This is a genomic window from Streptomyces dioscori (assembly GCF_003024195.1).
Classification (GTDB): domain Bacteria; phylum Actinomycetota; class Actinomycetes; order Streptomycetales; family Streptomycetaceae; genus Streptomyces; species Streptomyces dioscori.
On sequence record NZ_KZ679048.1, the window covers coordinates 57,672 to 173,014 of the forward strand.

Consider the following 115,343-nt stretch of genomic DNA (forward strand, 5'->3'; position numbering starts at 1 on the left):
GTTGAGGAACCTGCCGCCGTCGGCCGTGGTCACCCAGGCGCCCTCCGAGGCGACCTCCACATGGCCGCCGAACATCTCGCCGAGGGTCGCCCGGCCCTTGCTCAGCCGGCTGCGGTACAGCCGGCCCAGCTCCTCCCGTGCGGTGGTCGCGGGTGCGACGGTCATGATGCCCCCCACCTCACGCGAGCCGCAGCGGACTGCCCGCCACGTGCTCCAGATAGGGGGCGGCGAAGCTCGCCCGGGACGGCGGGTGGAAGCCGAGCCCGTGCGAGACGGCGGCGAGATACGCGACCTCGGACGAGGCGATGAAGGCCGTCCCGCCGAGCATCTCGACCGCCCGCCGCACCGCCCCGCCCAGCGCGTCCTGCGCCGCGAACCGTGCCACGAGAGCCTTGCCGAGCGCCGCGTCGTCGCTCTCACCGTCCCGCAGCATCCGGGCGACACCCTCAAGGAGCAGGTTGGCCGTTTCCAGCCGCGTCACCAGGTCGGCACGGTCCGACGTACTGTGCTTCCGTACGAGAGCCCGCTCGACCAGTGCGCCGGCCGCGCCCGAGTAGCAGGCGGAGATGAGCAGTTCGAACCAGAGGAAGCCGGTCGTCTGCAGTTCGTCGAGCCGGCCCGGTCCGGCGGCGGCCGTCCGCATGAGCAGCTGCTCGTCCACGAAGACGTCGGTCAGCCGCACCTCGTCGCTCTCCGCCCCGGCCAGCGCCCAGCTCTTCCAGAAGGGGTGCACGCCGATGCCCTCGGTGGCCCGGGGCAGCAGCATCACCGCGAGCTCCGTACCGTCACCGTCGTGGCCCTCTTCGCCCTCCTTGCTGGGGAGCGCCACGCTCGCCGTCAGCAGGTCCATCGACGCGGAGAGGCTGCACGGCTTCTTGCTGCCGTTCACCAGATAGCCGCCCTCGACCGCCTTCGCCCGGACCGTCGGCGCGAGGATGCCCTGTCCCGGCCGCCCCTCGGCGAACCCGGAGGCCACCAACAGGCCCTGTTCGGCGATGCCTTCGAGCAGGGCCCACTCCATACCGGAGCGCTGCACGCTGTCGGCGAGGGTGAACAGGGTGGCCACGGAGAAGTGGTGCATGGTCGTGGCGACCGCCAGGGACGGCGAGTGAGCGCCGACCGCGCGGACGACCGCGAGCGCCTGGAGCGGGTCGGCCCCACCGCCGTGATACCTGGTGGGGATCACCAGGCCCGGGCCCCCGCAGGCCCGGAAATGGTCGAGCGCCGGGCTGCCCGGCGCCTCCAGTTCGGGCAGGGGTATGTCGTCGAGCTTGTCGAGCAGGCCGGGGAGAAAGGCCTCACAGGTCTCCCGGGCGTGGTCCATCGAACGCATGGGTTCCTCGAACTGTCGGATGTCTGGGTGTTCGTGATCGGCCGTCCACGAGCCGTGTCGGAAGCGGTGACCGTGCTTGGCCGTGTTCAGGCCGCGGGGCGGTCACCGGTGCCGAAGACCGCGTCCCGGGGACGGATCCCGCCCGGGGAGACGCTGACGCCCTGGACGTGCGTGGTGCGCAGGGCCGGGTAGTTGGCCTCGCCGAACACCCCGCCGGTCAGGCCGGTGCCGCCGTGCGAGGGCAGATAGGGCAGGAACCCGATGTGCGAGTCGTTGACCTTGAGCAGACCGCCCTCGGTGACCCGGTCGACGAAGCGGTCGACCACCTCGCGGTCGGCGGCCCACAGCGAGTTGCGCAGCCCGTAGCCCGTGCTGTTCACGAAGTCGATGAACTTCTCCAACAGCCTTTCGTCGTCGTCCGGTTCGGCCACGATCACGGGCAGCAGCGGGAAGAACGTCTCCTGGCTGACGGCCGTCATGCGCCGGGCGTCCGTCAGCCCGCGGACCAGGACGACGGTCGGCTCCAGGAAGATGCCCGCCGGGTCGCGCGTACCATCGACCAGCATCGCGTGCCCGCCGCAGACCAGCTCGGCGCCCTGCAGCAGGGCGTCGTCCAGGCAGTCGAAGAACTTCTCGTTGCGCAGCACCGGTGTGAGCAGTACGTCCTCGTCGCCCGCCCGGCCGGGCTTGACCAGCCGGGCCTGGCGCACCAGTTCGGCCAGCAGCCGTTCGGCCACGTCCGGATGGACGACGACCTGGTTGGGGATCATGCACAGCTGACCCGAGCCGAAGAACCCCTCGGTCAGCGCCTCGGCGGCCAGCTCGACATCGGCGTCCTTCCAGACCGTCACCACGTCGTTGCCGGCCAGCTCCAGGATCGGCTTCTTGCCCGCGGTCACGCACCGGTCCTGGAAGCGGATGCCCGCCTCGCTGCTGCCGAAGTACATGATGTCGTCGACCAGCGGGCTGTCCAGCCAGGCGTTCAGCAGGGGAGCGGGGTCGCCGCAGACCACCCCGAGCGTGCCGGGGGGAGCGCCCACCTCGTCCAGCACGGGGGCCACCAGCTCCTGCAGCGCGTACATCACCCCGAGCGGTCCGCTCCTCGGAGCGCGTACGACCAGGGCGTTCCCCGCGAAGATCGCGTGCACCCCGAGCAGGGCGCTGGACATCGGAGCGTTCTGCGGCGGATTCAGACAGACCACACCGTCCGGCCTGCGGCGTACGGAGATCTCCCGGACGCCGTGCCGGAACTCCTGGTGCAGCTGCGAGTGGTAGAAGCCGACGGACTCGGGACCCCAGCACTCCAGCATCCCGGAGACCTGCCAGCGGGCCAGCACCCTGGGATGCCCCTCCTGGACCAGGATCTCCTCGATCTCCTCGGCGCGTTCGGTGATCCGGCGGTGCAGCAGCGTGCACACCCGGTCGAGCCTGACCTCCAGCGGCACGGCCGCCCACTCGACGGCGGCCCGGGACGCGGCCTCAAGAGCCAGCCGCACCTCGTCCGGACCGGCCTTGGCGACCCGTCCGACGATCGAGGGCGGCAGTTCCCCGTCCGGGGCCTGGCCGCGTTCGAGGCGCCGCTTGAGCGTCAGGTTGGAGAAGGCGTCGTCGAGCAGCGCGGCCGCGTCGACCACGTACACCCAGTCGTCCCCCGGAACGCTCCGGCCGCCGATGTACGAACCGTAGCTCCGCGCGCCGGGACCCAGCCGCACCTCATTTCCCTCACGCACTTCACGAGCCCTCGCCTGTATTCCGGTCACACCGGCCCCCCGATCGATCTCCCGCTGATTTCCCACAAGCTGCCAGCCGGCGCTGAGAAGGGTCTGACACCGGACTGAGACGGGCGTTTCAGGCGGATCGAAGGGCGGATCGACAGGGTGGGGAATTGATGCGACGACAGGGGGACGGGATATGTCAACCACCCGGGAGACGGCGACCTTCGACAGGGTTATGTACGCGCTCGGCGAGTACGCGGAGAATTCCAGCGCGTTCCTCGCTCTGAACACCGGGAACGAGTACTTCACCCGGCCCGGGAGCGCGGGAGTAATCGTCTTCCGGCGCGCGGGCCGCTATCTGATCCAGTTCGGCGGCCCCTTGGCCGCCGAGAGCGAGAAGCCCGAACTCCTCACCGCCTTCCTGGAATTCGCCGCAGCACAGCGCCGGCGGGTCGTCGCCGTACAACTGCAGGGCGAGGACGTCGAGCTGCACGCCCGCGCCGGGTTCACCGTGAACCAGATCGGCTGCTCCTACGCGCTGGCGCTGCCCGACTTCACCCTCAAGGGCACCCGGTTCGTCAAACTCCGCAACAAGATCTCGCGGGCCCGTCGGGCTGGCCTTGAGGTCGACGAGATGCCGCTCGACGAGGTCGCCGACGAACTGGCCGCCGTGGACCGGCCCTGGCTGCGCGCCAAGGGACGGCATGTGAAGGAGATCGAGTTCCTGGTCGGACAGCTGGGCGGCCCCGCGCAGGCTGAACGGCGGCTCTTCGTGGGCCGGATCGAGGGGAAGGCCGTCGCCTACATCTCGTACTCACCGGCGTACGGCCGGCACCCCGGGTGGCTGCACGATCTGACCCGCCGGGTGCCGTCGAGCACGCCCGGGGTCCTGGAAGCCGTCAACCTGCGGGCCATCGAGGTGTTCCGCAGCGAGGGCGCGCAGTGGCTGCACCTCGGGTTCACGCCCTTCACCGGGCTGTCCGAGGAGCACGAGCCGGCCGCGGCCAGCGCGCTGACCGGCCGTTTCCTCCGGTTCCTCGCCGACCACGGGGAGCGGGTGTACCCGGCGGCGAGCCAACTCGCGTACAAGGAGAAATGGGCGCCGGGCCTGGTGCTCCCGCAGTACCTCGCCTTCCATGGGCGGGCGCGTGCGGGCGCGGTGTGGCGGCTGCTGCGGGTGACGAAGTCGGTGTGACGGTGGTGAGGGCGGCCAAGCCGGTGCGCCGGTGGTGGGGATGACGGCGGTGGGGCGGTGCCGCCACCGGGTGGGTCCCGGCGTCGGCACCGCCCCGTGCGGGGCGTTGTTCAGACGGTCAGCGGTTCCCGTCGCAGCACCCTCTCGAACTGCGCCCGCAGCGCGTCCCCCGGCTCAAGGCCCAGGTTGTCGGCGAGCCGCCGCCGGGTGCGGTGGTAGACGTCCAGTGCCTCCGCCTGCCGTCCCGACCGGTAGAGCGCGGTGATGAGCTGCTCGCAGAAGCGCTCACGCAGTGGATAGCGCGCGTGCAGCGGATGCAGCTCCGTGATGATCTCCCGGTGCCGGCCCAGCCGCAGCTCGGCGTCGAAGAGGTACTCGTACGCCGTCAGCCGCGTCTCGGTGAGCCGGGTGTACGCCATCCTGCTGATCAGGCCCTGCCCGGTGTCCAGGAGCGCCGGCCCCCGCCACAGGGCGAGCGCCTGGTTCAGCAGGGGGATCGCCTGGCCCGGCGCGGACCTGTGGAGCGTGGCCGCCTGCCGGGTCAGATTGCAGAAGAGTGAGGCGTCGATGTCATTCTCGGGCAAGGAAAGCATGTATCCGAAACTCGATGTGCGGATCAGATCACGCAGATTGTCCTTTCCGGTGTGCGTGTCAATGATGCGGCGAAGACGGGCGACATGACCGTGCAGGGAGTTCTCCGCATTGCGCGGAAGATCCTCGCCCCACAACTCGTCGATCAGATCACTGCGTGACACCGGCCTGTTGGGTGAGAGTGCCAGTGCGGCCACAGTTGCCCGGAGTTTCTCGCCGGGCAGACGCAGCGTGACGGGGCCATCCGTGAGTTCTAATGGCCCGAGCAGGCGAACCTTCAATTTTTCCCCCGTGGTTCAAGCGTGTACGAACGCGTGAGGGAAGGGTAATTCCCGCTTTCGGGTGGAGCAATGCGGTTGTCCCAGAGGTGAGGTGTCCCACTGTTCGTGGTGTCATTCGCCTTTCCCGCCCCGTTGGTCCCGTGGCTTTCGCGGCGGCCCGGCGGTGTCCACGGTACCCCTTGTTGTTGAAGGAACAACAAGGGGTGGTTCGGGTCGGCGGGCCCGTGCGGGTGCGTCGTGGTCGCCCGCGCAGTTCCCCGCGCCCGCCCCTGGGGGTGGGTGGTTCGGGTTGGGGGCTTGTGCGGGTGCGTCGTGGCTGAGCGCGCAGTTCCCCGCGCCCCTGGGGGGTCTGGGTTGTGGGTTTGTGCGGGTGTGTCGTGGTTGGCCGCGCAGTTCCTCGCGCCCCTCAGGGGGCAGGGGCGGCCGCGGCTGCATTCGTGGTCGCCCGCGCAGTTCCCCGCGCCCCCTGAGGGGTCGGACCGGGCGTCTGCCCCGTAGGCGCGGCGGTCCCGTGGGGCGTCGGCGCGGGACCATACTTGGTGGTTGCCGGGAGCGTGGAGCGAGAGGGTGGAGGGCGTCATGAGTGTCGATGCCGGTGGGGACACGGTCACCGCCGAGGCCGTACGCAGCCTCGGCGCGGATACCGATCCACGGTTGCGCGAGCTGCTGAGCGCGCTCGTCCGGCACGTGCACGACTTCGCCCGCGAGACCCGGCTCACCCAGCGGGAGTGGGAGCGGGCGATCGGATTCCTGACCGCGACCGGGCAGACGTGCACCGACACCCGCCAGGAGTTCATCCTCCTCTCCGACGTGCTCGGGCTCTCGATGCTCGTGGAGACCCTGAACGCCGACCGCGGCCCGGGCGCCACCGAATCCACCGTCCTCGGGCCCTTCCATATGACGGAGTCCCCCGTCCGCGAACTCGGCGCAGACATCGACCTCGTGGGCAGCGGCGAACCGTGCGTGGTCAGCGGGCGCGTACTGTCCCAGGACGGCACCCCGCTGCCCGGAGCGACCCTCGACGTGTGGCAGGCCGACGCCCACGGCTTCTACGACGTGCAGCAGCCCGGCGTCCAGCCCGCGGGCAACGGCCGAGGCCTCTTCACCACCGACGCGCGAGGCCGCTTCCACTTCCGCACCTGCGTACCGAGCCCGTACCCCATCCCGACCGACGGCCCGGTCGGCGACCTGCTCCGCGCGACCGGCCGGCACCCCTACCGCCCGGCGCACATCCACTTCATCGCCGGCGCCGAGGGACACACCCCGGTCACCACGCACATCTTCGTGGCCGGCAGCGACTACCTCGACTCGGACGCCGTCTTCGCGGTGAAGCACAGTCTCGTCCAGGACTTCGCGGAGACCGACGACCCGGCCCTGGCACAGGAGTTCGGCATCCCGAACCCCTTCAGACACGCCCGCTTCGACCTCGTACTGACCCCGGAGCGGACCACGTGAACTTCTCCTACGAGGCACAGCCCATGCGCGTCGTCTTCCGGCCCGGCGCCTCCGTGACCGCTACGGCCGGCGAGGTCGAACGGCTCGGGCTGCGCCGGGTGCTCGTGGTGTCCGGCGCGCGCGGCGCGGACACGGCGCGGGCGGTCGCGGACTCGCTGGGCGACCTCTGCGCGGGCGTGCACGCCGAGGCCCGTATGCACGTCCCGGCCGAGGTCGCGGACCGGGCCGTCCAGGTGGCGCGGGAGAGGGGAGCCGACGGCTGTGTCGCGGTCGGCGGCGGCTCGGCGATCGGCCTCGGCAAGGCGATCGCGCTGCGCACCGGCCTGCCGCTGATCGCCGTCCCCTCGACCTACTCCGGCTCCGAGGCGACCCCCGTCTGGGGCCTCACCGAGCACGGCGCCAAACGCACCGGCCGCGACCCGTCGGTCCTCCCGCGCAGCGTCGTGTACGACCCCGAACTCACCCTCTCCCTGCCCGTACCGCTCTCCGTCACCAGTGGGGTCAACGCCGTCGCGCACGCCGTCGAGGCGCTGTACGCCCCCGACACCTCGCCCCTGATCGCCCTGATGGCCGAGGAGGGCGTACGGGCGATGACCTCGGCGCTCCCGGAGATCGCCGCCGAGCCGACGGACCCGGAGGTCCGCAGCCGCGCGCTCTACGGGGCCTGGCTCTGCGGTTCCTGTCTGGGCGCGACCACGATGGGCCTGCACCACAAGCTCTGCCACGTGCTGGGCGGGACGTTCGGACTCCCGCACGCCGAGACGCACACGGTGGTCCTGCCGTACGCCCTCGCGTTCAACGCGCCCGCCGCCCCCGCGGCCGTACGGGCGCTGAACCGTGCCCTCGGCACCGACGACGCCCCGCACGCCCTGTGGACCCTCGCCGGAGACCTCGGTGCACCCCGCTCCCTCGCCGGGCTCGGTCTGGCGCGGCCCGATCTGAAGGCGGCGGCCGAGCTGGTCGCGCAGCAGGCGTACGCCAATCCGCGCCCGGTCACGGCGGAGGACGCGCTGACCGTGCTGGAGGCGGCGTACGTGGGGTCGGCCCCTCGCGTTGCTGCGACCTCATCCCCGTCCTGACATACGGCTGCGGCGATTTCCAGAGGGCTGCGTGCCCCTCAAGGTTCCGCAAGCTATCGAAAGAGAAAGCGCTGTCATGCGTCTCGACAAGCGTTTGTGGCCGCCCCATTCTTCAAACAGGTTGTGGCATGAGCCTGACAGGAGACCTCATGATCAAGCGCAGATCACTGCTGGCGGCGGCGGGAGGCACGCTGCTGGGCGGTGCGCTGGCGACAGGCACCGCCCGGGCCGACGCGACCATCGCGGTCAACCCCGCGACCAGCTACGGGCGTTGGGAGGGCTGGGGCACCTCCCTCGCCTGGTGGGCCAACGTCTTCGGCGCACGCGACGACTTCGCCGACATCTTCTTCACCACCAAGTCCGTGGCGTACGGCGGCCGGACCCTGCCCGGCCTCGGGCTGAACATCGCCCGCTACAACCTGGGCGCGTGCAGCCCCAACAGCGTGGGCGGCCAGAGCATGGTGGCTTCGCCCAACATCCCGGCGTTCAAGCAGATCGAGGGCTTCTGGCAGGACTGGAACAACGAGGACCCCACGTCCTCCGCCTGGGACTGGACGGCCGACGCCAACCAGCGCGCCGCCCTGGTCAAGGCGACCCAACGAGGGGCGGTCTCCGAGTTGTTCGCCAACTCGCCCATGTGGTGGATGTGCCTCAACCACAACCCCTCCGGCGCGTCCGGCGGCGGCAACAACCTCCAGTCGTGGAACTACCGTCAGCACGCCTCCCACCTGGCCGCCGTCGCGCTGCGCGCGAAGAACAACTGGGGTGTGAACTTCGCGACCGTCGACCCGTTCAACGAGCCTTCGTCCAGCTGGTGGACCGCCACGGGCACGCAGGAGGGCTGCCACATGGACGCCACCGTCCAGGCGGCCGTCCTGCCGTACATGCGCAGCGAGCTGGACACCCGCGGGCTGTCCGGCGTCAGGCTCTCGGCATCCGACGAGACGAGCTACGACCTGGCGCGTACGACCTGGAACTCCTTCGGGTCGTCGACGAAGGCGCTGGTCAGCCAGGTCAACGTGCACGGCTACCAGGGCTCCGGCGGCCGTCGCGACCTCCTCCACACGGACGTCGTCACGACGGCGGGCAAGAAGCTCTGGAACTCGGAGACCGGGGACAGCGACGGCACCGGCCTCACCCTGGCGAGCAATCTCTGCCTGGACTTCCGCTGGCTGCACCCGACCGCCTGGGTGTACTGGCAGGTGATGGACCCCTCCACCGGCTGGGCGATGATCGCGTACGACGCGAATACCCTGCAGCCGACGACCGTGCAGACCAAGTACTACGTGATGGCCCAGTTCAGCCGGCACATCCGCCCCGGGACGACCATCATCGACACCGGGGTCGGCTACGCGGTCGCCGCGCACGACGCGACCCAGAAACGCCTGGTCGTCGTCGCGGTCAACTCCGGCGCGGCGCAGACGCTCACCTTCGACCTGTCCCGCTTCTCCGCGGTCACCGGCAGCACGGGGGGACTCGTACGACGCTGGAACACGCTCACCTCCGGCAGCGGCGACCTCTACACCGCCCGCGCGGACACCTACCTGAACGGCAAGAGCCTGAGCGTGCCGTTCGCCGCCGCGTCGGTGCAGACCTTCGAGATCGACGGGGTCACTGTGTGACGGCCCCCGGCCCGGACGCACTGACCAGGACGCACCGACCAGGGCGGTGGTGCCGTCGCCCCGGGTGGGCGGGTGTCTCGTAATGAGACACCCGCCTTCGCGCGTCCGGATCCAGAATCGGTATGAACTGCGTGCTGTTTCGCCGGGGCTCCGACGCAGCCGACGAAAGCCGATGAAAGGTGCACACCATGGCCCTCGCACTGCTCCGCCGCCGACGGCGGGAGCGGGCCTCCGGTACCGGCGCGACAGGCGTCGCGCTTCCCCTCCCGCCCGGCGCGGGCGCCCTGGGCCGCGAGGTCGTCGACCCCATGGGCCAGCCGATGGGCGCGGCCGACGTGACGGTCACGGCGCTGGACACGCACCGGATCGTGGCCCGCGGCACCACAGACCCGTACGGCTACTTCTTCGCGGCGCTGCCGCCGGGCCGGTACAGCCTGATGATCGCGGCCGAGGGCCTGCACCCCCACCGTGAGACGGTCGACGTGGCGGCAGGTCCTCCCGCTCCAGCCGAGCAGATCCACCTCCAGCCCGCCCGCCGACTGGAACTGCCCTCGCCCGGCACCTGGCTCTTCGACCCGCCGCACACGGCGATCCGGTTCATCGCCAAGCATGTCGGCATGGCTCATGTGCACGGCCGCTTCGAGCGGTTCGACGGCGGCATCCAGATCGCCGACGACATGGCGGACTCCCGGCTGCACGTCCGCATCGACGCGTCGAGCATCACCACCGGCAACCGCACACGCGACGACCACCTGCGGTCCGGTGATTTCCTGGACGTCGAACGATTCCCGCACATCGACTTCCACAGCACACGGTTCGCGTACCGCGGCGGCAGCAAGTGGACCGTGCACGGTTCGCTGACGATGCACGGGGTGAGCCGGTCGGTGGGGCTGGACACGACGTATCTCGGGACGGTGGACGGGGGTACGGGGAGGAGTTGCGGTGCGCGGCTCTCGCCAAGGCAGAGCTGCACCGCGAGGACTACCCTGAACTGGCGCTCGATGCTGGCACGAGGCATCGCGGTGGTCGGCCCGACGGTCCAACTCGAACTGGACGTCCAGGCGATGTACCGCACACACGACACGCCTACGCCACCGGGGTGAGGGCGCGGCCTGGGCTGATCGGCGTGGACGGGAAAGAGACGAGCTGCACGCCCACGCTTTCAGTCTCGCCACGGACGACGGGCCTGAGGACTCCGCTGACCACCCAAGCTTGATCGCGTCGGAACACACCGAAGCACAAGAGACAAACGGACTGCGTCGCGTCCGGCCCCGGCGACCCACGCGCCGCAGCCGTCGTCCGCAGACGTTGCTTCAGTGTCGCCGTCACATACACAGGGGCTTCACCAGAATCCATTCTGGTGAAGCCCCTGTGTACTTGCTGAAGTGCTGACAGGCAGGAACTCGCCCGTCCTTCTCAGCTATTCGATCCTGGCACGTATGAGAGCGTCCACGGCCCTGCGTAGGGCTGCCTTCAGTTTCTCTCGTTCGTCGCGTACTTGGTCGATCTTCTTGCCGGACGCCTGGTAGGCGGTCTCAAACGCGACCCACGCCTCGTAGGTCACAAGCAATGCCGCAGAAGATTCCCGGCCCAGTTCAGCCTGTTGACGAAACCCCAGCGGCGGCTTGTGACTTCCAATCCACAGTTCGAGCCGGGCATGTTCAGCCATATACTGCGCGGCGAGTTCGACCACGTCATTCCCGACGATGTTACTGCCGATCACCTGCACGCCGAGGTTGAGTCCAGGCGATGCCGTCGGGGCGCACAGCTGCTCAGGCACTTCGCTGGACGGCTGCGGACCTTTCAGCCAATCCCAGTCGCCTGCCATCACAACCTCCTTCGTTCAAAGTTCGTTTCCAGGAGCCAGCTTGCAATTTCCATCGATTGCGAGACTGGCATCTCATATCCCCCGGCCTTGAGGATCCTTGCACAGAACGTCACGCAATTATTTGCGTCGCGGTCATGCGGCCCCAGATTGTTGTCATCCAGGAAATATTCCTGCGCCTTCTGCGCTCGCCTTGCATTCGGCAGAGGCACTCGAATGACGTCAGTGCCGCGAGAATGAGAAGCACCCCGCAGGCCAACGATGGAGTCCTCTCCCACTTGCGAGCCCGCCTCAGTGTGAATGGTTCTGCTGTTGTGCGTCACCGCGATCGATGCGTGACCCTGTTCCATGTCCAGGTAAACATCCGCGTAGCCCGCGTCTCCACAGTTATGAACCAGGACCGGGGTTGCATCCGCCAGCACATAGTACGTGTGTACGTCCGCGACCGTCAGGTTGTGGACGGCCGCTGCCTGTGTCCAGCGCTTGACGCCGGCGATCTGGATCCTGGTGCCGGAACCGCTTTCCAGCCACTGGCCGGTTTTCAGGTCCGTCGCGTCGATCCACTCGTCGAGTTGGGGAACCCAGAAGGGATGGTTGTCCGTCGCGGTGACGGAGGCCGTCTTCGCGCCCTTCTTGCCGTCGACGTCGATCGTGACCTTGACGAGCTTCTTGGCGCCCTTGCCCTTGATCTCGGCCGTGACCAGCTTCGCCTCGACCACGCCGGTCTTCGGGTCCTTGGCAAGGACCTTGTCGCCGATGCGGACTTTCTTGATGGCCTTGGTTCTGCCGTCGGCCATCTTCACCCTGGTATTTGGCGTGAAGCTGTTGTCGCATGAGGGAAGTTTTCGGATTTTGGCGTTGAGCGCGCTCATCGCCGATTTCCCTCTGTCCGCCGCGCCCTTCAACGCCGCGGCCTTGTCGTCCCACTTCATCCAGTTCTTGAAACTGCTGAAGAGCTTGCCGACCAAGCCGCTCACGCGCTTACCGAGGGCGATGCCCTTCTTCCAGTTCCACGGCAGGCCGTACTTGGCCGCCAGTTTTCCGACGGCTCCGCCGACCATGCTGGAGGCGATGTTCACAGCGGTGGCGCCGCAGGAACCGAGGCTGCCCGTGGTGAAACAGTCGAGGGCGTCCGTGATGCCGAGTTCGTCGGCGATGATGCTGCCGAGTTCCTTGGCCGTGGCGATCGCACGGGCCTTGGCGGCGGACGCCTTGGCAGCCGCCTCGTTGTACTTGCGGACGGCCGTCGTGTCGCGCTGGGCCATCAGGCCGTAGCGAACGGGGTCCCGGTCGATGTAGTTCTGCAGGACCTGCGCGTTGCCGAACCCGAGGCCGCTGACCTCGTCGTAGATCATCAGCCCGGTCGGGTCCGAGAACGTGACGGGGTTGTTGTTGGCGTAGGCGTAGCCGTTGATCTGCTGCGGGTCCGAGAAGTCGATCATCGGGTCGGCCGAGACGAACCGCCCGTTCTCGGGTTCGTACTCGCGGGCCCCGATATGGGTGAGACCGGTCGCCTCGTCCACCGGTTTACCGAGGAAGCCCTTGTCGTCCACCCACGGCTTGCCCGCGGGTTCACGCGGGGTGCCGAAGGGGTCCATCCGACGGCGGGTGATCGAGCCGTTCGCCGCGTCGACCGCCAACGACATCGTGCCGTGGTGGTCACCGGAGAGGAACTGCACACCCTTGGGGGTGCGGATCGCGATCGTCTGTCCGGCGAACCCGTAGTAGCGGGTCCCTTCCAGGGTGCGGGTGGCGGTGTTGAGCTTCAGCTCCATGCCCGGCAGGTAGAGGGTCTCTGCCCCCGGCTCCTTGCGCACCAGGCGGCTGCCGCTCGCGTCGTAGAGGAAACTGCTGGTCTCGCTGCCTTCGACCACCTTGGAGAGCTGCCCGCCGGCGCTCCACTGGAGGTCCTGGGTGTTGCCGTCGCGCACCCGTACGTCGGTCTGGCCCGCTTCGGTGTAGTCGAAGCTGTCCTGGCTGCTGACGGCAGGCGTGGTGCCGTGGGCAGGAGTGCTCTGCGTCATCGTGCTGAGCTGGTGGGGGCCGTCGGCGCCGTCACCGTAGGTGTACGTGCGGGTGGAGTCGGGCTTGCCGCCGAAGCCCTTGAGGATCTGCTTGGTCCGGTTGCCGGCCAGGTCGTAGTCGAAGGTCTGCCAGTAGGGCGCCGCGCCGCCGATCGTGGCACCGGTCGGGGCGGAGGCGCATGCGGCGTCCTTGGCGCCGGTGCCGAGCGCGTCGTTCGAAGCGTTCGTGGTGGTCCAGGCAGAGCTCAGCCGGCGCTGCCAGTCGTAGGTGAAGCACTGGACGTCGGCCGTGTTACCGGTCGGGGTGTCCGCGATCGACATGATGTTGCCGGCCGGGTCGTACGTGTAGTTGGTGTCGGCCGCGACGGAGGTGGCGCCCTCGTAGTCGACACGGGTGTTCGTCAGGCGGTTGGTGCCGCGCTCGTAGGCGTAGCTGAGCCAGGTCTTCTTGGCCGTTCCGCCGTTGCTCAGTTCCAGCTGCTGGAGCTGGGACGTGGGGGCGTAGCGGGCCGCGTTGACGTAGGAGGTGCCCAGCGAACTCGTCAGCGAGGTGGGCCGCTGGAGGTCGTCGTAGCTGGTGGTCAGGGTTTCCGCCGGGAGGCCGCCTGCGGCGGGCATCCGTACGGACTGGACGGTGCCGTCCTTGTTGTACTGCGTGCCGAACTCGTAGGTGCCCTTGAGTTCGGCGGCCTGGGAACCGGCCAGGGTGACGCGGGTGACCGTCGGTTGGTACATGGCATCGAGCTCGGCGATGACGGAGGTCGCCTGGACGACGCCGTTCTCGTAGCGGTAGCTGCCGACGCTCCGGCCCTTGGCATTGGGGAGGGAGTCGTAGGTGTTGACCGTCAGCTTGGTCCCTGTGTCCGGCTCTCCCTCCCAGGTCGACAGGACACGGCCGAGCTTGTCGTACTTGGTCGAGATCTTCTTGTTGCGTGAGTCCGTGGTGGACAGCAGGCGGTCCATCGTGTCGTACTCGAACAGGGTCTTGCCCGTGTCCGGGTCCTGCGCCCAGGCCTTGCGGCCGATCTGGTCGTATCCGTAGGACCAGACGTTGCCGGCCTGGTCCTTGACGGTGTCGGCCTGGCCGGCGGGGGTGTACGTGTAGTACATGGACTCGAAGCCGGTGGTGGCCGTCGGCTCCGGCTTGTCACCCTGGTAGCGGCGCACCTCGACGGTGCGTCCGTGGGCGTCGGTGATGGTGGTGGTCGGCGGCGTGCCGGCGGGCGGGTCGACGTGGACGCGGTCGGCCTCGTGGCTGTAGGTCGTACGCCACTTCTCTTCGCCCGCGACCTGGAAGATGTCGGCCGTCTTGCGGCCCGCGCCGTCGTATTCGGTGCGGCTCTGGGCATCGGTGTCACCGTTCACGGCCTTGAAGACCGTGTCGGTGGGCTCACCGGTGGTGTAGTAGTCGGCGTTCGCCTTCACGATGCGGCCGACGCCGTCGTAGAAGGTGTCCGCGACCATGCGGCCGCCGCCCGGTCCCTCGGTCTGCTCCTGGCGAGGGCGCATCAGCCCGTCGTACAGGGCGTACTCGGAGCCGTACGAGAGCCCGTCCTTCTCGATCTTCTGCGTGCGGACAGCCACCGGGGCCGTCTTGCGAACGAGATAGCTGTACTTGATGGAAGGTGTGGAATCGTCCTTGGCGCGGTCCGGCAGCCAGACGGAGGTCATGCGGCCGAGGGCGTCGTAGGCGAGGTCGGTGCGCTTGCCGTTCATGTCGACCTGCGCGGAGGGGGCACCCCAGGAGCGGACGTACTCCGTGGTCGTCGTCCACGTCAGAGGGTTCGTCTCGACCTTCTTGGTGGTCAGACCGTCCGTCTCGGTGTACTCGATGGTGGTGTAGTTGCCCGCGGGGTCGGTGACCTTGATCGGCCGGCCGAACTTGTCGAAGTCGGCGGGCGTCGCCGCGGTGACGGTCTGATAGGTGCCCGCGGTGCCGTTGTGCGAGACCAGGCGCTCGACCTTGGTGGGGTCGCCCTTGACCGGTGGGGCGCCGAAGGCCAGACCGTCGTAGGACGTGCGGTCGTCGGAGAGGACCTGTGTCTTGCGGTCCGGGGTCCCGGCGCAGTCGACGGCGACCTTCTCCACGCGGGCGACCACGGACAGGATGTGTGCGGTGGAGTTGTCCGCGTACGTGGTGCGGGTGCAGGTGTTGTCGGCGGAGACGCCGGTCCTGCCGTAGTCGTCGGTCTCGGTGGGCCGGCCGGTGGCGGAGTCGTAGCGCGTCGTGGTCGACGTCTCGATCCAGTCGTTGCCCTGTGCGGTGTAGGACTTCGTCGCGGCCGGCCGGACGTAGTAGGCCTTGGTGGTGCCCCAGGACTTGACCCGAGTGGCGGTGACCTTGGTCCAGGCGCTGTTGACCGTCTTGCTGATGAGCTTGTCGGCCGTGTAGGCGCCGTTGTAGGTGGCCGTTTCCAGTTCGTGGCCGGACAGCTCTTCCGCGTCGGTGTGCTCGGCTCCGACGGAGTCGGTGACCGTGCCGCCCAGGCCGCGCAGGTAGGTGTGCTCGGTGCGTGTGTCCGAGGCGCTCACCGAGCCGTCGGAGTTGGTTACGCGGACTTTCCCGTAGCCGCGCCAGTCGCTCCTGGTGCGGTACTCGTCGTCCGAGATGCCGTCGGCCTTCTGCATCTTCCAGCCGGCGTCACCCAGGTAGGTGTACTGGTTGACCATGTCGGGCGCGCCGCCGGTGAGATCGGTCTGCACGACTTTGTCGACGAGGTACTTGTGGAACCAGTCGGTGATGGGATCGGTCTCGCCCGGCGGGTTCCACTTGACGGGGTAGCAGGCCTTGGTCGAGGCGTCGGCGGCGGGAAGGGAGCCGGCCGTGCACTCGGTATCGCGGTAGACGACATCGAGCTGGCCGCCGGTGTCGTTGTCGACGGCGGACAGCCGGAAGCGGTTCATCGCCTGGATGTTGTCGCCGGGCTTGTCGACCCGGTTGGGCAGTTGCTCGCCCAGCAGTTCGACGGAGGGCATCTCGGCGGTGCCGGAACCCGCGTGACCGGTGTGCTTGATGGTGTTGAGCCACAGCGACTTGGATCCGTCGCCGTTGTCGGTGAACAGGTGCCCCAGGTCCCAGCTGTCCACGTCGGCGTACCCGGTGCCGTAGCGGATCTGAGTGGTGACCTTGCTCAGCTTCTTGCGGGTCCAGAAGGTCGGGGAGTTCTGCCCCGCGCACTTGGTGTCGGCCTTGCAGTTCCGGTCCCACGGGACGTCGGGCCACTTCGCGGCCGTGGCGTCGGTGAGATCGCCCGGTTCGCAGTCGGCCGCTGCGGCCAGGCACCGCTCGTCCGTGGTGAAGACCACGCGTGCCGCTGCGGGCGTGCTGTACACACTGCCGGCGCGCTGCCCGTAGTCCGCGCGTTTGAGGTAACCGCCGCGGGTGTAGGACTTGCCGTTCTCCGTGGTCTTCAGACCCTGGGTGTAGTAGTTGGTCTCCTTGCCGTAGAAGTACGACATGGCGTTGCCGTGCGGGTCGACGACGTAGTCGAGGTTCCAGCGCCACGCCTGCTGACAGTGGGCGTCGGCGAGTGTCGCGTCGTAGCAGGGCTCCCCGGAGTCGTCACCGTAGACCGGTACGGTCCAGGCCGATCCGGTCTGCTCGTCGCCGCTGGCGAAGCCGGGCAGGTTGTCGAGGCCGAAGTAGTACTGGGTGCCGTCGGTGGTGGTGACACGCCAGTGCTCACCGTCGTTGTCACCGTTGGCCGCCCCGGTCAGGAGCTCGACCTTGCTGTTGTCGTCGCTGCTGATCCGCCAGGCGCCGGTCTCGTCGTCCTTGATGAGTTCACCGGAGGCGCCGCCGCCCAACTGGATGGTGGCGTTGTCGAAGGCCCAGCACTGGTCACCGTTGGTCTCGGCGTGCCCGTCGTCGGCGCAGCCCTTGTACCGGCGCTCGATGAATCCGGGCTCGTAGCCGAAACCCTGGCCGATCCAGGAGCCCTGGTTGTTCGTCGTGGCCACCTGGCCGTCGACGGACTGGGAGTTGTAGCCCAGGGAGACCGCCGGTCCCAGACCGCCGGGCGCGGGAGGGGTGCGCAGGGGGTAGGACCAGTTGAAGGCACCGGAGGAGTTGGAGACACTCCATTCCGAGGAAGGGGCGAGCGGGGTGGCACCGAAGCTGCCCTGATTGCCGCCGGCTGCCGCCGTGGCCGCCAGTACGGTCGCGCCCGAGGCCGCGGACCGTGCCTTCGGTCCCTGCTGTTCGGGTGCCACGGTGACGTCGGCGGCGAGAGTCCGCGCCGCGGTGCTGTTGGCGCTCTTCAGTGCCCGGGGGGTGGAGCAGCCCGCCTTCTCGGGCGTGGTGAGGACGCAGGCCGGGTACTCGGCCAGGCGCAGGCGTGACCCGTAGGAGCCGCCGTAGGCGTCGGCGAATCCGGAGTAGTCGAGAGTGACGCGCGCCGATCCCGGGTTCTTCGCCCCGTCGGAGCGGGAGACGGTGAAGGCGACTCCGTCGATCCCGGCGGCCCGGGTGGCGGCCCGGCCGAGGACCTTGGCCTGGAGGGCGGTGGCTCGTTCGGTCCTGGCCTTCGGTTTCTTGGCAGGGCCCACCCGCAGCGGCAGGCCACGCACGTCGACGGTCCTGGCGCCGAAGGACACGTCGACGCTCCTGGACGAGGGCCAGGACGCCTTGGGAACGCCGGTGACAGCGGCCTTCTCCGCGGGGTTGCTGTCGTGCGGCTTCGCTTGGAGATTCGTGCCGCGGACGGGATCGCCCAGACCCTTCTGGACGCCGGGGCGGGCGAGCCCCTTGTCCTCGGCCAGGGCCTGAGGGACGTACTGAGGGAGGAGGCCGACGGTGAGGGCTACACCGAGGACCACGACGACACGTGATCTGGTGGCGGTTCTGCGAGCGGGTATGCGCGCGCGGAACCAGGAGGGCGTGGACAACTGCTGCTCCTGGAGAGAGGGGGGTGAGGGCCCGGGGGCACCGGGTGGAGGTGCCCCCGGAACCCGGGGCGAGGTGAGCGGCGGTCAGACTGTGCAGTCGGACGGTTGGGTACCGACAGAACCGACGAGGCTGCATCCCGAGGTCAGACCGGCGATGGTCTGCACGGTGGTGGCGTCCAGCGCTCCGCGGTAGGCGCGGATCTCGTCGAGCGTGCCGGAGAAGTACTCGCCGCCTGTCGTGCCGGTGAGCTTGCGTCCGGCCTGGAGCCCGGTCGTGGAGAAGTCCCACGTGTTGCGCCAGGGGACCTGAGCGGCGTACTGGCCGTCCACGTAGAGGAGAACGTCACCGAAGGTGGCGTCGTAGACGAGGGCCAGATGGTCCCCGTCGGTGTCCGTCGACGGTGGAGCGGCGAGGGCGGTCGCCGTGCTGACGGCGGCCGCGCTCCCGTCACTGGACGTGGTCACCAGTTGCCAGCGGTTCGCGCTCTGCGAGTAACGCACGGCGACGGCTGCCGCGTTGGTGCCCGGTAGCGAGAGGACGGTCTGGTCGCGTGCCGGGGTGGACGAGGAGGGCCGGGCGCGGGTGGACAGGGTGAAACTGTCCTCAGCGGGCAGCAGGCCCTTGGGGCGGAAGGCGTAGGCGGAGGTGCCGTCCAGCGCGAGGTGTCCGTCGCCCCACATCGGTTCTGCCACCGGCTGGCAGTCGGGGTCCACGTTGATGTCGCAGCCGCTGTCGTCCGCCTGGTAGATGCCGGCGCTTCCGGCGAGGGTGAGGCCGGTGCGGTTCTCGGCCTCGGGCGAGACGCCGGCGGCCGCTTCCTCCAAAGGCCAGTAACCGAGTTGCTGGGGCGGGGTGCTGCCGACGAAGCGGCCCTCCTTCTCGGTGATGACCCGGTCGTACACCTCGACGTCGGCGATGGTGCCCTTGAAGTGGTGGATGTAGCCGTCCAGAGACAGTGAACGTCCGATCTGCAGGGCCCCTGTCGCATTCCACCGGGTTCGACGCGGCTGGATGTCCTCCTTGACGAGGTAGCCGTTGACGTACATCTTGAGCTCGCCGCGCACGTCGTCGTACACGCCGATGAGGTGGACGGGCGCGTTCTTCTTCGCGGCGACGCCCATCACCTTCCACGAGCCCATGGTCTCCAACTCGCTGACCGGGGTGCGGAAGGACCACATCTTGGTTCCGCCGTCGTAGCCCAGCGCGAAACCGGGTTCCGCCGTGCCGTCCTGGCTGACCACGGCCATCGAGGTGTCGGGCAGCTCCGGCATGGAGACCCAGGCGGAGACGGAGAAGGACCGATCGGTGTCGACAGCCTTCTGACCGGCGTCGAGATAACCGTTCTCGGAGCCGTCGAGCGTGACACCGAACTCGTTGCTGCGTCCGGGCAGTGGCGTACCGAACGTCACTCCGGAGCCGGCGTCGGCCGCGGGTGCTCCGGCGGAACCCACGGCCTGGGTGGAACCGGCCGGGTCCCCGAGCGCCCATGCCGCCTTGGGGGCGCGGCCCTGGTTGACCAGGAAGGCGTGTCCGCGAGCCGTCTCCTGGCTGTTGCCCGCACCGTCCACGGCCATGGCCTCAAGGGTGAAGGGGCCCTCGCGGTCGGGCATGAACGAAAGGGTCACCGGTCCACCGGTGGTCGCGGGTGTCGCCGTCGACCAGCCGCTCTGCCCCGTGAAGCGGTACTTGTACTTCGTCACGTCCGCGGAGGGCGAGTCGAGGACGAAGTCACCGTAGTCGCCGACGCCGTCGTGCCAGACGTCGTCCGCCGGATAGGCGGTCGAGGTCACGACCGGTGGCTTGGGCTTCGTCGCGTCGTGGATGAACTCGCAGCGGGTGGCACTGTCACCTGCGCTGCTCCAGGGCCCCCACTGGGAGCCGTCATATCCCTGGACCTCCCAGCCGATGACCTTGTTCGACGGGATGGTGAAGGGCGAGAAGCCGTCCCCGTCGATCTCGGTGCCCACCTTGTACGTGAACTTGGCGGCCCCGAGCTGTTCGTTGCCCTCGTAGTTGTGGGTGTTCTTGGGGCCGACCACGGCGTAGTTCGTCTTCACCGTGGTGCCCTCCGTCCAGTAGACCTTGAACTTCGCCGAGAGCTTCTCCGTGTTCCCTCCGGTGTCGCCGTGGTCGGGGTCACGGATGATCGCGGAGAGAGTGGGCACCTCGTCGGCGTAGTGGTCCTCTGCGGCGCCGTACTCGCAGGAGCCGCCGCTGGACATGCTCAGGTGTGACATCAGCGGCTGGTAGGGCGGCCGGTTGTACTTGACCTCCAGGTGGGCGTTGCCGCAGAAGCGCTTCCAGTAGGAGAAGTCGCCGTCGTCACCGGACTTCAGCCGGAAGGTCGTGGTGTCCCATCCGCTGTCGGCCGCCTTCTGGATCGTGCTCCTGACGTCGAAGCGCACGTTCTGGTTGGTCGACGTGCAGGAGCCGGCCGGGTTGGTGGGCGACTGGGAGGTGATGGCCTCCTTGAGCGCCGGCTGGTTGTTCCAGTTCGTACCGGAGTTGATGGCGCTGCCACCGGAGCTGTTCACCCGCCCCAGTTCCACCGAGCGTGGTGACGTGCTGTAGGTGTGCACCATGGTGACGGCGAACTCGGCTTCGAGGATGTGCTTGCCCTCGAAGGTCCCGGTGGGAATGCCGAAGAACTGACGCTTCATGTCGCTGGTACTGGCGCACAGATAGGAGACGTCGGCAGGGCACCGGCCGACGCCTTCGTGGTCGCCGAACTTCCAGAACTCGCTGGAGGGGTAGTAGGAGGACACCATGGTCCAGCTGGTGCGGTTGGCGGTCTTCACCACCGGATCGATGAAGACCGGATACTCGGTGTCCTTGCCCGTCAGCAGCGCGGGGTCCGGCGTGAGGAGCAGGGCATCGGACTGCACGGCCACGTCGACGTCCGACACCCGGGCGCCGTCGGGCGGCGTGGGGTGGCCGGAATTCTCGTCGGCGTCGCCGGCGGAGGACGAAGCCCGGTCGGAGTCGTCGGTGGACTTCCGGGTCAGGAGTGCGGGCTGCTGAGTGCTCGTGCCCGAATCCCACATCATCGGGGCGGGCGCTTCGAAGACCTCGCCGCCCGCTCCGCTGTCCACGGCGCTGAGACCACCGTGTTCGTCAGCGGTGACTTCGACGCCCTGGGAGTCGAGTGACAGCGCGATCTCCCGCAGTTCGGGGTTGGCCGCCGCTTCGGCGTCCTTGACCACGAGCAGGTGCGAGAACCCCTCGGCCTGTGCGCTCACTCGCAGGTCGACACCGTCGAGGACATCGCGGTAGGTGGCGGTGGAGCCCTCGACCACGGGCTCCGGCAAGGTGTCCGCCCAACCGATGGAGAGACTGCGGCCCGTCTGCCCGATGGCCGCGAAAGTGGTGTCACCACCCCCGGAGAAGGAGATTCCGGTCACGGCGGCCGCGGGTGAGTACCTGCCGTCGGGCTGCTTGACCAAGGTCGTGTCGATGCCGACCCACTTCGAGCCCTTACGGGCACGTACGGGCTGGACGTATTCCTTGGCGGTGAAGGTGTCGTCCGGGTTGGCGAACGTCTCCGTTCGCTCACCGCGCAGGCTTGTGACCTCCACAGGTTCGCCGGCCGCAACTGCTGCCTTCTGGGCGGCCTGCTCGGTGCGCATGCCCCGGGGGGCCGGTTCGGCGGCAGCCGCATCCGACGTGCCGTTGTCGAGGGTGGCCGGCAGGCCCGTGAGCGTGGAGAGGAGAACCGCGCACAGCGTGCCGGTCACCACTGCGGTCCGGCCTGCGACGCGGGTCCTCACTTGATCACCGCACCGAAGGAGATTCCGCTGTCCGGGAGGCCGTCGGTGCCGGGTTTGAGGGTCTTGACCGGATCGGTGGCACCGGAGACGAGGTTCTTCCACGGCACGACGTACACCGCGCCCTTCACCTCGTCGGAGGTCTTGGCGTAGGGCGCGCCGACGTAGAGATCCGTCGCGGTCGTGGCCAGGCCCATTCCGGTGAAGTCCCGCGCTGTGGCGGTTCCGGGAAGACCGGTACCGCGAGCGATGATCTTGTCGCTGAGGCCGGGAGCTCCGAGCGCGGGGAAGGTGTGGATCGCACCGGCCTCACGGACGGAACCGGCGTCCTCGCCGGGAGCGGCTGCGGCGAGCCTCATGGTGGTCGCCGTTCCGACGACGGTGGGGCTGGTGTTCGTCAGAACCACCCGCTGCCCCAGGAAGTCGCCGGCGATCGGGTCGCCCTCGACATCGGTCACGTTCCGGTCGATGGCGCTGATCTCGGTGTACGTCCCGGTGGGGGTGAGGTGCAGCACGGTGGCGCTGCCCGCGTCGGCGACGGTGCCGATGTCCTCGTTGGGCACGCCGATGGCCAGCAAGGCGTCCGTGTTGGAGGTACTGCCGGCAGGCCGGTAGGGGGCGAGGGAGATCGACGTACCGAAACCGTCGCCGGCCTCGGCCACGCCGGTGAGTCCCTCGCTGGCACCAGCCTGGTCGAGCCCTGCCAGGGCGGTGGGAACGTTGTCGGTGACGGCATGGCTGAAGACGGTGACCCCGCCCGCGAACGTCTCGTCCCCGATGGCTTCGCCCGGGGCGCCGACACCCAGGTAACCGGACGTGGAACTCAGGGAGTACCCGAACCGGTCGTGTGCTTCGGCGATGCCCGGAACACCGGTGCTGTCCTGATGTACGCGCATGCGGGTGGCGGCTTGGGCGTAGTGGACGATCCCCGCGTCGGCGACACTGCCCACGTTCTCGCCGGGGACCCCGACGGCAAGGAACGGTTTACCGGACGAGGTCTTCCCCGCGGAGAGAGCGAATCCGAACCAGTCGTACTCTTCGTTGGCCGTGGCCGGGTCGAATCCGGCTTGACTGTAGCTGTCGATCACCGAGCCGGCGCCGATGCCGCCGGCCGTGCCGTGCACGACGTAGACGGCTCCCGCGTCGGCCAGTTCGACGCCGTCCTTCGACACGTCCTCGTACGGGGCGCCGATGACGAGGTCCGTGCACCCGTCCGCGTCCGCGTCGTAGGTCGCGAGCGAACGGCCGAACTCGTCGCCGATCTCGGGTGCCGCGTTCATACCGGCCGTCGCCTGGGATATCTCAGAGACGCCCTTCCCCCCACCGAGCACGACGCGCACCAGGCCGGCCCGGGACTGCCCGGACACCGTCGCATTGGGATCGGCCACGGCGGTGTCCTTCACCCCGTCGCCGTTGAAGTCCGATTCCGTCCCGGCAACGCAGGCCGCAGCCGCCGCCGATGGCACGCCGGCAGTCGCGCCCCCCACCGAAGCGACCAGGGCGGCCACCACGGCCCACCCGAGACGCCTTCTTCGTACACGCACGACGTACTCACATTCTCTGCATCGTTCACCACATGTAAACCACAAGAAGCTCTCAGTGAGGGGTAACAGTGGTGAGTACGTCAAGGGACTGTCCGTTTAGTGCAAATTTTTGTTACGGCAAATCCGGCAAATAATTCGATGCGTCCCATCCATGATCTCGGAGACCTCCGGGAAGAAAGTGGGGCACAGTTCACCTGCTGCTTGACTCGCAGTTGACCATTCGTCATATGATTCGCCGTCGGACGAACGAGTCGTCCGAAGTGCACGGTTTCCCCCCGGTACGGTGCGCCTTCACATTTGCCCCTGCCAACACGAGGACCCTGCTGCATGCGCTGTGCGCTGAGAAACTTGATTTGCTGCATCGCGCTCGTACTCGGTTCGCTGGCCCTTCAGGTTCCCGAGACCCACGCCGCCGCCCGCCAGGAGAGCACCCACTCCTACGGTTCGCACGTCCGGCAGAAGCTCACCGCGCACTGGAACGCGAGCACCACGCCGCAGCCTGCGATCGTCGTCCTGCACGGGGGCTACTGGTACCAGGACTCCGGATGGACCACCTGGTCACGGACCTTCGCCGACGCCGGCTACGCCACGTTCGACGTGGACTACCGCCTGAACTTCGACGCGCCCTGGCCCGCCCAGCGCTCCGACGCGATCTCGGCGATCACCTGGATCAAGGCGCACGCCGCCGAGTTCGATCTCGATCCCGACCGTGTGGTGATCCTCGGATCGTCGGCGGGCGGGCACCTCGCCACGGCGGTCGCGACCTACGGGGCCGGGGGCGACCGGGTCCGCGGAGTGGTCGGCCTGTCCCCCGTGGCTTCTCCGTACCGGGCCTGGAACGACGGCAACAGCGACCTCAGCAGCGACAAGGAGCGCAAGGTCCGCGACAACGCCACCCTGCTCGCGCGCTGCTTCCCGGACCCAACCGACGTCGACACGTCGCTGCACGCGAGCTGTTGGGACACCTGGAAGGACATGGTCGCCAAGAACCGGGCATCGGGCCCCGACGACGCCCCCATGTACCTCGTCCACTCGGAGCTGGACTTCGTCCCGGCCGCGCACTCCCTGGATCTCGAAGCCACCGAGGAGGCGAAGGGCATGCCTGACACCGACATCTCCACCACCGTCGTACCGGGCGATGCCCACGGTGGAGCCCTGCTCGACGATCAGCCCACCGTCGACCGGATCCTGGACTGGATCCGGACACGCACCCTCTGATCAGCGCACCTCTGATCACCCCCGTGACTCTTCGGAGCAGTTGAGGAATGCCCATGAACCACAGGCTCCTGCGCGTCGGAGCAAAGCTCGTTCCGCCGTCGGTGCAGGCCCGGCGGGTCGAGGAACGCCTGCGTGCGGAGACCGAGGCCGCGGAGCGCAGGCGAGTGGAGCGTGTCGCCGCGCGGCGTCGCGCGCTGCTGGCCGGCGATTCGGCCATCAGGGAGATCGAGGTGGCGGGCCGCAGCTGGTTCGGCCGCACCATGGCCTCCTTCACCGCGGCCGGTGCCGCCGACCACAATCTCGAACTCGTGGTCGCCGCGCTGACACACGCCGAGATCGAGTACTTCGTCGTGCCAGGACGCTCGCCGCTGCGGCACGTCCTGGGGATCCGGCTGGAGGCCCGCAAGCGGTTGCTGAAGGCACTGCGGGAGCTCTACGACTCCGGAGCCCTGTACGCGGCGCTCCCCACCAAGGAGCTCCTGCCGCGCGAAGCGGGTCTGTACGCGGACGGGGCGCTCCCCGCCGCCGTCAAACGCGCCGACACCATTCGGTTCGGGGAACTGCTGCTGGGCCCGGACGGGCAGCTGTTGGGCAGTCTGGAGTTCGGCTGCGACGTCGAGTTCTGGCGCGACGGTGCCCAGGTGGTCGGTACGCCCCGGTTCACCGAGCTGCGTTCGCAGGCGCCCGTGAGCGTCGTCGAGAAGGGGCTGGTGGCGCCGCGGCTCAACGCGGTGTCCGATGTACTGCCGGAGGGATCCGCCACCGCGGTCCGGGTCATCGCCGGACGCGAGCACCCGACGTTCGCCGACTTCGTCCGTCCTCGGATCGACGAGGTCGACTTCCCGATCGATGTGGTATACACCTGGGTGGACGGATCCGATCCCGAACTCGCCGGACGCCGGGAGCACTTCCGGTCCGGCGGCACCGCCCCGATCCACGCTCGTGAGACCGGGGCGTCCCGGTACACGAGCCACGACGAGCTGCGTTACTCCCTGCGCTCCCTGGACATGTACGCCGGGTTCGTCCGTACCGTCTACCTCGTCACCGACGGGCAGACACCGGACTGGCTCGACCAGGAGGCCGCGGGCATCAAGGTGATCCACCACAAGGAGATCTTCGCGGACCCGCAGGTCCTGCCCGTGTTCAACTCACATGCGATCGGTACCCAGTTGCACCGCATCCCGGGGCTCTCGCAGCGGTACCTCTACTTCAACGACGACGTTTTCGTGGGGCGTCCCATCGCGCCGGGTCACTTCTTCCACGGCAACGGCGTGGCCAAGATTCCCTTCTCCCCGGCCCAACTCGGCCTCGGCCTGCCTCACCCTGATGAGCCTGCGCCCAACTCCGCGGGCAAGAACGTACGACGGCTCCTGATGGAGGCTCACGGACGTTTCTCCGTGCACAAGTTCATGCACACCCCCCACCCGCAGATGCGCGAGGTGATGGAGGAGATAGAGAGCCGCTTCCCTGCCGAGGTCCAGCAGACCAGCGCGTCCCGCTTCCGGGCGGTGACGGACATCGCCATGGGAGCCTCCCTGCACCATCACCAGGCCTACCTGACCGGCAGGGCCGTGCCGGGCAAGTTCAAGTTGCGGTACATCGACGTGGCGTCCGAGGACGCCTTCGACAAGATGACCTCCCTGGCGGAGGAACGCCGGTTCGACTTCTTCTGCCTCAACGACGTGAACACCCCCCAGGACCGGCAGGAGGAGATCGCGCGGAGAATGTCAGATTTCCTTCAGTCCTACTTCCCCTTTCCCAGCCGGTTCGAGCGCAAGGGCTGAGGACAGGACGGCTGCCCGGATGGATGGCTGGATGGGTGGCCGGCTGCCGGTCCTGATCTCAGCCCGCGCCGCCGCCCTCGCCGGTGAGCAGGCGGCGTGGGTTGGTGATGCGGAAGGCATAGGCCGCCGCGCCGCCCAGGCCGTGGCCCGGGGTTTGCGGGGGGTCTGCGTAGGGGCGGTCCGTGCCCTGAACGATCGTGGACGTGCCCAGGGCGCGGACCATGGACTCCACCGCGCGGGGGCCGTACGACGAGGTTTCCACGAACACGTCCGGGTCCGTCTCCCTGTGGCCCTCCGCCCCGGCGCGGGCCGCGAAGCGTTCGCCGTGCAGGGGTGCCAGGCCGGCCAGCAGCGCGAAGCACACCCGCAGGTGTGGATGGCGCGGTCGGCCGAACGCCCGGAACGCGAACCAGGCCGCGTGCATCTGCTGTACGTACGGCACCATCGCCGGCCACCAGCCCGGCCGGGGATCGATGTCGGCCGCCGGGCCCGGGTGGATGAACAGGGGGAGGTCCCGGGTCGCCAGCAGGTCGAGCAGCGGGGCGCAGCGCTCGTAACCCGCCGCGTCGGCCAGGGCGTTCGCCGGGAGCTGGAGGCCCGCGAATCCCAGATCCAGGTAGCCGGCCGTCGTCTTCGCGTCGATGTCCCGGACACCCGCGGCGGCCCACGCGCCGAACGGGCGGGGCAGTTCCGCCGCGTCCTGGTGGTACGCGTCGAGCAGCGGGCGCGCCTCCGCTGAGGGGAGCCACTCCACGCCCAGCGGGGAGGAGAGCGAGATCAGCGCCCTGCCGAGGCCGTCCGCGACCGCCTGTTCGGTCCGCCGGGTGATGTCGTGGTCGGCGGGGGAGACCTCGTAGGGCGGCTCACCGGCCGTGTGCAGCGTCCAGCCGTCCAGGAACGGCGGCTCCGTGCGGGCCCGCAGAGCCGCCACGAACGAGCCGGTCCACAGATGCTGGTGTACGTCGACGTTGGTCACGAGGCTTCTTCCGTCAGGGCACGCAGGGCGTTCCGTACCTCGTCGGACCCCAGGATGTCATCGGTCACCCGGTCCACGTCCACCCCGCAGGGCCGGTCCTCGTCCAGGGGCGGGACCAGCTCGCGGATCGCCCGGTGGAGGAGGGCGGGGCCCCGCCCGAGCGCGGGAGGCGCTGCCAGGTCCACCGCCTGTGCGGCGGCCACGGCCTCCACGGCGAGCAGCTGACGCAGCCGGACCAGCATCGTCGACAGCCGCCGTGCCCCGAGCGAGGCGTTGGTCGAGTCGTCCTCGACACCGTCCGCGCCGTGCCGCGGGTCGGTGCTCACCGGGGCCGACAGGAGACGGATCTCCGCGACCAGCGCCTGCGCCGTCTTCGCCAGCGGCGCGAAGCCCGAACGCTCCGGGCCGTGCGGGGAGAGGTTGGCGGGCAGCCCGCTGAGTGCGGGGTTGAGCAGCCGCCGCATGCGCTCGGCGGAGACCGCCGCGGTCTGGGTCACGGCCAGCGCGACGGTGTCGAGGGCCAGGGCGAGGGCCGGGGTGTGGAAGTTGCCGGAGGAGAGGATCTCGCCGGGTACGCCGTCGGTGGCGGGCAGGACCACCGGGTTGTCGCCGCAGCCGTTCAGCTCGGGATCCAGCGCCGCGCCGGCGAAGTCGAGCGCGGCGTGCAGCGCGCCGTGCACCTGGGCGGTGCAGCGCAGACTGATGGGGTCCTGGACCCGGCGGGCGTGCTTCGGATCCGTGAGGTCGCCGCCCGCCAGGAGCGCCAGGAGCTGCTCCGCCGCCCGGGACTGGCCGGGGGCCGGACGCAGGCCGAGGACCCGGGCGTCCAGGGGGCTGGTGTTCGCCCGGAAGCCCTCGAAGGTGAGTGCCGTGACCGCCTGGGCCAGCAACAGGACGGTGGCGGCCTCGTGGAGGGCGAGGGCGCCGTGGCCGGCGGCCAGCGGGCTCGCGCTGCACAGGACGTGGCCGTCCTTGGGACCCAGTTCGGCGGGGGCCAGCCCGGCCCGGCGCAGGGCCCCCGCGCCGTCCAGCACCTCGCCGGAGAGTTCGGCGCGGCCCTCGCCGATGACCACGAGCCCGACATGGGCCATCTGGCACAGGTCCGAGGCGCCGATCGAGCCCACCTCGGGGACCAGCGGATGGACGCCGGAGTTGAGCAGGCCGACCAGCAGGGGCAGGATCCGCGGGCTGATCCCGCTGCCGCCGCCGGCCAGCCCGTTGACGCGGGCGATCAGGGCGGCGCGTACGACGGAGGCGGGCAACGGGTCGCCGACCGCGTTGGCCCGGCCGCGTACCGTACGCACGCTGAACCGCGCGAGTTCGTCGCGCGGCAGGGCGTACGACGAACGGCTGCCGAGTCCCGTCGTCAGTCCGTACGTCGGCACCTGGCGGTCGACCACGTCGTCGACCACCGCGCGCTCGCGCGCCAGCCGGGGGAGCACCTCGTCCGCGAGGACGACCCGGGCACCGCGCTGGGCGACGGCGGCCACGTCCGCGCAGGACAGGGAGCGGCCGTCGACGATCACCGGTCCGAGCGCCGGTCGGGGCACGGATCCGGGCACGGGTTCCAGCGCCGATTCGAGCGCCGGTTCGATCAATGCTTCCGATTTCGCGGGGTAGGGGCCCGTCATGAGAACCGCAGTTTCTGTCCGAGTCCGCGCTCCCCGGCCTTCGCGAGCACGGCCGCGCCCAGGGCGATGTCGGACAGGGACAGACCGCGGTGCCAGAACAGGATCGTCTCGTCGGACCGTTCACGGCCGGGTTTGTCGCCCGCCACGATCTCGCACAGTTCGCCGTGCAGGGTCGCCTCGCTGAGCCGGCCCGACTCGACGTGCGCGCGCAGAGCACCGAAGGGCCCGGACCTGCACTGGCCCCAGTCGTCGACGACGACCTTGTCCATGATGTCGGTGAGCGAGAGCTCGACCGCGCTCATCGTTCCGTAGGGGACGACGAGCGCGCCCGGCGCGATCCACTCCGTCCTCAGCAGCGGCTCGGGCCGCTCCAGCCGGGACGCCTCCACGACGATGTCCGCGCCCTCGACGCACGACTTCCAGTCGTCGGTGACGACGACGGGCTTGCCGAGGTCGTCCTCCAGCCGTTTCGCGAAGGCCTCGCGGCTCTCCGGGCGGCGCGAGTGGACGCGGATCTCGTCGAGGTCGAAGATCGCGTCGAGCAGCCGGACGTTCCAGTACGAGGTGGCGCGGGCGCCGATGTGACCGAGCACCTTGGAGTCGCTCTTGGCCAGATGCCGGGCGCCGAGCGCGGTGAGCGCGCCGGTCCGCATCTCGGTGATCGCGGTCGCGTCCAGCACGGCCAGCGGCATGCCCGTACGCGGGTCGAAGAGGTTCAGCAGGGCCATCTCGGAGGGCAGACCGGATTTGTAATTGTCGACGTAGTCGCCCACGATCTTGACTCCGGCCATGCCGAGCGGGGCGACATAACCACGCAGCACGTTGAAGTGGCCGTTGAAGGCGGGGTCGGGCGTGAGATGCACCCGTGGTTCGATAACCGTCTCGCCGTGACCCTGGGCGAGGAGTCCCTGTTCGACGGCATCGAGCACTTCGGCGTCGCTGAGTTCCAGCTGTTCGATGTCGGAACCGTTCAGGAACGTGAACCAAACGGGGTCAAGTGTGGTCATTCCGGGCGTCCTCTCACTTTCTTCGGACGAACGTAACGCCCCGTTTACAAAAGGGGATTGACTGAAATTCAGTCACGAACAACTCTGCATGACGATATGCAGTCGGGTAAGGGGCAGCTTTGATCAGATTCGACGCGGTGAGCAAAAACTATCCCAACGGCACCACAGCCGTGGACGCACTGTCCCTGGAGCTGGCCGAGGGCGGCCTCACGGTCCTGGTCGGCCCCTCGGGCTGCGGCAAGACCACGACGCTGCGGATGGTCAACCGCATGGTGGAGCCGTCTGCGGGCACGGTCAGCCTGCGCGGCCAGGACATCCGGGAGGTGGCCGCCCCCGAACTGCGCAGGGGCATCGGTTACGTGATCCAGCACGCCGGGCTCTTCCCGCACCGGACCATCCTGGACAACGTCGCGACCGTGCCGCTGCTGCTCGGCTGGGGCAAGAAGAAGGCCCGCTCGCGCGCGGCCGAGCTGCTGGAACTGGTGGGGCTGCCGGCCACGATGGCCAAGCGCTACCCGTACCAGCTCTCCGGCGGGCAGCAGCAGCGCGTCGGGGTCGCCAGGGCGCTGGGCGCGGATCCGCCCGTACTCCTCATGGACGAGCCGTTCAGCGCGGTCGACCCCATCGTGCGCGGCGAGCTGCAGGCCGAGTTCCTGCGGCTGCAGAAGGAGCTGCACAAGACGATCGTCTTCGTCACCCATGACATCGACGAGGCCATCAAGCTGGGCGACCACATCGCGGTGTTTCGCACGGGCGGCAAGCTCGCGCAGTTCGACACCCCGGAGCGGCTGCTCGCGCACCCCGCCGACGACTTCGTGGCGGACTTCGTCGGGCAGGACCGCGGTATCCGCCGGCTCTCCTTCGTCCAGGCCTCCGGTCTGCCGCTGCGCGAGGGCCCGGTGCTGCCGGTGACCGCTCCCGTCGCGGACGCCCGGTCCCTGGGCGAGCCCTGGGTGCTTGCCGTCGACGCGGCCCGGCGCCCGCTCGGCTGGGCCGCGACCGCCGACCTCCCGCCCGGCGGCACCCTGGCGGACGCGACGCTCGCCCCGCTCGGCCACACGTTCGCCCTGGTCGGCGACTCGGCACGGGCCGCCCTCGACGCGGCCCTCCTGTCCCCCTCCCGCCTCGCGGTGGGAGTGGACGCGGACGGCGCGGTCGCGGGCGTCGCGGACGCGTACGAGTTGTCCGCGGCGATAGCCGGGGCTTCGGCGCGCGCGGGCGCGTCAGCCGGGACAGCCGCCTCGGCCGACGCATCCGCCCCGGCCGAGCCCGCTGCACCGATCGACACGACCAAGTCGGCCGCACCGGCCGCACCGGCGGAGTTGGCCGACCCGGCTGCTCCGGCCACGTCGGCCGGCACGAGCGAGGCGCCCGACGCGGCCGAGGGGCCGGATCTGGGCAAGGCGCCCGAAGCCGGCAGGCCGCCGGGGGCGGCGGAGACCTCCGAGGGCCGTCTCGTGAAGAGCGACGCCGATGGCGAGACGTCGGCCGACGATTCTGCAGGCCCGGAGAGCGACGGGACCCTGGACAGCGCAGACGGCGTCGCCGGGACGGACGGCCCCGGTGACGCAGGCGGCGCCGGCAGCACGGGCGGTGACGGGCGATGAGGGACGGGGAGCCGCTCATACGGTGGGTCTGGATCGGCGATCACGTCGGTGAGCTGGCCCACTACACCGGGGTCCATCTGCGCCTGGGCCTCCTGCCGGTGCTGTTCGGACTGATCATCTCCGTGCCGCTCGGCATGCTCTGCCACCGCTACCGGTGGGTCTACCCGCCCACCCTGACCGCGGCCAACGTGCTGTACTCCATCCCGTCGCTGGCCCTGTTCATGATCTTCGTCCGCTATACGGGGCTCACCGAACGCACGGTCATGATTCCGCTGACCCTGTACACGCTGTCCGTGCTCATACCCAACGTCGTGGACGGACTGGCCTCGGTGCCCGATCCGGTACGGCAGGCGGCCACCGCGATGGGCTTCAGCACGGTCCGCCGGGTCGTGCAGGTGGAGCTGCCGATCGCCGTGCCCGTCGTCGTCGCCGGTGTACGGGTCGCCGCGGTCTCCTCCATCAGCCTCGTCGCCGTGGGACAGCTGATCGGCCAGGGCGGCCTCGGCTACTACATCACCCGGGGTCTCCAGCTCGACTTCCCGACCCCGATCATCACCGCGACCGTACTGATCATGCTGCTGGCCCTCGTCACCGACGCGCTGCTCGTCCTGGCGCAGCGGCTGCTCACGCCGTGGGCCCGCGGGAAGGGGGCGAAGGCGTGAACGATCTCCTCAACCAGATCCAGCTCGTCGGCGAGTGGCTGACGTCGTCCGCGCAGTGGCACGGCGACGACGGCATCCCGCACCGGCTCGCGGAGCACCTGACCTACAGCGGTCTGTCCCTGCTCTTCGCGACCGTGATCGGGCTGGCGTTCGGCCTGCTGGTCGGTCACACCGGCCGTGGCGCGTTCGCCGTCGCCACCGTCGCCAACCTCGCGCGCGCGATCCCCACCTTCGGCCTGGTCGTCCTCGTGGTGACCCTCGCCGGACTCAGTACCGCCCCCGTGCTGGTCGCCCTGGTGGCACTGGCCGTCCCGCCGATCCTCATCAACACCTTCGAGGGGGTCCGCGGTGTCGACCCCGACGCCCGGGACGCCGCGAAGGGCATGGGCATGACCGGCTGGGAGGTCCTGCTGAAGGTGGAGGTGCCGATGGCGCTGCCGCTGATCCTGCTCGGCCTGCGCGTCGCCGCCATCCAGGTGGTGGCCACGGCGACCGTGGCCGCGTACCCCGGTCTCGGCGGTCTGGGCCGCTACATCGTCGACGGGCTCTCCCGCAACGACTACCAACTGGTCATCGGCGGCTCCGCCGTCGTGGTGGCGCTGGCGCTCGTCGTCCAGGCCGTCTTCACCGCGCTGCGGCGCGCCGTCGTCTCGCCGGGGCTGCGGCCCGCGGCGGCCAAGTCATGAACCACCGGACGCACCGGACCCACCGGACCCACCGGACCCACCGGACCCACCGGAACGACCGGAACGACCGGAGCCACAGGCCCGGCGCGCACCCGAACCGCGCGCAGGCCGCACCCGAGCATCACCAAAGACCCGAGCCTGAGTCGTACCTGAGAAAGGGAACACCCATGAAAGCCACGTACCGTACCGCCGCCTTCAGTCTTGTCGCCGCGCTCTCCCTGACCCTCACCGCCTGCGGAGGCAGTGACGACGGCGACGACAACCCGCTGACAGGCAGCAGCGGCGACAGCGGCGGCGGCAAGGCCATCGTCGTCGGCTCGGCCAACTTCCCCGAGAACCAGCTGCTCGCCGAGATCTACGCCCAGGCCCTGGAGGACAAGGGCCTGAAGGTGACCCGCAAGTTCGACATCGGCGCCCGCGAGGTCTACTACGACCAGGTCGTCAAGGGAGGCATCACCGTCTTCCCCGAGTACAACGGCGCCCTGCTGTCCACGGCGGTCGACAAGAAGAGCACCGCCACCGGCACGGAGGAGGTCAACGCCGAGCTGAAGGCGAAGCTCCCCAAGTCGGTCGAGATACTCGACTCCGCCGCGGCCGAGGACAAGGACTCGGTCACGGTCACCGCCGAGACCGCCGCCAAGTACAAGCTGAAGACCCTGGCCGACCTCAAGCCGGTCGCGAAGGACCTGACCATCGGCGCCGGTTCCGAGTTCAAGACCCGCACCCAGGGCGGGGTCGGCCTGAAGGACGTCTACGGCGTCGAGTTCGGCCAGTTCCAGCCGCTGGACGCGGGCGCCCAGAGCACCCTGCTGAAGCTGCTGAAGGACGACAAGGTGCAGGCCGCCAACCTGTACACGACCGACCCCGCCATCGTCGAGGACAAGCTGGTCGTCCTGGAGGACCCGAAGAACCTCTTCTCCTCCCAGAACGTCACGCCCCTCGTCTACAAGTCCGCGGTGAACGACAAGGCCAAGTCGGCGCTCAACGCCATCTCGGCCAAGCTCACCACCGAGGACCTGCTGGACATGATGAAGAAGATCAGCAACGACAAGGAGGACTCCGCGGACGTCGCGAAGGAGTGGCTGACGTCGGCCGGTCTCGCGGGCTGACCCGGACGGGGACAGGGGTGAGCGACACGGAGGGAGCGGACACGGGCACCGACGGCGGTACGTCCTCCGGAGCGGGTGCGCCCACGCGGCTCCACCAGCTCTTCGAGGGACGCCGGCTGACGCCCACCCAACGGCGTATCGCCCACTGTCTGGTCCGCCGGACGGCCGCCGCGCCGTTCCTGTCGAGCGTGGAGCTGGCCCAGCTGGCGGGGGTGAGCCAGCCGTCGGTGACCCGGTTCGCGGTCGCCCTCGGCTTCGACGGGTATCCGGCGCTGCGCAGACATCTGCGGGACGTCGTACCCGTCGGGCCGGCCGTGGACACACGGCCGGCCAACCCCTACCAGCAGGCGGTACGGGCCGAGGTCGACAACCTGCTCCAGCTGGCGTCCCTGCTGGCCGACCCCGGGCCGGTGGAGGACGCGGCCCGGCTGCTCGCCGCCTCCCGGCCGCTGCCCGTGCTCGGGCTGCGCGCGTCCGCCGCCCAGGCGCGCGGCTTCGCCTACTTCGCCGCGAAGGTGCACCCCGACGTGCGCCTGCTCGACGAGGGCGGATCACTGCTCGCCGACCGGATCGACGCCGCCCGTCGGGCGGGCGCGAGCGCGCTGCTGTGTTTCGCGCTGCCGCGCCACCCGGCGGAACTGCTGGCCGCGCTCGACCATGCCCGGAACGCCGGGCTGACCGTGGTGACGATCGCCGACGGCACGTTCGCCCCGGTGGCCGCCCACAGCGACCTGCTGCTGCCGGCCGCCGTGGGCACCGGCCTGGTCTTCGACACGGTGAGCGCCCCCATGCTGCTGGGGCAGGTGCTCCTGGAGGCGATGTGCGACGGCATGCCGGACGCCCAGGCCCGCCTGGAGGAGTTCGACGCGCGGGCCGCAGCGCGGGGCCTGTTCGTCGACTGACCTGACCGGGCCCTAGGGCCTGTCTGACAATTCCCGTCTGCCGGGCGACGACGGGAATTGTCAGACAGGCCCTGGGGAGCACCGGGCGCCCGGAAGGTCTGGGCGGCCGTCGCCCGGCGTGCGGTAAGGTTCACCTGCGTCTTCACGCGGTTCACCGCGGCGGGGCGCATCGGGACGTGGCGCAGCTTGGTAGCGCACTTGACTGGGGGTCAAGGGGTCGCAGGTTCAAATCCTGTCGTCCCGATTCGTGAGAATTGCTGGGCAAGGGCCCGCCGGAGAAATCCGGCGGGCCCTTCGCCGTGCCAACCCGCTATCCCGCCATCCCGTACGGCCGTCGCCGAACCCAGCGGGTTCGCCGATCACCCCGTGGGTCCCGAAGGCGCCTGCTTCAGCGCTGAGTTCAAACAGTTCCTGCTGCCCTACGAGGTCGTCCGCGCCGCGCCTGCCCCTGATCGCGCTGTCAACGAGTTCCTCCACACGACCTACGAAGCCGCCGCGGTGCGCGGACAGTGGGACCGCTCCGCGCTGGAGGACGACCCCTTCCGCTGGGACGCGCATTCTTCGCCCCGCCGGGCTTCGAAGTAATTGAGTCGGCCGACGGTTGTCAGCTGTCAGCTGTCAGCTGTCGGGCGTCGGCTCGGTAGGAGTGTGTGCCTGGGCAACGTCCGGTATTTCGTTCGTAGTTCGGGGTTTCGGTGCCGAAATCTAGAGCCGCGCTCGCGGCGCGTCAATACCTTCGCCGCATCTCCCCGGGGCCCGCGCCGCGCAGCGCGTCGACGCCATCGTTCCGCAACCGTGCGCTTCCGGTGCGTTACTCAAACGTGACGTGCCTCCTGCTGTCCGCCCCCTTGACCGGCATGAATTGTTAGCGCTCACAATGACCTCCGCAATCACCGGCCGACATCCGGTGCCGACATCCGGGGCACGGCGCAGGTCCGGCACAGGTCCGGCACAGGTCCGGCACAGGAAGTTCTCGGTACACGACCGCCAAGGAGGTGCGGCATGGCACAATCCCAGCTTCGGCCGCCCACCATGGCCGATGTCGCGAGACTGGCGGGCGTGTCCCATCAGACCGTCTCCCGGGTGCTGGGGGACCACCCCAACGTGCGGGACGAGACTCGGGCCAGGGTGCTGCACGCGATCGAGGAGATGGGCTACCGCCGGAACTCCTCCGCACGAGCCCTGGTCACCCGCCGCACCCGGACCCTGGGTGTGGTCGCCTCGGACACCACGCTCTACGGTCCGGCCAGCACCCTCTTCGCACTGGAGGAGGCGGCACGCGCCGAGGGTTACCTCGTCTCCACGGTCAGCCTGCGCAAGCTGACCGTCGATCAGCTCGCCGAGGCGCTGGACCACCTCAGCGAGGGCGGGGTGGAGGGAGTCGTCGCCATCGCCCCGCAGCGGTCGGCGGTCGAGGCCCTCGCGGAACTGCGCCACCCGTTCCCGGTGGTGACCGTGGGCAGCGGACCCGGTGTGGGGATCCCCAGCGTGAACGTGGATCAGCACCTGGGTGCCCGTCTCGCCACCCGTCATCTGCTGGCCGCCGGCCACCGTACGGTCTGGCACCTCGCCGGACCCGAGGACTGGCAGGAGGCCGCCGACCGGGCCGCGGGCTGGCGCGCCACCCTCGAAGCGGCGGGTGTGGAACCGCCGGTGATCCTGCGCGGCGACTGGAGTCCGCTGTCGGGCTACCGGGCGGGCCAGGAACTGGCGGGCTGGCTCGGCCGGGGACTGACCGCGGTCTTCGTCGCCAACGACCAGATGGCGCTGGGGGTGTTGCGCGCCCTGCGGGAAGCGGGGGTGCGCACTCCGCAGGACGTGGCGGTGGCGGGCTTCGACGACATCCCGGAGTCGGAGTTCTTCGCCCCTCCGCTCACCACCGTCCGGCAGGACTTCGCGGCGGTCGGCAAGCGGAGCATCGCCCTGCTCCTGGACCTGATCGAGGGCAGGGAGCCGTCCGGGGCCCTGCGGATCGCCATCGAGCCCCAACTGGTCGTCCGCGCCAGCACCTTCCCGTACACCTCCGACCAGGGCGCCCCACCTGTCTGACTCCCTGCCTGCCGGAAGCCCTGCCCGTTTGACGCACCACGCATCACGTACCACGCACCATCTCGAAGGTCATTTCCCACACGCCCCTGTTTGACCGATATTTCGAACAATGATCGACAGGCTGGACATCGTGGGACCTGTCCCGACGAGCGGCACGAGTACCAGCAGGCCCTTCGAGGCCGGCTCTTCAAAGGAGAAGAACATGCTCAGCAGAAGGAACTTCCTCACCGCGGCGGTCGGCGTGGCGGCAGCGGGCGGCCTGGCGGCCTGTGCCAAGGAGGACGACAGCTCCTCCGGCTCCGACTCCAGCAGTGGTGGTGGCGGCAAGAAGATCACCCTCGGCTTCGCCCAGGTCGGCTCCGAGAGCGGCTGGCGCACCGCCAACACCAAGTCCGTCAAGGAAGCGGCCAAGGACGCCGGTTACACCCTCAAGTTCTCCGACGCCCAGCAGAAGCAGGAGAACCAGATCTCGGCGATCCGCAGCTACATCGCCCAGAAGGTGAACGTCATAGCCTTCTCGCCGGTGGTCGTCACCGGCTGGGACGCGGTGCTCAAGGAGGCCAAGACCGCGAAGATCCCGGTCATCCTCACCGACCGCTCCATCGAGACCTCCGACGACTCCCTGTACGTCTCCTTCATCGGCTCCGACTTCATCGACGAGGGCCGCCGCGCGGCCAAGATGCTGGAGAAGGTCCTGGAGAAGGCCGGCCACAAGGGCGCGGTGAAGATCGCACAGCTGGAGGGCACCACCGGTGCCGCCCCCGCGATCGAGCGCGCCAAGGGCTTCAAAGAGATCATGGACGCCGAGCACAAGGACGACTGGAAGGTCGTCGTCAGCCAGACCGGCGACTTCACGAGGGCCGGCGGCAAGCAGGTCATGGCGGCCTTCCTGCAGTCCAACCCGGACATCAACGTGCTCTACGCGCACAACGACGACATGGCTCTCGGCGCCATCCAGTCCATCGAGGCGGCCGGCAAGAAGCCCGGCAAGGACATCCTGATCGTCTCGGTCGACGGCGTGAAGGACGGCTTCGTCGCGATGTCCGAGGGCAAGATCAACGGCATCGTCGAGTGCAACCCGCTGCTCGGCCCCCAGCTGATGGAGCTCGTCAAGAAGGTCAACGACGGCGAGACGGTGGAGCGTCGGATCAAGACCAAGGAGGGCGACTTCCTCCAGGAACAGGCGAAGGAAGCCCTCCCGACCCGCAAGTACTGACGGGTACTGACAGGTACTCACCGACCGACCGCACCTACCGCCAGGGAGCCTCCGTCCAAGGGGGCTCCCTGCGGGCCTGAACGAACATCCGGGCCTGAACGACCATCGGTCCGAAACGAATATCCATGAGGAGCGCTGCCATGGCAGAGCCGCTGCCCGTCCTGGAGATGACGGGCATAGTCAAAGAGTTTCCGGGGGTACGGGCTCTGTCGGGTGTCGACTTCCGGCTCTTCCCCGGCGAGATCCACGCCCTGCTCGGCGAGAACGGCGCCGGCAAGTCCACCCTCATCAAGGTGCTGACCGGGGTCTACTCCCTGGACGGCGGCACCGTCACGCTGAACGGCACGTCCGTACGGTTCCACAGCCCCTCGCAGGCCCAGCAGGCCGGGATCAGCACGGTCTACCAGGAGGTCAACCTCTGCCCCAACCTGTCGGTGGCGGAGAACATCTTCATCGGACGTGAACCCACCCGCTTCGGCCGCATCCAGTGGAAGAGGCTGCGCCGCGAGGCCGCCGAACTGGTCGACCGGCTCGGCCTCGACATCGACGTCGAGGCCCCGCTGTCCTCGTACCCGCTGGCCGTGCAGCAACTGGTCGCGATCGTACGGTCGGTGGGCACCGGAGACGCCGACGGCCAGGGCGCGGGCACCAAGGTGCTGATCCTCGACGAGCCGACCTCCAGCCTCGACCGCGACGAGGTGCTCGAACTCTTCGCCCTGATGCGGCGGTTGAAGGGCGAGGGCGTCGCGATCCTGTTCGTCTCGCACTTCCTGGACCAGATCTACGAGGTCTGCGACCGGATGACGGTCCTGCGCAACGGGACCCTCGTGGGCGAGCACATGGTCCGCGACCTCGACCAGGTCGGCCTCGTCCAGCTGATGATCGGCAAGGCCCTGGACCAGCTGGAGGAACTGCACGACCACCAACTCCACGCGGATGTCGGGGAGTCGCTGCTCAAGGCCGACGGCGTCGGCCGGACCGGCGGTATCGCCCCCTTCGACCTGGAGATCAAGAAGGGCGAGGTCATCGGACTCGCCGGACTGCTCGGCTCCGGCCGCACCGAACTGGCCCGGCTGCTCTTCGGCGCCGATCAGCCGGACACCGGCAAGGTGACCATCGGCGGCAAGCAGGTCTCGATGAGCGCCCCGAACGACGCCATCGCCGCCGGTGTCGCCTTCTGCTCGGAGAACCGCAAGACCGAAGGCCTCGTACCGGACCTGACCGTGCGGGAGAACATCATCCTCGCCCTGCAGGCCACCCGCGGCTGGACCCGGCCCATCCCGGTCGCCCAGCGGGACGAACTCGTCGCCAAGTACATCAAGGCCCTGGACATCCGGCCGGCCAACCCCGAGGCCAGGGTCGGCCAACTCAGCGGCGGCAACCAGCAGAAGGTGCTCCTCGCCCGCTGGCTGATCACCCGGCCGAAGCTGCTGATCCTGGACGAGCCGACGCGCGGCATCGACATCGGCGCGAAGGCCGAGATCCAGAAACTGGTGGTCTCGCTCTCCGAGGAGGGCATGGCCGTGCTGTACATCGCGGCCGAGCTGGAGGAGGTCCTGCGGCTCAGCCACACCATCGGCGTGCTGCGCGACCGCAAGCTCGTGGCCCAGCTGGCCAACGGGCCCGAGATCACCCCCACCCGGATCCTGGAGACCATCGCGAGCGGAGAGCACCAGTGACCACCACACCCCGATGGCGGACGCTGACCCGCCATCATCTGTTCTGGCCGGTCGCCGTGCTGGTCGTCCTGCTGCTCGTCAACGTCCCGTTCACGCCGGACTTCTTCTCGATCAAGATGACGGACGGCCACCTCTACGGCAGCCTCGTGTCGATCGTGCTCTTCGGCTCGCCCCTCATCCTGGTCGCCGTCGGCATGACCCTGGTCATCGCCACCGGCGGCATCGACCTGTCCGTCGGCGCCGTCGTCGCCATCACCGGCGCGCTGACCTGTTCGTACATCAGTGACCAGGCCGACCAGGACGCGCTCTCCGGAGTGCTCCTCGCGATGGGCATCGGCCTGGTGGCCGCGGTCGTCTGCGGTCTCTGGAACGGCTTCCTGGTCGCCAGGATGGGCATCCAGCCGATCATCGCCACGCTGATCATCATGGTCGCCGGCCGCGGTGTCGCCCAGCTCATCACCGACGGCCAGATCATCACCGTCAACAGCGAGCCGTACAAGCTGATCGGCGGCGGTTACTGGCTGACGCTGCCCTTCTCCATCTTCGTGGTGGCCGCCGTGGTCGCCGTCACCGTGGCACTGACCCGCCGCACGGCCCTCGGCCTGCTCGTCGAGTCGGTCGGCGGCAACGCCGAAGCCAGCCGCCTGGTCGGCATCCGCTCCCGCCGCATCAAGATCATGGTGTACGTGTTCTGCGCGCTGTGCGCCGGCATCGCGGGCCTGATGATCAGTTCCAACACCTCGGCCGCGGACGGCAACAACGCCGGTCTGTGGATCGAGCTGGACGCCATCCTCGCCGTGGTCATCGGCGGTACGTCGCTGCTGGGCGGCCGGTTCTCCATCGGCGGCACGGTCGTCGGCGCGCTCGTCATCCAGACGCTCACCACCACGATCTACACCATCGGCGTGCCCACCCAGACCAACCTTGTCTTCAAGGCCGCCGTCGTCATCATCGTCTGCCTGATGCAGTCCCCGAAGTTCCGCGCCAAGGTGTTCGGCGGCGGACGCCTCGGCGGACGCTTCGGCGGGAAGCGGGGCGACCGGTCGACGGCGACCCCGGCGGACACCGCGGCGACGCCCGAGACCGTACGCACCATGGAGGTGTCGTGATGACCACGACCACCCAGCAGCCCAAGGCGCCGTCCAACGGCACACCGAGCAGGGCGGCACGTGTCCTCGCCGACCGCCGCCTGCCCGTCCTCGTGACGGCCGGTCTCTTCCTCGTGATGTACGCCATCGGCCTCAGCCGGTACCAGAACTACGGGTTCGCCGAGACGCAGGTGTTCCTGAACCTGTTCATCGACAACAGCTACCTCCTGGTCGCGGCCGTCGGTGCCACCTTCGTGATCCTCTCCGGTGGCATCGACCTCTCGGTCGGCTCGGTCATCGGCTTCACCACCATGCTCACGGCGTGGCTGGTGGAGAAGCAGGGCCTGCCGCTGGTGATCGTCATCCCCATCGCCCTGGGCGTCGGGGCCTTCGGCGGCTACCTCATGGGCTATGTGATCCAGAACTTCGAGATCCAGCCGTTCATCGTGACCCTGGCGGGACTGTTCCTCTTCCGGGGCCTGTGCCTGGTCATCAGCAAGGAGTCGATCTCCATCACCGACTCCTCGGTGAGCAGCATGGCCCAGGCGCAGGTGTCCGTGGGCGGCGGGTTCCTGTCGATCGGGGCGATCGTCTCGCTGGTGGTACTGGCCGCGGCCTTCTACGTCCTGCACTACACGCGCTTCGGCCGCCGGGTGTACGCCATCGGCGGCAACGAGCAGTCGGCGCTGCTGATGGGGCTGCCGCAGGGCGGGACGAAGATCGCGGTGTACACGATGAGCGGGTTCTGCTCCGCGTTGGCGGGGCTGTTGTTCACGCTGTACATCCAGTCCGGTGACCCGTTGCACGCGACCGGGCTTGAGCTCGACGCGATCGCCGCGGTCGTCATCGGCGGGACGCTGTTGACCGGGGGGTCGGGGTATGTGGTGGGCACGTTGTTCGGTGTGCTGGTGCTGGGGCTGATCAAGAGTTTGATCCAGTTCGAGGGCACGTTGAGTTCGTGGTGGACGAAGATCGCTACGGGTGTGCTGCTGTGTGCGTTCATCCTGATCCAACGGACGATGACGGCCCGCCGTAAGACGTAGGGGGCTTTTTTCGCCCCCGCCGCCCCTGCCCGTTCCCGTCCCTGCATGGGGGCTGCGCCCCCTCGCCCCCTTTTGCGCAGTTCCCCGCGCCCCCAGGTGCCTGGGGGCGCGGGGAACTGCGCGAGCAACCCCCACCGGACCCGCAGCCGAAATCCGGGGGTCTGGGGGGCGAAGCCCTCATGCGTGGACGGGAACGGGCAGGGGCGGCGGGGGCGAGACCCCGCTTGTCGGAATCGTTGTGAGTGGACCCATCCGGGAGGAACACCGTGAGACGTACGTTCGCAAGGACGATGGCGGCCCTGTTCGTCATCCTGGCCGCTCTGGCCTCCGGTACCGCCGAGGCCGCCACCCCCGCCTCGCCCGCCGTCACCTACACCAACCCCGTCGCCGAACAGCGCGCCGACCCGCACATCTTCAAACACACCGACGGCTACTACTACTTCACCGCGACCGTGCCCGCGTACGACCGGATCGTTATGCGGCGGGCCACCACCCTCCAGGGGCTGTCCACGGCCGCCGAGACGACGATCTGGACCAAGCACGCCAGTGGTGACATGGGCGCGCACATCTGGGCGCCGGAGATCCACTACATCGGCGGCAAGTGGTACGTCTACTTCGCCGCCGGGTCCACCAGCGACATCTGGAAGATCCGGCCGTACGTCCTGGAGACCAGCGGCGCCAACCCGCTGACCGGGACCTGGACCGAGAAGGGCCGGATCGCCCTCCCGCTCGACACCTTCTCGCTGGACGCGACGACCTTCACCGTCGGCAGCACCCGCTATCTGAGCTGGGCGCAGAACGACCCGGCGGTCGGCGACGGCACCAACATCTATCTGGCCAGGCTGTCCAACCCCTGGACCATCAGCGGCAGTCCGGTCATGATCTCCCGGCCCACCAACGCCTGGGAGAAGGTCGGCCACACCGTCAACGAGGGCCCCGCGGTCATCCAGCGGAACGGCAAGGTCTTCATGACCTTCTCGGCGAGCGCCACCGACAGCAACTACTGCCTCGGCCTGCTGACCGCCTCCGCCTCCGCCGACCTGATGAACGCGGCATCATGGGCCAAGACGCCCACCCCGGTCTTCACCAGCAACACGGCCACCGGCCAGTACGGTCCTGGCCACAACACCTTCACCACGTCCGAGGACGGCAGGTCCGACGTCCTCGTCTACCACGACCGCAACTACAAGGACATCAGCGGCGACCCGCTCAACGACCCCAACCGGCGCACCCGTTACCAGAAGCTGTACTGGAACGCCGACGGCACACCCAACTTCGGCATCCCGGTGGCCGACGGTGTCACCCCGGTCCGCTTCTCCTCGTACAACTTCCCCGACCGGTTCATCCGGCACTGGGAGTACCGGGCGAAGATCGAGCCGAACGTCACCAACCTCGCCGACTCGCAGTTCCGGGTGGTGACGGGCCTCGCCGGCACGGGCACCGTCTCCCTCGAATCGGCGAACTTCCCCGGCCACTACCTCCGCCACCGCAGCAACGGCGAGGTGTGGGTGGACAGGAACGACGGGAGTACGGCCTTCAAGGGCGACGCGAGCTTCTACCGGCGGGCCGGGCTGGCCGACGCGGCGGGCGTCTCCTTCGAGTCGTACAACGTGGCGGGCAGCTACCTCCGGCACTACGAGTACCTGCTCGTCACGCAGCCCGCCGACACGACGACGGCGAGGGCGGACGCGACGTTCTACGCCGAGTGACGCACTGGAGTGGGTTCGTGGCCGCCCGCCTCAGCGTCGCGCGGTGAGGATGCTGAGCGCGTTGGCGGCCACGACCGCGCCGACGGCGGCCCACTCCACGGGGCCCAGGTTCTGGCCCAGGACAATCCAGCCGACCAGCCCGGCCAGTACCGGATTGACACTCATGAAGAGGCCGAACGCCGCGGCGGGGACGCGGCGCAGGGTGAACATGTCCGCCAGGTACGGCACCGCCGAGGCGAGCACGCCCGCCGCGACGGCGTACCCCAGAGCCGTGGGGGTCGGCGGGTTCCGGACCGCGAGGACGACGCCGACCGGCAGGAACATCACCGCGGAGACGGCCGCCGCGGCGGCGGACCCCTGCGCCCCGGGCACGCGGCGGCCGACCGTGCGGTTGAGCAGGATGTAAGAGGCCCAGCAGACCGCGGCGAGCAGCCCGAGACCCATGCCGAGATAGTCCGCCGACGGCTGGGGGCGCATCAGGGTGACGACACCCGCCGCGGCGACCAGCGCGCAGCAGGCGTCGATCCGCCGGCGCGCGGCGGACAGCGCGATGGCGAGCGGGCCGAGGAACTCCAGGGTCACCGCAAGCCCGAGCCCGATGCGGTCGATGGCGGTGTACAGGGACAGGTTCATCGTCCCGAACACCAGGGCCAGCAGCAGGACCGGCCACCACTGGGCCCTGGTGAACGAGCGCAGCGGGGGCCTGGCGACCGCGAACAGGGCGAGCGCGGCCACGTACTGGCGTACCGCGACGACCCCGAGCGGGCCGAGGACCGGGAAGGCCAGCGAGCCGATCGCCGCACCGGTCTGGTTGGACAGACCGCTGCCGAGCAGGGTGAGCAGGGCCGCCGCGCGCCTGCCCTCAGGCACCGGAGTCATGGGCGCCGCGGGCGCGTGCTGAGCGGTCGCCGGGGCGGGCGCGGACGCCGGCGAAGTCGCGGAGGCTGCGTGCATGCTCCGATGCTGCGCCGGTCGCGGGCATGCGCAAAATGCATCCTCGGATCCATCTATACGCTTGAGTCATGGATGTGGAACTACGGCAGTTGCGCTGTCTCGTCGCGATCGTCGACGAGGGCGGCTTCACCGACGCGGCCATCGCCCTCGGTGTCTCCCAGGCGGCGGTGTCCCGCACCCTGGCCTCGCTCGAACGGGCCCTGGAGGTGCGGCTGCTGAGGCGTACCTCCAGGGAAGTGACCCCGACGGCGACGGGCCTGCGCGTCGTGGCGCACGCCCGCCGGGTGCTCGGCGAGGTGGAGGGCCTGGTCCGGGAGGCCGCCTCGGGCCAGGCCTCGCTGCGGATCGGCTACGCCTGGTCGGCGCTGGGCCGCCATACGCTGGCCTTCCAGCGCGCCTGGGCGACCGCCCACCCCGCCACCGAACTGGAACTGGTCCGCGCCAACTCCGCGACCGCCGGACTGGCCGAGGGCACCTGCGAACTGAGCGTCGTACGGCGGCCGTTGGACGAACGCCGCTTCGACTCGGTCATCGTCGGCCTGGAACGGCGGCTGTGCGCCATGGCGTCCGACGACCCGCTGGCCCGGCGCCGTTCGGTCCGGCTGGCCGACCTCGCCGGACGCGTCCTGCTGGTCGACCGGCGGACCGGGACCACCACGACGGAACTGTGGCCACCGGACGCCCGTCCGGAGACCAGGGAGTCCCACGACATCGACGACTGGCTGACGACGATCTCCACGGGCCGGTGCGTGGGGATGACCGCGGAGTCGACCGCGCACCAGTACCCGCGCCCGGGGATCGTCTACCGACCGGTCCGGGACGCCGAACCGATCGCGGTCCGCCTGGCCTGGTGGCGAGACGACCCCCACCCGACGGCCCCGGCGGTAACAGAACTACTCACAGCCCTCTACCGAACAACCTGACCCCCGCGGCCCCCGCCCGTAAGGGGCACGGGGAACGGCGCGGCCGACCCCCACGGCCCCGCACCCGAGAACGAAGCCCGCGGTCCCCGCCCGTAAGGGGCGCGGGGAACGGCGCGACGAGCCCCCACGTTCCCGCACCCGAGAACGAAGCCCGCGGTCCCCGCCCGTTAGGGGCGCGGGGAACGGCGCGACCAGCCCCCACGCTCCCGCAGCCGATGGACGACCGAACCCACCCGGCGGGAACCGCTTCAACTCCCGTCCGCCGCCACCACCACCTGGTCATGCCGACCCAGATAGCGGAACCCACCACCCTCCACCCGGTAGAGAAACCCGGCCTTCTCACCCACGAGCTGATGCCCCGCCCCATCACGGAACCGGATCCGCTTGGCGATCCCGTCATAGCTGAGCCGGAACAACCGGTCGGCGACCCGCCCCGGTGTGACATCGCCACCGCTCCCCAGATCCGTCAGCGCACGGCTCAGCAGTCCCACCGCGTCGTAGGTCTCGGCGGCCCACGGCGCCGGATCCGTGCCGTAGCGCTCGCGGTGCGCCGCGGTGAACTGAACGGCGGTCCGGGACTTCGCCGACTGCGCCCGCGTGTACGGCGCCTCGAACAGCCAGCCCTCCGCCGCCCCGCCCGCCCCGGTGAGGAAGGCTGGCCGCATCACGGGCTCGATCGTCGCCCGCGGACCGGTGAATCCGGCGTCCGCCAGGGCACGGGCGCAGGCAGCGCCCCGGCCGGGCGAGGTGCCCGCGTACACGATCGCCCCCGGCCGGGCGGCCAGCGCGGCGGCGACGACGGGGCCGAACTCCGCGGTGCCCGCGGCGACGGTGTGCCGGGTGGCCGTGCCCCCCTGCTCGCGGCGGGGCGGGACTTCGAGCAGGTCGCGCACGAGTCCCGCCACCGTGTCGTCCGCCCGCAGGTCCTCGATGACCGCGGTACGCGTGACGGGGTGCACCCGGTGCAGATAGTCGAGGATCGGCAGATGCCGGTAGGTACCGGGCGGCCGGGTCGCGCACAGCGTGCGCAGGTCGGTCGTGGACAGCCCGGCGGCGTCGATGTCGACCGACACCACCACCACGGGCAGGGCCGCGGCGGCGTACGCCGAAGACGCGGCCCGTGCGGTCGCCTCGGTCGTCGGGCCGATCACCGCGAGGACCGCGGGGTCGGCGGCGACCGCGCGGGCCGCGTCCCGGGCCCTGTCCGGCACCCCGCCGTCGTCGACGGTCCTGAGCGCGAGGCGGAAGGGGGCGTCGGCACGGGCGTTGTGGGCCGCGACGGCGAGCCGTGCTCCGCGCTCGTGCGCCGTGCCGGTCGCCCGCTGCCCGCCGGTCAGGGCGGCGTGCAGCGCGAGGGTGCGGGTCGGCCGGGCGCGGGGCGCGCCGCCGGTCGCCCGCGTACGGCGCGTCAGCCAGACGGCGCCGACACCGGTGCCGCCGACGGCCGCGACTACCCCGGCGGAGACGCCGAGGAGGCGGCGACGGGAGGGCCCGAAGGGTCCGCCGGACGCCCTGTCGGAGGTCGGGGCGGAGGCGGACGCGGACGCGGGGTCCGGGCCGCTCCGGCGGGGCGGCGGATCCAGGGCGCGGGCGGACCGCTCGGCCACCAGCCGCAGCACCACGGGCGGCAGCCAGTCGCGCGGGCTCCCGGTGCCGCCGCCGCTCATATCACCGCCTATGCCTATGCCTATGCCTATGCCGACGCCGTCGCCGATGTCGCCGCCGTGGGCGACGAGCACGTCGCGCAGTTCCGCGGCGGTCGGCCGGCGCCCCGCGTCCTTGGCCAGACAGCGTGCGACCGCTTCGCCCACCGGAGGCGGGAGTTGTCCGAGGCCCGCGAGGTCGGGCTGTTCGTGCACGGTCCGGTACAGGACGGACGCCGCGTCGCCGGTGCCGAACGGACGGCGTGCGGTCGTGGCGTAGGCCAGCACACAGCCCAGCGAGAACACGTCGCTCGCCGGACCCGCCGGGTCGCCGTCGCCGCCGCCATGCGCCCGGGTCTGCTCGGGGGAGAGATAGCCGGGCGTGCCGATCACCGCGTCCGGCGCGGTCAGCGCGGTGGCGAGCGCGCCGGAGGCGATGCCGAAGTCGATCAGCCGCGGCCCGTCGAGGGCGAGCAGGATGTTGCCGGGCTTGACGTCCCGGTGCACCAGACCGGCAGCCTGGATCCCGCTCAGCGCCTGCGCCAGGCGGGCGCCCAGGGTGAGCACGGTGGAGGGAGGCAGGGCGCCGTGCGCGTCGACGGCTTCGGCGAGGGAGGGGCCGGGTACGAACGCGGTGGCCAGCCAGGGTGCCTGTGCGTCGGCGTCGGCAGCGGTCACCGGCACCACCCAGCGCCCTTCGAGCCCCGAGGCCAGCCGCACCTCCCTGCGGAAGCGGGCACGGAAGGCGGGGTCGGCCGCGTGTTCGGCGCGGATCACCTTCACCGCCACGAGGGCCCCGGCGGGGCTCCGCGCCAGATACACCGTGCCCATGCCGCCGGAGCCGAGCCGGGCCAGCAGCCGGTGCCCGCCCAGGGTGTCGGGGTCCTGCGCGGTGAGTGCCCGCATCGGCCGGTTCCCGCGTTCAGCCGGCCAGGCCGGCGGTACCGGCGTAGACGAACCGCCCGCCCTCGGCCCGGTAGCGGTGGACGCCGACTGCCTTCAGCTGCAGTTCCTTGTCGAAGGAGTAGGTGGTGAGCATGCCCTTGAACCGCGCCCGGGTGAGGGCCGCGGTGAGCTGGGCGCGGCTCGGCCGGGAGCCTCCCGCGGCCAGTGCCGTGAGCCGGTCGATGACGAGGCGTGCGGTGTCGTAGGCCTCGGCCGCCCAGACTTCCGGAGCGCTGCCGTAGCGGCGCCGGTGCGCGGCGGCGAAGTCCCGGACGGGGGCAGCCTTCGGGGAGATGTACGGGGCCAGAGCCTGCCAGCCGTCCGCCTTCTCCTGTGCCGCGGCGGTGAAGGCTGCCGTCGCCGAGGACGGATCGAGGAAGCGCGGCCCCGTGAAGCCCCGTCGCGCCAGGGCCCGCGCCACCGAGCCCGCGCGTTCGGCGGTGCCCGTGTAGAACACGCCGTCCACCCCGTGGTCGAGCATGTCGGCGACCACGGCCCCGGGATCCGTCGCGGTGGCCGGTACGGCACGGATGTACAGATCGCTGCGCACGGTGTCGGCGGCGTTCCGGGCGGCCGTGACCAGTTCCCAGCCCGGGACGCGGCCCGCCCGGTCGGCCAGCAGGCCCGGACGGCGTACCCCTTGGGCACGCAGTTCCGGGATGGTGGCGTAGGCGGTGTACGCGGCGAGCGGCGCGGTACGGAAGTAGCAGCGGGCCGGGGCCAGCAGGACGTCCTGGGCGGCGCTGAACGACAGCTCGGAGACGCTGAGCAGGGGCAGCCCCGCTCCCTCGTACACCTCCAGCGCGGCGGTGACGGACTCCGCGCCGGTGGGTCCGATGACGGCGAGAACATCGCGGTCACCGGTCAGCCGCTGGGCGCCGCGCAGGGAGTCCGCACTCCGGCCGCGGTCGTCGACGACGTCCAGTTCGAGCGGGAACGGTCTCTTGCGGCGGGCCCGGTACTCCTCGACGGCCAGCCGCACGCCCCGCTCCTGGGCCCGCCCGGCCGCTTTCCGCGGCCCGCTGAGGTCCGCGTGCAGGCCGAGGACCCAGGGGCGTGTGCCGCTGCCCGCCGCGGACCCGCCGTCCTCGCGCAGCGCCGCCCAGGCCGCGGTGCCACCGCCGGCGGCCAGCAGAGCGGCACCGCCGGCCAGCAGGATCCGCCGCCGCGCGGGCGCCGCGCGGTCGGCGGTGGTTCGAGCCGGGGGTGCGTCGGAGGCGGACGGGGGAACCTCGGTCGGCTCGATGCCGGGCAGGGCCAGCATCTCCGCGGACCGGTCGACCACCATCCGCACCACCGGGTCCGGCAGCCAGTCGACGGCCCTCGGAGGAGCGTCCTCCGGAAGGAGGGTGTCGATCTCGTCGGCCGAGGGCCGTGCCGACGGGTCCTTGGCGAGGCAGCGCTCCAGCAGGTCCCGCAGCGCGGTGTCCTCGACGCCGTCCAGCGCGGGCCGGTCGTGCACCGTGCGGTACAGGACGGCGTCCACCGCGCCGCCGCCGAACGGCAGCCGGCCCGTGGTCGCGTACGCCAGTACGCAGCCCAGGGCGAACACGTCGCTCGCGGGCGTGACCGGCTGGGCCCGCGCCTGCTCGGGGGAGAGGAAGCCGGGGGTGCCGACGACCATCAGCTCCGAGGTCAGCTCGGTCGCGTCGGCCGCGGTGGGGCGCGCGATACCGAAGTCGATCAGGCGCGGCCCGTCGGGGGCCAGCAGGATGTTGCCCGGTTTGACGTCCCGGTGCACCAGCCCCGCGCGGTGCACCGCCCCCAGCGCCCGCGCCAGGACCTTGCCCAGCACCCGTGCCGCCCTGACCGGCAGGGGCCCGCACAGGGCGACCGCCTCGGCCAGCGAGGGGCCCGGTACGAACGCCGTGGCCAGCCAGGGCGCTTCGGCCTCGACGTCGGCGCCCAGCACCGGCACCACCCAGGGGCTGTCCACCTGCCGCGCGGAGGCCGCCTCCCGGCGGAAGCGCGCCCGGAAGTCGGGCTCCTCGGCGTACTCGGGCTGGATCACCTTCACCGCGGCGAGGTCCCCGCCGGTGGCGCGGGCCAGGTAGACGACGCCCATGCCGCCCGCGCCCAGCCGTCCCAGCAGCCGGTACCCGGCCAGGTGCGAGGTGTCGGAGGTCACCAACCGCTCCATCACGAACCACCCTTCGTACCGGGCTCCGGCGTACCGGGCTCCGTGCCAGATCCCGTATCAGGCCCTGCACCAGGCCCTTCATCAGGTGCTTTGTCGCGCCCGATCTCCTTCTCGGTCCGCACCACCACCCGTACCAGCGAGTCGCGGACGAGCGTCTGGACCTCGTCCGTGGTGCGTCCTTCGCCGCCGCACGCGGACGCCGACATCACCACGGGACCGAGCGCGGCCTGCCGCCAGAAGTACGGGTACGGTCCGCCGCGGGTCTCGCTGCGGCACTCACCGGTCTCCAGCAGGGAGTCGTCGAGGTCGGCGTTGCCGCCCTCGCCCTGCCCGAACGCGTACGAGTAGAGGTTCGTCAGCCGCTCGCCCGGCCGCAGGACCTGTTCCCGGCAGCCGAGCGCCTCCTCCAGCATCCGGGCCTGCTCCCACGCGGCGTCCAGGGCGGTGCGGTGCACGGTGATCGTCGTGGACAGCCGTACCGCCCCCTTGCCGCCGTTCTTCTCGGCGGGCAGCCAGAAGTAGCGGGTCCGCGTGGCCAGCACGTCCCCGGGCGTCTTCTCAAGCTGCCACGCGCAGTTCTCCGTGAGGTGCGACCAGTGCCCGGGGGCGGCCTCGTAGGGCACGGCCGGCCGCACGTCCGCACCGAACAGGGCCGCGTCGGGGATCAGCCGACCGATGACGGCCTGCCCCTGGGCGGCCGTGGTGGGGTACTTGGCCGGGTCGGTCAGCGTTTCGAGCGACGATCCGGAGGCGGCGGCCGGGGCGTCCGTCCCGGCCTCGGGGGAGCCGTCGCCCTGCCCGCCCTCCTCCGCGCGCTCGGTCGCGGAGGACCGTGTCCCCGGCCCGTCGCCGTGGCCGTCGTGGCCGTCGTTCCCGGCGGTGCACCCGGCGACGAGCACGGAGCCGACGAGTAAGGAGCCGACGAGTAAGGGGTTCACCGCCGTAAGAATTCCGCACACCCGCAGTCGCCTCGCCCGTGCCACATCCCCACCCCCATGCCCACGCCCTGAAGCCCGCACCTCGTACACCTACCGATGCCGGGGCAGTGCCCTCCGGTTCCCGTGAACGCGACCGGGCAGCCGGGGGAGAGCGTAGGGCCAGGAGGCGTCAACGGCCCATAGGGGAAGGGGAGTTGCCGATGAGTCGGAGGCCGGTGGCAGGGGCACGGCACCGCCCTCAGGGGGTGTCGCGGACCAGCGGGATCGTCAGCGTGAACGTCGTCGTCCCCGGCCGGCTCCGTACGTCGATGGTGCCGCCGTGGGCCCGGACCAGGGAGCGGGCCACCGCGAGGCCCAGGCCGCTGCCGCCACGGTCCCGGCTGCGGGCCTTGTCGATCCGGAAGAAGCGGTCGAAGACGCGCTCCTGGTCGGCGGCCGGGATGCCGGGCCCGGAGTCGGTGACCCGCACGACGGCCGCCCCGGACGAGACGGACACCTCCACGGCGACCTCGGTGCCGGCGGGGGTGTGCACGGCGGCGTTGGTGAGGAGGTTGTCGAGGACCTGCCGGATACGCAGGACGTCGAGCCGCAGCCGCACCGGGCCGGACGCGGTCGTCACGGTCAGCGGACGGTCCGCGTGGGTGGCCCGGAAGGCGTCCGCGGCCTGCCGCACCAGCTCCGCGAGGTCGGCGTCCTCCAGCCGCAGCGGCGCTTCCACCTCCGCGGCGTCCAGGCGGGCGAGCAGCAGCAGATCGTCGAGGAGCACACCCATCCGGGCGGCCTCGGCGCGCAGCCTGGCCAGGTGCTTGTCCCGCTCGCCGGGCTCGTTGGCCGCCGCGTACTGGAAGAGGTCCGCGTAACCGCGTACCGACATCAGGGGCGTACGCAGCTCGTGCGAGGCGTCCGCGACGAAGCGGCGCAGTCGCTGCTCGGCCTCCGTGCGGACGGCGAGGGAGTCGTCGATGTGCTCCAGCATGGTGTTGAACGCGGTGCGCAGCTCCTCGACCTCCGGGCCGCCGTTGCCGCGGTCGGCGCGCACCGGCAGCCGGGCCGAGTCGGTGAAGTCGTGCGAGGTGATGCCGCGGGCGGTGTGCGCCATGTCGCTGAGCGGCTGCAGACCGCGGCGCAGCACCGCGCGCCCGAACACCACGAGGCCGAGCAGCGCGAGGGCGAACGCGACGACCTGGACCGTGACGAGCTGGTCCATGGTGTCCTCGATGTCCTCCAGCGGCGCCGCGGTGACCAGCACGACGCCCTGGCCGATCTTGCAGGCACGCAGCCGGTACGCGCCCTCGTCCTCGATGCGTGTGGTGTGGGACATCTCCGTCGCCCCCGCCTCGGCCAGCGACTCGGCGAAGGAGGTGAGCTCGACGGTGTCCTTCGGTACGTCACTGGGTTTGCGGAGCACGGCGGAGTCGCCCGAGACGTCGTACACCGCGGTGTACCAGCCGTAGTAGGGCCGGCGCTCCACCGTGCCGTGCGCCTGGGCGTCCTTGGACTGGGTGGTCTGGACGAGCTTCATCTGGTCGTTGAGCTGGCGTTCCAGATAGTCCCGCATGTACGTCGACAGCGCCGTGCCGACCACGGCGAAGACGACCAGCGAGAGCACGCCCATGCCGAGCGCGAGCCGGGTGCCGAGGCGGAGCCTGCGGTAGGTGTCGCGGAGCCTGCCGATCACTCGGCGACCTGCCGGACGACGTATCCGACGCCCCGTACGGTGTGGATCAGCTGCGGCTCGTCGTCCTTGTCGTCGCCGGTCGTCGTGTCGGGGTCGCCGTCGAGTTTGCGGCGCAGCCGGCTGATGACCAGCTCCACCACGTTCGAGCGGCCCCCGAAGCCGTACTCCCAGACGTGGTCGAGGATCTGGGCCTTGGTGAGTACCGTCGGCGACTTGCGCATCAGATAGCGCAGCACCTCGTACTCGGTCGGGGTGAGTGTCAGCAGCCGCTCGCCGCGGCGCACCTCGCGGGTGTCCTCGTCCATCGTCAGGTCCGCCACCGCCAGCACGGACCGCTGGAAGGCGGGTCCCGCGCTGCGGCGCAGCACGGTCCGCAGCCGGGCCATGAGTTCCTCCACCGCGAACGGTTTGACGAGGTAGTCGTCACCGCCCCGGGTGAGGCCCGCGACCCGGTCCGCCACACCGTCCCGGGCGGTCAGGAAGACCACCGGGACCATCGTCCCCGACAGGCGCAGCCGGTCCAGGACGGCGAAGCCGTCGAGCCCCGGCAGCATCAGGTCGAGCACCACGATGTCCGGATGGAACTCGGCGGCGCGGTGCAGCGCCTCCTCACCGGAGTTCGCGGTGACCGCCTCCCAGCCCTCGTAGCGGGCGACCGTCGCGACCAGGTCGGCGATGGGCGGGTCGTCGTCCACGACGAGAAGTCGTACTTTTTCCACGTGCCCATAGTGCTTCACGTGGCCGAATGCGTCATGGGCGAGGGCGCTCCGGGACCGGATCGATAAACACTTGAAAGTTCATCGACAGGAAAACGACAGGGTTGGCGAGGCAGGCTCGGAGTCCCAGGACCCGAATGAGGGATCCAGGACCCTGATCAGGGGTCCGAGGACCCGATCAAGGAGTTGCCGTCCGTGACGACTGTCCAGACGACCGTTCCGCCGCCGACCGCGGCGGTGCGCCCCAAGACGGTGGCCCGCGCCGGCCTGTACGGCGTGCTGGCCCTGAACGTGGTCGTGGTGACCGTGTTCTTCATCCAGGCAGGCTTCGCCTCGAACGCCCTCATCGTGCTGGGCAGACTCGCCGGCCTGTACGGCGCGCTCCTGATGGCCTTCCAGCTGCTGCTGGTCGCCCGGCTGCCGTGGTTCGACCGCCGGATCGGCATGGACCGGCTGACCTCCTGGCACCGCTGGGTCGGCTTCGGCCTGCTCTTCACCCTGCTCGGGCACGCCGTCTTCATCACCTTCGGCTACGCCCAGTCGTCCTCGATGGACCCGGTGAACCAGCTCGTGGACCTCGGGCAGACCGTCGAGGGCGTGTTCCGCGCGATCGTCGCGCTCGGCCTGATCCTCGTGATCGGCGGGGTCTCGGCCCGCTTCGCCCGCCGCAGGCTCGCGTACGAGACCTGGCACTTCATCCACCTGTACACGTACGTCGCCGTGGTGCTGGCGTTCACGCACCAGGTCGCGGCCGGTACGACGTTCACCGCGTCGTCCGCCGCCACGACGTACTGGTACGTGCTGTGGGGCGTCGCCCTCGGCGCGGTGCTCCTCGGCCGGGTCGTGCTGCCGCTGTGGCGGAACACGCGCCACCAGCTGCGGGTCTCCGCCGTGGTGCCCGAGTCCGACACCGTCGTCTCCGTCCACATCACGGGACGCGACCTCGACCGGCTGCCGGCCCGCGCCGGGCAGTTCTTCCTGTGGCGGTTCCTCACCAAGGACCGCTGGTGGCAGGCCAACCCGTTCTCCCTGTCGGCGGCCCCCGACGGCCGCTCGCTGCGGCTCACCGCCAAGACGGCCGGTGACGGCACCGCCGCCCTGCGGCACCTCAAGGTGGGCACGCGGGTCTTCGCCGAGGGCCCGTACGGCGCCTTCACCGCGATGCACCGCACCCGCCCCGAGGCCGTACTCATCGCCGGCGGCGTCGGTGTCACGCCGATCCGGGCCCTGCTGGAGGAAGTGCACGGGCACGCCGTGGTCATCTACCGGGTGGGCTCCGACCGGGACGCGGTCCTGTACGAGGAACTGCGCGAACTCGCCCACGCCAAGGGCGCCGAACTGCACCTGGTGTCCGGTCCTGTCAGCCCCGACAAGCTGGCCCCGGCCGAGCTGGCCCGGCTCGTCCCGGACATCGGCGACCGTGACGTGTTCCTGTGCGGGCCCCCGCCGATGATGAACGCGGTCCTCGGCAGCCTGCGCGAGCTGGGCGTACCCAAGCCGCAGATCCATTTCGAGCGCTTCAGCCTGGCGGGCTGAGAGACATCGTGAGCGGGATGAGGATGAGAGAGACATCGTGAAGCGAGCAATACCTGTCCTGGTCCTGAGCGTCGCGGGCCTGATCCCGGTGTGGCGCTACGCCCCCTCGGACGGCGCGACGACCACCACCGAGGCCTCGGCGCCCGCCTCGACGCCCTCCGCGTCCTCCTCCGGGGACGGCTCGTCCCAGGTGGTCAAGGGCACGACGGTGAACACCGAGAAGGGTCCCGTCCAGGTCGAGGTGACCTTCGACGGCGACAGCATCGGCTCGGTACGGATGCTGCAGCAGCCGAACCATCCGCAGACCGAGGCGGCCGTGCCGAAGCTGATCGCGTCGACGCTTGAGGCGCAGAGCGCCGACGTCGACACGGTGTCCGGCGCGACGATCACCAGCGACGGATACCGGGAGTCGCTGCAGGCGGCCATCGACGCGCAGGCGAAGTCCGCCGCGGCGGCCTCCTCCTCGCCGTCCGCGTCGGCCACCGCGTCCCAGGTGGTGCCGGGGTCCGCGGTGAACACCGAGAAGGGCACCGTCCAGGTCGAGGTCACCTTTGACGGCGACAGCATCGGTTCGGTACGGATGCTGCAGCAGCCGAACCATCCGCAGACCGAGGCGGCCGTGCCGAAGCTGATCGCGTCGACGCTTGAGGCGCAGAGCGCCGACGTCGACACGGTGTCCGGGGCCACCATCACGAGCGAGGGGTACGTCGAGTCGCTGCAGGCGGCGCTCGACGCGAGGGGCTGATGGCGGTGACCGTACCCAGTGTCGAAGCCGCCGTGACCGGCCTGGTTCATCGGGTCGAGCACATCATGGGGCTGCCGATCTCCCTGCGGATCGAGGACGGTGTCCCCGCCCGGGACGCCGTCGACGCCGCGGACCGGGTGTTCGCGTGGCTGCGGGAGGTCGACGCGCGGTTCAGCCCCTTCCTGCCCGACAGCGAGGTGTCCCGGCTGGACCGGGGCGAGCTGGCGGACGACGAGCTGAGTCCGGAACTGGTCGAAGTCCTCGGCCTGTGCGAGCTGTACCGGATCGAGAGCGGCGGCGCCTTCCAGGTGCGGCTGCCCGGCCGGGGGCTCGATCCGTGCGCCATGGTCAAGGGCTGGGCGGTCCAGCGTGGGGCGGAACTGCTCCGGGCTTCCGGGGTGACCACGTTCTGCCTCAACGCCGGCGGTGACGTGGTCGCGGGGGGCCGGCCCTGGCGGATCGGCATACGGCATCCGGAGCGGGCCGATCGCGTCTGCGCGGTGGTGGAGGTCACGGACGGGGCGGTGGCGACCTCCGGGCGGTACGAGCGCGGCGACCACATCTTCGACGGCCGTACGGGGTTGCCGGCGACCGGGCTGCTCAGCCTGACCGTGGTCGCGTCCACGCTGACGGAGGCGGACGCGGTGGCGACGGCGGGGTTCGCGATGGGGGCGGCGGGGGTGGAGTGGGCCGCGGGGCGCTCGGGGTGCGAGGTGTTCGCGGTGGACGCGGGGCGGGGGGTTCGGCGGAGTCCGGGTTTCCCTGTGTGACGACTGGCCGTCGTCGGCTGCGGGCTCGTTGTGGCTCACCTAAAGGATTGCGCCGTTCCCCGCGCCCCTGAAGCGCCGCGTTGCGACTGGCCGTCGTGGCGTGCGGGTGGGTGGGGGGTGCCCGCGCCGTTCCCCGCGCCCCTGAGGGGCGCCGTGTGGCGACTGGTTGTGGTTGGGTGCGGGTTCGTTGTGGCTGGTCGCGCAGTTCCCCGCGCCCCTTAGGGGGCGCCTCTGGCGCTGGTGGTTTTTAGGGGCGCGGGGAACTGCGCGATCCGCCCCCACCGGGTCGCAGGGGACGGACTACCCGCAGGCAGGTGCTGGGCCCCGGCAACGGGGCCCTTTTCCCGTTGCCGGAGAGGCGCGTGACTAGATCACGAACAAAATTGTTGACAATGTTGTTCGACTAGATTTAGGTTCGACACGCACTCACTCAGGGAGGGCACACATGCCGAAAGAAGCCCGTCCGAGCACCGGAGAGCAAGCCAGACAGCACGCGCTGGCGCAGCTGCGGCAAGCCATCCTGCAAGGCGACATGGCCCCGGCCCAACGCCTCGTGGAGAACGAGCTCGCCGAGCAGTTCGGAGTCACCCGGGCCAGTGTCCGCGCAGCCCTGATCGAGCTGGAGTCGGAAGGCCTGGTCGAACGCATCCGCAACCGCGGCTCACGCGTCCGGGTGGTGACCGTGGAGGAAGCGGTCGCCATCACCGAGTGCCGCATGGTCCTGGAAGGACTGTGCGCGGGCAAGGCCGCCGTCGAGGCCACCGACGAGCAGCTGGACCAGCTGACCGCCCTGGGCGAGGCGATGTCCAAGGCAGTCGCCGACGGCGAACCGGTGACCTACTCCGACCTCAACCACGAACTGCACGCCCACATCAGGCAGTTCAGCGGCCAACAGGTGGCCGTGGGACTCCTGGAACGGCTCAACGCCCAGCTGGTACGCCACCGTTTCCAGCTGGCGCTGCGCCCGGGGCGCCCCCAGAAATCCCTGAGTGAGCACCTGGCCATGATCGACGCGATCAGGGCCAGGGACCCGCAGGCGGCCGAGGAGGCCGTCCGCTCCCACCTCGCGGGTGTGATCGACGCGCTGCGTGAATGACGTAACGCGTGCATGACGCCGCGGGGTGGGTCAACCGGCCTGTCCAGCAAGGAGATCGCAGGTATGACCCACGGCAACGCGCCCAACCCCCCACGGTCGACGCTCGTCGTCACCGCTCATGCCGGGGACTTCGTGTGGCGGGCGGGAGGAGCCATCGCCCTCGCCGCCGCCCGCGGTGAGAAGGTCACCATCGCCTGTCTGACCTACGGCGAGCGCGGCGAGTCCGCGAAGGCGTGGCGCGCGGGCAAGTCCCTGGAGGAGATCAAGGGGATCCGCCGCGCCGAGGCGGAGGCGGCAGCCGCCGCGCTCGGCGCCGAGGTCGTTTTCTTCGACGCCGGCGACTACCCCCTGACCGTCACCCCGGAGTTGACCGACCGTCTGGTGGGCGTCTACCGCGCGGCCCAGCCCGACGTCGTGCTCACCCACCCGCTCGACGACCCCTACAACGGCGACCACCCGGCCGCCGCCCGCATGGCCCTGGACGCGCGCGTCCTCGCGCAGGCCATCGGCTACCCGGCCGAGGGGGAGATCATCGGCGCTCCGCCGGTGTTCTTCTTCGAGCCGCACCAGCCCGAGATGTGCGGTTTCAAGCCGCAGGTCCTCCTCGACATCTCCGAGGTCTGGGAGACCAAGCGCAAGGCGATGGAGTGCCTCGCCGCCCAGCAGCACCTGTGGGACTACTACACGGACCTCGCCGTCCGCCGCGGTGTCCAGCTGAAGCGCAACGCCGGACCCAATCTGGGTCTGGCACACAAGACCATGGCCGAGGCGTACATGCGGCCCTACCCGCAGGTCACAGGGGAGCTGGCATGAGCGGTGTGATCGTCACCGACCCGCCGAAGGCGGAAGCGAAGGACGTCGAGGCGCTCGCCGCCTACGGAGTCGCCACCGTGCACGAGGCGATGGGCCGCACCGGCCTGCTCGGCACCCACCTGCGCCCGATCCAGCAGGACACCCGGGTCGCGGGCACCGCGGTCACGGTGCTCTCCTGGCCCGGCGACAACCTCATGATCCACGCGGCCGTCGAGCAGTGCGGCGAGGGCGACATCCTGGTCGTCACGACCACCTCGCCCTCCACCGACGGCATGTTCGGCGAGCTGTTCGCCACCGCGCTGCAGCGTCGCGGAGTGCGCGGTCTGGTCATCGACGCCGGTGTCCGGGACACCGTGGAACTGCGGGAGATGGGCTTCCCCGCCTGGTCCGCCGCGGTCAGCCCGCAGGGCACGGTCAAGGCGACCGGCGGCAGCGTCAACGTGCCGGTGGTCGTCGGCGGCCAGGTCATCCGGCCCGGCGACGTGATCATCGCCGACGACGACGGCGTGGTGTGCGTACCCCGGGAGCGGGCCCGCCGCACGGCTGAGGCGTCCGAGGCCCGCGAGCTCAAGGAGGCCGGGGCCCGCGCCGCCTTCCAGGAGGGCCAGCTCGGCCTCGACCGCTACGGCCTGCGCGAGACCCTCGTACGCCTCGGTGTCTCCTACCAGTCGTACGACGCGTACGAGCGGGAGCGCGCAGCCGAACGGGATGGAGAGCGGGACGGCGAGCGGGACGGAGCCGGGTCGTGAACGCCGCTGCCGGTCCCCGTCCGCAGGCGCCCGCGGCAGCCCGTACCGACGAGGTGCGCTGCATGCTCATGCGTGGCGGCACCTCCAAGGGCGCCTACTTCCTTGCCGGGGACCTGCCCGTCGAACCCGCCCCGCGCGACGCCCTGTTGCTGCGGATCATGGGCAGCCCCGACCCGCGGCAGATCGACGGCCTGGGCGGTGCGCATCCCCTGACCAGCAAGGTCGCGGTGGTCTCCGTGTCCGCCGACCCGGAGGCGGACGTCGACTATCTGTTCCTCCAAGTCGGCGTCGAAAAACCCGAGGTGAGTGACCGTCAGAACTGCGGCAACCTCCTCGCCGGCGTGGGCCCCTTCGCCGTGGAGCGCGGTCTGGTCCCGACGGACGGCGAGCGCACCTCCGTACGGATCCGCATGCTGAACACCGGGGACCTCGCCGTCGCGGAGTTCCCCACTCCGGGCGGGCGTGTCGACTACTCAGGTTCGGCGGAGTTCTCCGCCGAGATCTCCGGCGTACCGGGGTCCGCCGCGCCGGTGGTCATCGAGTTCCCGCCGGGGACCGGTCCACTGCTGCCGACCGGCCGTGCGCGCGACGTCGTCGCCGGCACCCCGGTGACCTGCGTGAACAACGGCATGCCGACCGTACTGATCGCGGCCGCCTCGCTCGGCGTCACCGGTTACGAGGAGCCCGCCGTGCTGGAGGCGGACCGTCAACTCGCCGCACGGCTAAGGGAGATCAGGCTGGCGGCCGGGAAACTGATGGGTCTGGGTGATGTGGAGGACACCACCGTGCCCAAACTCAGCCTGCTCGCACCCCCGTCGGACGGCGGCGCGGTCATGACGCGCACCTTCATACCCGTGCGCTGCCACACCTCGATCGGGGTCCTGGGTGCGGCGAGTGTCGCCGCGGGGCTGCGTATCGAGGGCGGGGTCGGCGAGGGGGTGGCGAGCGTGCCGGAGCACGGGGACCGGATGCGTATCGAGCACCCCACCGGCTTCCTCGACATCGAGACGGCCCTCGCGGAGGCCCCTGCCGACGCCCTCCCGGTCGCCCGGCGCACCGCCGTCGTCCGTACCGCACGCAAGATCTTCGACGGCACGGTCTTCCCCAGGCCCGCCTGAGCCGCACACCGCCTCTGACTCGCGCACCACTTCTGAGCCGCGCATCGCTTCTGAGCCGTGCACCGCCTCTACGCCGCGTATCACCCCTGCGCCGCGTTCCACTTCTGCGCCGCGCAACTCCCTTGAGCCGCACACCACCCCTGAGGAGTCCTCATGGCCCCGCCGCTCGGCGACATCGCCCACCTCGGGCACGTCGAACTGCTCACCCCCGACCTGGACGCCAGTGTCCGGTTCTTCACCCAGTACCTCGGCCTGACCGAGAACGGCCGCTCGGCGGACGGGACTTCGGTCTACCTGCGGACCTGGGACGACTACGAGCACCACAGCCTCGTCCTGACCGCGCACGACACGTCCGGCATCCGCCGCACCGCGCTGCGCGCCTCCAGCGAGGAGGCGCTCCGGCGCCGGGTCGAGGAGGCCGAGCGCGCCGGCCGCACCGGCCGCTGGGTCGAGGACGAACCGGGCCTCGGCCCGCTGTACGTCACCACCGACCCCGACGGCCACGAGATCGCCCTCTACTGGGAGAGCGAGTGGTACCGGGCGCCTGACGGGCTGAAGCCGGGCCTGAAGAACCAGCCGCAGGCCAAGCCCGGCCACGGCGTCGGCGTACGCCGTCTGGACCACGTCAACTTCCTTGCCGCCGACGTCGGTTCGAACGGCGACTTCGTCCACGAAGTGCTCGGCGCCCGCCCCACCGAGCAGATCCAGCTCGACGACGGCAGGATCGCCGCCCAGTGGCTGACCTTCAGCAGCAAGTCGTACGACGTCGTCTACACCGAGGACTGGACCGGCTCGACTGGGCGCCTGCACCACATCGCGTTCGCCACGGACACCCGCGAGGACATCCTGCGGGCCGCCGATCTCGCCCTGGACACCGGTGTGTTCATTGAGACGGGCCCGCACAAGCACGCCATCCAGCAGACGTTCTTCCTGTACGTGTACGAGCCCGGCGGCAACCGGATCGAACTGTGCAACCCGCTCACGCGCCTGGTGCTGGCCCCCGATTGGCCGCTGGTCACCTGGACGGAGAACGAGCGCAAGAAGGGCCAGGCGTGGGGTCTGAAGACCATCGAGTCCTTCCACACGCACGGCACTCCGCCGGTGTCCGCTCCGTAGGCTGCCACGCCGCCGGTTCCTGTGATTGTTGACAAAAACGTTGACAATCATGGAGGGGATTTCTAGCGTCGAGCGCACCACGGGGTCAGCCGCACGAGTCGCGTGCGACCCACCTCCCGAATCCCCTCCAGGCACCCGACTCCTGGACGAGAGGAACAACGATGTCCCCCTCCTCTTCCTCCTTCGCCCTGTCCGCACGCGGCAGCAGAATGGCCCTCCTCGTCCTGGGCCTGTGCTGGCTGGCCGTGCTCTTCGACGGCCTCGACATGTTCATCTACGGCTCCGTACTGCCGCACATGCTGGCCGAGAAGTCCCTCGGCCTCACCCCGGACCGGGCGGGCGACCTCGGCAGCTACGCCACCTTCGGCATGCTGATCGGCGCGCTGACCGCGGGGACGATCGCCGACCGGGTGGGCCGCAAGAAGCTGATGGTCGCCTGCGTCACGCTCTTCTCGCTGGCCTCCGGCCTCTGCGCCCTGTCGAACAGCGTGGCGGTCTTCGGCCTCGGCCGGACGCTCGCCGGTGTCGGCCTCGGGGGTCTGTTGCCCACCGCGATCAGCATGGTCTCCGACTACGCCCCGCGCACCCGCGCCGCCCTCACCATCGGCCTGCTGATGACCGCCCATCACGCGGGCGGCATCCTCTCCGCCTATGTGGCCCTGTGGATCGTGGAGCCTCTCGGCTGGCGTGCCGCGTTCTGGGTCTGTGTGGTCCCGCTGCTCTTCGTCCCGGCGCTCGCGAAGTTCCTTCCCGAGTCGCTGAGCTTCCTCGTCGCCAAGGGCCGCACCGAGGAGGCCCGCGCACTGGCCGGCCGTTTCGAGGTCGAACTGCCCGCCGAGGCAGGCAAGAAGGCCGCGGGCGACCGCTGGAACGCCCTCGCGAACCTGTTCCGCGGCGGCGAGTGGACCCAGACCCTGCTGTACTGGCTGGCCTCCTTCGGCGGCCTGCTGCTGGTCTACGGAGTCGCCACCTGGCTGCCCACGCTGATGCGCGGCGAGGGGTACGAACTGGGCTCGGCCCTGACCTTCGTCGTCCTCTTCAACCTCGGCGGCATCGTCGGCATGCTGGTCGCCGGCCGGGCCGCCGACCGGTTCGGCGCCCCGCGTATCTCGTCGCTCTGGTTCGCGCTGACCGCCGCCGGGGTCTTCCTGCTCAGCGTCCACATGCCGCTGGCGGTCACCTTCGCGGTCGTCTTCCTCACCGGGGTGTTCCTCAACAGCGCCCAGGTGATGATCTACGCGACCGTCTCGATCCGCTCCACCCCCGACAGCCGCGCCACCGCCGTCGGCTGGACCTCGGGCATGGGCCGCTTCGGCGCCGTGTTCGGGCCCTGGCTGGGCGGCCAGCTGCTCGCCGCCGGGAACGGCGACTGGGGCTTCACCGCCTTCGCGATCGCGGGCCTTTCGTCGATGGTCTTCATCGGCATCGCCGCGCTGCGCAGCTCGAAGCGGGCGGCGGGGAGCGACACGCATCAGGGGCTGGTCACCGCCCACTGAGCGGGCCGTCGCAGGGGGCCCGGCTGCCGTGCGGGACGCTCAGCTCACCCGTGGGCGTCCCCTTGGCGGACGTCTCCTTGGTGTGTGTCCCGTGGGTGTGCGTCCCGTTGGTGTCCGGCCAGTGCGTGGGAGATGTCGCGCGTCGCCGGGTACAGCCCGAGATACAGGGCGTACAAGTCGTCGTAGCGGGCGCGCAGGAGCGGGTCGGGGGAGACCCGCTCGCGTACCGGGTTCCACGCGTCGATGCGCGGGTCGCAGACCGTGCCGGCGGCCAGGAACGCGGCGCCGTAGCTCGCGCCGAGTGACACGTTCCTGACCTCCTGCTCCAGTCCGGTCACCGAGGAGACGATCCCGGTCCACAGGCCGCCGCGGACCCCGCCGCCCACGGCGACGATCCGGCGGACGTCCGCTCCGGCCGCGCGCATCGCCTCGACGTTGTGCCGGACACCGAAGGCCGTGGCCTCCAGGGCGGCGCGGTAGAGATCTCCGCGGGTGTGCTCCACCGTCAGCCCGGCGATCACACCGCGTGCGTACGGATCGGCCACCGGCGTCCGCTCGCCCGCGAAGTACGGGAGCATCAGCAGCCCGCGCGCACCCGGCCCGGACTCCTCGGCCTCGGCGAGCAGGGTCGCGTGGTCGGGCGCCCCGGACAACTCCCGCAGCCAGTCCGTGATCACGCCGGACGTGGCCATACCGCCCGCGAGGCTGCGCGTGCCGGGCAGCGCCCCGACCGTGCTCCACAGCTCGGGCACCAGCAGACGGTCGGCCAGTGTGTGGATCAGGAACATAGTGCTGCCGTACATCAGCATGAGGTCGCCGGTGTGTTGGGCCCCCACACTCAGCGCCTCCGACCAGGCGTCGACGGTCCCGGCGACGACCGGGATGCCGACGGGGAGCCCGGTGGCGTCCGCGGCCTCGGCCGTGATCCGCCCGGCGATGTCACCGGGCCACAGCAGGCGGGGCAGTTCCAGCCACGGTGCGATGTGCCGCGTCCATGGCGCGTACCACTCCTGGGCGACGGAGTCGTACAGCGGGACGGCCTGGCTCGCCGAGTGGTGGTCGAGCGTGTAGGCCCCGGTGAGCCGGCGCACCAGGTACGAGCTGGGCATGTAGAGCCGCCGGGCCCGCGCGACCGTCTCCGGTTCGTGCTCCGCCAGCCAGGCGATCTTGGGGCCCACGGCCTGGGTGGACAGCAGGGAGCCGCAGCGCCGCAGTACGGCGTCACGGCCCAACTCGGCCTCCAGGCGGGCGATCTGCTCGGTGGCGCGGGTGTCGACGCCGTACAGGATCGCCGGACGCAGCGGGGTGTCCGCCGCGTCGGCGAGCGCGACGCACGGGCCCATCCCGCTGACACCGGCCGCCGTGACGGACGTGCCCTCGGGCGAGGACTTCAGCAACTCCCGGGAGAGGGAGGCGAACTCGTCCCACCACACCCGTGCGTCCATCTCGACGTGCCCGGGGCGTGGCCGGTCGACCGTGTGCGGCCGTACGGCCGTCGCGAGGACCGTTCCGTCCTCGTCCACCAGGACGCCCTTGCTGCTGGACGTACCGATGTCGACCCCGAGCACCGTCATGTCCCGCGCCCCGCCTTCTCCTCGACGTTCTCTCCTGCTCCGTCCTCCCCTGTTCTACGGGAGGGAGAGGGAACCGTCGCGCTGCGGGGGGATCGCCACGCCGTTCTGCTGGAGGGCGACCGTGCGCGCGGGGGAGGGGATGCGGATGCCTTCGAGGCGGTACCGCTTGTGCAGACGCTTGATGAACTCGTGCTTGATCCGGTACTGGTCGCTGAACTCGCCGACGCCCAGTATCACCGTGAAGCTGATCCGCGAGTCCCCGAAGGTGTGGAAGCGGATGGCGGGCTCGTGCTCGGGCATCGCGCCCTCGATCTCCGTCATGACCTCGGTCACGACCTCGGAGGTGACACGCTCCACATGCTCCAGGTCGCTGTCGTAACCGACGCCGACCTGCACCATCAGGGTCATCTCCTGTTCCGGCCGACTGTAGTTGGTCATGTTGGTGCTGGACAGCTGGGCGTTCGGGATGATGACGAGGTTGTTGGAGAGGTTGCGTACGACGGTGTTGCGCCAGTTGATGTCGACGACGTACCCCTCCTCCCCGCTGGTGAGACGGATGTAGTCGCCGGGCTGGATCGTCTTCGAGGCGAGGATGTGGATGCCCGCGAAAAGGTTGGCGAGGGTGTCCTGGAGGGCCAGCGCCACCGCGAGACCGCCCACGCCCAGGGCTGTGAGCAGCGGGGCTATCGATATCCCCAGGGTCTGCAGCACGACCAGGCAGCCGATGGCCAGGACGACGACCCGGGTGATGTTGACGAAGATCGAAGCCGATCCGGCCACGCCGGAACGGGACTGGGTGACGGCCCGCACCAGACCGGCGAGGACCCGGGCCACGGTGATGGTGGCGGCGAGCATGACCAGGACCGTCAGGATCTGGTTGACGGTGTGGTTGACCTTGCCGGTCAGCGGCAGCGTGGCCGCGGCGGCGGCCACGCCGCCCGTGATCGCCGCGACCGGTACCAGCGCGCGCAGGGCGTCGACGAGGACGTCGTCGCCGCTCCACCGGGTACGGGTCGCGTGCTTGCCCAGCCAGCGCAGAAGAAAGCGGAGCAGGACGGTCGCCACGAGCCCGGCGATCAGCCAGACGCCCGCCAGGATCCAGTCGTGGGCAGTGAGGTATCGGTTCACCAACTGCCTCCCGTCGTAAGGGGGAGAGGGCGTACGCCCGTCATGTGTGTCGTCACCTTGTAGCCACCTGCTGCTCGATTCCGGGATGTGCCGGCCCGTCGGTCGCGGCATGGCGTCGACCGGCGGGACTGGCTCATCTTGCTACATGCGCACGGGTGGTTCGCGGCGCCGCCGCACAGGTCAGGCCATCTCCCACGGACAACGCCGCCAACTCCGTACATCTCCGGGCCTGTTGACGCCCCGCCCGGCCGGTACGGGAACCGAGTCCGCCCTGCCGTCCACCCCGGCGGCCCGACGGCGAGCCCGTTCCGGGCCAGGTACCAAGTTGGCCTGGATCCATCGACACAGCCGCCCCAGAAGCCACGCACCACCCTGAAGGCAGGGGCGCAGCCCCGCCCTCAGGTCCACGGGGCGCGGTGCGCGGAAGGCAGGGGCGCAGCCCCGCCTTCAGGGGCGCGGGGAACGGCGCGGCCAACCACCCACCTCCCGCAGCCGCGACACTCCGGCAAGCGGCCCAGCGCACCCGCGGCCGCGACACTCCGGCAAGTGGCATTTCGGCAAGCGGCCCAGCGCACCCGCAGCCGCCACACTTCAGCAAGCGGCCCAGCGCACCCGCCGCGACACTCCACCAAGCGGCCAGCGCACCCGCTCAGATCACCTTCAGCCGCACCAGCGCGCCCAGCGTGAGCGCCCCCGGCAGCAGGGGGAGCCAGACCGTGATGATGCGGTAGGCGAGCACCACCGCCGTCGCCAGCGCGGCCGGGCCGCCCGCCGCGACCAGCGCCACGATCAGCGCGGCCTCCACCGAGCCGATCCCGCCCGGCGTGGGCACCAGCGCGACGGCGACCGTGGCCGCCAGATAGGCGACCGCGATGTGCAGCGGCGGCACCGGCAGCCCCAGCGCCTGGCCGACCGCGGCCAGGCCCGCCGCCTGGAAGACGGGGAACGAGAACGAGCCGCCCCACAGCGCCAGCGCGCGGGCGGGCCGCGTGTGCACCGACCGGGCCTCGCCCAGCGCGGTCCGCAGGAAGGAGAACACGGCGGTACGCACCCGGCGTACGAGCAGCAGGACCGTCACCACGACGAGCACCACCGCGCCGACGGTGAGCAGCAGGGGCCCCACCGCGCCGTCCGGAACGAGCCCGCCGACCCGTAGCGCGTCCGGGAAGGCGATCAGCAGGCCCAGCAGCAGCCCGACCCGCGCGACGGACTCCGCCAGCAGATACAGCGCGAGCGCGGACGACGAACGGGCCAGCGGCACCCCGCACACCGTCATGAACCGAAGATTGACGGCGCTCGCGCCGAGCCCCGTCGGCAGGAGGTGGTTGGCCGCACCCGCCGCGAACTGGGTCGCCAGCAGCCGCCGCTTGGGCAGCTTCTGGACGAGGGCGCCCTGCCGGGTGACGGAGGCCGCTACCCACGTCATACAGGTCGCGGCGGCCGCGGCCAGCAGCCAGGGCCATTTCGCCGAGGCGAGATGCCCGAAGCCCTCCGCGAGCACGGACCGGTGCTGCACCGCGACCACGGCCACGAGGGCGAGCGGCAGCAGACAGAGGATCTGCCGTACGGGAAGGCGGCCGCGGAGAGTCAGGATCCGGGCCGGGGCCGGAAGGCGTCCGGGAAGGCTGTGGGGGAGCCGTTCGGCCGTCGCATCTGTAGTCACATCAGGAGACGCTTTCCGGGCCGCACCAACGGGGGGTTGCGGACACGGGGACGAGGGCTGACACGCTGCGCACGGCCTCGCGTCGCCCGCCTCGGCGGGAGCCGGGATGCCGGGAAGGTAATTCGTTTCGGTGAGTGTCATCGCGATTCCCTTGACCTCAATAAAACTTGAGGTTCTACGGTCGGTCCCATGAGTATGGAGACGACAGCCTGGACGCAGTTGTACAGCGTCATGAACGCCCAGCGGGAGCGCCGGCCCTTCGCCCGCGCCACCCTCCGACGTATCGCCGGATTCGCCCACCCGCACCGGCGCCGGATCGGACAGTTCGTGGTGCTGAGCGTGGCGACGGCCCTGCTGGCCGTGGCCACGCCGGTCCTCGCCGGACGTGTGGTGGACGCGATCGTGGCCGGCGGCGACGAGGCGACGGTCGTCCGGCTCGCCCTGCTCATCGCGGTGATCGCGCTCGCCGAGGCGGCGCTCGGCCTGGTGAGCCGGTGGTACTCCGCGACGCTGGGCGAGGGACTCATCGTCGATCTGCGGACAGCCGTGTTCGATCATGTGCAGCGCATGCCGGTCGCGTTCTTCACACGCACTCGTACGGGCGCGCTCGTCAGTCGACTCAACAACGACGTGATCGGCGCCCAGCGCGCCTTCAGCAACACCCTGTCCGGAGTGGTCGGCAACGTCGTGACGCTGCTGCTCACGCTCGCCGTGATGCTCACCCTTTCCTGGCAGATCACCCTGCTCGCGCTCGTCCTGCTCCCGGTGTTCGTGATCCCGGCCCGCCGGGTGGGCCGGCGCATGGCGAAACTCCAGCGCGAGGCCGCCGACCTCAACGCCTCGATGGGCACGCGGATGACCGAACGCTTCTCCGCGCCCGGCGCGACCCTGGTCAAACTCTTCGGCCGGCCCGCCGAGGAGTCCGCGGAGTTCGCGGCCCGCGCCCGCCGCGTACGGGACATCGGGGTGCGCACGGCCATGGCGCAGACCGCGTTCATCACGGCCCTCACCCTCGTCTCCGCCCTGGCCCTCGCGCTGGTCTACGGCCTCGGCGGCTGGTACGCCCTGCGCGGCAGCCTGGAGCCGGGCGCCGTCGTCTCCCTCGCCCTGCTGCTGACCCGCCTGTACGCGCCCCTCACCTCGCTCGCCGGGGCGCGCGTCGAGGTCATGAGCGCGCTGGTCAGCTTCGAGCGCGTCTTCGAGGTGCTCGACCTCAGGCCGCTCATCGAGGAGAAGCCGGAGGCCCGTGCGGTGCCCGAGGGCCCCGTCTCGGTCGAGTTCACCGACGTCCGCTTCGCGTACCCGTCCGCCGACAAGGTCTCCCTCGCCTCCCTGGAGGAGGTCGCCGCACTCGACACCCGGGGCGGCGCCGAGGTCCTGCACGGCATCTCCTTCCGCGCGGAACCCGGCCAGACCGTCGCCCTCGTCGGCTCGTCCGGCGCGGGCAAGTCCACGGTCGCCGCCCTGCTGCCCAGGCTGTACGACGCCGACGGGGGCTCCGTACGCATCGGCGGCGTCGATGTCCGCGATGTGAGCGCCGAATCGATGCGGGCGACGCTCGGCATGGTCACCCAGGACGGCCACCTCTTCCACGAGTCGGTCCGCGCCAACCTCCTCCTCGCCCGGCCGGACGCCACCGAGGACGACCTGTGGGACGTACTGCGCCGGGCCCGCCTCGAAGCCCTGGTGCGCTCCCTGCCCGACGGCCTCGACACGGTGGTCGGCGAGCGCGGCTACCGGCTCTCCGGCGGCGAACGCCAGCGCATGACCATCGCCCGGCTCCTGCTCGCCCGCCAGCGCGTGGTCGTCCTCGACGAGGCGACCGCCCACCTGGACAACACCTCGGAGGCCGCGGTCCAGGCGGCCCTCGCCGAAGCCCTGGAGGGACGCACCGCCGTCGTGATCGCCCACCGGCTGTCGACGGTACGGGCCGCCGACCTGATCCTGGTGGTCGAGGCGGGCCACATCGTCGAACGCGGCACGCACGAGGAGCTGTTGACCGCGAACGGCCGCTACGCACAGCTGTACCGCACCCAGTTCGACAAGCCGGTGCGCGAGGCCCGGGGCGTGCCGGACGGGGCCGGTGTGACCGGGATCGCCGGTGCGGGAGGGGCGGTTGCGGGAGAAGCGGTCGCGTAGGCCACTTGTGAGGGCCCGGCCGGTTCGTCATTCGGACGCGGACGGCCATTACCGGCCTTTCATGTTCGACGAACGGCCCCTTCGGGACGGCGTCGGCGACCAGATCGGTACCGTCGGCGACGTCCTGGAGCGGGTGCTCCTGAAGCCCGGATCGGCACCCGGGCAAGGGAGTTGATCAAGCGCCGCCGGCCCGTGCGCGGCCTCCCTGACGCCGGTCCCGGCATCGAGAAGTGGATCGCCCGGTTCGGCGACCAGCGCTTTCCCGGTTCGACCGGATCAAACCCGTCCCGCGAGCGCGTGACCGGCCATCACGCCCACCGCAGGCCCCAGTTGGCCTCTGCAGTCAACGCGCATAGCTTCCACCGACCCCGGGGCGGTTCACAGGTCACACGACACCCGTTTTTCGTCAAGGCACTCTCAAGACTCAAAAGATGAGCGCAAGTTGCACACATCCCCTCTACATACTGGTCCTCATGGTCTAGATTGACCGTGCTTCAGCTGTTCGGACACATGGCGACAAATAATGATCAAAAGGTTTGACGCCACAGACAGGCAGTAGTCGCGTCCCAGACACCCGACGCGACAGTGATCCACTCCCGGAGCCCGGGAGGAACCTTCGAGTGCGGGGAGCACCCGGGGTTCCGACGGGATTCCGCGCACCTTGAGAGTCCGGCACGACCTTCGCGTCCGCCGTAGCCGGGGTGCGTCGACCAAGTACCACCCGCACAGCGGAATCGTCATGCGCGGGAGGCGGGGGCCTCCCGAGAAGTAGGGAACGGCGCGACACGGGGGGCGGGGCCTCCCGGGGGGAGGACCGGTGCGGGAGGCGGGGGCCTCCCGGGGGGAGGGGCGGTGTTAGGCGAACACGTCGAATCACTGGGGACCTGGGGGGTTCTGTGCAGCGGGGGGATCTAGTCAACCCTTTTCCGTCGGCACGCGGGCGGCTTGCGAACGAGGCGATCAGCCGGCCCGCGAGCGACTGGGAACAGCGCTACCGCCGTACCGTGATCATCACCGACACGGTGGCGACCGCCGTCGTGGTGGCGGGGATCGGCAACTTCTTTGGGGCCAGGGACGCGGCCAACTGGCATGAGAAATGGGTGATTCTCGCCTTCGGCACCGAACTGCTGGTGCTGGGAGCCCTCGCGGTGAGCCGGTCCTGGGCACCCGCCGTGCTCGGCCAGGGAGCCGAGGAGTTCCGCCGGCTCGGCCGCTCGCTCTTCACGGCCGCCGTCGTCCTGGCGCTCGGCGGGATCGCCCTGACCTCGCGCAACATCAAACTCTGGATCTTCGTCGCGATTCCCGCGATCGCGATCGTCACCATGATCGCGCGCTATCTGCTGCGCCTCAGGCTGCACAAACAGCGCAAGGAAGGACGCTGCCTGAGACCGGTGCTGGCCGCCGGGAGCCCGGAGACCGTGCGCGACCTGATCACCCGCGCCCGCAAGTTCCCGCACCTCGGCTGGCGGGTGGACGGGGTGTGCACGACCGACGGCCTCGCCCCCGACGGCGACCAGTTGGACGGAGTGCCGGTCGTCGGCCGGCTGGCGGACGTCGCGAACCACGTACGCCGCGACGGATACCGGGTCGTCGCCGTCACCCCGGACCCGCACTGGTCACCGGACCGGCTGCAGCGGCTGGCCTGGAACCTCGAAGGCAGCGACGCCGAAATGGTCGTGGCCCCCGTGCTGATGGAGGTGGCCGGCCCACGGCTGCACGTCGACGCCGTGCTCGGTATCCCGCTGCTGCGGGTCAGCATGCCGGCCTTCACCGGGGGCCGCCGGGCGGTCAAGGGCATCGTCGACCGGCTCGGCGCGGCGGTCCTGCTGCTGCTGTTCGCGCCGCTGATGCTGCTCGTCGGGCTGCTCGTGGCGCTGGAGAGCCGGGGCGGGGCGTTCTACCGCCAGCGAAGAGTCGGCAAGGACGGCCGCGAGTTCACCATCTACAAGTTCCGCACGATGGTCGCCGGCGCCGACCGGGCCCGTACCGCGCTGGCCGACCGCAACGAAGGCGCCGGTCTCATGTTCAAGCTCCGCCGGGATCCGCGGGTGACCCGGCTGGGAGCGGTACTGCGCCGGTACTCGATCGACGAACTGCCGCAGCTGGTCAACGTACTCACCGGATCGATGTCGCTAGTCGGCCCGAGACCCCCGCTGCCGGAGGAGTCCGCGGCGTACGGCCCGGACATCCGGCGGCGGCTGCTGGTGAAACCCGGACTCACCGGGCTGTGGCAGATCAGCGGGCGCAGTGACCTGCCGTGGGAGGAGGCGGTCCGCCTCGACCTGCGGTACGTCGAGGACTGGTCGCTCGCCCTGGACACGGTGATCTTGTGGAAGACGCTACGCGCGGTGCTCTACGGACACGGGGCGTACTGATGCGCGGGGGACTGCGGCGAGGGAAGCCGCCAGGCGCACGGACCGCAGGCCGGGAGGGCCTGCATGGGGGGAGAAACGGATCATGAAGGTCAGCGTTTTCGGGCTCGGCTACGTGGGCTGTGTATCAGCCGCGTGCCTGGCCAGCATGGGGCACGAGGTCATCGGGGTGGACGTCAACCAGGTCAAGGTCGACCTGGTCAACGACGGCAAGGCCCCGGTGGTGGAGGAACGTATCGGCGAGCTCATCGCCGATGTCGTACGGACCGGCGCCCTGAGAGCCACGGACGACGTCCGTGAGGCGATCATGGGCAGCGAGATCTCGCTGGTCTGCGTGGGCACGCCCTCGGAGGCCAACGGCAGCCTGTGCACCACCTATCTGGAGCGCGTTACCGAGGAGATCGGCGCCGCGCTCGCCGAGCGGGGCGGGCGGCACACCGTCGTGTTCCGCAGCACCATGCTCCCGGGCACCTGCCTGAACCTGCTCCTGCCGATCCTGGAGAAGTACGTCGGCGGCACGGCCGGGGTGGACGTCGGGGTCGCGGTCAACCCGGAGTTCCTGCGCGAGGGCACCAGCGTGCGGGACTTCTTCGACCCGCCCAAGACCGTCATCGGCGAACTCGACACCGCGAGCGGCGACGCGGTTCGGGCGCTGTACGACGGACTGCCCGGCGAGGTGTTCCGGGTACCGGTCCCGACGGCCGAGGCGATCAAGTACGCCGACAACGCCTTCCACGGCCTCAAGATCGGCTTCGCGAACGAACTGGGCGCCGTCTGCCAGGCGCTCGGCGTGGACTCGCACCAGGTCATCGACGTGTTCCTGGCCGACCGCAAGCTGAACATCAGCCCCGCCTATCTGCGGCCCGGCTTCGCCTTCGGCGGCTCCTGCCTGCCCAAGGACCTGCGCAGCCTGGTCCACGCGGCACAGCGGGCCGACGTCTCGGTGCCCATCCTGTCCCATGTACTGCCCTCCAACTCCGCCCATCTGCAACGCGCGGTGGAGATGGTCGAGCGCACCGGCAAACGCCGCGCCGGACTGTTCGGGCTGTCCTTCAAACCCGGCACCGACGACCTCCGTGAGAGCCCGCTCGTCGAACTGGCGGAACGTCTCTTCGGCAAGGGGTACGACCTGAAGATCTACGACGCCAACGTCAGCCTCTCCCGGCTGCTCGGCGCGAACCGCGAGTACATCGAGACCCGGCTGCCGCACCTCGCGCACCTCCTCGCGGACTCCGTCGAAGAGGTGCTCGACCACGCCGAGGTCTGCCTGGTCGGCACCCGCGATCCGGCCGTCCTGTCGGCACTGCCCCATGGCGAGGGCCCCGTGCTCATCGATCTCATCCACCTTCCCGACGCCGAGGCGCGCCGGACCGAACCGGGGTACATGGGCCTTGCTTGGTAACACATCGTCCGACGAGACGACCGGCACCGACAGGACCGGCCGGCGCGCGCTGATCCTCGTGGAGAACTTGTCGGTGCCCTTCGACCGGCGGGTCTGGCAGGAGTGCACGACACTGCGCGACGCGGGCTGGGAGGTCCACGTCATCTGCCCGCGGGGAAGCAAACGGGACACCGAACCGGAGACGGTGATCGACGGGGTGCGGATCCACCGCTACCCGCTGCGCGCCGCCACCGGCGGACCGGCCGGCTATCTGCGGGAGTACGGGGCGGCGCTGTGGCACACGCTCCGGCTGGCCCGCAAGGTCGGCCCGGTCGACGTGGTCCACGCCTGCAACCCGCCCGACCTGCTGTTCCTGCCCGCGCTGTGGATGAAGCGGCGCGGCGCGCGGTTCGTCTTCGACCAGCACGACCTGGTGCCCGAGCTGTACCTCTCCCGGTTCGACCGCGGCGAGGACCTGCTCTACCGCGGCGTGTGCGCGCTGGAACGGATGACCTACCGGGCCGCGGACATCGTGCTCGCCACGAACGAGAGCTACCGGGATGTCGCGGTCAGTCGCGGCGGACAGCGACCGGAGGACGTCTTCGTGGTGCGCAGCGCACCCCAGACCGACCGCTTCCAACCGGTACCGCCCGAGCCGGAACTCAAGCGCGGCAAGCCCCATCTGCTGTGCTACCTCGGCGTCATGGGCCCCCAGGACGGCGTCGACTACGCCCTGCGGGCCCTCGCGAAACTCCGCGACGACCTCGGCCGGACCGACTGGCACGCGGTGTTCGTCGGCTCGGGCGACGCCTTCGACGCCATGGTGGAGCTGTCCCGGGAACTCGGCCTCACCGAGCAGGTGCAGTTCACCGGACGCATCCCGGACGCCGACCTGGTGCGCTACCTGTCCACCGCGGACGTGTGCCTCTCGCCCGACCCGTGCAATCCGCTCAACGACGTGTCGACCATGAACAAGGTCCTGGAGTACATGGCCATGGGCCGGCCGATCGTCTCCTTCGACCTGCGCGAGGCACGCGTCTCCGCCGGTGACGCCGCCGTCTACGCGGCCGCCGACGACGAGGCCGAGTTCGCGAAGCTCGTCGCGCTGCTGCTGGACGATCCGGCGAAGCGCGCCGAGATGGGCAGGACCGGCCAGGAGCGGATCAGCGGACCGCTCTCCTGGCGGAACTCGCAGGCGGCACTGCTCGCCGCCTACACCGCTGCCTGCCGCGACCACACCCCGGTGTCGGCGGGCGGCCCCACCCGCACAGGGAGGAGGCCGCTCCGTTGAGCGACGACACGATACGCCTGGTCACGATCGGGCGGATTCTCCGCCGGCGCCGGCGGCTCCTCGCCCTCCTCGTGGTGGTGGGCGCGCTCGTCGGCTACGGCACCTCGGTGCTGTTCCCGCCGAAGTACACGGCCGTGGCATCGGTCCTGCTGCCGGGGCAGTGGGAGGAGCGCGAACTGCTGACCCAGGCGGAGATCGCGACCAGTTCGGTCGTGATCGACCGCGTGGCCGCCACGCTCCGCTGGCAGGGCGTCAGCGGCAGCGACCTGCGGGACCAGGTGAGCGCCGCCGCCGCCAACGGGAACATCATCAAGATCTCGGGCACGGCCGGCTCCCCGGAGCGCGCCCAGCGGCTCGCCGACCGGTCCGCCCAGCAGTTCGTCGCCTTCGCCGCGCGCGTCGCGGGTGACGGCACCGACTCCGACGCGGCCACGGGTCCCGAAGCCCTGCGCCAGCAGGTGGAGGAGACCAACCGCCGGATCACCGAGCTGTCCAAGGCCGCCGATCCGGGACAGACCGTGGAGAGCGTGCAGGCCCGCACCGCGCTCGCGAATCTGCGCACAGCGCTGGAAGAGGCCATGCAGAAACTGGACGAGGCCGACCCGGCGACCAGCAAGGCCGGCATGGTGGTGATGGGACCGGCGGCCCGGCCGACCGGCGAGGCGCCACCGACACGGGTGCAACTCGTCGTTGGCGGCGCGCTGCTGGCGTTCCTGCTCACCGTGATCGCCCATCTCGCCGCCGCCCGGATGAACCGCAGGCTGCGCACCGAACCGGAGATCGCCGCGGCACTGGGCTCGACGCTCCTCGGCACCGTCGACGTACCCGAGGAACGCCCCGCGCACGGGCAGCGGGACAGCGGCCGGCCGGCCCGGATCCGCCGGCTGCTCGGCGTCGACACCAGGTGGGACGACCCCGACCCGCAGAGTTACGGGGACGAGGCCGGCCGGCGGATCCGCTACCGGCGGGTGTGTGTGCGCCTGCGCAACCAGTTGCCGGCTCCCCGGCGGCTGCTCGTCGTCGTACCGGAAGGTGACGAAACCGCCCGCCGGGCCGCCGATCAGCTCGTCGCCGAGGCCAAGAGCGATCCGGTGCTGCGGGTCGTGGACGTCGCGGTGTCCCAGCCGATGGTCCCCGACCGCGACACCGAGTCCGGCGTCCTGGTCGTGCTCAGCGCGGGCAGCTGGACCGCGGGGGAGCTCGCGGCCGTCGCCGAGGCCTGCGCGGACGCCCGGCACGAGGTCGTCGGCATCGTCGTCGCCGGCACGGTCCGGGCCCGGCCGGCGAGTTCGGCGGACCGGCCCGAGGACAGCACCCCGCTGGCGCTCGCGGTTCCCGGCACCACCACGGGAGGTTCGGCATGACGACTGGTACGACCACGGAGCCGTCGGCCGCCACTCCACTGCTCGATCTGCACGCACTGGTCGTGGCGGTGCGCAGGCGCCGCCGCCTCTGGGGCTCCGTGGCACTCCTCGGGCTGCTGCTCGGCGCGGCCGTGGCCGTCCTGCTGCCGCCACCGCCGAGCGCGACGGCCAAGGTGCTGGTCGTGCACCAGGACGACCAGCCCAACGACACCGGAACACTGATCCGTACCGACGTCGCGCTGCTGGGCACCACACGGATCGCCGACAAGGCCCTGCAGGCCCTCAAGTCCCCGGAGAAACCCGAGGACTTCATGAAGGATTACCGGGGCACCGGCCTGACCAACAACCTGCTGCAGATCGATGTGACGGGCAAGACCGACGAGGAGGCGGTGGCCCGCGCCAAGGCGCTCGCCGAAGCCTTCGTCGCGGACCATGTGCGCCGGATGCGCGAAGCGGCGCAGGCCGAGGCCAAGGCCCTGCTCGACCAGCGCGACCGTATGCGGGACGAACTCACCGATGTCAACAACGCGATCGGGGACCGTTCACCGGAGAGCGACCCGCAGGCGTCGGCCGGCCTTGAGTCCCTCTTCGCCCGCCGGGCCCTGCTCAACTCGCGGATCGCCGACTTCGACCAGCGCGCCGCGGACGCGCGCACCGGCACCCCCAAGGTCATCGCGGGCACCCAGATCGTGGACGCCCCGCGTGCGGTCGAGCACTCCCTGCCCAGATCCGCCGCAACCAACGCCGTGATCGGCCTCGTCCTCGGGCTCGTCATCGGCCTCGGCCTGGCCGCGGTCGGCACGGTGGTGGCGGACCGGCCCGTACTGCGCAAGGAGATCACGGCGAACCTGGGCGCCTCCGTCGTCGCGGAACTGCGCGCGATACCCCGCTGGTCGGCAGGCCTGTGGCGGCCCCGCCGGACCCGCGCCGCCCGCGAACGCCTCACCGCGACCCTGGCCCGCGCGGTACGAGGCTCCGCGGAACCCGTGTCGCTGCTGGAACTGGGCTGTGCGCGCAGCACCGGCGTGATCGCCCTGAACGTCGCCAGAGCCCTGGCCGCGGAGGGCCCGGTCGTCGTCATCGACGGCCTGCCCGGACGGGAACTCGCCAACAGCCGCCAAGAGCCCGGCGGCCCCACCGTGGTCCGGGGCGAGGACGCGGCGGCCGTGCCGAAACAGGCACGCCGCCTCGGCGTCGGCTCGGTCGCCCCCGGCACCGCCTGGACCGATCTGCAGTACCTCGGCGGCCAGACCGTGCTCGTCGTACGCGCCGGACACGGCAGCGCCGCCTGGCTGCACACCGTGGCACGGCAACTCGCCGACCAGCGCATCCCGGTGATCGGCGTGGTGCTCATCGACCCCGATCCGCGCGACCGCACCGACGGCACGCTGTGGGACGGGCTGCACACCGCGCTGCGCGGCGCCCATGAGCGGCCGGCCCGGCAGCACGGGACCGGCCAGCCGCGGACGGAACGGCCCTCCATGACGGCCGCACGTGTCCCGTACAGCGACCAGGAGGCCAGGTAGATCATGTGTGGCATCGCAGGCACGTACCTGTGGCCGGACGGCAAGGCCGTGACCGACCGGCTCACCGATGTCCTCGCCCACCGCGGCCCCGACGGCGCGGGCCGCTACAGCCACTCCGCCGGTGACGGCGAAGTGCACCTCGGGCACCGCAGGCTGGCCATCATCGACCTGTCCGAGACCGGCGCCCAGCCGATGGTCTCCGACGGCCTCTCCCTCACGTACAACGGCGAGCTGTACAACGCACCCCAGCTGCGCACCGAACTGGAGTCCGCCGGGGTGCGGTTCCGCGGTACCTCCGACACCGAGGTGCTCCTTGAGGCCTGGCGCCGCTGGGGCACCGACTGCCTGCCCCGGCTGCGCGGCATGTTCGCCTTCGCCGTCTTCGACGAGCGGACAGGGGAACTGGTCCTCGCCCGCGACCAGCTCGGCATCAAGCCGCTGTTCCTGCTCCGGCGCGGCAAGGGCCTGATGTTCGCCTCCGAACTCAAGGCGCTCGCCGCCGTGACCGGCGGAACACTGGAGGTGGACCAGGCCGCCCTGGTGGCCTCCCTCCTCTACTACTGGGTGCCGGACTCGCGCTGCGCGTTCACCGAGGCGGAGAAACTCCCGCCGGGAAGCTGGCTGCGCTGCCGTCCCGACGGCCGGATCGAGCGCGGCCGGTACTGGAACCTCAAGGACGTCGCCGCCGAGGGCCAGGAGCGGGCCCGAAGCGGCGAAATCCCGGACCTGGCCGCCGTCGTCGAGGAGTCGACCCGGCAGCACCTGCTCTCCGACGTGCCCGTGGCGACCTTCCTCTCCGGCGGTCTCGACTCCAGCTATCTCACCGCGCTGGCGGCCCGCGACCGGCCCGGGATCTCCGCCTACACGATCGGATTCCGCGCCGAGGACGCCAAGTTCGAGGCGATGCCGGACGACCTGCGCTACGCCCGGCAGGTCGCCGGGCAGTTCGGCGTCGACCTCCACGAGATCGAGATCGCCCCGGACGTGCTCGACCTGCTGCCGCGGATGACCCACCACCTGGACGAGCCGATCGGCGACCCCGCCGCGATCAACACCTTCCTGATCTGCTCGGCCGCCCGCGAGGCCGGGGTCAAGGTGATGCTCTCGGGCATGGGCGCGGACGAACTGTTCGCCGGCTACCGCAAACACCTCGCCAACCTGCTCGCGCTGCGCTACCAGCGCGTCCCGCGGCCCCTGCGGCGCGGCCTGTCCGCGACGGTGGACCGCCTGCCGGTCGCCACCTCCCGCCGCGGCTTCCGGTCGGTGCGCTTCGCCAAGCGGTTCCTGTCCTTCGCCGACCTGCCGGAGGAGACCGCGTTCCGGCGCAGCTACACCATGTACGACCAGGACGAACTGCTCGCCCTGGTCAACCCTGACCTGGCCGGGACGGTCGACGACGTGCTGACCGAGCACGCGGACGTCTACGAGGACAACGAACTCGACGACTTCGTCAACCGCATGTGCCTGGGCGACGCCCGGATGTTCCTGCCGGGCCTCAACCTCGCCTACACCGACCGCTCCAGCATGGCCGCGTCCACCGAGGTGCGGGTGCCGTACGTGGACGTCGAGGTGGTCAAGGCGGCGTTCGCCTTCCCCGGCCACCGGAAGATCGCCGGACGGCAGAGCAAGGCGGTCCTCAAGGAGGCGGCCACCTCGGTCCTGCCCCGGGAGATCGTCTACCGGCCCAAGGGCCTGTTCAGCGCCCCGCTGCGGGCCTGGATGAGCCGGGACCTGGCACCCCTGGTGCGCGAGGTGGTGAACGACGGCGTGCTCGTCAGCTCCGGGATCCTGCGCCGCGACGCGCTGGCCCGCATGGTCGCCGAGGACGCCGCGGGGCAGCGGGACTTCTCCAAGCACCTGTGGCATGTCCTGACCCTGGAGTACTGGTACCGCGACGCGACCTCCGGCTCCGACCGGAGCCAGGCGGCATGACGGCACGACGGCGTAGAAATCAAGAGGAGCTCGGGTGAAACAGGTTGTGCAGAACTACAAGGGCGGCGAACTGGCGCTGCTCGACGTGCCCGTGCCGGGGTGCAAGCCCGGCGGCGTGCTGGTCCGCAGCGCCTTCTCGCTGATCTCCACCGGCACCGAGCTCATGAAGGTGTCCGAGGCCGGTATGTCGATGGTGGGCAAGGCCCGCTCCCGGCCGGACCAGGTGGCCAAGGTCATGCAGAGCGTGGCCACCAACGGCGTGCCCGCCACCTACCGCAAGGTGATGGGCAAGCTGGACTCGTACACCCCGCTCGGCTACTCGCTGTGCGGGGTGGTCGAGCAGGTCGGCCCCGGGACCGACGACGTGAAGGTCGGCGACCTCGTGGCCTGCGCGGGCAACGAGCACGCGCTGCACGCCGAGCTGAACTGGGTGCCGAAGAACCTCTACACCCCGGTCCCGGACGGTCTCGCGCCACGGCACGCGGCCTTCGGCACCGTCGGGTCGATCGCCATGCAGGGCGTCCGGCAGGGCGAGCCGCAGCTCGGCGAGGTGGCCCTGGTCATCGGCCTCGGTCTGATCGGTCAGCTGGTGGCGCAGCTCCTCACCGCCTCGGGCGTACGTGTCGTCGGGGCCGACCCCGACCCGGCGCGCTGCGAACTCGCCGAACGCCTCGGCGCCGCGGCCTGCGGCGACCCCGGGTCCGCGGCCGTGGAAGCGGCCGTCGCCGAACTCACCGACGGCCACGGCGTGGACCAGGTGTATCTGGCGGCGGGCGGCGGCAGCAACCAGCCCGTCGAACTGGCCGCCCGGCTCTGCCGCGACCGCGGCCGGGTCGTCGACATCGGCAAGTGCCGTCTTGACCTGCCCTGGAACGCGTACTACGAGAAGGAACTCGACGTCCGCTTCTCGCGCAGCTACGGCCCCGGGCGCTACGACCCGGCGTACGAGCTGGAGGGACGCGACTACCCGATCGGCTATGTGCGCTGGACCGAGCGCCGCAACCTGGCGTGCTTCCTCGACCTCGCCGCCCGTGGCCGCGTCGACGTGGAGCCCCTGATCTCGCACGTCGCCGACTTCGACGACGCCGTCGAGACGTACCAGCGCCTCAAGGACGGCGAGTTGAAGGCCGTCGCCGTGCTGTTCCGCTACCCCGGCCGCACCGAGGACCCGGCCGAAGGCGCCGCGGAGACCCCCGCGCCCTCGGTGACCGTGCCCGAGGTGCGACGCGGTGGGAAGCCGCCCGCCCCGCCCCGGTCGGCCCACGCGCCCGTGCGGGTCGCGTTCGCCGGCGCCGGGAACTACGCGACGTCGATGCTGCTGCCGCACCTGGCACAGCGCGACGGCGTCGAACTGTCCACGGTCGTCACCACGACGGCCCTCTCGGCGGCCAACGCCAAGCGGAAGTTCGGCTTCGAGGAGGCGAGCACCGACCTCGACGCCATGCTCGACGACAAGTCCGTCGACGCGGTGTTCGTCGTCACCCGGCACAGCTCGCACGCCGAACTCACCCGCAGGGCGCTCCTCGCGGGCAAGGCCGTGTTCGTGGAGAAGCCCCTCGCGCTCTCCGAGGACGAGCTGGCCGGGGTGCTCGCGGCGGTGGAGGAGTCCGGCAACGACCGGCTGCAGGTCGGCTTCAACCGCCGCTTCGCCCCGCTGCTCCAGGAGGCCAAGGAGAAGTTCGGCGCCCGGACCGGCCCGGCGAGCCTGCGCTACCTGGTCAACGCGGGCCGCCTGCAGCACGGCAGCTGGTACCTCCAGCAGGGCACCGAGGGCTCCCGGTTCGCAGGTGAGGGCGGCCACTTCATCGACACGGCGAGCTGGCTCCTCGACGCGGACCCGGTCTCGGTGTACGCCACCGCCGCGCCCGGCAACGAGGACCTGAACGTGGTGCTGCGCTACCCCGACGGGTCCACCGCCACCATCAGTTACGTCACCACGGGCGCGGCCGGCTTCCCCAAGGAGACCCTGGACCTCGTCGCTGACGGCAAGGTGCTGCGGCTCGACGACTTCGTCCGTGCCTCCGTGTACTCCGACGGAGGGACCGGCCGCAAGCGGTGGGTCAGTTCGCGGCTGCCCAAGGCCCGGGACAAGGGGCAGAACGCCGAACTGGCCGCGTTCATCAGGGCCGTGCGGACCGGCGGGCCCATGCCGGTGCCGCTGGAGTCGCTGGTCGCCACCACTGCGGCCACCCTCGCCGTGCCGTCCGGACTGGCCGGCGGCGTGCCGGTGACGTTGACGGGGGCCCGATGACCGTGAGCACCACCGCGGGCTGGTATCTGCGGCGACTGTCCCGGATGGGACCGCTGGAGGTCGCCGGCCGGGCGGGCGACACGGTACGCAGACGGCGGTGGCGGGCGGCACAGCCCGACGCGCCGAGCGTGACCGGCGCCCGGTTCACCGCGGCACTGCCCGCCGGGGCGGTCGCCGCGATACCCCCGGACGCCGCGAAACGCCTCCTCGCCGAGGCGGACCGGCTGATGGACGGCCACGCCGAGTTCTTCGGGGTGGTCCGCGACGACCTGGCCGACCCGGACTGGTGGTACGACCCGAAGACCGGGCGACGGGCCCCGGGGGGCTACGCCTTCGACGTGCCGTACCGCAGCGAGGACGCGGCCGGGGACATCAAGCAGATCTGGGAGCCGTCCCGGCACCAGTACCTCACCGTGCTCGCCGCCGCCTACGCGATCACCGGGAACGAGCAGTACGCCGAGCGCGTGGCCGCACATCTGCGGTCGTGGTGGACGGTCAACCCGCCGCTGCAGGGCGTGCACTGGATCAGCGGTATCGAGCTGGGCATCCGGCTGCTGTCCTGGGTGTGGATCCGCCGGCTCCTCGACGGCTGGCAGGGCGCGGCCGGGCTGTTCGAGGACAACGCGGTGGCGCGCAACCAGATCTGGCACCACCAGCGCTGGCTCGCCGCCTTCCCCAGCCGGGGCTCGTCGGCGAACAACCACATCATCGCCGAGGCCGCCGGACAGTTCGCGGCGGCCTGCGCGTTCGACTGGTTCCCCTCCTCCGCCCGGTGGCGCGCCGACGCGCTGCGCTCCCTCGACCGGCACCTGCGCGCCAACACCTTCCTGTCCGGCCTCAATCGCGAGCTGGCCAGCGAGTACCACGGACTCGTCCTGGAGCTCGGTCTGGCCGCGCTGGCCGAGGCGGACGCCGCCGACGTACCCGTCCCCGCGACGGTCCGCCTGGTGCTGCTGCGGATGACCGACGCGCTCGCCGCCGTCGTGGACGACCGGCTGCGGCCACCGCGCCAGGGGGACGCGGACGACGGACACGGTCTGGTCGTGGACGGCACGGGCACCGACCGCTGGGCCTCGCTCCTGGCCACCGGCGACGCCGTGTTCGGCCGGCTCGACTGGTGGCCGGAGGTGACCGGCACCGACGTACGCACCCCGTTGCTGGCCGCGCTCGTCCGCCCGTCCACGAAGGCGCGGCCGAACCCGGAGAACGAGCCGTCCCCGCCCGACGGGACCCCGGCGACTGTGACCCGCCCGGTAACCCGCCCGGCAACCCGCCCGGCCCACTTCGCCGACGCCGGGCTCACCGTCCTCCGGGGCCCGGACGGGATCTGGTGCCGCTGTGACGGCGGACCGCACGGCTTCCTGTCCATCGCCGCGCACGCACACGCGGACGCGCTGTCCGTGGAGGTCCGGCACGACGGGGTGGACGTCCTCGCCGACCCGGGGACGTTCTGTTACCACGGGCAGCCCGAGTGGCGGCAGTACTTCCGCTCCACCCTCGGCCACAACACCCTGGAACTGGACGGCACCGACCAGTCCGTCTCCGGCGGCCCGTTCCTGTGGACCCGGCACGCCCGCACCCGCGTCCTCGACGCGCGCACCTCCGACGAGGGCGTCTCCCGCTGGTGCGCCGAACACGACGGCTACCAGGACTCGGTGCACCGCCGCCGGGTGGAACTGGACGCCGACACAGCGGAGTTGCGTGTGATCGACGAGGTACGGGGCCCGCGCCGGGCCGCGCGCCTCGCCTTCCACCTCGGCCCGGCGGTCACCGCGGACCTGACGGGGGAGAGGGCCGTACTCACCTGGACGCGCGACGGCGAGCACCGCACCGCCGTCCTCGAACTGCCCGGAGAGCTGAACTGGCGGGCGCACCGCGGCGAGAGCGACCCGCCGCTCGGCTGGTACTCGGCGGGCTTCGGACGCAAGGAGCCCGCCACCACGCTCGTCGGCACCGGCTTCGCCGACAGCGCGCGACAGTTCACGACCGTACTCAGGTTCCGCGACTAGGGAGGGGAGGACACGTGCGATTCAAGTGGCGGAGGCGGGCGTTGCCGGTGGCGGCGCTGGCCGTGCTGGCGACCGGGTGTGTGAGCACGCCGGGCCCCCCGTCGGAGCCGACCGCCGCGCCGTCCACGTCCGGCGCCCGGTCCGTGGCCGGGGTGTGCGCCAAGCCCGCGGCCGGACCGGCGAAGGCACCGGCGGGAGCGGTGACGGTCGACCCCGCGAAGACCGGTGACCTGGCCGCCAAGACCAAGAACAGCCCCGCGAACACCACGTTCTGGCTCAAGCCGGGCACACACCGCCTCGAAGCGGACCGCTACGCCCAGGTCATCCCCAAGAAGGGCAACCGCTACCTCGGTGCGCCGGGTGCGGTCCTCGACGGCCGCAGGACCAACCAGTACGCGTTCGGCGGCACCGCCCGTGACGTCACCATCAGCCATCTCACCGTGCAGAACTTCGTCGCGCCGCACGACGAGGGCGTGGTCAACCACGACTCCGCCGACGGATGGGTGATCGAGCACGCCACGATCCAGCGCAACTCCGGCGCGGGGCTGATGGCCGGAGCCCGCCAGCAGGTCCGCGCCAGCTGTCTGCGCGCCAACGGCCAGTACGGCATGAACGCGTACAAGGCCGGCGGCCCCCTCAAGGACCTGGTCGTCGAGGGCAACGAGATCACGGGCAACAACACCGGTGACTGGGAGCGGCGGCGGGAGGGCTGCGGCTGCACCGGAGGCGTCAAGTTCTGGGCCGTCGACGGCGCCGACATCCGCGGCAACTGGGTGCACGACAACCGTGGCGCCGGACTGTGGGCGGACACCAACAACAACGACTTCCGTATCGAGAACAACGTCCTTGAGGACAACGACGGCGCCGCGCTGATGTACGAGACCAGCTACAACGCGGTCATCCGGAAGAACACGATCCGGCGCAACAACTGGGTCGAGGGGCGCGAGTACGCCGAGCGCGGCGACAGCTTCCCCTTCGCGACCGTCTATCTGTCCGAGTCCGGCGGCGAACCCCGGGTCCACGCCCGCACCGACAAGATCGAGATCTACGGGAACGTGCTGGAGGACAACTGGTCCGGCATCACCTTGTGGGAGAACGCCGACCGGTTCTGCAACAGCCCCGCCAACACCTCCTCCGGCGACTGCACCCTGCTGATGCGGGACACCGACCGCTGCAAACGGCCCGCGATCGCCAAGGCACCGCTCTACGGGGACTGCCGGTGGAAGACCCAGCGCGTGGACATCCACGACAACCGCTTCACGCTGGACAAGTCCGTCGTCAAGTGCACGGCGAAGTGCGACCGCATGGCGGTGCTGTCCAACTACGGCACCTACCCCAAGTGGTCGCCGTACAAGGGCGAGAAGGTCGCCGAGGCGATCACCCGCAAGCAGCACAACCGCTGGCACGACAACGTGTACGTCGGACCCTGGCAGTTCGTCGTCCACGACCCCAGCCGGGTGCTCGACTTCGGCCAGTGGCAGGCCACGCCCTACCAGCAGGACACCGGCAGCACCCTCGACCCGCGGGCCGGTGGCTGAGATGACCGAGGACCTGCGCAGCGGCACACCGAAACTCGTCGGCGTCGTCTGGGGCCTGCTGATCCTCAACACGCTGGGCTCCGCCGGGGCGAAGACCATCGTCCCGCTGCCGCGCTCGCTCATCCAGCTGGTCACCATGGGCGCGCTGGTCGCCGCGTTCACGCTGGCGCTCGCGCTCAATCTCCGGCTGCGTATCCGGCCCAGCGCCTTCGTGCTCCTGCTCACCCTGCTGCTGGTGCCCAGCCTGATCTCCAGCCTGCAACTGGAGTCCGGGCTGGGTGCCCTGTTCCGCTGCACCCGGCTCGCTCTCTTCGTCGCCACCCTGTGGCTGCTCAGCCGCTGGTGGAACGGTGACCTGACCTTCGTACGGCACCACATCCGCATGTACTTCGCGGTGCTCGCGTCCGTCGCGGCCGGACTGGTCGTCTCCCCGGGCGCGGCCATGCCCGAGCTGTACGGCGGACGGCTGGTCGGCGCCCTGTGGCCGCTCACCCCGCCGCAGATCGGCCAGTACGCCGCGGTGATCATCGGGCTGACCGTGCTGCTCGTGCTGGGCCGCCGGGCCGACCGCACCAGCGCGACGGTCGTCATCGTGCCCTCGCTCGTCCTGCTCGCGCTCACCCACACCCGTACGGCCACCATCGGCATGCTCATCGGTCTTGTGCTGGCGATCGGCTCACTCGTGCTGACCAGCGCCGCCGCCCGCCGCTTCTTCACCTGGGCGGTGCTCGTCGCCGTGGTGGCCGCGGTGGGGTTCGCCTCCGCGCTGCGGACCTGGTTCCTGCGCGGCCAGAGCCAGGAGAACCTCACCAGCCTCACCGGCCGGGCCAAGGTGTGGGACGCGCTGCTGGCGGAACCCCGGACGACCGGGGAGAAGCTGTTCGGAATGGGCCTGGGCGACAAGTCCTTCGGCGGACTGCCGATCGACAACAGCTGGCTGGCCGTCTACCACGAGCAGGGCTGGATCGGCGTCACCCTCGTCGCGGCCGTCTTCGCCGTGCTGGGCGGGGTCGCGCTGCTGCGCCCGCCGTCACTGCCGAGAGCCTGCGCGATCTTCCTGATCAGCTACTGCGCGATCGCGTCGTACACCGAGGCGGGCCTCGGCGACGCCTCGCCGTATCTGCTCCATCTGGCCCTGGCCGCCTCGCTGTTGGCGGTACCCGCCCCGCCCGCGCCGCCATTGAAGCCAGTGGTCCCCAGACGACATGTCCCGCGCTGGGCCAAGGAAGGGAGGTGACCTCGACCATGCGTGTCCTCGTGGTGCACAACCGCTACAACTCGGCGCAGCCGAGCGGGGAGAACAACGTCGTGGACCAGGAGGCCGAGCTGCTGCGCGCGGCCGGTCACCGGGTCGAGGTGTTCGAGCGGCGCAGCGACGACATCGCCGGCCGCTCCCTGCTGGGCAAGGGCGCGCTGCCGCTCCTGGTGCCGTGGAACCCGGCGGTCCGCTCGGAGCTGGCCGACCGGCTGCGTACCGAGAGGCCGGACGTGGTGCACATCCACAACGTCTTCCCGCTCCTGTCGCCCGCGGTGCTCGCCGCCTGCGCCGACGCGGACGTGCCCGCCGTGGCCACGCTGCACAACTACACGCAGGTCTGCCCGCCCGGCACGCTCCAGCGGGACGGCAGGCCGTGCACCGAGTGCGTCGGCTCGTCGCCGCTGCCCGCCGTCCGGCACGGCTGCTACCGCGGCTCCCGGCTCGCGACGGTACCGCTCGCGGTCAGCCTGTCGGTCAACCGGCGGCGCTGGTGGTCAGGGGTGGAGCGCTTCTTCTGCATCTCCGCCGCGCAGCGCGACGTCCTGGTGCGGTCCGGGATGCCCGCCGAACGCCTCGCGGTGAAGCACAATTTCGTGCCCGAACCGGACGCCCGCCGCACGGGCCCCGGCGAGCATGTGCTCTATCTGGGCCGCCTCGCGGAGGCCAAGGGCGTACGGCTGCTGATGGCCGCGTGGGACGAGCTCGCGGCGGCCGGCGGGGTGGGCGTACCGCTGATGATCGCCGGCACAGGACCGCTGGAGGCCGAGGTGAGCGCCTGGGCGGCGGACCGTGACGACGTGCGGTACGTCGGCCTGTACGACCCCGCCCAATGCCGGCAGGCCATCGCGCGGTCGGTCGCCGTGGTGGCCCCCTCGACCTGGCTGGAGGCGTTCGGCCTGGTCGTCGTGGAGGCCATGGCGGCCGGGGTCCCGACCGTGGCCGCCGCACACGGCGCGTTCGTCGAACTCGTCGAGGACGGGGTGAGCGGGCTGCTGCACCGGCCGGGCGACCCCGCCTCGCTCGCCTCCTGCCTGCGCCGGATCACGGCCGAGCAGGAGCGCAACCAGGAAATGGGCCGGGCGGCCCGACGCCGGTACGAGCAGGGCTTCAGCCCGGCCGTCGGCCTCGAACGCCTGGTGGAGGGGTACCGCTCCGCGATCGCGGGCCGGTCCGGCGGCGGGGACGGCCCGCCGCCGCTACGTGAGGGAAACACTGGCTCGCGCCGGGGGCACCGGCGCGAGCGGGATGGGGGCAGTAGATGACACGATGCCGACTCTGCGGCTCGGCGGCGCTCGAAAGCGTCGTCGACCTGGGAGCGACCCCGCCGTGCGAGAGCTTCCTCGCCGCGGGACAACTGGACGAACCGGAACCGGCGTACCCGCTGCACCTGCGGGTGTGCACCGACTGCTGGCTCGCGCAGATCCCGCCGCTGATCACCCCGGAGGACACGTTCAAGGAGTACGCGTACTTCTCCTCCTTCTCGACCTCCTGGGTGGAGCACGCGCGGACGTTCGTCGCCGACGCCGTGGAGCGGGTGGGCCTCGGCCCCGACGCCTTCGTGGTCGAGGTCGCGAGCAACGACGGCTATCTGCTCAAGCACGTGGTGGACCGGGGGATCCGCTGCCTGGGCATCGAGCCGTCGGTGAACGTCGGCGCCGCCGCACGGGACGCGGGCGTGCCCACGCTCACGGAGTTCCTGTCCCCGGAGACCGGCGCCGCCGTCAGCGCCGAGCACGGCCCGGCGGACCTCGTCGTCGCCAACAACGTGTACGCGCACATCCCCGACGTGGTCGGCTTCACCCAGGGACTGCGCGCCCTGGTCGCCGACGACGGCTGGGTCTCCATCGAGGTGCAGCACCTGCTGACCCTCATCGAGGACAACCAGTACGACACGATCTACCACGAGCACTTCCAGTACTACACGGTCGCGTCCGCGATCCGGGCCCTCGCCAGCGGCGGACTCGCTCTCGTGGACGTCGAGTTGCTGCCCACGCACGGCGGGTCCATCCGGCTCCATGCCCGCCCCGCCGAGGTGGCGGGCGAGCCGTCGCAGCGGGTGGCCGACGTCCTGGCCAGGGAGAAGGCCGCCGGGCTCCAGGAGCTGTCCGGGTACACCGAGTTCTCCGCCCGGGTCGCCAAGGTCCGCCGGGACCTGTTGAAGTTCCTCATCGAGGCCGCCGAGCGCGGCGAGACCGTCGTCGGCTACGGCGCCCCCGGCAAGGGCAACACCCTGCTCAACCACTGCGGCATCCGGCCCGACCTGCTCGCCTACACCGTCGACCGCAACCCGTACAAGCACGGCAGGTTCACCCCGGGCACCCGTATCCCGATCCTGGCGCCCGAGCAGATCGCCGCCGACAAGCCGGACTACGTGCTCGTCCTGCCGTGGAACCTGCGCACCGAACTGGTCGAGCAGCTGTCCTTCGTGCACGAGTGGGGCGGCCGGCTGGTCTTCCCCATACCGGAACTCAGCATCGTCGTACCGGAACTCAACGCCGTCGAGGACGCGTCGTGAAGGAGATTGCAGCATGAAGGTCGTTCTGTTCTGCGGCGGTTACGGACTGCGCATGCGCAACGGAGCCTCCGACGACACGCCCAAGCCGATGGCCATGGTCGGCCCCCGGCCGCTGATCTGGCACGTCATGCGCTACTACGCGTACTTCGGACACACGGAGTTCATCCTGTGCCTCGGCTACGGGGCCCACCACATCAAGGACTTCTTCCTCAACTACGAGGAGACCACGTCCAACGACTTCGTCCTGCGCCAGGGACAGACCGAGCTGCTGTCCACCGACATAGCCGACTGGACGATCACGTTCGCGCAGACCGGCATCGAGTCACCGATCGGGGAGCGGCTGCGCCGGGTACGGCACCACCTCGACGGCGACGAGATGTTCCTCGCCAACTACGCCGACGTGCTCACCGACGCACCCCTGCCCCAGATGATCGACCAGTTCGCCCGCCGCGACGCGGGCGCGTCGATGATGGTGGTGCCGCCGCAGTCCTCGTTCCACTGCGTCGACCTCGGCGAGGACGGCCTGGTGGGAGGCATCACCGCGGTCAGCGACATGCCGCTGTGGGAGAACGGCGGCTACTTCGTGCTCCGCCAGGAGATCTTCGACCACATCCCGGAGGGCGGCGACCTGGTCGCCGACGGCTGCGCCCAACTGGCCAAGCAAGGACGGCTGGTGGCGCACCAGCACCGCGGCTTCTGGAAGCCGACCGACACCGTCAAGGAGAAGGCCGCGCTCGACGAGGCCTACGCCCGGGGCGACCGCCCCTGGGCCGTCTGGGAACAGGACGGCGCACGGGCGGGCACCAGAGTGGGCAGCGCGTGATCGGCCTCGGGTCCGGACGCCTGGACCGGATCGTCGCGGTCGGCGCGCACTGCGACGACATCGCCATCGGCGCCGGCGGCACCCTGCTGACCATGTGCCTCGCCCGGCCCGGCCTGCGCGTCGACGCCCTGGTCCTCACCGGCGGCGGCAGCGAACGCGAACAGGAGGAACGGGCCGCGCTCGAAGCCTTCTGCCCCGGCGCCGACCTGCGGCTGACCGTGCTCAAACTGGCCGACGGCCGGCTGCCCGCGCAGTGGGAGGAGGCCAAGGCCGCCGTCGAGGAACTGCGCGCGCGCACCGACCCGGACCTGGTCCTCGCACCGCGGACCGACGACGCGCACCAGGACCACCGCGGCCTGGCGCGACTGCTGCCCACCGCCTTCCGTGACCACCTCGTACTGGGCTACGAGATCGTCAAGTGGGACGGCGACCTCGGCCGGATGGCGGCCTACCAGCCGCTGACGCCGGACACCGCCGAACAGAAGGTGCGGCTGCTGCAGGAGCACTATCCCTCGCAGCGCCACCGGCCCTGGTACGACCGCGAGGCCTTCCTCGGCCTCGCACGCATCCGCGGCATCGAATGCCACGCCCGCTACGCCGAGGCGTTCGCCGTCCACAAACTCACGCTCGACCTGGGCACTTGTGACCCGGGCACTTCACCACTGGGGGAATGAACCTTGCGCGTACTGCTGACCGGCCACCAGGGCTACCTGGGCACCGTGATGGCCCCGGTCCTCGCCGCCGCCGGGCACGAGGTCGTCGGTCTCGACGCCGGCCTGTTCGCCGACTGCGTCCTCGGCCCGCAGCCCGACGACCCGCGGGGGCACCGGGTGGACCTGCGCGACGTCACGGCCGAGCACGTGGCCGGCGTGGACGCCGTGATCCACCTGGCCGCGCTCTCCAACGACCCGCTGGGAGCGCTGGCGCCGGACCTCACCTACGACATCAACCACCACGCCTCCGTACGACTGGCCCGGCTGGCCCGCGAGGCCGGGGTGCGGCGCTTCCTGTACGCGTCCACCTGCTCGGTCTACGGCGCGGCCGGCGGCGGCGAACTCGTCGCCGAGGACGCCCCGTTGCGCCCCGTGACGCCGTACGCGGAGTCCAAGGTTCGGGTCGAGGACGACCTGCACGCACTCGCCGACGACGACTTCAGCCCCGTGTTCATGCGCAACGCCACCGCCTTCGGCTACTCGCCCCGGCTGCGCGCCGACATCGTGCTGAACAACCTCGTGGGCCACGCGCTGCTGTCCGGCGAGGTGCTGGTGCTCTCCGACGGCACGCCCTGGCGCCCGCTGGTGCACGCCGCCGACATCGCCCGCGCCTTCACGGCCGCGCTGACCGCGCCCCGACAGGCCGTGCACGACCGCGCGTTCAACATCGGCAGCGAGGTCAACAACGTCACGGTCGCCGAGATCGCCGACCAGGTCGCCGAGGCGGTGTCCGGCGCGAAGGTGCGGATCACCGGCGAGAACGGCGCAGACCCCCGCTCGTACCGCGTGGACTTCGCCCGTTTCCGCGCCGCGATCCCCGGCTTCGAATGCGAGTGGACGGTCAAGCAGGGGGCCCACGAACTCGCCGACGCCTACCGCAAACACGGGCTGACCAAGGAGGACTTCGACCGGCGCTTCACCCGCCTCGCCGTACTGCGCGCGGCCTCCGAGGCGGGCTCCGTCGACGACACCCTGCGGTGGCGCCGATGAGCACGCCCGGTGAGGAGATGCACGCGCTGGTGGAGCGGCTGTACCCGCTCTGCCGGAGCATCACGGGCGACGGGGTGCGCGCCACCCTGGACATCGTCAATGAGCACGTTCCTCTGCAGGTGCACGAGGTGCCGACCGGGACGCAGGTGCTCGACTGGACGGTCCCGCAGGAGTGGAACATCCGGGACGCCTACATCGCCGACGGCACGGGCAGGCGGGTCGTCGACTTCGCCGCGTCCAGCCTGCACGTGCTCGGCTACAGCGTGCCGGTGTCCGCCACCATGCCGCTGTCCGAGTTGCGCGAGCACCTGTACACGCTGCCGGACCAGCCGAACCTGGTTCCTTACCGCACGAGTTACTACGAGCCGAAGTGGGGCTTCTGCCTGTCCCAGGAGATCCTGGACGGGCTGCCGGACGGCGACTACGAGGTACGTATCGACTCGACGCTCGCCGACGGACACCTCACCTACGCCGAGCACGTCGTGCCGGGGCAGGTCTCCGACGAGGTGATCGTCTCCTGCCACGTCTGCCACCCGTCGCTGGCCAACGACAACCTGGCGGGCGTCGCGGTGGCGACGTTCCTGGCGCGACAACTGGCCGAGGAGACGCCGTACTACACCTACCGGTTCATCTTCGCGCCCGGCACCGTCGGGGCGATCAGCTGGCTGGCCCGCAACGCCGAGCGGATCGAGCGCGTCAAGCACGGGCTCGTACTGGCCTGTGCGGGTGACTCGGGTCAGCTGAACTACAAGCAGAGCAGGCGCGGCGACGCGGAGATCGACCGCGTGCTGCGGCATGTGCTGACCGCGTCCGAACGCCCGCACCGGATCCACGAGTTCACCCCGTACGGCTACGACGAGCGGCAGTACTGCTCACCCGGGTTCAACCTCGGCGTGGGTTCGCTCAGCCGGACCCCGTACGCCGGATACCCCGAGTACCACACCTCGGGGGACAACCCGGACTTCGTCACCCCGGAGGCGATGGAGGACACCCTCGCCGTCTGCCGCGAGGCGTTCGGCGTGCTCGACCGCAACCGCAGCTACGTCAACCTCAGCCCCTACGGCGAACCACAGCTGGGACGGCGCGGGTTGTACGACTCGCTCGGTGGCCGCAGCGACGCGAAGCAGGCCCAGATGGCCATGCTCTGGGTGCTCAGCCTCTCCGACGGCGAGCACAGCCTGCTGGACGTCGCCGAACGGGCGGGGCTGCCGTTCGACACCGTCGTCGTCGCGGCCGACGCCCTGCACGGCGCCGGGCTGATCAAGGCATGACGCCGTTGGCCACCGAGGGGGAGAACACGCCGGTACCGGCGGACCGGGCCACTGACGGCGGCCGGTCCGCCGAGCAGTCCGCCAGGAAGGGCATCGTCGGACGGCTGTCCTGGGGACTGGCCGACCAGGCGGCCTCCAGCATGACCAACTTCGCGGTGGGCATCTACGTGGCACGCTCGCTCGGACTGACCGCGTTCGGCGTGTTCAGCCTGGCCTGGCTGACCTACGGCGTGGTGCTCAACGTCGCCCGGGGGCTCGCCACCGACCCGCTCGTCGTGCGCTTCAGCGGCGTACCGGAGGCGTCGTGGCGGGCGGCGGCGGCCCGCTCCTCGGGCGCCGCGCTCGGGGTGGGCGCGGCCCTCGGCGCCGTGTGCCTGCTGGTCGGGCTCGGCCTCGGCGGGCGCGTGGGACCGGCGTTCCTCTCCCTCGGTGTCGTCCTGCCCGCGCTGCTCCTCCAGGACGCCTGGCGGTTCGCGTTCTTCGCCGCGGGCGCCGGCCGGAAGGCGTTCCTCAACGACCTCGTGTGGGGGGTCGCGCTCGTCCCGGCGATGGTGATCGCGGCCCGCGTGGACACCGTCGCCGCTTTCGTCCTCGCCTGGGGCGCGTCCGCCGCGGTGGCCGCGGTCTACGGCTGCTTCCAGTCCGGCATCCGGCCCCGGCCGGCCGAGGCACGCGGCTGGCTGCGCGAGCAACGCGACCTCGGCTACCGGTACTTGGTGGAGAACGTCAGCCTCAGCGGGGCCAGCCAACTGCGCGCGTACGGGCTCGGTGCGATCGTCGGTGTCGGCGCGGTGGGCGCGGTCCGGGGCGCGGAACTGCTCCTCGGCCCGTTCCTCGCCCTCCTCATGGGCCTTTCCCTGGTCACCGTCGCGGAGGCCGCCCGCGTCCTGCGGCGGGCCCCGCACCGGCTGGCCAAGTTCTGCCTCTTCCTCGGCGGCGGACAGGCCGTCGCCGCGCTGCTGTGGGGCGCGGCCCTGCTGCTGATGCCGGACCGGGCGGGCGAGTTCGTGCTCGGCGACGTCTGGAACTCCGCGTCGCAGCTCATCGTGCCCGCCACGCTCGGCGTCGCGGGCGCCGGACTCGGCAGCGGCGCGGCGGCCGGGCTGCGCGCGCTCGCCGCCGCCCGCCGCAGCCTGCGCTGCCAGCTCTTCGCCTCCGCCTGCTATGTCGGCGGCGGCCTCGGCGGAGCCGCCCTGGCCGGCACGGTCGGCTCGGCCTGGGGCGTCGCCGCCGCGACCGTCTGCGCCTCGGCCGTCTGGTGGCTCCAACTGCGGTCCGCGCTGCGCGAGCGCGCCCACCATCCCATTCCCGAAGTGAGGACCTCATGACCGCCCACCCCAGGCTGAGCGTCGGCCTGCCCGTCTACAACGGCGAGGAGTACCTCGCCGAGTCGCTCGACGCCCTGCTCGGCCAGACGTACGAGGACTTCGAGCTGGTCATCTCCGACAACGCCTCGGCCGACGGGACCCAGGACATCTGCCGCGAGTACGCCGCTCGGGACGCGCGCATCCGGTACATCCGGCTGCCCCGGAACATCGGCGCCGCGCCGAACCACAACTACGTGTTCACCGAGTGCCGCGGCGAACTGTTCAAGTGGGCCTCGCACGACGACCTGTACGCCCGCGACCTGCTGAAGGCCTGCGTCGAGGCCCTGGACGAGCGCCCCGACGTGGTCCTCGCGCACAGCGGCCAGGCCGTCATCGACGAGGACGGCAAAGTCAAGGTCCCCTACGAGTACGGGCTGGCCACCGACTCGCCGCACGCGCCCGAGCGCTTCCGCAGCCTGCTGTTCGAGCCCGGCGGCGACGACTTCTACGGAGTGATGCGCGCCGACATGCTGCGCCGGGTGAAGCCGCACGACAGCTACCACCACGCGGACCGCACCTTCGTCGCCGAGATCACCCTGCACGGCCCCTTCCACCAGGTGCCGGAGCTGCTGTACTTCCGCCGCGACCACCCCACCCGCGCCGAGCGGGCGAACCCCTCCAAGCGCTCCCGCTGCGTCAATCTGGACCCGCGCCGGGCAGGTCTCCTACACCCGACGCCCCGGCTGCTCGCCGAGTACGTCTGGGGCTTCGCCTCGTCGATCCGGCGGGCGCCGCTGTCCCCGGCCGACCGGCGCGCCTGCTACCGCCATCTGGCCTCGTGGATGACCAGCCGGGCCCGGCCGGGCACCGGCGAGCGGGTCGAGGACCGCGCTCCGGTCGACCCGGGCCGCTACGACGTCTCCGTGGACGCGGTCGTCGCCGGCCGCGAGGGCAGGCGGGCATGAAGCCCGAAACCGGGGTGCCCGGCGCGTCCGGAGTGCCTGGGATGTCTGGGGCGCCTGGGGGCGAAACCCCGGTGCGGGTAGGGGTGTTCGGCCTGCTCGGCTCCGGCAACCTCGGCAACGACGGATCGCTGGAGGCCGTACTCGGCTACCTCCGTACCGCGCACCCGGACGCGGCCGTCGACGCGCTGTGCGGGGGCCCCGAGGTCGTCGAGGCCCGGTACGGGATCCCCGCGACGCGGCTGCACTGGTACCGCGGCGAGTACCGGACCGCGTCACGCCTGGGCGCGATCGCGGGGAAGGGCCTCGGCAAGCTCGTCGACGTCTTCCGCACCGCCGCCTGGGTGCGCCGCCACGACGTGGTGATCGTGCCGGGCATGGGCGTCCTGGAGGCCACGCTGCCCCTGCGGCCGTGGGGCTTCCCGTACTCCCTCTTCCTGCTCTGCGCGAGCGGCAGGGTGTTCGGCACGCGGGTCGCGCTGGTCGGCGTCGGCGCCGCCGCGATCGCCGACCGGCCCACCCGGGCCCTGGTGCGCTGGTCGGCGCGGCTGGCCGCGTACCGGTCGTACCGGGACGTCCTCTCGCGGGAGGCGCTGCGGGAGATGGGCGTGGACACCGCGCGCGACGAGGTCTACCCGGACCTCGCGTTCGCCCTGCCGACGCCGCAGCCCGCACCGCAGCCGAGGGCGTCCTCGGAACAGCCTTCGGACACCCCGGGCCCGGGTACGGTCTGCGTCGGTGTCATGGACTTCCACGGCGGCAACGACGACCGCGCCCGCGCCGAGGAGATCCACCGCCGCTACCTCGACGGGACCACCCAGGTCGTCCGCGCGCTGGCCGAGGACGGCAGACCGGTCCGGCTGCTCACCGGCGACGAGTGCGACGCGTCGGTGGTCACCGCGATCCTTGACGCGGTGGACTCACCGCTGGTCACCGCCTCCGAGGCGTCCTCACTTGCCGACCTGATGAAGGAGATGGCGGCGGCCGACACCGTCGTGGCGACCCGCTACCACAACCTGGTCTGCGCGCTGAAGGTCGGCGCACCGACGCTCGCCCTCAGCTACGCGGCGAAGAGCGACGCGCTGATGGGCCGCATGGGTCTCGACGCGTACTGCCACCCGGCCCGCGAGGTCGACGCCGACCGGCTCCTGCGGCAGTTCCGGGAGCTGGAGCGCAGCGCGCCCGAGGTCCGGCGGACCCTCACCGAGCGGAACCTGCTGGCCACCCGCCAACTCGACCACCAGTTCACCGCGTTGACCGCGGCCCTGTTCCCGGCCGCCCACCCTGCACACGCCCTGCGGAAGGCCTCATGAAAGCGACCGAAGTCCCGGCGATCGCCGGAGCGTACCTGTTCGAGCCGACGCCGTACGCCGACGAGCGCGGCTTCTTCTGCCGCACCTTCGACGCCGACGTGGTCCGCTCGGTGGGCCTGGACCCGAACGCCTTCATCCAGGACAGCGTGTCCCGCTCGGTCCGGGGCGTCCTGCGTGGCCTGCACCTGCGCTCCGGTGCGGGCGAGGCCAAGCTCGTGCGCTGCTCGTACGGGGAGATCTTCGACGTCGTCGTGGACCTGCGGCCGGACTCGCCGACATACCGCAACGTGGCGTCGTTCGAGCTGTCGGGCGAGACGCAGAAGACCCTCTACATCCCGGCGGGCTGTGCGCACGGCTTCCAGGCGCTGACCGAGACCACCGACACCTCCTACCGCATCGACCGCCCGCACGATCCGGCCGAGGACGTGACGATCGCCTTCGACGACCCCGAACTCGGCATCCCCTGGCCACTGCCCCCCACCTCGATGTCCCAGCGGGACCGGGAGGCGCCGAGCCTCGCCGAGGTCCTGAAGCAGAGAGAGAGCTGAAGCCACCGTGGACACCGAGGACATTGAAGGCAGCGTGGACACCGAAGACATGGGGTCGGAATTCTCCCTGCCCCGGTCGCGGCTGGCCAACGAGCGGCTGCACGCCCTGATCCCCGGCGGCGCGCACACGTACGCCAAGGGCGACGACCAGTACCCCGAGCACCTGGCGCCGGTCATCGACCACGGCCGCGGCGCCCACGTCTGGGACGTCGACGGCAACCGCTACATCGAGTACGGCTCCGGTCTGCGGTCGGTCAGTCTCGGCCACGCCCATCCGCGCGTGATCGAGGCGGTACGCCGCGAACTGGACCGCGGCAGCAACTTCGTACGGCCGTCCGTCGTGGAGGTCGAGGCGGCGGAACGCTTCCTGGCCACCGTGCCGACCGCCGAGATGGTGAAGTTCGCGAAGAACGGCTCGGACGCCACCACCGCCGCGATACGCCTCGCCCGCGCGGTCACCGGCCGCCCGCGCGTGGCCATCTGCGGCGACCACCCCTTCTTCTCCACGGACGACTGGTTCATAGGCACCACACCCATGGCGGCCGGCATCCCGGCGGCGACCACCGACCTCACGGTGGCATTCTCGTACGGGGACCTGGCTGCCACGGAGGAGTTGCTCACCCGGCACCAGGACGAGATCGCCTGCCTGATCCTCGAACCCGCCACCCACACCGAACCGCCGCCCGGATACCTCGCCGGCCTGCGCGAACTGGCCGACCGGCACGGCTGCGTCCTGATCTTCGACGAGATGATCACCGGCCTGCGCTGGTCCGAGGCGGGCGCCCAGGGCCTGTACGGAGTCACCCCCGACCTCTCCACGTTCGGCAAGGCGCTGGGCAACGGGTTCGCCGTCTCCGCGCTGGCCGGGCGCCGCGACCTCATGGAGCGGGGCGGGCTGCGCCACTCCGGCGAGCGGGTGTTCCTGCTGTCCACCACCCACGGCGCGGAGACGCACTCACTGGCCGCGGCCATGGCGGTCCTCACCACCTACGTCGAAGAGGGCATCACCGCGCGACTGCACGCCCTCGGCGAGCGGCTGGCCGCCGGTGTCCGCGAGGCCGCGGCCGGTATGGGCGTCGGCGACCACGTCGTCGTACGCGGCCGGGCCAGCAACCTGGTCTTCGCCACCCTCGACGAGAAGGGGCAGCCGTCGCAGGAGTACCGCACCCTGTTCCTGCACCGGCTCCTGGCGGGCGGGGTGCTCGCCCCGTCGTTCGTGGTGAGCAGCGCGCTCACCGACACCGACATCGACCACACCGTGGACGTGGTGGCCCAGGCGTGCGCGGTGTACCGCAAGGCGCTGGACGCGGGCGACCCCACACCCTGGCTGACCGGACGCCCGGTGAAGCCGGTGTTCCGCCGCTTGGCGTGACAGCACACGACGTCAGCGGTGCTCAGGCTGACCGGGCGGGCGACGGCGGTCGCCCGCCCGGTCGATCACCCAGGCCGTCGCCGGTACCACTGTGAACGCGCTGCACCAGCCGCCGAGAACGTCGGTCGGATAGTGCGCGCCCAGGGCGACCTGCGCCCAACCCATGGCGGCGCCCGCCACCAGTCCTGCGGCGAGCACGAGCAGCATGCCGCCCGCCCGGCCGAGACCGGACCGGCCGACCGCGAGCAGCGCCACGACGACCGCGAGCGCCGTGAGAAAGGCGGTGTGCCCGCTCGGGTAGGACAGGTTGTCGGGGCCGTGGATGGTGCGCCCCACCAGCGACTTGAGGAGTGTCGCCACCACGACGGTGACGCCGACCGCGACCACGACGAACACGGCGGCGCGAGTTCGCCGACGGAGCAGACAGCCCGCCACGGCGACCAGGATGAGCGCCGCCGCTCCGACGGGCTCGCCGAGGAAGTCGACGGCGAGCGCGACACCCCGCCATGGCGCCCGGACGCTGTCGTCCGTGGGCTCGACGAACCACCGGTCCACGGCGCCAGGCTGGGTGTGCCCGGCGTACATGACGCCGAGCGCGGCGACGACGAGGGCGGCGAGGACCGCGATCACCCCGAGCCCCGCGCGCAACGACTGGGGCAGCACCGCGGGCGTCGGGCGGGTATCGGTGTCTAAGGCCACCCTTGTCACCCTAGCCAACGAGGGGTCGCGCCAAACCGCCTATGAAAGCGGCCCAATCGCCCCGGCCGACCCGCAGTACGGCCGCGTCACTCACGACTTTCGAGTCCCGAACGTACACAGCCTCCGGCCCGGCAGCCACTTCTACGCAGTTGCCGCCGTCCGAACCGCTGTAGCTGCTCTTGAACCAGCGCAGCCCGTCCACGGATGCCTGCTCCACGCTCATGCCTCTCCAACCAGCCGTTCGATGAGCCGCGCAGACTCGACGCCGTTCAGAGCCCGCGACCGCAGCTTTCCATACCGCAGCCCGAAGGCACTGACCACTGCGGGGTCGTGCACGACGGACCCGACTTCCTGGGACTCGATGTAGCCGAGGTGCTGGTGCTCCTTGGTCTCCAACACCACGAACGGCCCGTTCAGGCCCGGGTGGAACCCGCACTCGGCAGGCATGACCTGGACTTCCACGTTCCGCGACGTACGCACCTCAAGCAGGTGCCGCCAGGCCACGACACCACAGCCCACGGACGAGACCTCGGGTCGCGGTCTGCTCCTCGTCGAGACCTACGCGGAGGACCTCTGGCGACCAGTGTCCTCCGCCCCGCCGCGCGGCTGAGCGAGTGCGCGTAATACGCCGTACTACGCCGCAGCCGTCGACGACACCGGCGATATCACCGATGGCGTGGAGCCGGAGCGGCTCTATGGTGATGCTGCTTCAGGCGGTTCGGGCCCCCACGGCCCGGTCGCAGGTCGTCCTTCGGATTCATTTCGCACGCAGCACCGTGCACCGCCCCAACGCGCCATCCGAGACAACCTCGTTGCTTCCGTGACGTGACGCCGCGTCCTTCGACTCGCGTCGGACACGGCCGGGCAGGCCGGGGCTCGACCAGCCACGGGCACGCCCGACCAGCCATGCGCAGGGCACGCACCACCGGAGTCACCGCTCCCGTGTCACCCACGGAACCTGGTGAAAGGACCGATCGTGCAAGCATCCCCCACACCCAGATCCACCTCCGTACCCACCTACTCCGCGCGGGCGGAGCGGGCGCCCCGCCGCCGACTGCGCGGCCGGCTCGCCGCGCTGTCGGCCACGGCCGCACTGCTCGCCGGTCTGACCACCTCCCTCACCGGTGTCGCCGACGCCGCGGACAACCCGTACGAGCGCGGACCGGCGCCGACCAACGCCAGCATCGAGGCCGCCAGGGGCTCGTACGCCGTCTCGCAGACGACCGTGTCCCGGTCCAGCGTGAGCGGTTTCGGCGGCGGGACCGTCTACTACCCGACGAGCACCAGCGACGGCACGTTCGGAGCGGTGGCGATCTCGCCCGGATTCACCGCCTCGCAGTCGTCGGTGTCGTGGCTCGGCCCCAGACTGGCCTCCCAGGGCTTCGTCGTGATCACCATCGACACCCTCAGCACCCTCGACCAGCCGGCCGCCCGCGGTGGCCAACTGCTGGCAGCGCTCGACTACTTGACGCAGAGCAGCAGCGTACGTACCCGGATCGACAGCACCCGGCTCGGTGTCATGGGGCACTCCATGGGCGGCGGCGGCTCGCTCGAAGCGTCCAAGGACCGGCCGTCGCTGCAGGCCGCCGTCCCGCTCACGCCGTGGAACACGGACAAGACCTGGCCCGAGGTGCAGACGCCCACCCTGATCGTCGGAGCGGACGGTGACACGGTCGCGCCGGTGTCCTCGCACGCCGAACCCTTCTACACCAGCCTGCCGTCCGGGCTGAACCGCGCGTACCTGGAGCTGAACGGCGCCTCGCACTCCGCCCCGACCTCGTCCAACACCACGGTCGCGAAGTACAGCCTGTCGTGGCTCAAGAGGTTCATCGACAACGACACCCGCTACGAACAGTTCCTGTGCCCGCTGCCCGCGGCGAGCACGACCATCGAGGAGTACCGCGGCAACTGCCCGCACACCGGCTGACTCGAAGCCGAAGCCGACCTGTCCGCCGACCTGCTCAGCAGGTCGGCGGACACGGAGCCTAGTTCTCCAGTCGGACCGGCATCAGGAGCGAGAAGGCGTCCTCGTCGTCGGGCCGGCGGATCACGAGCGGAGCCGTCGGCGCACCCAGCTCCAGGACCAGCTCGTCCCGGGCCCCGGCGGTGAGCGCGTGCAGCAGGTACTCGCGATTGACACCGACGTTGTCCCGATCGTCGGCACCGTGGTCACCCTCGTCGCACACGACCACGTTTCCGTCCTCCGTCACCCTGAGCACACTGAGGTCCTGGGGCTCGCGGTCCGCCTCCCCGGCCTCACTCGTGCGGACAGGACCGTTCTCCAGCGCCGCGCGGAAGGACTCCGTATCGATGCGGACCCGGCGACCGGCCGGGAGGTTGACGAGGCGACGGTAGTCGGGGAACTCATGGCCGAGGACCTGCCCGGCGGTCTGCCGGTCCCCGGCCTCCAGCGTGACGCGGTCACCGTCCACCGCGAGCTGGACACGTTCGCCGCCGGTCAGCAGCGCCCGCATCGCGTCGGCGAGCGGAAGAGGCACGAGCACCTGCGTCCGGGGCCCGTCGTGCCCGGCGATGCGCGCTCGTGCGACGGCCATCCGGTAGCGGTCGGTGGCCACCAGACGGATGCCGTCACCTTCGATGTCGAACAGGACGCCGGCGAGCATCGGCAGTTCCGGGTCGGAGCCGGCCGCGAAACGGACCGTGTCCAGCGCCGCGGCCAGCTCCAGCGTCGACGCGGACACCCGGGTGGCAGCGGCAGCAGCGGCAGCGGTGGGGGTACGGAGCGAGGTCAAGGGGTTCTCCCGTTGGTCGAGTAGGGCTCGGAGCGTGGAGAACTCACCGCGGGCCTCGGACAGCCCCAGTTCGAGACGGCGCAGGTGGGCCTCAAGGAGCCCGCGCACCAGATCGGTGTCCGCGCCCGCCCACCCGGCCAGCACCAGCCGGATGTCCGCCAACGGCATGGCCGCCCGGCGCAACCGGGCCAGCAGCCTGGCCTCCTCCAACTGCGCGGGCTCGTACCAGCGATAACCGCTGACGGGGTCCACCCAGGCCGGAACCAGCACCCCGGCACGGTCGTAGAACCGCAGCGCACTCACGCTCAGCCCACCGTCCCGGGCCATCTCCCCGATACTGCGCATCTCGTTCTCCACACCCGGGACTCTGAGCCCTCGACAAGGTCGAGGGTCAACCTGCTCCGAACGCCTCAGCTCTCAGGTCTCCCGCCTCCCGCCTCCCGCCTCCCGCGTCACGCTTCGCCGAGCGTGGCGCGCGTGATGACCCCTATGTCGTCGGCTGTCGGCTGACGGAACTCCCCACCCCTCGCGACGAACGCGTCACCATGCACCCGCAGATGCCGGGCGAACATCGGACACAACGGCACGACAGTGGCAGCCTCGTGAATGCTGTCGGTGAGCGCCTTGCTCACCAGAAGCTCCACCAGTTCACGTCCCCCGAAGTCCTGGCACACATCGGTATGGAAGAAGATCCGCTCCTCGCGTACGCCGGATACGACGACGAAGTCGGCCGTGCCCACGGGTGTCCCGTCGGCGCGTCTCACGTGGTAGGAGCTGATCGGGGCGGCGGGATCGAGCTCGACCGTCAGGGACGCACCGAAGCTGCCGGTTAATTCCTGCGTCATCCGACAAGCCTTGTCGGAGCAGGAGCAGGAGCAGGAGCAGGAGCAGAGGCAGAGGCAGAGGCAGAGGTAGGGACGGGGGCGGGAGCAGCCGTGAGCGTGCGGAGCCGGTCGGCGTCGACATCGGCCCCGAACGCGGGGGTCCCGGGTTCGAGCCGGACACCCGCCGCGAGGTCGCCGATCGCGAGCGGGTCGAACCCGAGTGCGTCGATCAGCGCGGACACGACGGCGAGATCCCCGGGGGAGTCGCCGGCGATCGCGATGGCCTTGCGTCCGGGGACGCCGGCCGGGCGGGTCTCGTCTTCGAGGTCGTGGTAGCCCATGTGGTTGAGGGCTTTCACGACACGCGCGCCCGGCAGGAACCGCTGAACGGCTTCGCTCGACGAGGTGTCGGGCGCAAGGACCGCGGCGCGGGGGCCGTCGACCTCCCACCAGTGGTTCATCGCGTCGATGACCAGCTTTCCCTCCAGCTGCGGAACCGGGAGGTCGCGGTATTTGCCGAGGGGGAGAGCCAGGACCACCACGTCGGCGGCGCCCGCGGCCTGGGCCGGCCACACGGCGGTCGCTCCCGGGGTGAGGATCTTGGTGGTGAGCGCGATCCTGGAGGGGTCACCGGACCCGGAGATCAGGACCCGATAGCTGGCGGCGACCGCCAGACGAGCCAGGACGGTGCCGAGTTTCCCGGCTCCCAGAATCCCGATGGTGGTGGTGACGGGATCGGTCATCGGGCCGCTCCCGCCGCTTTCGCCGTACCCGCCGTGCCTGCCGTACCCGCGGGCTGCTCGGCCAGGAGTTCGCGGACCCGGGGGATGACCTGGGTGCCGTACAACTCGACCGACCGGAGGCGTGCGGAAGCCGAAACGGTCCCGGCGGCGGAGTAGATCATGTCGAACCGGCCCGCGTTGAGCACCCGGACCGCATGCGCGATCTTGGTCGCCACGGTCTCGACCGAGCCGACGTACAGCGACCCGCGGTCCACCTCGGCGTCGAACTCCTCCCGGCGGAGTGGTTGCCAGCCGCGCTGCGCCCCGATCCGGTCGCGGATCTCCTTGTACCCGGGGTGGAAGAGCTCCTTGGCCTCTTCGTCGGTGGCGGCGACGAAGCCCGGCGAATGCATGCCGACCGGCTGTGCGGTCGTGCCGAACTCGGCACTGGCACTCCGGTACAGCTCCACGTAGGGCGCGAACCGGTCGGGGGCGCCGCCGATGATGGCGAGCATGAGCCCGAAACCGTACTGAGCGGTGCGGAGCACGGACTGCGGTGTCCCGCCCACTCCCACCCAGGTCCTGAGGCGTCCCGAGTCGGTCTTCGGGTGCACGTCCGCCTCGTGCAGGGCGGCGCGCGTGGTGCCCTCCCACGTGACCGGCTCCTCGTCCAGGAGGCGATGGAACAGCTCGATCTTCTCCTCGAAGAGCACCTCGTAGTCCTTCAGGTCGTACCCGAACAGGGGGAACGACTCGGTGAAGGAACCGCGTCCGAGGATCACCTCGGCACGGCCGTTGGAGAGCGCGTCGACCGTGGCGAACCGCTGGAACACCCGCACCGGGTCGTCCGAGGACAGTACGGTCACGCCCGAGGCGAGCCGGATGCGCTTCGTGGCCGTCGCGATGCCCGCCAGTACCGTCTCGGGGCTGGAGATCGCGTACTCGGGTCGGTGGTGTTCGCCCAACGCCACGACGTCGATGCCGACCTGGTCGGCGAGGACCGCCTCGGCCACCGCGGCGCGGATCGCCTGCGCGGGCGAGAGGATCATGCTCTGGTCGTTGCGGGGCCGGTCCCCGAAGCTGTCGATACCGAACTCGATCTGCGAGACATCCATCGTGTTCACTCGTCCAACGCTTTCGTCGTGTCGGGGTGCGGTGGCCACCCACGCCACCTCCGCCGATCCAGTCGAGGCGCAAACATGACACCGCTTTGGTTGTCGTGTCAACCAGATCGTGACAAGGTGGGTACGGCTGGACGTCCGGTCCGTGATCCAGGATCCCCGCGCGTGCGCCGGTCAGTCCGGCTGCCGCTCCATGTGGTCGAGGACGCGCTCGCTGAGCCGGCCGAGCGTGCTGAGCTGGCTCGGGGTCAGGGCGTCGATGAACAGGCGGCGTACGTGCTCGACGTGCTGCGGCGCGGCCTCTTCGATCGCCTGGTGCCCGGCCGGGGTGGCGACGATGAACGCGCCGCGTCCGTCGTCGGGGCATTCCTCCCTGGCCACGAGCCCGCGCTTGGCCATCCGCGTGACCTGGTGGGACATGCGGCTCTTCTCCCACTCCACGAGCTTGGCCAGATCCAGGAAGCGCATCCGCCCGCCGCCCCGCTCGGTGAGGCTGACGAGTACGACATAGTCCGAGGCGGACAGTCCGGAGTCGGCCTGGATGCGGCGGGACAACCGCCCTATGAGTTTCTCGTGCATGCGGATGAAGCTGTCCCAGGCGTCCTTCTCTTCCGGGTCGAGCCAGCGCGGCGGTGCGTCCATGAACCGAGTCTAGCGACGTCGTTGAGGCCTCATCCACTGGCGGTGGCGGCGCCGTCACCCGGTGAGGTCGCCTGCCGTTAAGTTGATGCATCAACCTGAGGGAGCTAGGTTGATGTCCCGGCCGACGGGACTTCACCGAGTCCGAGTCGAGCGAGATCGGGCCCCAGGCCACACGAGGAGGACACATGACGGTCGAAGTGATCGACGCACCCGAGGCGAAGCGCTACGAGGCCCGCGTCGACGGCGAGTCCAAGGTGGCGGGCATCGCGCAGTACATCCGTACGACGGAGCTCGTCGCGTTCGTGCACACCGAGGTCGAGGCGGCGTACGAGGGCGCGGGCGTCGGGTCCGCGCTGGCCCGCACGGCCCTGGACGAGGCCCGCGCCGCGAACCTGCGGGTGCTGGCCACCTGCCCCTTCTTCGCGGGCTGGATCAACCGGCACCCCGAGTACCAGGACCTGCTGTACCAGTCCCGCAGCAGGGTCAGTGACTGAGAAGCCGAGCACGGCAGCAACGGCGGCAGTGGAGGCGGGTATGGACGGCGCACCCGAGCGGAAGGCGTACCGGGCGGAGTCGATCACGGTGACCTTCGAGGCCGGGCGCTGCCTCCATGCCGCCGAATGCGTCCATGGCCTGCCCGAGGTGTTCGACACGGCGAAGCGGCCGTGGATCCAGCCGGATGCCGCCACGGCCGAGCGCCTGGCGGAGGTCGTGCGGCGCTGTCCCTCGGGCGCGCTCCGGTACGAACTCGTGGACGGCGGGACGGAAACCCCCGACCGGCCCACCACGATCACCCGCAGTGCCACCGGGCAGCTGACCGTGCGCGGGGAGCTGAGTGTGGACACGCCGCAGGGTGCGCGCGCCGAGACCAGGGCCATGCTGTGCGGCTGCGGACAGAGCCGCCTCCAGCCGTACTGCGACCACGCGGGACCCTGCGGCCGGTGACGTGTCCGGTCGGTGACGTGTCGGGCAGGTGGTGCGTCCGGCCGGTGGTGCGTCCGGCCGGTCGCAGGGCGGGGGCGCGCGGCGAGAGTGTTGCCGAGAGTCGTGTGAGACAGATGTGCAGTCCGAGGGGAGAAGTCCGGCGATGCGGAATCTGACCGTGGCCCAGCAGCTGGTGGACGTTCTGCGCCAGGCGGGTGTGGAGCGGATCTACGGCGTGGTGGGTGACAGCCTCAACTCGGTGGTCGACGCGGTGCGCCGTACCGACGGCATCGAGTGGGTGCATGTACGGAACGAGGAGGCCGCCGCCTTCGCCGCGGCGGCGGAGGCGCAGCTGACCGGCAAGCTGGCGGTCTGTGCCGGGAGTTGTGGCCCCGGAAACACCCATCTGATCCAGGGGCTGTACGACGCGCACCGCTCCGGCGCGCCCGTGCTGGCACTCGCCTCGCACATCCCGTCCCACCAGATCGGTACCGGCTTCTTCCAGGAGACGCACCCGGAAAGGCTGTTCGTCGAGTGCAGTGACTACTGCGAGATGATCAGCACTCCTGAGCAGATGCCCCGGGTTCTGCGGATCGCCATGCAGCGGGCTCTCGGCAACAACGCCGTGTCGGTGCTGGTGCTGCCGGGCGACGTCGCGCACGGCGAAGCGACCCGGCCGACGGGAAACAGTGACCTGGTCACCGAGCGCGGCCGTGTCGTCGCGCCGGACGCCCAGGTCCGGGCGCTGGCCGAGAAGCTGAACGCGGCGCGGAAGGTGATGCTGTTCTGCGGCGCGGGCGTGCGGGACGCGCACGCCGAGGTCATGGCGCTCGCCGAGAAGGCCGCCGCCCCCGTCGGGCACACCCTGCGGGGCAAGGAGTGGATCCAGTTCGGCAACCCGTACGACGTGGGCATGAGCGGTCTGCTGGGCTACGGAGCCTGCTACGACGCGATGCACGAGGCCGACCTGGTCGTCCTGCTCGGCACCGATTTCCCGTACGACGACTTCCTGCCGCAGACGCGTACCGTGCAGATCGACCACGACGCGGGGCGGCTCGGCCGTCGCACCGTGCTGGAACTCGGGGTCCACGGCGACGTCCGGGAGACGCTGCGTACTGTGCTGCCGCTGATCGAGGCGAAGCGGGACCGCACCTATCTGGACGGGATGCTGCACAAGCACGCCAAGTCGCTGGAGAAGGTGGTCTCCGCCTACACCCACGACGTCGAGCGGCACACCCCGATCCACCCCGAGTACGCGGCCTCCGTGCTGGACGAACTCGCCTCCGACGACGCGGTGTTCACCGTGGACACCGGCATGTCCAACGTATGGGCGGCGCGCTATCTGACCCCCAACGGGCGGCGCCGGGTGATCGGTTCGTTCCTGCACGGCACGATGGCCAACGCGCTGCCGCACGCCATCGGCGCGCAGTTCGCCTACCCCGGCCGACAGGTCATATCGATGTCGGGTGACGGTGGACTGGGCATGCTGATGGGCGAGTTGCTCACCGTGAAGCTGCACGATCTTCCGGTGAAGACGATCGTCTTCAACAACTCCTCCCTGGGCATGGTGAAGTTGGAGATGCTGGTCGAGGGGCTGCCCGAGTACGAGACCGACCACGGGCCGGTGGACTACGCGGCGATAGCCCGCGGCGCGGGCATCGAGGCGATCCGCATCGAGCACCCCGGAGACGTTGCCGAGGGACTCAAGCGGGCGCTGGCCCATGACGGGCCGTTCCTGGTCGACCTGGTGACCGACCCCAACGCGCTGTCCATCCCGCCGCACATCTCGGCCGCCCAGATCAAGGGGTTCGCCTTCGCCGCGGGCCGGACGGTGCTCGACGGAGGCGTCGGCAAGATGCTCGACCTGGCCCGCGCCAACCTGCGGAACGTGCCCCGCCCCTGAGGCGGTCAGTGCCCACGACGGGGGAGGGCGGTCCCTGCCGCCGCTACTCGCCGCGGGGCGGCTGTACGGGGTGCTTGCTCATGATGGACACGCGGTTGAACGCGTTGATGGTGACCGCCACCCAGATCGCGGCCGAGATCTGGTCCTCGGAGAGAACCTGTCGGGCAGCCTCGAAGGCCGAGGTCTGGGCCGCGGCATCCACCGGATCGGTCGTGGCCTCGGCCAACGCCAGGACGGCGCGCTCCAGGGGAGAGAACAGGCCGGTGTCCCGCCAGGCGCTCAACACTCCGAGTCTGCGCGGTGATTCACCGGCGCGCAGGGCCGCCCCGGTGTGCCTGTCCAGGCAGTAGGCGCAGCCGTTGAGCTGGGACACGCGGAGGTTGATCAGTTCCACCGTGATGCGGTCGAGTCCGGCCTCGGCGGCGGTTGCCCGGACCGTCTCAGCGGCCTGCACCATGGCGTGGAAGGCTTTGGGGCTCTGTTTGTCGATGAAGATCCGGCGGGGCTCGGAGTCGTGGCTGCGGTCGCTCACGTCGGCACTTCCTTCCGGCCACGCTCGAAGTGGCCCGTGGTGCAGGTGCAGGTGCAGGTGCAGGTGCAGGTGTGGATGTGGGTGCGGATGCCTGGGCGGTCGGCCCGCCCTGTGTCATCCTAGTTGATGTGACAACCAGATCCTGTGGGAGGTGCTCTCGATGAGCAACGCGGAAACCGATGGCGCGGCTCTACGCTGCGGTGCGCTCGTCGAGGTCGACCGGCCCGCAGAGGCCGCTGAGGTCGACGTCCTCTCGGCGCGTGACGTCCCGCTCGGGGGCCCGCGCGCGATGCGCGTACGGCGGACGCTGCCCCAGCGGGCGCGCACCCTCATCGGCGCCTGGTGCTTCGCCGATCACTACGGCCCGCACGAGGTCGCCGTCTCGGGGGGTATGAACATGCCCCCGCACCCCCACACCGGACTGCAGACGGTGAGCTGGCTGTTCAGTGGCGAGGTCGAACACCGGGACACCCTCGGCACCCACGCCCTGATCCGGCCCGGTGAGATGAACCTGATGACCGGCGGCCACGGCATCGCCCACTCGGAGGTCTCCACCCCGGACACCGCAGTCCTCCACGGCGTCCAGCTGTGGGTCGCGCTGCCCGAACAACACCGCCGCACCGCCCGGGACTTCCAGCATCACGTGCCCGAACCCGCGCACGCCGACGGGGCCGTGATCAAGGTCTTCCTGGGCTCGCTCGCCGGCCGGACCTCCCCGGTCAGGACCTTCACGCCGCTGCTCGGCGCCGAGATCGTCGTGGAACCCCGCGCGACGCTCACCCTCGCCGTGGACACGACCTTCGAACACGGCCTCCTCGTGGACAGCGGAGACATCCGCCTGGCCGACACCGTGCTGCGGCCCGCCGAACTCGGTTACGTCCCCCGCGGCGCCGACACCCTGACGATGGTGAACGAGACCGACGCCCCGGTGCGGGCCGTCCTCATCGGGGGGCCGCCCTTCGGGGAGGAGATCGTCATGTGGTGGAACTTCGTCGGCCGCAGCCACGAGGACGTGGTGCAGGCCCGCGAGGACTGGGAGGCCGCCTCCGACCGCTTCGGCGTCATCGAGGACTTCCCCGGCGGCCCCCTGCCCGCGCCCGCCCTGCCGAACGCCGTCATCACACCGCGCCGCAACCCACCGGCCCGCTGATCGCGCTCTATGAGCCGAAGACCTGCCGCTGTACAGTGAAGTACGCCCCTGACCTGCAGAAAGCTGGCGGGGAGCTGTCTTCTAGGAGTCCGAAGTGCTGCGTACTCTCTTCAAATCCAAGATCCACCGTGCCACTGTCACCCAGGCCGACCTGCACTATGTCGGCTCCGTCACCGTCGACGCCGATCTTCTCGACGCCGCCGACCTGCTCCCCGGCGAGCTGGTCCACATCGTCGACATCACCAACGGCGCCCGGCTGGAGACGTACGTCATCGAGGGGGAGCGCGGATCGGGGGTCATCGGCATCAACGGCGCCGCGGCCCACCTCGTACACCCCGGGGATCTGGTGATCCTCATCAGTTACGCGCAGGTCTCCGACGCCGAGGCGCGTGTGCTGACGCCGCGGGTCGTGCACGTGGACGGCGACAACCGGATCGTGACGCTCGGATCGGACCCTTCCGAGCCGGTACCGGGCTCTGACCAGCGGCGGAGCCCGCACGCCGTCCCGACGGCCTGACCCGCACTCACCCCGCATCCGCACGCGTACCCCCGTACCAGTACTACGAGGAGAATCCATGAGCGACATCACCATCCGTGACGACCGGGGCCACGGCCGCCTGGAGGCGTACGCCGGTGACGAAGTGGCGGGCCGCATCGCGTACTTCGTCCTCGAAAGCCCGAGTCGGGCCCTCGTCCCGGTGCACACCACCGTGGAGCCCGCCCATGAGGGCAAGGGCATCGCGGGCTCTCTCGCCCGTGAGCTGTACGCGATCTCCGAGCGCGAGGGCGTGCCGGTCGCGCCGCTCTGCCCGTACGTCGTGAAGTGGGCCGAGCGGCACCCGGACGTGGCGCCGGTGGCGGACCCCGCGTTGCTGAGCGCGGCGAAGGAATGGCTCGGGGCTCACCCCGGTCTGTTCTGAGCGAACCCCTTGCCGGGGTCGGTATTCACAGTGCGGGACGGTGGGGGCTCGTCGCGCAGTTCCCCGCGCCCCTAAGGGGTCCGGCCGCCTCAAGGGGCCACATGGGCCCCGTTGGGACCGCGACCGAGTGAGTGGGTGCGCGGGAGTCGGGTAGGCGGGGGAGAAGTCCAGAGCCGACGTTCCCTCTGGCTGGAGGACATGATGACGCAACCGTTCCCCGATCCCGTACATCCGGATCCCACGCCGGGCCCGGACCGACCGCAGCCCTTCCCGGACCCGGTACCGACCCCGAAGCCCCGCCCGGTCCCGGGACCGCCGCCGCGCCCCGCGCCCGGCCCGGACCCGACCCCGGAGCCCCAGCCGGGCCCCCTGGGCTGAAACCCGAAAAGGCGGTGGGCGGCTGGTGTGGACATGCCCACACCAGCCGCCCGCCGCCTTCGCTCTTAGATGCGCGGGGAACTGCGCGACCAGCCCCCACGCACCCGCACCCCGCGACGCGACGTCAGCCGGAGACCTCGGACCGGTCCCCGCCCCACAGCGTGTGGAACGACCCCTCCCGGTCGGTCCGCCGATACGTGTGCGCCCCGAAGAAGTCCCGCTGCCCCTGCGTGAGCGCCGCAGGCAACCGCTCCGCGCGCAGCGCGTCGTAGTACGCGAGCGCCGCCGCGAACCCGGGCGTCGGAACACCCTGCTGCACGGCGGAGACGAGCACCGCGCGCCAGTCGTCCTGCGCCGCCGCGATCTCCTGCGCGAACGTGTCGTCGGAGAGCAGGCTCGGCAGATCGGCGCGCGCGTCGTACGCGGCCCGGATCCGGTCGAGGAACGCCGCCCGGATGATGCAGCCCCCGCGCCAGATCGACGCGACGGCGCCCAGGTCGATGTTCCAGTCGTACTCGGCGCTGCCGGCCGAGACCTCGTGGAAGCCCTGCGTGTAGGACACGATCTTCGACGCGTACAGCGCCTGCTCCACCTGGTCCGCGAAGGCCGACGCCTCGGACTCGCTCAGCGCCGTCGCCGAAGGGCCGGCGAGCCCGCGCGAGGCCTCGCGCAGCGCGCTGTGGCCCGACAGCGACCGGGCGAAGACCGCCTCGGCGATGCCCGACACCGGAACGCCCAGGTCGAGGGCGATCTGCACGGTCCAGCGGCCCGTGCCCTTCTGCTCGGCCTGGTCCTGGACGACGTCCACGAACGGCTTGCCCGTCGCCGCGTCCACGTGGGACAGGACCTCGGCGGTGATCTCGATCAGGTACGAGTCGAGCCGCCCGGTGTTCCAGGTGCGGAAGATGTCGGCGATCTGCGCCGGGGAGTAGCCCGCCACGTCACGCAGCAGCTGGTACGCCTCGCCGATCAGCTGCATGTCGGCGTACTCGATGCCGTTGTGCACCATCTTCACGAAGTGCCCGGCGCCGTCGGGGCCGACATGGGTGACACACGGAGAGCCGTCCTCGGCCTTCGCGGAGATCTTCTCCAGCATCGGGCCCAGCGACTCGTACGACTCGACCGGGCCGCCCGGCATGATGCTGGGGCCGTTGAGCGCGCCCTCCTCGCCGCCGGAGATGCCCGCGCCGACGAAGTGGATGCCCTGCTCGCGCAGCTCGCGCTCCCGGCGCCGGGTGTCCGCGAAGTGCGCGTTGCCGCCATCGATGATCATGTCGCCGGGCTCCAGGAGCGGGGCGAACTCCTGGATCACCGCGTCGGTCGGCTCACCGGCCTTCACCATGATCACCAGGCGGCGGGGCCGCTCCAGCGCGGCCACGAACTCCTTGGCCGTCTCCGTCGCGATGAAGTCGCCCTCACTGCCGAACTCCTCCACCAGCGCGTGCGTGCGCGCCGCCGTCCGGTTGTGCAGGGCGACGGCGTATCCGTTCCGCGCGAAGTTACGGGCGAGATTGCGCCCCATCACCGCGAGTCCCGTGACGCCGATCTGCGCTGAGTTGCTCATACGGTTTGGCTCCTAAGATCCTGAATCAGTGGTGCCGGTCCTGCCCGCCAGTATTGACCCACCGACCATCCTGACTTGCCGGTTCTCCGACCGCACATCCTGCCTTGCCGACGTTGTGTACGCAGAAGAGGCGTCCTCGCCTCAGCCTCCCGGCGAACTTCACCCCCGCGGCTGCCACCGGTATGGACATCAACCGCCGTGAACGAAGGGGCATTCCTGGTCACTTGGCGGGATAGGGAGGCTGATTGCCCTCTTGTCATGGCCTGTTAGCAGCGTTTACTTTTGCCGCTCCTGACGCTTGTTTAGGGGGCACCTTCATGGCCGTACGCGGTCGGCACCGCCGGTATCAGCCCAACAGGATCAACCGCGCGTCACTCACTGTCACGGTGGGCGGTGCCGGAATGGCGATACCGCTCATCGGGACCGGCGTCGCGAACGCGGCCGACGTGGACACGTGGAACAAGGTCGCCGCCTGTGAGTCCACGAACAACTGGAACATCAACACGGGCAACGGCTACTACGGCGGACTCCAGTTCAGCCAGTCCACCTGGGAGGCCTACGGCGGCCGGGCCTATGCCGCCCGCGCCGACCTCGCCACCAAGGACCAGCAGATAGCCGTCGCCGAGAAGGTCCTGGACGGTCAGGGGCCGGGTGCCTGGCCCACCTGCTCGCAGCGGGCGGGGCTCACGCGCGGTGGCGACAGCCCCGACATCAGCCCCTCGGGCACCTCCACGCAGACCGCCAAGCGCAAGGTCGACGTACAGCCGCAGACGACTCCCCAGTCCCGGGCCGGGACCGCCGAGATGTACACGGTCGTGCACGGCGACACGCTCTCCGAGATCGCCGGCACCCGCAAGATACCCGGCGGCTGGCGCCAGTTGTACGAAGCCAACCGCAGGACCGTCGGCGCCGACCCGGACCTGATCGTGCCCGGCCAGCGGCTGAGCCTGCACGGCAAGGCACCCGGTGCGAACAGCACCTCCACGTCGTCGTCCGGCAAGGCGCAGACGAAGGACAAGAAGGAGAAGCAGGAGAAGCGGGACAGGAAGGGTAAGGAGAAGGCCGAGAAGGCCGAGGAGAAGTCCGAGAAGAAGACCCACTCGGCCACCCACACCCTCACCGCCCCGGTGGCCGCCGGTACCGGCACCCCGTACCACGCCGCGGGTTCCTCCTGGTCGAAGGGCTACCACACGGGCGTCGACTTCCCGGTGCCGACCGGTACGTCCGTCAAGTCGGTCGGGGCGGGCAGCGTCGTGACCGCCGGTTGGGGCGGATCCTTCGGCTACCAGGTGGTGATCCGGCACGGCGACGGCCGCTACACCCAGTACGCCCACCTGTCCGCGATCTCCGTGAAGGCCGGGCAGGGCGTCGGGGCCGGCCAGCGCATCGGCCGGTCCGGCTCCACGGGCAACAGTTCGGGCCCGCATCTGCACTTCGAGGTGCGGACGGGGCCCGGTTTCGGCAGCGACGTCGATCCGGTCGCCTACCTGCGCGCCGGCGGAGTAAGGATCTGACCTGCGGAATGGGGATCTGACCGTCCGCGTCAGGATTTGACGTCAGGATTTGACGCAGGAGCGCAGCACCATCGGGGCGGGCAGCAGGGGCAGGCACGGAAGGCCGTAGTAGAGGCCTTCCGGCCACGCCACCTCGTCCGGGCCGTCCGGTACGTCGCCGGGCGGCGGGGGCCCGTTGGATCCGGGCGGCGGCACCAGGGCCGCCTCGCGTGCGGCGGCGAGCATCCCACCGGCCGCCACCGGCGACCCCTCCCGGCCGCCGGGCACCCCGGCCCCGGGCGGGCGCGAGCGGTCACGTTCGCCATGGCCCGTGCGCGCGGCCGGTGCGACAGGCTCGCTCCGTACCGCAGGCACCGTGAACGATTCTTCGCGTGCACCCATCGGCGTATACGCCTTGTCCCGCACGCCAGAGGAGATCCGCCGCTCGGCGGAGCCGGAGCCGGAGCCCGGGGCCGAAGCGGAGACCGTGGGCCGCTCGGGAGGAAAAAGCGCGGTGGCCTGCTCCAAAGGACTCGGCACGGCCTCCGGAGCCACGGCCCGGGACACGTCCTGGGCCGTTTCCCGGGCCGCGTCCGCGGCCATGGGTGCCGCTCCGGCAGCCGACGGAACCGACGTGGCGGGCGCGACCGGCCGCGTACGCTCCGAGCCGCTGATCCGCTCCGTGGTGAGCAGGATCAGGCCGCCCGCGGCGACGACTCCGCAGCCGAGGGCGAGCATCGTGCCCGTCTCGCCGTAGCGGAACGTCTCGCCGAACATCGTGATACCCACCGCGGCGGCCACGATCGGGTTCACGACGGTCAGCGTCGCCAGCGGGGCCGCGAGTCCGGCGCCCCGGTAGGAGGCCTGCGACAGCAGCATTCCGGCGGTCGCCAGCACGCCGATCACGGCGAGGCTCGGCAGATCGGCGAGTGTGACTCCACCGGTCCAGTCCACCGCCACGGTCTTGGTGAACACCGACGACATACCGAAGGCGACACCCGCCGCGATCGCCAGCAGCACACTGCGCACGGCCGGGTGCCGGTGCGCGGCGCGGGCCGCCGTCATCAGCGCCACCACCGCACCGCCGGTGACCAGGGCCACCACGACGCGCTGGGTGCTGTTCAGCGACTGCGAGTCGGCGGTGCCGACCAGCGCCAGGATCCCGGCCAGACCGACCGTCGCCATGATCGCGCCGCGCCAGGCGGTCGCCCCGGCCCTGCGGCGGACGAACACGGCCGCCATGGGCAGCGCGAACACGATGGTCAGCGCGCCCAGCGGCTGCACCAGGCTGAGCGGCCCGTAGGCCAGCGCCACGACGTGCAGCAGTCCGCCGAGCGCGTTGAGACCGACCGCGACCCACCAGGCGAGCTGGCGCATGGGCGCGTACGTACGGTCGGGCGTGGTCGCCGCGACACGTTCC

The 115,343-nt window shown here is 70.7% G+C and carries 89 protein-coding genes, 1 tRNA gene and 3 pseudogenes (2 of these 93 cut by a window edge); 61 read left to right on the top strand and 32 right to left on the bottom strand.

Translation table 11 applies throughout. The features are described from left to right. The 3 genes from C6Y14_RS26170 to C6Y14_RS26180 all read right to left on the bottom strand — a co-directional run. Positions 1–165 carry the start of an aspartate aminotransferase family protein gene (locus C6Y14_RS26170; RefSeq protein ID WP_107019543.1) on the bottom strand. The gene continues 1,095 nt to the left of window position 1, outside the view, so only the first 165 of its 1,260 coding nucleotides appear in the window; the start codon lies at positions 163–165; its stop codon lies off the left edge, out of view. Between the two features lie 13 nt (positions 166–178). Continuing rightward, positions 179–1,333, bottom strand: a complete 1,155-nt coding sequence (locus C6Y14_RS26175) for an acyl-CoA dehydrogenase family protein (RefSeq protein ID WP_107019289.1) — start codon at positions 1,331–1,333, stop codon at positions 179–181. 86 nt (positions 1,334–1,419) lie between these two features. Beyond that, positions 1,420–3,063: an aldehyde dehydrogenase family protein gene (locus C6Y14_RS26180; protein ID WP_199854862.1), complete on the bottom strand. Its 1,644-nt coding sequence runs from the start codon at positions 3,061–3,063 to the stop codon at positions 1,420–1,422. A 181-nt stretch (positions 3,064–3,244) separates the two neighbouring features. On the opposite strand from C6Y14_RS26180, the gene C6Y14_RS26185 reads away from it, so the two are divergent. Beyond that, positions 3,245–4,243 carry a bifunctional lysylphosphatidylglycerol flippase/synthetase MprF gene (locus C6Y14_RS26185; protein WP_107019291.1) on the top strand — a complete coding sequence of 333 codons (999 nt, stop codon included), beginning with the start codon at positions 3,245–3,247 and terminating at the stop codon, positions 4,241–4,243. A gap of 110 nt (positions 4,244–4,353) precedes the next feature. On the opposite strand, the gene C6Y14_RS45185 is transcribed toward C6Y14_RS26185, so the two are convergent. Beyond that, positions 4,354–4,827: an AfsR/SARP family transcriptional regulator gene (locus tag C6Y14_RS45185; protein WP_225891317.1), complete on the bottom strand. Its 474-nt coding sequence runs from the start codon at positions 4,825–4,827 to the stop codon at positions 4,354–4,356. A gap of 15 nt (positions 4,828–4,842) precedes the next feature. Next, a pseudogene (locus C6Y14_RS45190) lies at positions 4,843–5,031 on the bottom strand (AfsR/SARP family transcriptional regulator); the annotation flags it as partial. 663 nt (positions 5,032–5,694) lie between these two features. Between C6Y14_RS45190 and C6Y14_RS26195 the strand changes: the two are divergent. From C6Y14_RS26195 to C6Y14_RS26210, 4 genes are all read left to right on the top strand, one after another. After that, complete coding sequence (locus tag C6Y14_RS26195) at positions 5,695–6,570, top strand: dioxygenase family protein (protein ID WP_107019293.1); 876 nt, start codon at positions 5,695–5,697, stop codon at positions 6,568–6,570. A gap of 23 nt (positions 6,571–6,593) precedes the next feature. After that, positions 6,594–7,649: a maleylacetate reductase gene (locus C6Y14_RS26200; RefSeq protein ID WP_107019544.1), complete on the top strand. Its 1,056-nt coding sequence runs from the start codon at positions 6,594–6,596 to the stop codon at positions 7,647–7,649. Between the two features lie 149 nt (positions 7,650–7,798). Further along, positions 7,799–9,271: a glycoside hydrolase gene (locus C6Y14_RS26205; RefSeq protein WP_107019294.1), complete on the top strand. Its 1,473-nt coding sequence runs from the start codon at positions 7,799–7,801 to the stop codon at positions 9,269–9,271. 188 nt (positions 9,272–9,459) lie between these two features. Beyond that, entirely contained in the window at positions 9,460–10,374 is a 915-nt protein-coding gene (locus tag C6Y14_RS26210; protein WP_225891285.1) for a YceI family protein, read from the top strand. Positions 10,375–10,691: 317 nt separating this feature from the next. Here C6Y14_RS26210 and C6Y14_RS26215 read toward each other — a convergent pair whose 3' ends face one another. The 4 genes from C6Y14_RS26215 to C6Y14_RS26230 form a co-directional block, all read right to left on the bottom strand. Beyond that, positions 10,692–11,099 carry a hypothetical protein gene (locus C6Y14_RS26215; protein ID WP_107019295.1) on the bottom strand — a complete coding sequence of 136 codons (408 nt, stop codon included), beginning with the start codon at positions 11,097–11,099 and terminating at the stop codon, positions 10,692–10,694. After that, entirely contained in the window at positions 11,099–18,007 is a 6,909-nt protein-coding gene (locus C6Y14_RS26220) for a polymorphic toxin-type HINT domain-containing protein (protein ID WP_159074315.1), read from the bottom strand. Before C6Y14_RS26220 ends, C6Y14_RS26215 begins: the two co-directional genes overlap by 1 nt. Before the next feature lie 84 nt (positions 18,008–18,091). Beyond that, positions 18,092–21,775, bottom strand: coding sequence for a LamG-like jellyroll fold domain-containing protein (locus C6Y14_RS26225; RefSeq protein WP_225891286.1), 3,684 nt, complete (start codon positions 21,773–21,775; stop codon positions 18,092–18,094). Beyond that, entirely contained in the window at positions 21,772–23,160 is a 1,389-nt protein-coding gene (locus tag C6Y14_RS26230; protein ID WP_225891287.1) for an integrin alpha, read from the bottom strand. The genes C6Y14_RS26225 and C6Y14_RS26230 overlap by 4 nt, the downstream gene beginning before the upstream one ends. 483 nt (positions 23,161–23,643) lie before the next feature. On the opposite strand from C6Y14_RS26230, the gene C6Y14_RS26235 reads away from it, so the two are divergent. Continuing rightward, positions 23,644–24,534 (top strand): alpha/beta hydrolase, encoded by an 891-nt coding sequence (locus tag C6Y14_RS26235; protein WP_107019299.1) that lies wholly within the window; start codon positions 23,644–23,646, stop codon positions 24,532–24,534. Between the two features lie 53 nt (positions 24,535–24,587). Next, complete coding sequence (locus C6Y14_RS26240; protein ID WP_107019300.1) at positions 24,588–26,318, top strand: stealth family protein; 1,731 nt, start codon at positions 24,588–24,590, stop codon at positions 26,316–26,318. Positions 26,319–26,376: 58 nt separating this feature from the next. Here the strand turns inward: C6Y14_RS26240 and C6Y14_RS26245 are convergent, their stop codons facing one another. The 3 genes from C6Y14_RS26245 to C6Y14_RS26255 are packed head-to-tail and all read right to left on the bottom strand — an operon-like array spanning position 26,377 to position 29,932. Next, on the bottom strand, positions 26,377–27,294 hold the full coding sequence (locus C6Y14_RS26245) for an amidohydrolase family protein (protein WP_107019301.1): 918 nt from the start codon (positions 27,292–27,294) through the stop codon (positions 26,377–26,379). Further along, the gene (locus C6Y14_RS26250; RefSeq protein ID WP_107019302.1) at positions 27,291–28,925 is read right to left on the bottom strand and encodes an HAL/PAL/TAL family ammonia-lyase; all 1,635 of its coding nucleotides are present in this window, start codon (positions 28,923–28,925) and stop codon (positions 27,291–27,293) included. The genes C6Y14_RS26245 and C6Y14_RS26250 overlap by 4 nt, the downstream gene beginning before the upstream one ends. Next, positions 28,922–29,932, bottom strand: a complete 1,011-nt coding sequence (locus C6Y14_RS26255; RefSeq protein WP_107019303.1) for an ornithine cyclodeaminase family protein — start codon at positions 29,930–29,932, stop codon at positions 28,922–28,924. Before C6Y14_RS26255 ends, C6Y14_RS26250 begins: the two co-directional genes overlap by 4 nt. A gap of 119 nt (positions 29,933–30,051) precedes the next feature. On the opposite strand from C6Y14_RS26255, the pseudogene C6Y14_RS26260 reads away from it, so the two are divergent. The 13 genes and pseudogenes from C6Y14_RS26260 to C6Y14_RS26325 form a co-directional block, all read left to right on the top strand. Next, positions 30,052–31,200: pseudogene (locus tag C6Y14_RS26260) on the top strand (ABC transporter ATP-binding protein); the annotation flags it as partial. A 335-nt stretch (positions 31,201–31,535) separates the two neighbouring features. Continuing rightward, positions 31,536–32,201 carry an ABC transporter permease gene (locus C6Y14_RS26265; protein WP_107019304.1) on the top strand — a complete coding sequence of 222 codons (666 nt, stop codon included), beginning with the start codon at positions 31,536–31,538 and terminating at the stop codon, positions 32,199–32,201. Continuing rightward, positions 32,198–32,887 (top strand): ABC transporter permease, encoded by a 690-nt coding sequence (locus C6Y14_RS26270; RefSeq protein ID WP_107019305.1) that lies wholly within the window; start codon positions 32,198–32,200, stop codon positions 32,885–32,887. Before C6Y14_RS26265 ends, C6Y14_RS26270 begins: the two co-directional genes overlap by 4 nt. A gap of 167 nt (positions 32,888–33,054) precedes the next feature. Further along, entirely contained in the window at positions 33,055–33,996 is a 942-nt protein-coding gene (locus tag C6Y14_RS26280; protein WP_107019306.1) for an ABC transporter substrate-binding protein, read from the top strand. A 17-nt stretch (positions 33,997–34,013) separates the two neighbouring features. Continuing rightward, on the top strand, positions 34,014–34,898 hold the full coding sequence (locus C6Y14_RS26285; RefSeq protein WP_107019545.1) for a MurR/RpiR family transcriptional regulator: 885 nt from the start codon (positions 34,014–34,016) through the stop codon (positions 34,896–34,898). A gap of 170 nt (positions 34,899–35,068) precedes the next feature. Then, positions 35,069–35,142: transfer RNA gene (locus C6Y14_RS26290), tRNA-Pro, on the top strand. Next, positions 35,097–35,483, top strand: a complete 387-nt coding sequence (locus tag C6Y14_RS45195; protein ID WP_225891318.1) for a DUF5996 family protein — start codon at positions 35,097–35,099, stop codon at positions 35,481–35,483. The genes C6Y14_RS26290 and C6Y14_RS45195 overlap by 46 nt, the downstream gene beginning before the upstream one ends. A 417-nt stretch (positions 35,484–35,900) precedes the next feature. Further along, positions 35,901–36,947 (top strand): LacI family DNA-binding transcriptional regulator, encoded by a 1,047-nt coding sequence (locus C6Y14_RS26300; RefSeq protein WP_107019308.1) that lies wholly within the window; start codon positions 35,901–35,903, stop codon positions 36,945–36,947. Between the two features lie 202 nt (positions 36,948–37,149). Beyond that, entirely contained in the window at positions 37,150–38,163 is a 1,014-nt protein-coding gene (locus C6Y14_RS26305; protein ID WP_107019309.1) for an ABC transporter substrate-binding protein, read from the top strand. Between the two features lie 140 nt (positions 38,164–38,303). Beyond that, on the top strand, positions 38,304–39,842 hold the full coding sequence (locus C6Y14_RS26310; RefSeq protein WP_107019310.1) for a sugar ABC transporter ATP-binding protein: 1,539 nt from the start codon (positions 38,304–38,306) through the stop codon (positions 39,840–39,842). Further along, complete coding sequence (locus C6Y14_RS26315) at positions 39,839–40,951, top strand: ABC transporter permease (protein ID WP_107019311.1); 1,113 nt, start codon at positions 39,839–39,841, stop codon at positions 40,949–40,951. The genes C6Y14_RS26310 and C6Y14_RS26315 overlap by 4 nt, the downstream gene beginning before the upstream one ends. Continuing rightward, a complete protein-coding gene (gene yjfF / locus C6Y14_RS26320; protein ID WP_107019312.1) occupies positions 40,951–41,973 on the top strand; it encodes a galactofuranose ABC transporter, permease protein YjfF in 1,023 nt (340 codons plus the stop codon). Before C6Y14_RS26315 ends, yjfF begins: the two co-directional genes overlap by 1 nt. Positions 41,974–42,263: 290 nt before the next feature. Next, the gene (locus C6Y14_RS26325) at positions 42,264–43,682 is read left to right on the top strand and encodes a family 43 glycosylhydrolase (RefSeq protein ID WP_107019313.1); all 1,419 of its coding nucleotides are present in this window, start codon (positions 42,264–42,266) and stop codon (positions 43,680–43,682) included. A 30-nt stretch (positions 43,683–43,712) separates the two neighbouring features. Here C6Y14_RS26325 and C6Y14_RS26330 read toward each other — a convergent pair whose 3' ends face one another. Beyond that, complete coding sequence (locus C6Y14_RS26330) at positions 43,713–44,636, bottom strand: EamA family transporter (RefSeq protein ID WP_107019314.1); 924 nt, start codon at positions 44,634–44,636, stop codon at positions 43,713–43,715. A gap of 68 nt (positions 44,637–44,704) precedes the next feature. Between C6Y14_RS26330 and C6Y14_RS26335 the strand changes: the two genes are divergently transcribed. Continuing rightward, complete coding sequence (locus C6Y14_RS26335) at positions 44,705–45,559, top strand: LysR family transcriptional regulator (protein ID WP_107019315.1); 855 nt, start codon at positions 44,705–44,707, stop codon at positions 45,557–45,559. A gap of 248 nt (positions 45,560–45,807) precedes the next feature. Here C6Y14_RS26335 and C6Y14_RS26340 read toward each other — a convergent pair whose 3' ends face one another. The 5 genes from C6Y14_RS26340 to C6Y14_RS26360 all read right to left on the bottom strand — a co-directional run bounded on the left by C6Y14_RS26340 (position 45,808) and on the right by C6Y14_RS26360 (position 53,622). Beyond that, positions 45,808–48,108 carry a bifunctional serine/threonine-protein kinase/ABC transporter substrate-binding protein gene (locus tag C6Y14_RS26340; protein ID WP_107019316.1) on the bottom strand — a complete coding sequence of 767 codons (2,301 nt, stop codon included), beginning with the start codon at positions 48,106–48,108 and terminating at the stop codon, positions 45,808–45,810. Between the two features lie 16 nt (positions 48,109–48,124). Next, a complete protein-coding gene (locus tag C6Y14_RS26345; protein WP_107019317.1) occupies positions 48,125–50,287 on the bottom strand; it encodes a bifunctional serine/threonine-protein kinase/ABC transporter substrate-binding protein in 2,163 nt (720 codons plus the stop codon). Further along, positions 50,287–51,225, bottom strand: a complete 939-nt coding sequence (locus C6Y14_RS26350; RefSeq protein ID WP_159074316.1) for a hypothetical protein — start codon at positions 51,223–51,225, stop codon at positions 50,287–50,289. The genes C6Y14_RS26345 and C6Y14_RS26350 overlap by 1 nt, the downstream gene beginning before the upstream one ends. 238 nt (positions 51,226–51,463) lie before the next feature. Next, on the bottom strand, positions 51,464–52,903 hold the full coding sequence (locus tag C6Y14_RS26355) for a sensor histidine kinase (protein ID WP_107019319.1): 1,440 nt from the start codon (positions 52,901–52,903) through the stop codon (positions 51,464–51,466). Further along, positions 52,900–53,622 carry a response regulator transcription factor gene (locus C6Y14_RS26360; RefSeq protein WP_107019320.1) on the bottom strand — a complete coding sequence of 241 codons (723 nt, stop codon included), beginning with the start codon at positions 53,620–53,622 and terminating at the stop codon, positions 52,900–52,902. The genes C6Y14_RS26355 and C6Y14_RS26360 overlap by 4 nt, the downstream gene beginning before the upstream one ends. A 192-nt stretch (positions 53,623–53,814) precedes the next feature. Between C6Y14_RS26360 and C6Y14_RS26365 the strand changes: the two genes are divergently transcribed. The 9 genes from C6Y14_RS26365 (at position 53,815) to C6Y14_RS26405 (ending at position 63,058) form a co-directional block, all read left to right on the top strand. After that, positions 53,815–55,155, top strand: coding sequence for a ferredoxin reductase family protein (locus C6Y14_RS26365; protein ID WP_107019321.1), 1,341 nt, complete (start codon positions 53,815–53,817; stop codon positions 55,153–55,155). A gap of 37 nt (positions 55,156–55,192) precedes the next feature. Further along, complete coding sequence (locus C6Y14_RS26370) at positions 55,193–55,900, top strand: FMN-binding protein (protein WP_107019322.1); 708 nt, start codon at positions 55,193–55,195, stop codon at positions 55,898–55,900. A gap of 65 nt (positions 55,901–55,965) precedes the next feature. Beyond that, positions 55,966–56,670, top strand: a complete 705-nt coding sequence (locus tag C6Y14_RS26375; protein ID WP_225891320.1) for an FAD:protein FMN transferase — start codon at positions 55,966–55,968, stop codon at positions 56,668–56,670. A 445-nt stretch (positions 56,671–57,115) separates the two neighbouring features. Next, positions 57,116–57,766 carry a GntR family transcriptional regulator gene (locus C6Y14_RS26380; protein WP_107019324.1) on the top strand — a complete coding sequence of 217 codons (651 nt, stop codon included), beginning with the start codon at positions 57,116–57,118 and terminating at the stop codon, positions 57,764–57,766. A 63-nt stretch (positions 57,767–57,829) separates the two neighbouring features. Further along, positions 57,830–58,579, top strand: a complete 750-nt coding sequence (locus C6Y14_RS26385) for a PIG-L deacetylase family protein (RefSeq protein WP_107019325.1) — start codon at positions 57,830–57,832, stop codon at positions 58,577–58,579. Continuing rightward, the gene (locus C6Y14_RS26390; RefSeq protein ID WP_107019326.1) at positions 58,576–59,328 is read left to right on the top strand and encodes a 4-carboxy-4-hydroxy-2-oxoadipate aldolase/oxaloacetate decarboxylase; all 753 of its coding nucleotides are present in this window, start codon (positions 58,576–58,578) and stop codon (positions 59,326–59,328) included. Before C6Y14_RS26385 ends, C6Y14_RS26390 begins: the two co-directional genes overlap by 4 nt. 62 nt (positions 59,329–59,390) lie before the next feature. Continuing rightward, on the top strand, positions 59,391–60,446 hold the full coding sequence (locus C6Y14_RS26395) for a 4-oxalomesaconate tautomerase (protein WP_107019546.1): 1,056 nt from the start codon (positions 59,391–59,393) through the stop codon (positions 60,444–60,446). Positions 60,447–60,599: 153 nt separating this feature from the next. Then, on the top strand, positions 60,600–61,562 hold the full coding sequence (locus tag C6Y14_RS26400; protein ID WP_107019327.1) for a catechol 2,3-dioxygenase: 963 nt from the start codon (positions 60,600–60,602) through the stop codon (positions 61,560–61,562). 161 nt (positions 61,563–61,723) lie between these two features. Continuing rightward, positions 61,724–63,058 (top strand): MFS transporter, encoded by a 1,335-nt coding sequence (locus tag C6Y14_RS26405; RefSeq protein ID WP_225891288.1) that lies wholly within the window; start codon positions 61,724–61,726, stop codon positions 63,056–63,058. 44 nt (positions 63,059–63,102) lie between these two features. On the opposite strand, the gene C6Y14_RS26410 is transcribed toward C6Y14_RS26405, so the two are convergent. From C6Y14_RS26410 to C6Y14_RS26420, 3 genes are all read right to left on the bottom strand, one after another. Then, on the bottom strand, positions 63,103–64,632 hold the full coding sequence (locus C6Y14_RS26410) for an FGGY-family carbohydrate kinase (RefSeq protein WP_107019328.1): 1,530 nt from the start codon (positions 64,630–64,632) through the stop codon (positions 63,103–63,105). A gap of 54 nt (positions 64,633–64,686) precedes the next feature. Further along, positions 64,687–65,760: a mechanosensitive ion channel family protein gene (locus C6Y14_RS26415; RefSeq protein WP_107019329.1), complete on the bottom strand. Its 1,074-nt coding sequence runs from the start codon at positions 65,758–65,760 to the stop codon at positions 64,687–64,689. 649 nt (positions 65,761–66,409) lie between these two features. Continuing rightward, positions 66,410–67,423 carry a lysylphosphatidylglycerol synthase transmembrane domain-containing protein gene (locus tag C6Y14_RS26420; protein WP_404828834.1) on the bottom strand — a complete coding sequence of 338 codons (1,014 nt, stop codon included), beginning with the start codon at positions 67,421–67,423 and terminating at the stop codon, positions 66,410–66,412. A gap of 189 nt (positions 67,424–67,612) precedes the next feature. On the opposite strand from C6Y14_RS26420, the gene C6Y14_RS26425 reads away from it, so the two are divergent. The 22 genes from C6Y14_RS26425 (at position 67,613) to C6Y14_RS26530 (ending at position 98,298) form a co-directional block, all read left to right on the top strand. Beyond that, on the top strand, positions 67,613–69,562 hold the full coding sequence (locus C6Y14_RS26425; protein ID WP_225891289.1) for an ABC transporter ATP-binding protein: 1,950 nt from the start codon (positions 67,613–67,615) through the stop codon (positions 69,560–69,562). Positions 69,563–70,458: 896 nt separating this feature from the next. Next, the gene (locus C6Y14_RS26430) at positions 70,459–71,937 is read left to right on the top strand and encodes a sugar transferase (protein WP_107019330.1); all 1,479 of its coding nucleotides are present in this window, start codon (positions 70,459–70,461) and stop codon (positions 71,935–71,937) included. Positions 71,938–72,019: 82 nt separating this feature from the next. Further along, the gene (locus tag C6Y14_RS26435) at positions 72,020–73,336 is read left to right on the top strand and encodes a nucleotide sugar dehydrogenase (protein WP_107019331.1); all 1,317 of its coding nucleotides are present in this window, start codon (positions 72,020–72,022) and stop codon (positions 73,334–73,336) included. Next, positions 73,326–74,606, top strand: a complete 1,281-nt coding sequence (locus C6Y14_RS26440) for a glycosyltransferase family 4 protein (RefSeq protein ID WP_107019332.1) — start codon at positions 73,326–73,328, stop codon at positions 74,604–74,606. The genes C6Y14_RS26435 and C6Y14_RS26440 overlap by 11 nt, the downstream gene beginning before the upstream one ends. Beyond that, a complete protein-coding gene (locus C6Y14_RS26445; RefSeq protein WP_107019333.1) occupies positions 74,603–75,970 on the top strand; it encodes a Wzz/FepE/Etk N-terminal domain-containing protein in 1,368 nt (455 codons plus the stop codon). The genes C6Y14_RS26440 and C6Y14_RS26445 overlap by 4 nt, the downstream gene beginning before the upstream one ends. Beyond that, on the top strand, positions 75,967–77,496 hold the full coding sequence (locus C6Y14_RS26450) for a Wzz/FepE/Etk N-terminal domain-containing protein (RefSeq protein WP_107019334.1): 1,530 nt from the start codon (positions 75,967–75,969) through the stop codon (positions 77,494–77,496). Before C6Y14_RS26445 ends, C6Y14_RS26450 begins: the two co-directional genes overlap by 4 nt. A gap of 3 nt (positions 77,497–77,499) precedes the next feature. After that, positions 77,500–79,428, top strand: a complete 1,929-nt coding sequence (gene asnB / locus C6Y14_RS26455) for an asparagine synthase (glutamine-hydrolyzing) (RefSeq protein WP_107019335.1) — start codon at positions 77,500–77,502, stop codon at positions 79,426–79,428. A gap of 34 nt (positions 79,429–79,462) precedes the next feature. Further along, positions 79,463–81,679 carry a bi-domain-containing oxidoreductase gene (locus tag C6Y14_RS26460; RefSeq protein ID WP_107019336.1) on the top strand — a complete coding sequence of 739 codons (2,217 nt, stop codon included), beginning with the start codon at positions 79,463–79,465 and terminating at the stop codon, positions 81,677–81,679. Then, entirely contained in the window at positions 81,676–83,688 is a 2,013-nt protein-coding gene (locus C6Y14_RS26465) for an alginate lyase family protein (RefSeq protein ID WP_107019337.1), read from the top strand. The genes C6Y14_RS26460 and C6Y14_RS26465 overlap by 4 nt, the downstream gene beginning before the upstream one ends. A gap of 14 nt (positions 83,689–83,702) precedes the next feature. Beyond that, positions 83,703–85,226 (top strand): right-handed parallel beta-helix repeat-containing protein, encoded by a 1,524-nt coding sequence (locus C6Y14_RS26470; RefSeq protein WP_107019338.1) that lies wholly within the window; start codon positions 83,703–83,705, stop codon positions 85,224–85,226. 1 nt (position 85,227) lies between these two features. After that, positions 85,228–86,463 (top strand): hypothetical protein, encoded by a 1,236-nt coding sequence (locus C6Y14_RS26475; RefSeq protein ID WP_107019339.1) that lies wholly within the window; start codon positions 85,228–85,230, stop codon positions 86,461–86,463. Positions 86,464–86,471: 8 nt separating this feature from the next. Further along, positions 86,472–87,746: a glycosyltransferase gene (locus C6Y14_RS26480; protein WP_107019550.1), complete on the top strand. Its 1,275-nt coding sequence runs from the start codon at positions 86,472–86,474 to the stop codon at positions 87,744–87,746. Then, complete coding sequence (locus C6Y14_RS26485) at positions 87,743–88,999, top strand: class I SAM-dependent methyltransferase (protein ID WP_107019340.1); 1,257 nt, start codon at positions 87,743–87,745, stop codon at positions 88,997–88,999. The genes C6Y14_RS26480 and C6Y14_RS26485 overlap by 4 nt, the downstream gene beginning before the upstream one ends. 13 nt (positions 89,000–89,012) lie before the next feature. Then, positions 89,013–89,822: a glycosyltransferase family protein gene (locus C6Y14_RS26490; RefSeq protein ID WP_107019341.1), complete on the top strand. Its 810-nt coding sequence runs from the start codon at positions 89,013–89,015 to the stop codon at positions 89,820–89,822. Further along, positions 89,819–90,496, top strand: coding sequence for a PIG-L deacetylase family protein (locus tag C6Y14_RS26495; RefSeq protein WP_107019342.1), 678 nt, complete (start codon positions 89,819–89,821; stop codon positions 90,494–90,496). Before C6Y14_RS26490 ends, C6Y14_RS26495 begins: the two co-directional genes overlap by 4 nt. 3 nt (positions 90,497–90,499) lie before the next feature. Then, a complete protein-coding gene (locus C6Y14_RS26500; RefSeq protein WP_107019343.1) occupies positions 90,500–91,525 on the top strand; it encodes an NAD-dependent epimerase/dehydratase family protein in 1,026 nt (341 codons plus the stop codon). After that, a complete protein-coding gene (locus C6Y14_RS26505; RefSeq protein ID WP_107019551.1) occupies positions 91,522–92,796 on the top strand; it encodes a DUF4910 domain-containing protein in 1,275 nt (424 codons plus the stop codon). The genes C6Y14_RS26500 and C6Y14_RS26505 overlap by 4 nt, the downstream gene beginning before the upstream one ends. A gap of 5 nt (positions 92,797–92,801) precedes the next feature. After that, a complete protein-coding gene (locus C6Y14_RS26510; RefSeq protein WP_404828839.1) occupies positions 92,802–94,124 on the top strand; it encodes an MATE family efflux transporter in 1,323 nt (440 codons plus the stop codon). Next, positions 94,121–95,068 (top strand): glycosyltransferase family 2 protein, encoded by a 948-nt coding sequence (locus C6Y14_RS26515; RefSeq protein WP_107019345.1) that lies wholly within the window; start codon positions 94,121–94,123, stop codon positions 95,066–95,068. The genes C6Y14_RS26510 and C6Y14_RS26515 overlap by 4 nt, the downstream gene beginning before the upstream one ends. 41 nt (positions 95,069–95,109) lie before the next feature. Then, entirely contained in the window at positions 95,110–96,378 is a 1,269-nt protein-coding gene (locus C6Y14_RS26520; protein WP_107019346.1) for a polysaccharide pyruvyl transferase family protein, read from the top strand. Further along, entirely contained in the window at positions 96,375–96,926 is a 552-nt protein-coding gene (gene rfbC, locus C6Y14_RS26525) for a dTDP-4-dehydrorhamnose 3,5-epimerase (RefSeq protein WP_107019347.1), read from the top strand. The genes C6Y14_RS26520 and rfbC overlap by 4 nt, the downstream gene beginning before the upstream one ends. A gap of 34 nt (positions 96,927–96,960) precedes the next feature. Further along, on the top strand, positions 96,961–98,298 hold the full coding sequence (locus C6Y14_RS26530) for a glutamate-1-semialdehyde 2,1-aminomutase (protein WP_107019552.1): 1,338 nt from the start codon (positions 96,961–96,963) through the stop codon (positions 98,296–98,298). 12 nt (positions 98,299–98,310) lie between these two features. Here C6Y14_RS26530 and C6Y14_RS26535 read toward each other — a convergent pair whose 3' ends face one another. The 3 genes and pseudogenes from C6Y14_RS26535 to C6Y14_RS26545 all read right to left on the bottom strand — a co-directional run. Continuing rightward, positions 98,311–98,997, bottom strand: a complete 687-nt coding sequence (locus C6Y14_RS26535; protein WP_225891290.1) for a phosphatase PAP2 family protein — start codon at positions 98,995–98,997, stop codon at positions 98,311–98,313. 10 nt (positions 98,998–99,007) lie between these two features. Beyond that, complete coding sequence (locus C6Y14_RS26540) at positions 99,008–99,220, bottom strand: DUF397 domain-containing protein (protein ID WP_107019348.1); 213 nt, start codon at positions 99,218–99,220, stop codon at positions 99,008–99,010. Continuing rightward, positions 99,217–99,495 (bottom strand): annotated as a pseudogene (locus C6Y14_RS26545) (Scr1 family TA system antitoxin-like transcriptional regulator); the annotation flags it as partial. The gene C6Y14_RS26540 and the pseudogene C6Y14_RS26545, both read right to left, overlap by 4 nt. Between C6Y14_RS26545 and C6Y14_RS44610 the strand changes: the two are divergent. Together C6Y14_RS44610 and bdeA are read left to right on the top strand one after the other, a co-directional pair. After that, positions 99,443–99,607 carry a hypothetical protein gene (locus C6Y14_RS44610; protein ID WP_199854883.1) on the top strand — a complete coding sequence of 55 codons (165 nt, stop codon included), beginning with the start codon at positions 99,443–99,445 and terminating at the stop codon, positions 99,605–99,607. The pseudogene C6Y14_RS26545 and the gene C6Y14_RS44610 sit on opposite strands and share 53 nt — an antisense overlap. Before the next feature lie 444 nt (positions 99,608–100,051). Next, positions 100,052–100,924 carry a bis(hydroxyethyl) terephthalate hydrolase gene (bdeA, locus tag C6Y14_RS26550; RefSeq protein WP_199854880.1) on the top strand — a complete coding sequence of 291 codons (873 nt, stop codon included), beginning with the start codon at positions 100,052–100,054 and terminating at the stop codon, positions 100,922–100,924. Between the two features lie 58 nt (positions 100,925–100,982). On the opposite strand, the gene C6Y14_RS26555 is transcribed toward bdeA, so the two are convergent. The 5 genes from C6Y14_RS26555 to C6Y14_RS26575 form a co-directional block, all read right to left on the bottom strand. Further along, positions 100,983–102,095: a DNA polymerase III subunit beta family protein gene (locus tag C6Y14_RS26555; protein WP_107019349.1), complete on the bottom strand. Its 1,113-nt coding sequence runs from the start codon at positions 102,093–102,095 to the stop codon at positions 100,983–100,985. Positions 102,096–102,202: 107 nt separating this feature from the next. After that, positions 102,203–102,595, bottom strand: a complete 393-nt coding sequence (locus C6Y14_RS26560) for an N-acetyltransferase (protein WP_107019350.1) — start codon at positions 102,593–102,595, stop codon at positions 102,203–102,205. Further along, positions 102,592–103,317 (bottom strand): NADPH-dependent F420 reductase, encoded by a 726-nt coding sequence (locus C6Y14_RS26565; RefSeq protein WP_107019351.1) that lies wholly within the window; start codon positions 103,315–103,317, stop codon positions 102,592–102,594. Before C6Y14_RS26565 ends, C6Y14_RS26560 begins: the two co-directional genes overlap by 4 nt. After that, entirely contained in the window at positions 103,314–104,411 is a 1,098-nt protein-coding gene (locus C6Y14_RS26570; RefSeq protein ID WP_107019352.1) for an LLM class flavin-dependent oxidoreductase, read from the bottom strand. Before C6Y14_RS26570 ends, C6Y14_RS26565 begins: the two co-directional genes overlap by 4 nt. A gap of 180 nt (positions 104,412–104,591) precedes the next feature. Beyond that, positions 104,592–105,059 carry a MarR family winged helix-turn-helix transcriptional regulator gene (locus C6Y14_RS26575; RefSeq protein WP_107019353.1) on the bottom strand — a complete coding sequence of 156 codons (468 nt, stop codon included), beginning with the start codon at positions 105,057–105,059 and terminating at the stop codon, positions 104,592–104,594. Positions 105,060–105,244: 185 nt separating this feature from the next. Between C6Y14_RS26575 and C6Y14_RS26580 the strand changes: the two genes are divergently transcribed. The 3 genes from C6Y14_RS26580 (at position 105,245) to C6Y14_RS26590 (ending at position 107,886) form a co-directional block, all read left to right on the top strand. Beyond that, a complete protein-coding gene (locus tag C6Y14_RS26580; protein WP_107019354.1) occupies positions 105,245–105,553 on the top strand; it encodes a GNAT family N-acetyltransferase in 309 nt (102 codons plus the stop codon). Between the two features lie 40 nt (positions 105,554–105,593). Then, the gene (locus tag C6Y14_RS26585) at positions 105,594–106,004 is read left to right on the top strand and encodes a (4Fe-4S)-binding protein (protein ID WP_107019355.1); all 411 of its coding nucleotides are present in this window, start codon (positions 105,594–105,596) and stop codon (positions 106,002–106,004) included. Between the two features lie 142 nt (positions 106,005–106,146). After that, positions 106,147–107,886 carry a pyruvate dehydrogenase gene (locus C6Y14_RS26590; RefSeq protein ID WP_107019356.1) on the top strand — a complete coding sequence of 580 codons (1,740 nt, stop codon included), beginning with the start codon at positions 106,147–106,149 and terminating at the stop codon, positions 107,884–107,886. A gap of 43 nt (positions 107,887–107,929) precedes the next feature. Here C6Y14_RS26590 and C6Y14_RS26595 read toward each other — a convergent pair whose 3' ends face one another. Next, positions 107,930–108,418, bottom strand: coding sequence for a carboxymuconolactone decarboxylase family protein (locus tag C6Y14_RS26595; protein WP_225891291.1), 489 nt, complete (start codon positions 108,416–108,418; stop codon positions 107,930–107,932). 160 nt (positions 108,419–108,578) lie between these two features. On the opposite strand from C6Y14_RS26595, the gene C6Y14_RS26600 reads away from it, so the two are divergent. The 3 genes from C6Y14_RS26600 (at position 108,579) to C6Y14_RS26610 (ending at position 110,488) form a co-directional block, all read left to right on the top strand. Beyond that, positions 108,579–109,568 (top strand): pirin family protein, encoded by a 990-nt coding sequence (locus C6Y14_RS26600; protein ID WP_107019357.1) that lies wholly within the window; start codon positions 108,579–108,581, stop codon positions 109,566–109,568. Between the two features lie 94 nt (positions 109,569–109,662). Beyond that, entirely contained in the window at positions 109,663–110,085 is a 423-nt protein-coding gene (gene panD, locus C6Y14_RS26605; protein WP_107019358.1) for an aspartate 1-decarboxylase, read from the top strand. A 58-nt stretch (positions 110,086–110,143) separates the two neighbouring features. Then, positions 110,144–110,488 carry a GNAT family N-acetyltransferase gene (locus tag C6Y14_RS26610; RefSeq protein WP_107019359.1) on the top strand — a complete coding sequence of 115 codons (345 nt, stop codon included), beginning with the start codon at positions 110,144–110,146 and terminating at the stop codon, positions 110,486–110,488. Between the two features lie 502 nt (positions 110,489–110,990). On the opposite strand, the gene gndA is transcribed toward C6Y14_RS26610, so the two are convergent. Continuing rightward, positions 110,991–112,430, bottom strand: coding sequence for an NADP-dependent phosphogluconate dehydrogenase (gene gndA, locus C6Y14_RS26620; RefSeq protein WP_107019361.1), 1,440 nt, complete (start codon positions 112,428–112,430; stop codon positions 110,991–110,993). A 317-nt stretch (positions 112,431–112,747) separates the two neighbouring features. Between gndA and C6Y14_RS26625 the strand changes: the two genes are divergently transcribed. Then, positions 112,748–113,944: a transglycosylase family protein gene (locus tag C6Y14_RS26625; RefSeq protein ID WP_107019362.1), complete on the top strand. Its 1,197-nt coding sequence runs from the start codon at positions 112,748–112,750 to the stop codon at positions 113,942–113,944. Between the two features lie 42 nt (positions 113,945–113,986). Here C6Y14_RS26625 and C6Y14_RS45200 read toward each other — a convergent pair whose 3' ends face one another. Continuing rightward, positions 113,987–115,343 carry the 3' portion of a DMT family transporter gene (locus tag C6Y14_RS45200; protein ID WP_225891292.1) on the bottom strand. 74 nt of this gene lie beyond the right edge of the window, so the window shows 1,357 of its 1,431 coding nt (coding positions 75–1,431); the start codon falls outside the window, past its right edge — the gene reads right to left on this strand; its stop codon occupies positions 113,987–113,989.

What these genes read in the sequence shown, in the direction of transcription:
- C6Y14_RS26175 (WP_107019289.1), bottom strand. Translation starts at nt 1,333, where the DNA reads ATGCGTTCGATGGACCACGCCCGGGAGACCTGTGAGGCCTTTCTCCCC.
- C6Y14_RS26185 (WP_107019291.1), top strand. Translation starts at nt 3,245, where the DNA reads ATGTCAACCACCCGGGAGACGGCGACCTTCGACAGGGTTATGTACGCG.
- C6Y14_RS26195 (WP_107019293.1), top strand. Translation starts at nt 5,695, where the DNA reads ATGAGTGTCGATGCCGGTGGGGACACGGTCACCGCCGAGGCCGTACGC.
- C6Y14_RS26200 (WP_107019544.1), top strand. Translation starts at nt 6,594, where the DNA reads ATGCGCGTCGTCTTCCGGCCCGGCGCCTCCGTGACCGCTACGGCCGGC.
- C6Y14_RS26205 (WP_107019294.1), top strand. Translation starts at nt 7,799, where the DNA reads ATGATCAAGCGCAGATCACTGCTGGCGGCGGCGGGAGGCACGCTGCTG.
- C6Y14_RS26210 (WP_225891285.1), top strand. Translation starts at nt 9,460, where the DNA reads ATGGCCCTCGCACTGCTCCGCCGCCGACGGCGGGAGCGGGCCTCCGGT.
- C6Y14_RS26215 (WP_107019295.1), bottom strand. Translation starts at nt 11,099, where the DNA reads ATGGCAGGCGACTGGGATTGGCTGAAAGGTCCGCAGCCGTCCAGCGAA.
- C6Y14_RS26235 (WP_107019299.1), top strand. Translation starts at nt 23,644, where the DNA reads ATGCGCTGTGCGCTGAGAAACTTGATTTGCTGCATCGCGCTCGTACTC.
- C6Y14_RS26240 (WP_107019300.1), top strand. Translation starts at nt 24,588, where the DNA reads ATGAACCACAGGCTCCTGCGCGTCGGAGCAAAGCTCGTTCCGCCGTCG.
- C6Y14_RS26250 (WP_107019302.1), bottom strand. Translation starts at nt 28,925, where the DNA reads ATGACGGGCCCCTACCCCGCGAAATCGGAAGCATTGATCGAACCGGCG.
- C6Y14_RS26255 (WP_107019303.1), bottom strand. Translation starts at nt 29,932, where the DNA reads ATGACCACACTTGACCCCGTTTGGTTCACGTTCCTGAACGGTTCCGAC.
- C6Y14_RS26265 (WP_107019304.1), top strand. Translation starts at nt 31,536, where the DNA reads ATGAGGGACGGGGAGCCGCTCATACGGTGGGTCTGGATCGGCGATCAC.
- C6Y14_RS26280 (WP_107019306.1), top strand. Translation starts at nt 33,055, where the DNA reads ATGAAAGCCACGTACCGTACCGCCGCCTTCAGTCTTGTCGCCGCGCTC.
- C6Y14_RS26300 (WP_107019308.1), top strand. Translation starts at nt 35,901, where the DNA reads ATGGCACAATCCCAGCTTCGGCCGCCCACCATGGCCGATGTCGCGAGA.
- C6Y14_RS26305 (WP_107019309.1), top strand. Translation starts at nt 37,150, where the DNA reads ATGCTCAGCAGAAGGAACTTCCTCACCGCGGCGGTCGGCGTGGCGGCA.
- C6Y14_RS26310 (WP_107019310.1), top strand. Translation starts at nt 38,304, where the DNA reads ATGGCAGAGCCGCTGCCCGTCCTGGAGATGACGGGCATAGTCAAAGAG.
- yjfF (WP_107019312.1), top strand. Translation starts at nt 40,951, where the DNA reads ATGACCACGACCACCCAGCAGCCCAAGGCGCCGTCCAACGGCACACCG.
- C6Y14_RS26325 (WP_107019313.1), top strand. Translation starts at nt 42,264, where the DNA reads ATGGCGGCCCTGTTCGTCATCCTGGCCGCTCTGGCCTCCGGTACCGCC.
- C6Y14_RS26330 (WP_107019314.1), bottom strand. Translation starts at nt 44,636, where the DNA reads ATGCACGCAGCCTCCGCGACTTCGCCGGCGTCCGCGCCCGCCCCGGCG.
- C6Y14_RS26335 (WP_107019315.1), top strand. Translation starts at nt 44,705, where the DNA reads ATGGATGTGGAACTACGGCAGTTGCGCTGTCTCGTCGCGATCGTCGAC.
- C6Y14_RS26340 (WP_107019316.1), bottom strand. Translation starts at nt 48,108, where the DNA reads ATGCGGGCACTCACCGCGCAGGACCCCGACACCCTGGGCGGGCACCGG.
- C6Y14_RS26345 (WP_107019317.1), bottom strand. Translation starts at nt 50,287, where the DNA reads ATGGAGCGGTTGGTGACCTCCGACACCTCGCACCTGGCCGGGTACCGG.
- C6Y14_RS26375 (WP_225891320.1), top strand. Translation starts at nt 55,966, where the DNA reads ATGGGGCTGCCGATCTCCCTGCGGATCGAGGACGGTGTCCCCGCCCGG.
- C6Y14_RS26380 (WP_107019324.1), top strand. Translation starts at nt 57,116, where the DNA reads ATGCCGAAAGAAGCCCGTCCGAGCACCGGAGAGCAAGCCAGACAGCAC.
- C6Y14_RS26385 (WP_107019325.1), top strand. Translation starts at nt 57,830, where the DNA reads ATGACCCACGGCAACGCGCCCAACCCCCCACGGTCGACGCTCGTCGTC.
- C6Y14_RS26390 (WP_107019326.1), top strand. Translation starts at nt 58,576, where the DNA reads ATGAGCGGTGTGATCGTCACCGACCCGCCGAAGGCGGAAGCGAAGGAC.
- C6Y14_RS26395 (WP_107019546.1), top strand. Translation starts at nt 59,391, where the DNA reads ATGCTCATGCGTGGCGGCACCTCCAAGGGCGCCTACTTCCTTGCCGGG.
- C6Y14_RS26400 (WP_107019327.1), top strand. Translation starts at nt 60,600, where the DNA reads ATGGCCCCGCCGCTCGGCGACATCGCCCACCTCGGGCACGTCGAACTG.
- C6Y14_RS26405 (WP_225891288.1), top strand. Translation starts at nt 61,724, where the DNA reads ATGTCCCCCTCCTCTTCCTCCTTCGCCCTGTCCGCACGCGGCAGCAGA.
- C6Y14_RS26410 (WP_107019328.1), bottom strand. Translation starts at nt 64,632, where the DNA reads ATGACGGTGCTCGGGGTCGACATCGGTACGTCCAGCAGCAAGGGCGTC.
- C6Y14_RS26425 (WP_225891289.1), top strand. Translation starts at nt 67,613, where the DNA reads ATGAGTATGGAGACGACAGCCTGGACGCAGTTGTACAGCGTCATGAAC.
- C6Y14_RS26435 (WP_107019331.1), top strand. Translation starts at nt 72,020, where the DNA reads ATGAAGGTCAGCGTTTTCGGGCTCGGCTACGTGGGCTGTGTATCAGCC.
- C6Y14_RS26450 (WP_107019334.1), top strand. Translation starts at nt 75,967, where the DNA reads ATGACGACTGGTACGACCACGGAGCCGTCGGCCGCCACTCCACTGCTC.
- asnB (WP_107019335.1), top strand. Translation starts at nt 77,500, where the DNA reads ATGTGTGGCATCGCAGGCACGTACCTGTGGCCGGACGGCAAGGCCGTG.
- C6Y14_RS26465 (WP_107019337.1), top strand. Translation starts at nt 81,676, where the DNA reads ATGACCGTGAGCACCACCGCGGGCTGGTATCTGCGGCGACTGTCCCGG.
- C6Y14_RS26475 (WP_107019339.1), top strand. Translation starts at nt 85,228, where the DNA reads ATGACCGAGGACCTGCGCAGCGGCACACCGAAACTCGTCGGCGTCGTC.
- C6Y14_RS26480 (WP_107019550.1), top strand. Translation starts at nt 86,472, where the DNA reads ATGCGTGTCCTCGTGGTGCACAACCGCTACAACTCGGCGCAGCCGAGC.
- C6Y14_RS26485 (WP_107019340.1), top strand. Translation starts at nt 87,743, where the DNA reads ATGACACGATGCCGACTCTGCGGCTCGGCGGCGCTCGAAAGCGTCGTC.
- C6Y14_RS26490 (WP_107019341.1), top strand. Translation starts at nt 89,013, where the DNA reads ATGAAGGTCGTTCTGTTCTGCGGCGGTTACGGACTGCGCATGCGCAAC.
- C6Y14_RS26505 (WP_107019551.1), top strand. Translation starts at nt 91,522, where the DNA reads ATGAGCACGCCCGGTGAGGAGATGCACGCGCTGGTGGAGCGGCTGTAC.
- C6Y14_RS26515 (WP_107019345.1), top strand. Translation starts at nt 94,121, where the DNA reads ATGACCGCCCACCCCAGGCTGAGCGTCGGCCTGCCCGTCTACAACGGC.
- C6Y14_RS26520 (WP_107019346.1), top strand. Translation starts at nt 95,110, where the DNA reads ATGTCTGGGGCGCCTGGGGGCGAAACCCCGGTGCGGGTAGGGGTGTTC.
- rfbC (WP_107019347.1), top strand. Translation starts at nt 96,375, where the DNA reads ATGAAAGCGACCGAAGTCCCGGCGATCGCCGGAGCGTACCTGTTCGAG.
- C6Y14_RS26540 (WP_107019348.1), bottom strand. Translation starts at nt 99,220, where the DNA reads ATGAGCGTGGAGCAGGCATCCGTGGACGGGCTGCGCTGGTTCAAGAGC.
- C6Y14_RS44610 (WP_199854883.1), top strand. Translation starts at nt 99,443, where the DNA reads ATGACCTGGACTTCCACGTTCCGCGACGTACGCACCTCAAGCAGGTGC.
- C6Y14_RS26555 (WP_107019349.1), bottom strand. Translation starts at nt 102,095, where the DNA reads ATGCGCAGTATCGGGGAGATGGCCCGGGACGGTGGGCTGAGCGTGAGT.
- C6Y14_RS26560 (WP_107019350.1), bottom strand. Translation starts at nt 102,595, where the DNA reads ATGACGCAGGAATTAACCGGCAGCTTCGGTGCGTCCCTGACGGTCGAG.
- C6Y14_RS26565 (WP_107019351.1), bottom strand. Translation starts at nt 103,317, where the DNA reads ATGACCGATCCCGTCACCACCACCATCGGGATTCTGGGAGCCGGGAAA.
- C6Y14_RS26570 (WP_107019352.1), bottom strand. Translation starts at nt 104,411, where the DNA reads ATGGATGTCTCGCAGATCGAGTTCGGTATCGACAGCTTCGGGGACCGG.
- C6Y14_RS26575 (WP_107019353.1), bottom strand. Translation starts at nt 105,059, where the DNA reads ATGGACGCACCGCCGCGCTGGCTCGACCCGGAAGAGAAGGACGCCTGG.
- C6Y14_RS26580 (WP_107019354.1), top strand. Translation starts at nt 105,245, where the DNA reads ATGACGGTCGAAGTGATCGACGCACCCGAGGCGAAGCGCTACGAGGCC.
- C6Y14_RS26585 (WP_107019355.1), top strand. Translation starts at nt 105,594, where the DNA reads ATGGACGGCGCACCCGAGCGGAAGGCGTACCGGGCGGAGTCGATCACG.
- C6Y14_RS26590 (WP_107019356.1), top strand. Translation starts at nt 106,147, where the DNA reads ATGCGGAATCTGACCGTGGCCCAGCAGCTGGTGGACGTTCTGCGCCAG.
- C6Y14_RS26600 (WP_107019357.1), top strand. Translation starts at nt 108,579, where the DNA reads ATGAGCAACGCGGAAACCGATGGCGCGGCTCTACGCTGCGGTGCGCTC.
- C6Y14_RS26610 (WP_107019359.1), top strand. Translation starts at nt 110,144, where the DNA reads ATGAGCGACATCACCATCCGTGACGACCGGGGCCACGGCCGCCTGGAG.
- gndA (WP_107019361.1), bottom strand. Translation starts at nt 112,430, where the DNA reads ATGAGCAACTCAGCGCAGATCGGCGTCACGGGACTCGCGGTGATGGGG.
- C6Y14_RS26625 (WP_107019362.1), top strand. Translation starts at nt 112,748, where the DNA reads ATGGCCGTACGCGGTCGGCACCGCCGGTATCAGCCCAACAGGATCAAC.